107 protein-coding genes and 2 pseudogenes (2 of these 109 only partly in view) are annotated in these 115,343 nt (G+C 40.4%); 19 read left to right on the plus strand and 90 right to left on the minus strand.

All coding sequences use genetic code 11. The annotated features are described in order from the left end of the window. The 3 genes from CEF16_RS15065 to speB form a co-directional block, all read left to right on the plus strand. Positions 1–846, plus strand: partial view of a sigma-54 interaction domain-containing protein gene (locus CEF16_RS15065; protein WP_091586661.1) — the 3' portion only. Its footprint begins 528 nt before the window's first position; only the last 846 of its 1,374 coding nucleotides appear in the window; its start codon lies off the left edge, out of view; it ends in the stop codon at positions 844–846. Positions 847–984: 138 nt separating this feature from the next. Next, positions 985–2,313: a YjiH family protein gene (locus tag CEF16_RS15070; protein WP_091586707.1), complete on the plus strand. Its 1,329-nt coding sequence runs from the start codon at positions 985–987 to the stop codon at positions 2,311–2,313. Positions 2,314–2,394: 81 nt separating this feature from the next. Then, positions 2,395–3,369 (plus strand): agmatinase, encoded by a 975-nt coding sequence (gene speB, locus CEF16_RS15075; RefSeq protein ID WP_091586659.1) that lies wholly within the window; start codon positions 2,395–2,397, stop codon positions 3,367–3,369. A gap of 758 nt (positions 3,370–4,127) precedes the next feature. Here the strand turns inward: speB and CEF16_RS15080 are convergent. The 6 genes from CEF16_RS15080 to CEF16_RS15105 form a co-directional block, all read right to left on the minus strand. Continuing rightward, positions 4,128–4,448: a four-helix bundle copper-binding protein gene (locus CEF16_RS15080; protein WP_091586657.1), complete on the minus strand. Its 321-nt coding sequence runs from the start codon at positions 4,446–4,448 to the stop codon at positions 4,128–4,130. Positions 4,449–4,605: 157 nt separating this feature from the next. After that, complete coding sequence (locus CEF16_RS23850) at positions 4,606–4,767, minus strand: hypothetical protein (protein WP_170031984.1); 162 nt, start codon at positions 4,765–4,767, stop codon at positions 4,606–4,608. Positions 4,768–4,848: 81 nt separating this feature from the next. Beyond that, positions 4,849–5,292 (minus strand): hypothetical protein, encoded by a 444-nt coding sequence (locus CEF16_RS15085; RefSeq protein ID WP_091586655.1) that lies wholly within the window; start codon positions 5,290–5,292, stop codon positions 4,849–4,851. 172 nt (positions 5,293–5,464) lie between these two features. After that, the gene (locus tag CEF16_RS15090; protein ID WP_245917891.1) at positions 5,465–7,030 is read right to left on the minus strand and encodes a C40 family peptidase; all 1,566 of its coding nucleotides are present in this window, start codon (positions 7,028–7,030) and stop codon (positions 5,465–5,467) included. 498 nt (positions 7,031–7,528) lie between these two features. Next, positions 7,529–8,494 (minus strand): nuclease-related domain-containing protein, encoded by a 966-nt coding sequence (locus CEF16_RS15100; RefSeq protein ID WP_091586649.1) that lies wholly within the window; start codon positions 8,492–8,494, stop codon positions 7,529–7,531. A gap of 732 nt (positions 8,495–9,226) precedes the next feature. After that, the gene (locus tag CEF16_RS15105) at positions 9,227–9,484 is read right to left on the minus strand and encodes a hypothetical protein (RefSeq protein ID WP_091586647.1); all 258 of its coding nucleotides are present in this window, start codon (positions 9,482–9,484) and stop codon (positions 9,227–9,229) included. A gap of 493 nt (positions 9,485–9,977) precedes the next feature. Between CEF16_RS15105 and CEF16_RS15110 the strand changes: the two genes are divergently transcribed. Further along, on the plus strand, positions 9,978–11,627 hold the full coding sequence (locus CEF16_RS15110; RefSeq protein ID WP_170031987.1) for an S-layer homology domain-containing protein: 1,650 nt from the start codon (positions 9,978–9,980) through the stop codon (positions 11,625–11,627). A gap of 59 nt (positions 11,628–11,686) precedes the next feature. Here CEF16_RS15110 and CEF16_RS15115 read toward each other — a convergent pair whose 3' ends face one another. The 40 genes and pseudogenes from CEF16_RS15115 to prfA form a co-directional block, all read right to left on the minus strand. Beyond that, the gene (locus CEF16_RS15115; RefSeq protein WP_091586643.1) at positions 11,687–11,866 is read right to left on the minus strand and encodes a hypothetical protein; all 180 of its coding nucleotides are present in this window, start codon (positions 11,864–11,866) and stop codon (positions 11,687–11,689) included. A gap of 17 nt (positions 11,867–11,883) precedes the next feature. Next, entirely contained in the window at positions 11,884–12,318 is a 435-nt protein-coding gene (gene fabZ / locus CEF16_RS15120; protein WP_091586641.1) for a 3-hydroxyacyl-ACP dehydratase FabZ, read from the minus strand. 150 nt (positions 12,319–12,468) lie between these two features. Continuing rightward, on the minus strand, positions 12,469–12,783 hold the full coding sequence (locus tag CEF16_RS15125) for a DNA-directed RNA polymerase subunit beta (RefSeq protein ID WP_091586639.1): 315 nt from the start codon (positions 12,781–12,783) through the stop codon (positions 12,469–12,471). A 30-nt stretch (positions 12,784–12,813) separates the two neighbouring features. Beyond that, complete coding sequence (locus CEF16_RS15130) at positions 12,814–13,662, minus strand: flagellar hook-basal body protein (protein ID WP_091586637.1); 849 nt, start codon at positions 13,660–13,662, stop codon at positions 12,814–12,816. 81 nt (positions 13,663–13,743) lie between these two features. Continuing rightward, positions 13,744–14,574 (minus strand): flagellar hook-basal body protein, encoded by an 831-nt coding sequence (locus CEF16_RS15135; RefSeq protein ID WP_091586635.1) that lies wholly within the window; start codon positions 14,572–14,574, stop codon positions 13,744–13,746. Between the two features lie 153 nt (positions 14,575–14,727). After that, a complete protein-coding gene (mreB, locus tag CEF16_RS15140; protein ID WP_091586633.1) occupies positions 14,728–15,732 on the minus strand; it encodes a rod shape-determining protein MreB in 1,005 nt (334 codons plus the stop codon). A 443-nt stretch (positions 15,733–16,175) separates the two neighbouring features. Next, complete coding sequence (gene spoIIID / locus CEF16_RS15150) at positions 16,176–16,454, minus strand: sporulation transcriptional regulator SpoIIID (RefSeq protein ID WP_091586629.1); 279 nt, start codon at positions 16,452–16,454, stop codon at positions 16,176–16,178. Positions 16,455–16,861: 407 nt separating this feature from the next. Continuing rightward, complete coding sequence (locus CEF16_RS15155) at positions 16,862–17,521, minus strand: 3'-5' exonuclease (protein WP_091586627.1); 660 nt, start codon at positions 17,519–17,521, stop codon at positions 16,862–16,864. 36 nt (positions 17,522–17,557) lie between these two features. Then, positions 17,558–18,592: a DUF294 nucleotidyltransferase-like domain-containing protein gene (locus CEF16_RS24510; RefSeq protein WP_342750505.1), complete on the minus strand. Its 1,035-nt coding sequence runs from the start codon at positions 18,590–18,592 to the stop codon at positions 17,558–17,560. A gap of 1 nt (position 18,593) precedes the next feature. Further along, positions 18,594–19,493 carry a CBS domain-containing protein gene (locus CEF16_RS24515; protein ID WP_245917892.1) on the minus strand — a complete coding sequence of 300 codons (900 nt, stop codon included), beginning with the start codon at positions 19,491–19,493 and terminating at the stop codon, positions 18,594–18,596. Beyond that, positions 19,477–21,138, minus strand: coding sequence for a sodium:solute symporter family protein (locus CEF16_RS15165; protein ID WP_091586625.1), 1,662 nt, complete (start codon positions 21,136–21,138; stop codon positions 19,477–19,479). Before CEF16_RS15165 ends, CEF16_RS24515 begins: the two co-directional genes overlap by 17 nt. 79 nt (positions 21,139–21,217) lie before the next feature. After that, the gene (locus tag CEF16_RS15170) at positions 21,218–21,520 is read right to left on the minus strand and encodes a DUF4212 domain-containing protein (protein ID WP_091586623.1); all 303 of its coding nucleotides are present in this window, start codon (positions 21,518–21,520) and stop codon (positions 21,218–21,220) included. Positions 21,521–21,640: 120 nt separating this feature from the next. Next, complete coding sequence (locus tag CEF16_RS15175; protein WP_091586621.1) at positions 21,641–21,901, minus strand: hypothetical protein; 261 nt, start codon at positions 21,899–21,901, stop codon at positions 21,641–21,643. 29 nt (positions 21,902–21,930) lie between these two features. Then, complete coding sequence (locus tag CEF16_RS15180; RefSeq protein WP_091586619.1) at positions 21,931–22,113, minus strand: hypothetical protein; 183 nt, start codon at positions 22,111–22,113, stop codon at positions 21,931–21,933. 295 nt (positions 22,114–22,408) lie between these two features. Continuing rightward, positions 22,409–23,335, minus strand: coding sequence for a stage II sporulation protein SpoIIQ (gene spoIIQ / locus CEF16_RS15185; RefSeq protein WP_091586617.1), 927 nt, complete (start codon positions 23,333–23,335; stop codon positions 22,409–22,411). Between the two features lie 124 nt (positions 23,336–23,459). Continuing rightward, positions 23,460–24,467 carry a stage II sporulation protein D gene (spoIID, locus tag CEF16_RS15190; RefSeq protein WP_091586615.1) on the minus strand — a complete coding sequence of 336 codons (1,008 nt, stop codon included), beginning with the start codon at positions 24,465–24,467 and terminating at the stop codon, positions 23,460–23,462. An 882-nt stretch (positions 24,468–25,349) separates the two neighbouring features. Beyond that, a complete protein-coding gene (gene murA / locus CEF16_RS15195; RefSeq protein ID WP_091586613.1) occupies positions 25,350–26,672 on the minus strand; it encodes a UDP-N-acetylglucosamine 1-carboxyvinyltransferase in 1,323 nt (440 codons plus the stop codon). Positions 26,673–27,331: 659 nt separating this feature from the next. Continuing rightward, positions 27,332–27,562, minus strand: coding sequence for a DUF1146 family protein (locus tag CEF16_RS15200; RefSeq protein WP_091586611.1), 231 nt, complete (start codon positions 27,560–27,562; stop codon positions 27,332–27,334). 1,079 nt (positions 27,563–28,641) lie between these two features. Further along, entirely contained in the window at positions 28,642–29,043 is a 402-nt protein-coding gene (locus tag CEF16_RS15205; RefSeq protein ID WP_091586609.1) for a F0F1 ATP synthase subunit epsilon, read from the minus strand. Between the two features lie 28 nt (positions 29,044–29,071). Continuing rightward, positions 29,072–30,484: a F0F1 ATP synthase subunit beta gene (gene atpD, locus CEF16_RS15210; protein ID WP_091586607.1), complete on the minus strand. Its 1,413-nt coding sequence runs from the start codon at positions 30,482–30,484 to the stop codon at positions 29,072–29,074. A 37-nt stretch (positions 30,485–30,521) separates the two neighbouring features. Next, positions 30,522–31,382, minus strand: coding sequence for an ATP synthase F1 subunit gamma (atpG, locus tag CEF16_RS15215; RefSeq protein ID WP_091586605.1), 861 nt, complete (start codon positions 31,380–31,382; stop codon positions 30,522–30,524). A 121-nt stretch (positions 31,383–31,503) separates the two neighbouring features. After that, positions 31,504–33,012 carry a F0F1 ATP synthase subunit alpha gene (gene atpA, locus CEF16_RS15220; RefSeq protein ID WP_091586603.1) on the minus strand — a complete coding sequence of 503 codons (1,509 nt, stop codon included), beginning with the start codon at positions 33,010–33,012 and terminating at the stop codon, positions 31,504–31,506. An 18-nt stretch (positions 33,013–33,030) separates the two neighbouring features. Next, a complete protein-coding gene (locus tag CEF16_RS15225) occupies positions 33,031–33,573 on the minus strand; it encodes a F0F1 ATP synthase subunit delta (protein WP_091586601.1) in 543 nt (180 codons plus the stop codon). Then, the gene (atpF, locus tag CEF16_RS15230) at positions 33,570–34,016 is read right to left on the minus strand and encodes a F0F1 ATP synthase subunit B (protein WP_091586705.1); all 447 of its coding nucleotides are present in this window, start codon (positions 34,014–34,016) and stop codon (positions 33,570–33,572) included. The genes CEF16_RS15225 and atpF overlap by 4 nt, the downstream gene beginning before the upstream one ends. Positions 34,017–34,154: 138 nt before the next feature. After that, positions 34,155–34,367 carry a F0F1 ATP synthase subunit C gene (gene atpE / locus CEF16_RS15235; RefSeq protein WP_139184741.1) on the minus strand — a complete coding sequence of 71 codons (213 nt, stop codon included), beginning with the start codon at positions 34,365–34,367 and terminating at the stop codon, positions 34,155–34,157. A gap of 53 nt (positions 34,368–34,420) precedes the next feature. Continuing rightward, positions 34,421–35,149 carry a F0F1 ATP synthase subunit A gene (gene atpB, locus CEF16_RS15240; RefSeq protein WP_091586597.1) on the minus strand — a complete coding sequence of 243 codons (729 nt, stop codon included), beginning with the start codon at positions 35,147–35,149 and terminating at the stop codon, positions 34,421–34,423. Between the two features lie 65 nt (positions 35,150–35,214). Next, on the minus strand, positions 35,215–35,589 hold the full coding sequence (locus CEF16_RS15245; RefSeq protein ID WP_091586595.1) for an ATP synthase subunit I: 375 nt from the start codon (positions 35,587–35,589) through the stop codon (positions 35,215–35,217). Next, a complete protein-coding gene (locus CEF16_RS15250; RefSeq protein WP_091586593.1) occupies positions 35,589–35,819 on the minus strand; it encodes an AtpZ/AtpI family protein in 231 nt (76 codons plus the stop codon). The genes CEF16_RS15245 and CEF16_RS15250 overlap by 1 nt, the downstream gene beginning before the upstream one ends. Before the next feature lie 548 nt (positions 35,820–36,367). Beyond that, entirely contained in the window at positions 36,368–38,665 is a 2,298-nt protein-coding gene (locus CEF16_RS24935) for a S8 family serine peptidase (RefSeq protein WP_091586589.1), read from the minus strand. 369 nt (positions 38,666–39,034) lie between these two features. After that, the gene (upp, locus tag CEF16_RS15270; RefSeq protein ID WP_091586585.1) at positions 39,035–39,664 is read right to left on the minus strand and encodes a uracil phosphoribosyltransferase; all 630 of its coding nucleotides are present in this window, start codon (positions 39,662–39,664) and stop codon (positions 39,035–39,037) included. A gap of 655 nt (positions 39,665–40,319) precedes the next feature. Continuing rightward, positions 40,320–41,561: a serine hydroxymethyltransferase gene (gene glyA / locus CEF16_RS15275; protein ID WP_091586583.1), complete on the minus strand. Its 1,242-nt coding sequence runs from the start codon at positions 41,559–41,561 to the stop codon at positions 40,320–40,322. A gap of 182 nt (positions 41,562–41,743) precedes the next feature. Continuing rightward, positions 41,744–42,295, minus strand: a complete 552-nt coding sequence (locus CEF16_RS15280; protein WP_245917893.1) for a TIGR01440 family protein — start codon at positions 42,293–42,295, stop codon at positions 41,744–41,746. Between the two features lie 208 nt (positions 42,296–42,503). Beyond that, a complete protein-coding gene (gene rpiB / locus CEF16_RS15285; RefSeq protein ID WP_091586580.1) occupies positions 42,504–42,944 on the minus strand; it encodes a ribose 5-phosphate isomerase B in 441 nt (146 codons plus the stop codon). Between the two features lie 49 nt (positions 42,945–42,993). Then, a pseudogene (locus tag CEF16_RS24530) lies at positions 42,994–44,247 on the minus strand (methyl-accepting chemotaxis protein). 12 nt (positions 44,248–44,259) lie between these two features. Then, a complete protein-coding gene (locus CEF16_RS15295; protein ID WP_245917894.1) occupies positions 44,260–44,721 on the minus strand; it encodes a low molecular weight protein arginine phosphatase in 462 nt (153 codons plus the stop codon). A gap of 54 nt (positions 44,722–44,775) precedes the next feature. Beyond that, positions 44,776–45,318, minus strand: coding sequence for a manganese efflux pump MntP (locus tag CEF16_RS15300; RefSeq protein WP_091586578.1), 543 nt, complete (start codon positions 45,316–45,318; stop codon positions 44,776–44,778). A gap of 72 nt (positions 45,319–45,390) precedes the next feature. Next, positions 45,391–46,452, minus strand: a complete 1,062-nt coding sequence (locus CEF16_RS15305) for an L-threonylcarbamoyladenylate synthase (protein WP_091586576.1) — start codon at positions 46,450–46,452, stop codon at positions 45,391–45,393. Positions 46,453–46,600: 148 nt separating this feature from the next. Continuing rightward, on the minus strand, positions 46,601–47,239 hold the full coding sequence (gene spoIIR, locus CEF16_RS15310) for a stage II sporulation protein R (RefSeq protein ID WP_091586573.1): 639 nt from the start codon (positions 47,237–47,239) through the stop codon (positions 46,601–46,603). Positions 47,240–47,460: 221 nt separating this feature from the next. Then, complete coding sequence (gene prmC / locus CEF16_RS15315) at positions 47,461–48,330, minus strand: peptide chain release factor N(5)-glutamine methyltransferase (protein ID WP_091586571.1); 870 nt, start codon at positions 48,328–48,330, stop codon at positions 47,461–47,463. Beyond that, the gene (gene prfA, locus CEF16_RS15320) at positions 48,327–49,400 is read right to left on the minus strand and encodes a peptide chain release factor 1 (RefSeq protein ID WP_091586569.1); all 1,074 of its coding nucleotides are present in this window, start codon (positions 49,398–49,400) and stop codon (positions 48,327–48,329) included. The genes prmC and prfA overlap by 4 nt, the downstream gene beginning before the upstream one ends. A 175-nt stretch (positions 49,401–49,575) precedes the next feature. Between prfA and CEF16_RS15325 the strand changes: the two genes are divergently transcribed. Next, a complete protein-coding gene (locus CEF16_RS15325) occupies positions 49,576–50,904 on the plus strand; it encodes an FAD-dependent oxidoreductase (protein ID WP_091586567.1) in 1,329 nt (442 codons plus the stop codon). A 203-nt stretch (positions 50,905–51,107) separates the two neighbouring features. Here CEF16_RS15325 and CEF16_RS15330 read toward each other — a convergent pair whose 3' ends face one another. The 12 genes from CEF16_RS15330 to CEF16_RS15385 all read right to left on the minus strand — a co-directional run bounded on the left by CEF16_RS15330 (position 51,108) and on the right by CEF16_RS15385 (position 63,489). Then, entirely contained in the window at positions 51,108–51,566 is a 459-nt protein-coding gene (locus CEF16_RS15330) for a hypothetical protein (RefSeq protein WP_091586565.1), read from the minus strand. Between the two features lie 107 nt (positions 51,567–51,673). Next, positions 51,674–52,504, minus strand: coding sequence for a hypothetical protein (locus CEF16_RS15335; RefSeq protein ID WP_091586563.1), 831 nt, complete (start codon positions 52,502–52,504; stop codon positions 51,674–51,676). Continuing rightward, positions 52,497–53,033, minus strand: coding sequence for an RNA polymerase sigma factor (locus CEF16_RS15340; protein ID WP_091586561.1), 537 nt, complete (start codon positions 53,031–53,033; stop codon positions 52,497–52,499). The genes CEF16_RS15335 and CEF16_RS15340 overlap by 8 nt, the downstream gene beginning before the upstream one ends. Before the next feature lie 316 nt (positions 53,034–53,349). Then, entirely contained in the window at positions 53,350–54,795 is a 1,446-nt protein-coding gene (locus CEF16_RS15345; protein ID WP_091586559.1) for a NarK family nitrate/nitrite MFS transporter, read from the minus strand. Between the two features lie 542 nt (positions 54,796–55,337). Beyond that, positions 55,338–55,910, minus strand: a complete 573-nt coding sequence (locus tag CEF16_RS15350) for a thymidine kinase (RefSeq protein ID WP_091586557.1) — start codon at positions 55,908–55,910, stop codon at positions 55,338–55,340. 170 nt (positions 55,911–56,080) lie between these two features. Next, entirely contained in the window at positions 56,081–56,326 is a 246-nt protein-coding gene (locus tag CEF16_RS15355) for a type B 50S ribosomal protein L31 (protein WP_091586555.1), read from the minus strand. Positions 56,327–56,491: 165 nt separating this feature from the next. Then, on the minus strand, positions 56,492–57,769 hold the full coding sequence (gene rho, locus CEF16_RS15360) for a transcription termination factor Rho (protein WP_091586553.1): 1,278 nt from the start codon (positions 57,767–57,769) through the stop codon (positions 56,492–56,494). Positions 57,770–58,453: 684 nt separating this feature from the next. Beyond that, positions 58,454–59,422, minus strand: coding sequence for a class II fructose-bisphosphatase (glpX, locus tag CEF16_RS15365; RefSeq protein WP_091586551.1), 969 nt, complete (start codon positions 59,420–59,422; stop codon positions 58,454–58,456). A gap of 23 nt (positions 59,423–59,445) precedes the next feature. Beyond that, positions 59,446–60,732: a UDP-N-acetylglucosamine 1-carboxyvinyltransferase gene (locus CEF16_RS15370; protein ID WP_091586549.1), complete on the minus strand. Its 1,287-nt coding sequence runs from the start codon at positions 60,730–60,732 to the stop codon at positions 59,446–59,448. A 241-nt stretch (positions 60,733–60,973) separates the two neighbouring features. After that, positions 60,974–61,618 carry a fructose-6-phosphate aldolase gene (gene fsa / locus CEF16_RS15375; RefSeq protein ID WP_091586547.1) on the minus strand — a complete coding sequence of 215 codons (645 nt, stop codon included), beginning with the start codon at positions 61,616–61,618 and terminating at the stop codon, positions 60,974–60,976. 127 nt (positions 61,619–61,745) lie between these two features. Next, entirely contained in the window at positions 61,746–62,609 is an 864-nt protein-coding gene (fba, locus tag CEF16_RS15380) for a class II fructose-1,6-bisphosphate aldolase (RefSeq protein WP_091586544.1), read from the minus strand. Between the two features lie 475 nt (positions 62,610–63,084). Then, positions 63,085–63,489, minus strand: coding sequence for a response regulator (locus tag CEF16_RS15385; protein ID WP_091586542.1), 405 nt, complete (start codon positions 63,487–63,489; stop codon positions 63,085–63,087). A 215-nt stretch (positions 63,490–63,704) separates the two neighbouring features. On the opposite strand from CEF16_RS15385, the gene CEF16_RS15390 reads away from it, so the two are divergent. After that, a complete protein-coding gene (locus CEF16_RS15390) occupies positions 63,705–64,229 on the plus strand; it encodes a DUF2529 family protein (protein WP_091586540.1) in 525 nt (174 codons plus the stop codon). Between the two features lie 185 nt (positions 64,230–64,414). On the opposite strand, the gene CEF16_RS15395 is transcribed toward CEF16_RS15390, so the two are convergent. The 9 genes from CEF16_RS15395 to CEF16_RS15435 all read right to left on the minus strand — a co-directional run bounded on the left by CEF16_RS15395 (position 64,415) and on the right by CEF16_RS15435 (position 78,321). Beyond that, complete coding sequence (locus tag CEF16_RS15395) at positions 64,415–66,019, minus strand: CTP synthase (protein ID WP_091586539.1); 1,605 nt, start codon at positions 66,017–66,019, stop codon at positions 64,415–64,417. A 557-nt stretch (positions 66,020–66,576) separates the two neighbouring features. Then, a complete protein-coding gene (gene rpoE / locus CEF16_RS15400; RefSeq protein WP_091586537.1) occupies positions 66,577–67,053 on the minus strand; it encodes a DNA-directed RNA polymerase subunit delta in 477 nt (158 codons plus the stop codon). A 398-nt stretch (positions 67,054–67,451) separates the two neighbouring features. Further along, positions 67,452–70,691, minus strand: a complete 3,240-nt coding sequence (icmF, locus tag CEF16_RS15405; protein ID WP_245917895.1) for a fused isobutyryl-CoA mutase/GTPase IcmF — start codon at positions 70,689–70,691, stop codon at positions 67,452–67,454. 13 nt (positions 70,692–70,704) lie between these two features. Further along, positions 70,705–71,352 (minus strand): TetR/AcrR family transcriptional regulator, encoded by a 648-nt coding sequence (locus CEF16_RS15410; RefSeq protein ID WP_245917896.1) that lies wholly within the window; start codon positions 71,350–71,352, stop codon positions 70,705–70,707. A gap of 33 nt (positions 71,353–71,385) precedes the next feature. After that, positions 71,386–72,528 carry an acyl-CoA dehydrogenase gene (locus CEF16_RS15415; protein ID WP_091586533.1) on the minus strand — a complete coding sequence of 381 codons (1,143 nt, stop codon included), beginning with the start codon at positions 72,526–72,528 and terminating at the stop codon, positions 71,386–71,388. Between the two features lie 34 nt (positions 72,529–72,562). Further along, positions 72,563–73,714: an acyl-CoA dehydrogenase gene (locus tag CEF16_RS15420; protein WP_091586531.1), complete on the minus strand. Its 1,152-nt coding sequence runs from the start codon at positions 73,712–73,714 to the stop codon at positions 72,563–72,565. A gap of 24 nt (positions 73,715–73,738) precedes the next feature. Next, complete coding sequence (locus CEF16_RS15425; RefSeq protein ID WP_091586529.1) at positions 73,739–74,593, minus strand: 3-hydroxybutyryl-CoA dehydrogenase; 855 nt, start codon at positions 74,591–74,593, stop codon at positions 73,739–73,741. 58 nt (positions 74,594–74,651) lie between these two features. After that, positions 74,652–75,830, minus strand: a complete 1,179-nt coding sequence (locus CEF16_RS15430; RefSeq protein WP_091586527.1) for an acetyl-CoA C-acetyltransferase — start codon at positions 75,828–75,830, stop codon at positions 74,652–74,654. Between the two features lie 382 nt (positions 75,831–76,212). Beyond that, positions 76,213–78,321, minus strand: coding sequence for a (Fe-S)-binding protein (locus CEF16_RS15435; RefSeq protein WP_091586525.1), 2,109 nt, complete (start codon positions 78,319–78,321; stop codon positions 76,213–76,215). Between the two features lie 264 nt (positions 78,322–78,585). Between CEF16_RS15435 and cls the strand changes: the two genes are divergently transcribed. Further along, positions 78,586–79,785 carry a cardiolipin synthase gene (gene cls / locus CEF16_RS15440; RefSeq protein ID WP_091586523.1) on the plus strand — a complete coding sequence of 400 codons (1,200 nt, stop codon included), beginning with the start codon at positions 78,586–78,588 and terminating at the stop codon, positions 79,783–79,785. Between the two features lie 270 nt (positions 79,786–80,055). Here cls and CEF16_RS15445 read toward each other — a convergent pair whose 3' ends face one another. The 8 genes from CEF16_RS15445 to CEF16_RS15485 all read right to left on the minus strand — a co-directional run bounded on the left by CEF16_RS15445 (position 80,056) and on the right by CEF16_RS15485 (position 87,780). Then, positions 80,056–80,856: an alpha/beta fold hydrolase gene (locus CEF16_RS15445; RefSeq protein ID WP_091586521.1), complete on the minus strand. Its 801-nt coding sequence runs from the start codon at positions 80,854–80,856 to the stop codon at positions 80,056–80,058. Between the two features lie 22 nt (positions 80,857–80,878). Then, on the minus strand, positions 80,879–81,058 hold the full coding sequence (locus CEF16_RS15450) for a XapX domain-containing protein (protein ID WP_091586519.1): 180 nt from the start codon (positions 81,056–81,058) through the stop codon (positions 80,879–80,881). A gap of 341 nt (positions 81,059–81,399) precedes the next feature. Next, entirely contained in the window at positions 81,400–83,070 is a 1,671-nt protein-coding gene (argS, locus tag CEF16_RS15455) for an arginine--tRNA ligase (protein ID WP_091586517.1), read from the minus strand. A 2-nt stretch (positions 83,071–83,072) separates the two neighbouring features. Further along, positions 83,073–83,510, minus strand: coding sequence for a YwiB family protein (locus CEF16_RS15460; protein WP_091586515.1), 438 nt, complete (start codon positions 83,508–83,510; stop codon positions 83,073–83,075). Positions 83,511–83,790: 280 nt separating this feature from the next. Continuing rightward, the gene (locus CEF16_RS25385) at positions 83,791–83,997 is read right to left on the minus strand and encodes a phosphatase PAP2 family protein (protein WP_091586513.1); all 207 of its coding nucleotides are present in this window, start codon (positions 83,995–83,997) and stop codon (positions 83,791–83,793) included. 431 nt (positions 83,998–84,428) lie between these two features. Continuing rightward, entirely contained in the window at positions 84,429–84,983 is a 555-nt protein-coding gene (locus CEF16_RS15475; RefSeq protein WP_091586509.1) for a hypothetical protein, read from the minus strand. Positions 84,984–85,018: 35 nt separating this feature from the next. Continuing rightward, positions 85,019–86,320, minus strand: a complete 1,302-nt coding sequence (locus CEF16_RS15480; protein WP_091586508.1) for an acetate and sugar kinases/Hsc70/actin family protein — start codon at positions 86,318–86,320, stop codon at positions 85,019–85,021. Positions 86,321–86,796: 476 nt separating this feature from the next. Further along, positions 86,797–87,780 (minus strand): cyclodeaminase, encoded by a 984-nt coding sequence (locus CEF16_RS15485; protein ID WP_091586505.1) that lies wholly within the window; start codon positions 87,778–87,780, stop codon positions 86,797–86,799. Positions 87,781–87,954: 174 nt separating this feature from the next. Between CEF16_RS15485 and CEF16_RS15490 the strand changes: the two are divergent. From CEF16_RS15490 to CEF16_RS15505, 4 genes and pseudogenes are all read left to right on the plus strand, one after another. Then, positions 87,955–88,790, plus strand: a pseudogene (locus CEF16_RS15490) (aldo/keto reductase). 53 nt (positions 88,791–88,843) lie between these two features. Continuing rightward, the gene (locus CEF16_RS15495) at positions 88,844–89,872 is read left to right on the plus strand and encodes an S-layer homology domain-containing protein (protein WP_091586503.1); all 1,029 of its coding nucleotides are present in this window, start codon (positions 88,844–88,846) and stop codon (positions 89,870–89,872) included. A gap of 478 nt (positions 89,873–90,350) precedes the next feature. Further along, positions 90,351–91,412 carry a M20/M25/M40 family metallo-hydrolase gene (locus CEF16_RS15500; protein ID WP_091586501.1) on the plus strand — a complete coding sequence of 354 codons (1,062 nt, stop codon included), beginning with the start codon at positions 90,351–90,353 and terminating at the stop codon, positions 91,410–91,412. Between the two features lie 337 nt (positions 91,413–91,749). After that, positions 91,750–92,982 (plus strand): multidrug effflux MFS transporter, encoded by a 1,233-nt coding sequence (locus CEF16_RS15505; RefSeq protein WP_091586499.1) that lies wholly within the window; start codon positions 91,750–91,752, stop codon positions 92,980–92,982. Positions 92,983–93,271: 289 nt separating this feature from the next. Here the strand turns inward: CEF16_RS15505 and dhaM are convergent, their stop codons facing one another. From dhaM to ftsW, 7 genes are all read right to left on the minus strand, one after another. After that, positions 93,272–93,673 (minus strand): dihydroxyacetone kinase phosphoryl donor subunit DhaM, encoded by a 402-nt coding sequence (gene dhaM, locus CEF16_RS15510; protein ID WP_091586497.1) that lies wholly within the window; start codon positions 93,671–93,673, stop codon positions 93,272–93,274. Then, positions 93,666–94,295: a dihydroxyacetone kinase subunit DhaL gene (gene dhaL, locus CEF16_RS15515; protein WP_091586495.1), complete on the minus strand. Its 630-nt coding sequence runs from the start codon at positions 94,293–94,295 to the stop codon at positions 93,666–93,668. Before dhaL ends, dhaM begins: the two co-directional genes overlap by 8 nt. A gap of 19 nt (positions 94,296–94,314) precedes the next feature. Next, the gene (dhaK, locus tag CEF16_RS15520) at positions 94,315–95,271 is read right to left on the minus strand and encodes a dihydroxyacetone kinase subunit DhaK (RefSeq protein ID WP_091586493.1); all 957 of its coding nucleotides are present in this window, start codon (positions 95,269–95,271) and stop codon (positions 94,315–94,317) included. Positions 95,272–95,474: 203 nt separating this feature from the next. Continuing rightward, positions 95,475–97,886, minus strand: coding sequence for a heavy metal translocating P-type ATPase (locus CEF16_RS15525; RefSeq protein WP_091586491.1), 2,412 nt, complete (start codon positions 97,884–97,886; stop codon positions 95,475–95,477). A 95-nt stretch (positions 97,887–97,981) separates the two neighbouring features. Next, entirely contained in the window at positions 97,982–98,191 is a 210-nt protein-coding gene (copZ, locus tag CEF16_RS15530) for a copper chaperone CopZ (protein ID WP_091586699.1), read from the minus strand. Between the two features lie 75 nt (positions 98,192–98,266). Continuing rightward, entirely contained in the window at positions 98,267–98,566 is a 300-nt protein-coding gene (locus CEF16_RS15535) for a metal-sensitive transcriptional regulator (RefSeq protein WP_091586489.1), read from the minus strand. 220 nt (positions 98,567–98,786) lie between these two features. Next, entirely contained in the window at positions 98,787–100,088 is a 1,302-nt protein-coding gene (gene ftsW / locus CEF16_RS15540) for a putative lipid II flippase FtsW (RefSeq protein WP_245917897.1), read from the minus strand. Between the two features lie 179 nt (positions 100,089–100,267). Between ftsW and CEF16_RS15545 the strand changes: the two genes are divergently transcribed. The 5 genes from CEF16_RS15545 (at position 100,268) to CEF16_RS15565 (ending at position 103,530) form a co-directional block, all read left to right on the plus strand. Next, a complete protein-coding gene (locus CEF16_RS15545; protein WP_091586487.1) occupies positions 100,268–101,167 on the plus strand; it encodes a DMT family transporter in 900 nt (299 codons plus the stop codon). A 410-nt stretch (positions 101,168–101,577) separates the two neighbouring features. Then, positions 101,578–102,195 (plus strand): sigma factor-like helix-turn-helix DNA-binding protein, encoded by a 618-nt coding sequence (locus tag CEF16_RS15550; protein WP_091586485.1) that lies wholly within the window; start codon positions 101,578–101,580, stop codon positions 102,193–102,195. Further along, complete coding sequence (locus CEF16_RS15555; RefSeq protein WP_245917898.1) at positions 102,192–102,380, plus strand: YvrJ family protein; 189 nt, start codon at positions 102,192–102,194, stop codon at positions 102,378–102,380. The genes CEF16_RS15550 and CEF16_RS15555 overlap by 4 nt, the downstream gene beginning before the upstream one ends. Then, entirely contained in the window at positions 102,373–102,606 is a 234-nt protein-coding gene (locus tag CEF16_RS15560; protein WP_091586483.1) for a helix-turn-helix domain-containing protein, read from the plus strand. The genes CEF16_RS15555 and CEF16_RS15560 overlap by 8 nt, the downstream gene beginning before the upstream one ends. 423 nt (positions 102,607–103,029) lie before the next feature. After that, positions 103,030–103,530 carry a hypothetical protein gene (locus CEF16_RS15565; RefSeq protein ID WP_091586481.1) on the plus strand — a complete coding sequence of 167 codons (501 nt, stop codon included), beginning with the start codon at positions 103,030–103,032 and terminating at the stop codon, positions 103,528–103,530. A 115-nt stretch (positions 103,531–103,645) separates the two neighbouring features. Here the strand turns inward: CEF16_RS15565 and CEF16_RS15570 are convergent, their stop codons facing one another. The 7 genes from CEF16_RS15570 to CEF16_RS15600 all read right to left on the minus strand — a co-directional run bounded on the left by CEF16_RS15570 (position 103,646) and on the right by CEF16_RS15600 (position 112,642). Beyond that, entirely contained in the window at positions 103,646–105,103 is a 1,458-nt protein-coding gene (locus CEF16_RS15570) for a CoA-acylating methylmalonate-semialdehyde dehydrogenase (RefSeq protein WP_091586479.1), read from the minus strand. Between the two features lie 17 nt (positions 105,104–105,120). Continuing rightward, positions 105,121–106,305, minus strand: coding sequence for an iron-containing alcohol dehydrogenase (locus CEF16_RS15575; protein WP_091586693.1), 1,185 nt, complete (start codon positions 106,303–106,305; stop codon positions 105,121–105,123). 170 nt (positions 106,306–106,475) lie between these two features. Then, the gene (locus CEF16_RS15580; protein WP_091586477.1) at positions 106,476–108,236 is read right to left on the minus strand and encodes a sigma-54 interaction domain-containing protein; all 1,761 of its coding nucleotides are present in this window, start codon (positions 108,234–108,236) and stop codon (positions 106,476–106,478) included. Between the two features lie 485 nt (positions 108,237–108,721). Continuing rightward, positions 108,722–109,408 (minus strand): DUF421 domain-containing protein, encoded by a 687-nt coding sequence (locus CEF16_RS15585; RefSeq protein WP_175488367.1) that lies wholly within the window; start codon positions 109,406–109,408, stop codon positions 108,722–108,724. Positions 109,409–109,586: 178 nt separating this feature from the next. Beyond that, the gene (gene aroA / locus CEF16_RS15590; RefSeq protein WP_091586473.1) at positions 109,587–110,933 is read right to left on the minus strand and encodes a 3-phosphoshikimate 1-carboxyvinyltransferase; all 1,347 of its coding nucleotides are present in this window, start codon (positions 110,931–110,933) and stop codon (positions 109,587–109,589) included. Between the two features lie 256 nt (positions 110,934–111,189). Further along, positions 111,190–111,591 (minus strand): PHP domain-containing protein, encoded by a 402-nt coding sequence (locus tag CEF16_RS15595; protein WP_091586471.1) that lies wholly within the window; start codon positions 111,589–111,591, stop codon positions 111,190–111,192. Between the two features lie 457 nt (positions 111,592–112,048). Further along, a complete protein-coding gene (locus CEF16_RS15600; RefSeq protein ID WP_141395268.1) occupies positions 112,049–112,642 on the minus strand; it encodes a P-loop NTPase family protein in 594 nt (197 codons plus the stop codon). Positions 112,643–113,306: 664 nt separating this feature from the next. On the opposite strand from CEF16_RS15600, the gene CEF16_RS15610 reads away from it, so the two are divergent. Then, positions 113,307–113,651 (plus strand): YolD-like family protein, encoded by a 345-nt coding sequence (locus tag CEF16_RS15610; RefSeq protein WP_091586467.1) that lies wholly within the window; start codon positions 113,307–113,309, stop codon positions 113,649–113,651. Positions 113,652–114,035: 384 nt separating this feature from the next. On the opposite strand, the gene CEF16_RS15615 is transcribed toward CEF16_RS15610, so the two are convergent. Then, on the minus strand, positions 114,036–114,716 hold the full coding sequence (locus CEF16_RS15615; RefSeq protein ID WP_091586465.1) for a TraR/DksA C4-type zinc finger protein: 681 nt from the start codon (positions 114,714–114,716) through the stop codon (positions 114,036–114,038). A 186-nt stretch (positions 114,717–114,902) separates the two neighbouring features. On the opposite strand from CEF16_RS15615, the gene CEF16_RS23365 reads away from it, so the two are divergent. Next, positions 114,903–115,043, plus strand: coding sequence for an FAD-dependent oxidoreductase (locus CEF16_RS23365; protein ID WP_139185976.1), 141 nt, complete (start codon positions 114,903–114,905; stop codon positions 115,041–115,043). Positions 115,044–115,321: 278 nt separating this feature from the next. Then, on the plus strand, positions 115,322–115,343 hold the beginning of the coding sequence (locus CEF16_RS15620; protein WP_175488366.1) for an FAD-dependent oxidoreductase. It continues 581 nt past the right edge of the window; the window shows 22 of its 603 coding nt (coding positions 1–22); the start codon lies at positions 115,322–115,324; the stop codon falls past the right edge of the window.

Here is a 115,343-nt window from a genome sequence, read left to right on the forward strand (position 1 = left end):
CTTGGTGAATCAGGCGTAGGAAAAACCCAGGTGGCTAAAATGATACATCAAGAAAGTCCACGGAAAGAGGGACCATTTATTGAAGTGAACTGTGGAGCTATTCCAGAAACCTTATTTGAAGCCGAATTTTTTGGTTATGAAGGAGGGGCATTTACAGGATCACATAAAAATGGAAAAGTTGGTCTTGCAGAGCTTTCCGAAAAAGGAACTCTATTTCTCGATGAAGTAGGAGAACTATCCCTGAACAATCAGGTGAAAGTTTTAAAATTCATTCAAGAAAAACAATTCTATCGGGTTGGCGGCCGCAAGCCAAAAAATATAGATTTTCGTTTGGTCACAGCAACCAATCAACCCCTAATAGAATTAGTTGAAGAAAAACGTTTCCGTGAAGATTTATTTTTCCGCCTTAACGTTGTACCCATTACCATTCCGCCGCTTCGTGAGCGCACGTCAGACATCATTCCTTTAATTGAATATTTTGTCCAGGATTTTTCTAAAAAACATAACCGTGACATTCAAATGGATAAAGCAGCTCTAAAGATTCTTTGTGAACAGGAATGGAAAGGGAACGTCCGCGAATTAATGAATGTTATGGAAAGACTTATTGTCACCTCACCAACCAAACTAATTAGTGCAGAAGAAATCTGGATGCCTCTTGGAAACGACAAAAAAGACACTAAAAAATATACTTTTCAAGGTTCACTGCCCGATACCCTTTCCTCAGTAGAAGAAGCCCTTTTAAAAGAAGCAGCTTCATCGTGCCGTACCACAACAGAAATGGCCGAATGGCTTGGAATCAGTCAGCCAACTGTCTTTCGAAAGCTAAGAAAATACAACATTAAATAAACTTGGCATAAAATTTGCAATTAAATAACGACAAACATTGCAAAGGGTGATTTTGTGAACAATCTACTTGAAAAAGAACCGGACGAAAAAGACGCGAAACTAGAAACAGATCTATCTTTTTGGACAACTCAAAATAAGATGAAATCTTTTATTGTATCCCTTTTCAGCTTGTTCTTATTTCTAGTTCCTGTGCCTTATCAAAACCAATGGACAATCGGAATTGGAATTATAGCTGAAGCTCTGCAGACTGTATTTGAAGACTATTTACCTCCATTCATGTCACTCATACTCGTTCTGTCTTTAATTGGAAGCGTTATCACAAAACTTGGTTTACGGAATCAATACGGATGGGCTGTACGCTCTGAATTTATGAAGGAATTATTTGATGTCAATTGGTTTTGGGGGACTTTGAGAGTAACCGGAGCAATTTTTGCAATAATGACTCTATTTCAATTTGGTCCTGAATTTATTTGGTCTGACATTACAGGCGGGACTGTGTTGTTTGAACTGGTTCCGGTGCTCACTACCTGGTTTTTCATTGCAGGTTTTTTAATGCCTCTTTTGCTTCGTTTCGGACTGATGGAATTTATGGGAACGGTAGTAAGAGGATTAATGCGTCCGCTTTTTAAGCTGCCGGGACGCTCATCGATTGATGCTATGGCTTCATGGATGGGCAGCGGAACCGTAGGTGCTCTTATTACGACACAGCAATATGAAAGCGGATATTATACAAAACGAGAAGCCTCAGTGATTGCCACTAACTTCTCTGTTGCTTCCATTGCATTTAGTCTGGTTGTTATCAGCTTTATCGGGATGGACCATATGTTTTTACAATTCTATATTACTGTCATTGTTGCAGGGTTTGCAGCCGCCATCATATGCCCTAGAATTCCACCTCTTTCAAAAAAAGAAGAAGTATATTATGAGCCAGCAGGAAAACAAATTTCTGAAGAAGTACCTGCCGGAAAGTCACGGTTACGCTGGGCTGCAGAAAAAGCAGTCGCAAAAGCATCCGAAGTAAAAAATGTTTCTTCCATTGTGAAAAATGGCGTGCAAAATGTTCTGGATATATGGTTTGGATTAATTCCTCTAGTTATGGGGCTAGGTACAATTGCCTTAGTTATCGCCGAGTTCACGCCAATATTTAATATTCTTTCCTATCCACTCGTTCCAGTTTTGGAATTAGCACGTATTCCAGAAGCTGCTGATGCTGCACCGGCAATGATCGTTGGCTTTGCGGATATGTTTTTACCAGCGGTGATTGGAAGCGGAATAGAAAGTGAGCTGACACGGTTTGTGATTGCCGTTCTTTCGATGACACAGCTCGTGTATATGTCAGAAATAGGTATTTTGCTGCTTCGTTCACGTATCCCAGTATCTTTTCTTGATCTAGTTATTGTATTTATTCAGCGCACCATTATTACACTGCCGATCATTATTCTAATGGCGCACCTTTTCTTTTTTTAACTTCGGCATAAAAATTGCATTATTTATATGGTAAAACATATATCAATTTCATTTTCATCTAGTCAACAAGGAGGAACCAAAATGTACAAACCAAAAGATTCTTCAAAAAGCCCTCGTTATACAGGTGTGCGTACGTTTATGCGCCTTGAACAAATTCAGACAACGGAAGGTGTTGATTTTGTCGTAGCAGGAAATCCTTTCGATACCGCTGTGTCTAATAGAATTGGTGCTCGCGGCGGCCCTCAGCATATTCGAAATTTTTCTGTTCTTCTTCGTCCATACAACCCTGATCAAGGTATCAACATTTTCGATTATTGCTCTGGTGTGGATTATGGAGATTTTGAAATTGTTCCTCAAAATATTCATCGGTCCTATGATATTGTAGGAGAACAGCTGGCTCCTATAATTGAAAAAGAAATCACCCCGATTATCCTTGGAGGAGACCATTCTGTTTCGCTTGGCCATCTACGGGCATTTGCTAAAAAATACGGACCAGTCGCTCTCGTTCATTTTGATTCTCACAGTGATACTTGGGACAATTATTTTGGCGAAAAATACATGCACGGCACACCATTTCGTCGTGCAGTAGAGGAGGGGCTAATTGATACCTCTCATTCGATTCAAGTCGGACTGCGTGGTCCGCTTTATGGTCCGGAGGACATTACAGATCCGGAAGAATTAGGGTTTAAAACCATTCCGATGCGAGAGGTCCGAAAGCTTGGAAAGGATGAAGTGCTTCGTCAAATTCATGAACGAGCGGGAAATAAACCCGTGTTTGTTTCCTATGATATTGATTTTGTTGATCCCGCTTTTGCCCCGGGCACCGGTACCCCAGAAGTAGCCGGTCCTGACAGCTTCGAAGCATTAGAATATGTCAGGGAGCTTTACGGCTTAAATATTAAAGGGTTTGACCTAGTAGAAGTGCTGCCGGAATATGACAGCGACGACATAACAGCAGCACTTGCATCTACTATCGCTTTTGAGATGATAACACTTGTTGCTATGCAAAAACGAGATCAACAAGCAGAACTTAGTACACAAACACAGACTATATAACCAAACCACCCCCTAGCATCCCTAAATAAAGGATTAAAGGGGGTTCTTTATTATTGGCATTGTACGTTTGGTTCTTTGATTCTGTTTCTGCTGTATTTGGGTAAACGAAACAACCAAATAAATCAATCACTTTCAAACTATCAAATATACCTTTTTTCGAACTAATTAGTTGGTAACCGTTCTAAATTGCATATGAACTTTTTCAAATATCAATGAGACTCTTATTTACCATTCTATTTCCATTACTAGCCAAAACACTGGATTTACTCGCCGTCTTGGATCATTTACTATCCGGTTTCACCATTTTACTCGCCGACTTACGATAAATACTCGCCATGCTTTCTTTAAAATAGTGAGTTCCGCTTTTTGCCACGTTGTATGATAAGAACTGACTTGGTTGGTAACCGTTCCTGATTGCGTAAGGACGATTTTTCAAGTCATGAATACTGACCCCTATTTTCAAGTTCATTTCCATCACTAGCCGAAATAACGCATTTATTCGCCGATTGGCTTATTTACTACCTATTTAAACCTTCTTGCCTTCTCTGCTCTCTACCACGTTGTATGGTGGCATTATCCTGATTGCGCATGGCTGCTTTCCACAGGACATACTGGCCAACACACAGATGAGCATTCAATCATGAACCTAATCCATTTGAACATGTTTATTATCATGTTTATAATTATTTTACATGTTATGTTTATTGTTATGTTTGTCTTAAAAAGCCCGGTAAGCAGTGCTTTCCGGGCTTTTCGTCTTAGGATGCCATTTCGCGGCATACTTTTGCACATTTATAACAAACTTCCGCGCAGCGCTGGCAATGGTCATGTTCATGTTTCGCACATTCATCTCCGCATGCTTGGCAGATTTCCGCACACAACCCGCAAATTTTTCCGGCAAATGGACTGTTGCTTTGCATGGCTTTTGCTGCAAAAGCACAGATATCTGCACATTCTCGATCAAGCCGGATACAGTCCGCCATCATTTTTACATTGTCTTCTCTCAGGCAAGCGTCATAACACATATTGCACTCTTCCATACACTCTAGACAAGCTTGAATACATTCTTGGTAAGTCATACGGCTCGTCCTCCTTCACATATTGTGTAATATTGGTGCGGACAGTACAGCTTTACCCATTATTTATAAAGAAAATGTGAAGAAACGAAAATTTTCATCAAAATTTTATGCTTAAATAAAGAAAACCACTCCAAGAGGTTCTTTTTTCTTGAAGTGGTTATTTGTGATCTTTATTGATTGCTTCATTTCGAAGTGTTTGCTTTATTTTATCGTGTAATTGTTTGGATTTTTCTCTTTCTTTATTTGAACGAAACACACTGAGCTGGTCGCGTCCAAGCACTTTGAGTAAATGTTTTTTCTCCTCTTCGGTCAACAGCATGGTGTTCTCCCCTGATATCTTTTTTTCTGCATTGTATCATAGGACTTTCTTTTTTATTCTATAATTGGCTCTTATGCAACGTTAAAGATATCCTCTCCCCTGTAAACGTGCAATGGATTTTAACCAATCCTGTGGGTGAATATATCCTTTAATAAATATCTTCCCAGGCATATCGATCTGCATCATCACGATAAGATCCATGATAAGCGGTGTCGATAATTTGCCGTAGTCATTGGTGACACCGATCAAAATTAGCGGATGTGTTTGATTTACATAGGAACGCAGGTCAGAATATAAAAGAATAGCATCTGTTGTAAACGATCGTTTTATATGAACATGAATATGCCCGTCACATATTCTTCGTGTGATTTCAGCTTTTTCTGGATATGTTGCTATTTGGTTCTCTTGTAAATGTTCAATGTACTTTTTCATTTTTTGAAACATTTTGTCCCAATTATACTGTGTCACTTTTGTGGGAAGTAAATGCACTTCAAGTGCATCTAATTCTAATGCATCGCTTAGCATAAGATACCTCCTGCTGTCATATTACTGCCTGCTTTAAAAAATATCCCCTAATTCTCTATTAAAAAAAACTGGCCTTTCCGAGAAAATTCCTGGCAGTAAGTTTTGTTTTCGGTTAACATCCTAACTGTACAAATAAAACCTAACCCTGTTTTTGCAGAGTCAGGTCTTTCATTTAAAAGTAACGCTTTACACCTAGATATCTTTCATCCCAATAACTTGTGTTCATGTTACTAACCGTAACCCCTGTAGAACTTCCTGAATGGATAAACTGGTCATTTCCCATATAAATACCAGCATGCGAAGGACCTTCTTGATATGTCTCAAAAAATACAATGTCTCCAACGCGTGGTGTATCCACGCTAGTCCCAGCATCATATATACCAGCTACTGTGCGCGGCAGCTCCACTCCGTTTTCTTTAAAAACATACTGTAAAAACCCACTGCAATCAAAGCCAGATGAGGAACTTCCTCCCCATACATAAGGCGTACCGATATGTTCAGCGGCATCCGCTACAAGATTAGTCACGTTTACTTTTCCGTTCGATGGAGTCTCTGCAGGCTTTGCTTCTTCCGGCTTCTCCTCAACAGACGTCAGCTCTTTTAACTTGTTCAACGTCACAGGTCCTGCCACTCCATCCCTTTGTAACCCGTGTTCTTGCTGAAAATCTTTGACTGCGTGTTCTGTTACCTCTCCGTAAACACCAGTGGGCTCCATCTTTAAAAACCCAAGCTGCTGGAGCTGAGCTTGAAGGGCTTCCACTTCCTGTCCACGTGATTCATATCGAAGTTCAGACGATATTTGATCGTTATTCTGATTTTGTTCTTCTATTTCTGTATCACTTTTTAGTGATTGAGCATTCTTTGGATTATTTTGTATTTTGTTTAGTGTTTTTGGGCCGGCCATGCCGTCGACTTGAAGGTTGTTATTTATTTGGAATTTTCGGACAGCCTTTTCCGTCATAGGACCAAAAATGCCCGTAATATCTTTATTATAGTATCCTAAGTCTTTTAACTGCCGCTGCAGTAGAGAGACGTCACTATTTTTATCACCGCTAGAAAGGACTTTAAATGTATCAGAATAGGTTTGTGTTTTGTCAGTTTCTTCATGTTTAGAGTCGGACGTCGGCTGTTCTGCCACTTGAACACTCTTAAGGGCAGCGAACGTCTGCGGACCTGCGATTCCATCAACAGCCAAGTTTTCTTCTCTTTGAAATTTTTTAACAGACTCCTTCAGCTGGCGTCCATAATAACCGTTTTGATCGCCGTTGTAATACCCTAATGAATGTAGTTGACGCTGTAATTCTGTGACCTCTTCCTTTTGATCGCCAAGTCGTAAAATAGTAGAGCTGCCAAGCAACATTTTTTTCTTGCTCGATTGTTTAGAAGCTGAAGAAGTGGAGGAAGCCAATTTATCGGGCGGATTCGTGCGCTCCGTTAATAGAACCCCGAACGTTTGGGGACCTGCAATTCCATCAGCAGTCAAATTATGTTTTTTCTGAAAAGCTAGAACTGCTTCTTTCGTACGATCACCGTAATAGCCTGTTGTCGTGTGATATGTAAAATAACCTTTGTCTCTTAACAAATCCTGAAGCTTTTTCACTTCATCATTGTTTGTGCCAGGATAAAGCGTATCATCACCAAGCGCTGCATCCGCTGCGAGCGGAGCGGCCAAAATCGCCCCTGTCACTGTTGTGGAAGTTACAACGACTTTCTTCATTGTAGTGGTCGTTTCGAACAAACCCATCCCTCCCCGGTTTTGATAGCGGCTCACTAGGGGTAAGAGCCAAACTGTTTACTAGATTCTAAAGCAGTATTCGACGACTGAAAGTTCCAGACGTTTAGGTCTTTTAATGCAGAACATTTCTCTATATTTTTCATTATATAGCTTAATTGTTATTTTAGCTATAGGTTTTTCACTATGGTGAACGAATTTTCTGCAATTTTTTAGAATATTGTGCAAAGGGTTTTAGTTGAAGAATGAGCATGGTTTGGGTGGAGCCAAAACCTACCAGGTTCGTCCTAGTTGGTGGATTTTCCCACCTGAAATTTCTCGATATGTGCTTAATTTTTGATTTATGTGCTCCATTTTTTCTTTTATGAGCTACTATATGTACTTTTGGCGTCTGACCGAATTGTTCTGCTTGGGGTCTGGCCCCACATAATAATGTCACACTGAATGATGAACACATGAAAACCTGGCCACATCATAAAAGCAAGCCAGGTCTTCATTTTTTATTCATTTTAATGAGAGATGATATCTTGTTCCTTTATAAGATCCTTCATACGGCAGTTTCATAGAGTGAAATAGTTTGGTTACTGCTGATCTTGAGCCCATATGAAGAAAACGCCTGGCTTCACGGTTGGATATCGTAGAATTTACAAGAAGGGAATAGTCACGAAGAGCCGACAGATGGGCATTTTTTGAAGAGGCAGAACACGAGGAGCATTTCCACTTTCCAAATGTTTTTGTCATAGGTAAACAGCAACAATCTGGACAAATTACCCCTGTCATCACTTCTGAGGTGGAAATGTGGTAACGCTGCAGCGCATCAAATGTATAAGGGTGGTTCTGTTTTATCAATATATCAGCAGTATCACGAAGGTCACGCTTAGATATTTTAGAATTTTGATGCTTTTTTTCAAAAGACTCAAATGTAAAAGGAAGATTGGCACTATGAATCACGTGTTGATACTGATTGCCGGATTCGGCAGACGTTTTCAAGTGAGTATAAGGACTGGTTATTACCACGCACGTTTCGATTGGAATAGGTTTGCAATTATTCTGGTTCAGCCAGTGAAATAGTTGATGCCGCTGCAATTTTACCTGCAGTATCGGATCAGGAAAGGCTTCTTCTGTCTCGTTGGATATTCGGATCATTTGTTGAAACGTCGGATCAAAGTATAAAGTGCCGGAGAAATTTTTCACTTCAATAATGAGATGGAACCGAGTGGAGAGAAGGAGAGTATCGATTTGGAAAAAGTGGTTTTTGTGAGGAAGGCGGAGGTCATTCAAAATCAGGTACTCATTATCGGGGAGAAAATGTAAATAATAATCCAACGATTTTTCTCCGTGGTACCCCGCTGCAGTTTTCGCATGTTCATCCTCTATTTCTTTTCTTTTTGGATGGTTGGAAGGAAGCCTTCGTAAAAGCGCCTCTAACTTTTGCAGTTTTAATGGGATTTTTCGAGGTTTTTCTATCAAATTATCACTCCTTTTTCTTCAAATAACTTAGTTCTGCATTTTCCGAGTGGTTCCTGCATTATAGGGGAAATTTTTTAAAGTATTTATATATATTATACTGAACGGCCAGCGGAGCCTGGCCCTCCAATTTTAATAGTCAGATAACGAGTACAGCGCCCGAGCTTGTCCGGTCAATGCACTACATACTCGGTAATATGTATATTATTAATGTTTTTATTTGCCTTTTCACTGGGATTTGAACGAAATGAATTTTTCTCCGAGGGGCGCACTCGATTTGAACACCATTCTTGAAAATATGAACTATTTTCTCTTTGGTATGAGCTTTGCTCTATCCTTTACGCGCCTGCCTCTCTCCTGCTGGTTCGATTCGATCTAGATTCGGTCGCTTTGAACACCTTTTCTGATAATATGAGCCACTTCCTCTTTAGTTTGAACATTTCTCTATCCTTTATGCGCCTTCCTCGCTCTTGATGCTTCGTTTCGATCTAGATTCGGTCGCTTTGAACACCTTTTTCGAAAATATGAGCCACTTCCTCTTTGGTTTGAGCTTTGCTCTATCCTTTATGCGCCTTCCTCACTCTTGATGCTTGGATTTAGTCTAATATTTTAGGTTATGCATTTACTTCGAGGAGATTTGATTCATTTTTTTCCTTTTATGAGCGTCTTTACTAGTTTTATGCACAAACTTAAGATTTAAAAAAGCACCCGTTTCGTGGGTGCTTGCTTGCAGTATTACTCTTCTATGATATCTTCAACTGGTTCTTCTTCGGAGGTGCCTTCATTCTCTTCATTTTTTTCTTCAGAGCTTTCTTCCACATTTGTCTCTTCGTCTGCAGGATGATCCGATTCGGTATGATCTTCTGTTTCTATTTCAAGCTCTTCTATCGTTTCTGTTTCTGTATTTTCTGCTGGTTCTTCACTATCGCCGCAAGCTGCTAATACTGCTGCTCCAAAAGCGGCTGCAGTAGTTAATAGCCATTTTTTGTTCATGGTGCCCTACCTCCGTTATAGGTTAGTTTTTCCGCTTTTTATTTTATCATTTGATATGCCTTATCCTAGCAAAACAGAATTGCTTCGGTCTATACATTGCGTCTTTTTTTGAATCTGTTTTACATTTTTTCAAAGGATGGAAGCATTGAGTGATTTTTAATTTGAGATGGAAAAAGTGTGTCTTATGCACATAGTCAGGAATTTAAATTTTGAGCCTCTGAAATTATACAGAATTCCTCTTCACAGACAAGCTAAATTTTCTTCCTTTTGTATTTTTAAGTGCTTCTTTCCCTTCGTTTTAAGCGAGACCCCTTCGTGTGTTAATTTTTGCTTCTACCGAAAATAAAAAACTTCTTTTCTTTGAAACCTATTAATAGATTCATTCGTAAACACATACGGAGTAATTTGCCATTTTCTCTAGATGAAGGTAAAAAGCCAGTGTATACTAGAATATGGCAAAGGAACAGCATTATATTTTTTAGGAGGGTACTTTATGAAAAAGTTGGCAAGTGCAGCACTTTCTGCTTCCTTGATTGCTTCTTTGGCATTGCCAAGTATGGCCGGGGCCAAGAATGCGTTTAAGGATGTAAAGGAAGACTTTTGGGCAAAGGATTCGATTGAATTTTTAGCTGGTGAAGGGATTATTACTGGTTATCCGGATGGAAGTTTCCGTCCTAACGAACCTGTGAAGCGTTCCCAAGCAGCAATCATGATTGCGGGGGCTTTGGACTTAGAAAGTTCAGAGGATCCTGGTTTTGAAGATGTAGGGGAAGGTGACTCTACATACGAAGCTGCTGCTGCAGTAGCCGAGGCTGGAATCATCGAAGGTAAAGATGATAAGTTTATGCCAAATCAACCTTTAACACGCGGACAAATGGCTAAAGTTTTGACGTTAGCATATGATTTTTCTGGCGAAGCAGAGGAAGATTTTGCTGATGTGAATGAAGATCACTGGGCTTATGAATATATTTCCGCTCTTTCTGCTAACGATATCGCAACGGGGTACGAAGAAGATCAAACGTTCCGTCCTAATCAGCCAACGACCCGTGCTCAGTTTTCTACTTTTATGAAAAATAGTATTGATGTTCCTTCTGAAAGTCCTGAACCAGAGCGGGATGAGGAAATTGTTCAGCTCCTCCAAGATACAATGGACGCTCAGTTAGCGCTTGACACATATACGTTTGACGGATCAATGGATATCATGATGAAATTCCCGGTTCCTGAAGACATTTCTGAAGAAGAACAAGAAATGATTGACGAATCCAGTGAAATGACAATGGATCTTAGTGGTACGTATCAAAAAGACCCACTGATTACAGAAGCAGTTATCGAACAGGAGATTCCTGGTTTTGATGAAACGATGGTTATGCCTTCTATCATGTCAGAAGATAAAAGCTATGAATACATTACAGACGCTGCATTCATGGGGTATCCAGAAGAGTGGCAGGATAAGTATATTGAATATGATTTTGAAGAAATGTTCGGAGAAGATGCAGGTTCTCTTTATGACGTGGAGCAGCAGCAAGAAATGATGCAGGAAGTGTATGACGTGCTGCTTGATCATTTCGGTACCGAATACTTTGAGCTTCATGATAGTCATGCATCTGTGCCAGCAGATATTACCTATGAACATATCTTGTCGTTTGAATTAACAAATGAAGACCTTGAGGAATTGACTTCTGTGTTTGAAGAATCGGTATGGCCGGAACTAGAGACTATTTTAGCTAACCCGCAGCTGGCTTCTACGCTTGGGCTGTCTGCACAAGAAGCACAAAAGCTTAATGAAGAAGCGGATGCAGACTTCGATGAATTTCTCAGTAACCTAAACCTAGAAAACTTTGAAATTTATCAAGCTATTGATGAAGATAACTATGTCGTATTTGATACTGGAAACATTGCAGTAAATTACACCGATGAAGAAGAAACGATTTCTTTCGGTATTAACTATGAATTTTCTATGAGCGATTTCAATGAAGACGTTTCTTTCGAATATGGTCTTCCTGAAAATGAAGATGAAATCATCTCCTTTGATGAAGTGATGGAATGGCAGGAAGAGCAGCTTGAAGGAATCGAAGACTTTGAAGAGATTGAAGAAATGGAAGAAATCGATGAGGTAGAGGATATCGAAGAAGAGCAAGAATAGAACAAAAAGGACGCCTCTAATGTTGTCAGAGGGCGTCCTTTTTCATTTCGTTTGGCTTCTTACAAGCCATTGGTCAGCTTGTCTTCCCATTTCATAAAACCGAAAAATAATAAAATGGAAAGGATGCTTCCGGCAATCGGAGCAATAATGTCATCTGCTTTGGGGTCGGCTGTTCCAAGAAAAGAGCCAATAATTGTGACAATAATCAGCAAAGCTGCTGCAATAATGCTCACTTTCATACTATCGGGACCTCCCATTATTTCTCAGGATCTTGAAGAGCAAAAACAAGTTCTGTTTCCGCTGCTATGGTATCTCCCACTTTTGCCACGCCTTTTCCTTTTCCTATTTTTCCGCGTAATTTTAAAATCTCAACCTCGAGCGTAAGCTGGTCACCTGGTTTTACTTGCGATTTAAAACGACAATTTTCAATACCGGCAAAAAGAGCGAGCTTTCCTTGATTTTCTTCTTTTTTCAGTATAGCAACAGCTCCTGTCTGGGCCAGTGCTTCGATAATAAGTACACCTGGCATAACAGGGTAATCTGGAAAATGACCGTTAAAAAACTCTTCATTTGCCGAAACATTTTTCAAAGCAACGGCTCGTTTTCCTTCATCTAGTTCTGCTACTTTGTCAATGAGTAAAAACGGATAACGGTGAGGGATAATGTCTTTAATTTCTTGTATAGATAGCATGTGATGGTCCTCCTTTATGTATACGAAGGGTGTAGTCCATTTAAAAATGGCCCTCTTTTATTATACTTTGACCCTTTAGAAAAGGTAAACTTTCCTACAGTGCGAAAAAGAACTCCTTACTAACAAGCAGGAGTCCGCAATCATCATCCTTTATTTTCCATTCATAAAATTAAATAAGCTCTGCCACGTCTCCCAATTTAATATTTGAATGGATTTCCCCTCTCCTATGAGGGCATAGCCAACGATTAAACCAGCAATTAAACTAATGAGAAACAGCCCTAAAATAATAAGAAGCCTTACCCATATCGGCACCATTCTTATACGGTCGTTAGAAAGTTTCTTATTAAATCGAAACCACTTCTTCTTTCCATCTTTTTCATTCGTTTCAGATAGAGTTTCGGTTTCTTTTTCTTTATGTTTTTCTTCAGCAGCAGGTGCTTTTAGTGATTCTTCTTTTTGGTTCATATGTTTAATCTCCGTTTTTAAAATGATTCATTAACCGCGAACGCTGTTAATCAGACCCATCATTTGATCTCCTTGTGAGATAGCACGGGCATTAAAAGAATAATTACGCTGAGCGTTCATCATTTCTGTCACCGCTTTAGCCATATCCACATTGGATTGTTCTAAAGATCCTTGAATGAGTTGATTTTCTTCACCCGGAACAAACTCTACCACATCTGCTTCCTCTAAATCAAGTTCATCAAGGTCAGAAAAGCGGAAGTTGTTCCCTTCAGCGGCCTCTAGGAGCTGAGGTTTTGTGATGCGGGCCAATTCAATTTGTCCAATTTCAACCACTTCGTCATCCTCTAAAAGAGCATCAATCGTTCCGTCTTCTTGAAGGGTAAAGTCCCTAGCTCCCGCCGGAATGTCCATTCGTTCTCCGTCCCCATCCACCAGGTAATCACCCTGGTTGTTAACGAGTGTCCACCTGCCTGGACTTTCCGGGTTTTCTGATAGATAAAAAGATCCGTCTCTTGTATATTGGATTTCAGCTTCTCCGTCAGCAAGAGCCATAGACTCCACTTGGAAAAACGAGTCTTCTTCTGTTATAGCAAAGTCTAACTCACGGTCTGTTTCTAAAATCGAACCTTGGTCTAATCGAAGGGATGTTTGAGCAATGGCTGCCCCTGTTCCAACCCGAAGTCCTTCAGGTGTCAACCGCCCCGCTGCATTTTGCGGAACCGGCTGATTATTTACTTGTTGAAATAAGAGATCAGAAAAGGTTGATTCTCTTCTTTTATAACCAGTACGATCACTGTTCGCCAAATTATGAGAAATTCCATCCAGCTGATGCTGGAGCTGTCCTATCGTATTAGCTGACGAAAGCATAGATGAATACAACGGTCACATTCCTCCTGTTTTTCTATTTACGGCAGCTGCGCCTCTAGCTTAACCTTTATCTCACCAATCGGCGAGTTTTCTTTATCCGAGTCGTCCGATATCATTAACAGCTCTTTCCATGCTTTGGTCATAAGCTTGAAGAATACGCTGGTTAGATTCAAACAGCCGATAAGAGTTCATCATTTCTGTCATGGTCTCTCCAGGATCTACATTGGACCTTTCTAAAAACCCTTGATTTAATTGAAAGGTAATCTCATCATTTCCTATCGCACTAGGCAGTTCTTCTTCATCTGCTTCCCCTTCTAGGCGTAGCAGTCCACTTCCTTCTTTGACAAGGTCACTGGCATTTTCCGCGTAGGCAATATCAATTTGGCCTGCTTCCTCTCCTTCTTCATTTGTTACCAGCCCATTTTCATTTATAATAAAATTTTCATTTTCTACTTCAAGCGGCTCACCATCTTCACCCAGTACGTAATACCCTTGACTTGTGGTTAAAAATCCCTCACCATCAACCGTCCAATTGCCGTTTCTAGTGTAACGCTCTTCGCCGTCTTCAATGAGTACGGTAAAAAACAGAGATCCTTGTTCTCCGTCTTCATTTTCAGGGAGTATCCCCTGCAGTAAGCCCACATCTGTATTATTGCCAGTTTCCATCATATCACCCTGTTCGAAATTCGGGGTGCGATCCTGCAAATAAACCCCAGTAGCCAGCTCACCAATCGGTGTCGACGTTCTTCCAAATGGCGTATGATTATTTTTAGCTTGAATGAGCATCTCGGGGAATGTTCTTGTAGAACCCTTGTCTTCTTTAAATCCGGGAGTATTGATGTTTGACATATTGTTATTGAGCATTTCGGTGCGGCGCTGCTGGGTAATCATACCGGAAGCTGCTCCGTAAAAGCCTCTTAACATGTGTATTTCCTCCTCATCTTGGCTTACCGCCAAATCCAAATGGCGGAAGATCGCAGCTTTTCCAATTCCTAAAGTAAAATAAAGTCGTTCTTCTATCTATGATTACCTGTCCAAATGAAGATTGCTTTGTCCATGCCGAAACCCTTAATTATTTTATATTTTCACTTTTTTGCTGCTCATTTTGTCAAGGTTTTCAAGCAGGATCCCCGTTCCATTAGCGACACAATGCATTGGTTCTTCTGCAGTAATTACAGGAACCTTTAACTCATCTACTAAAAGCTCAGTCATCCCATTAAGAAGAGCGCCTCCACCTGTTATAATAACGCCGCGGTCAATAATATCTGCTGAAAGCTCAGGCGGTGTCCGCTCCAAGACATTTTTAGCTGCTTGAACAATATGATTCACTGACTCTGTTAATGCTTCATAAATTTCAGTAGAATTGATTGAAATTGTACGCGGAAGACCATTTACCATATCTCTTCCTCTGATTTCAAGCTCGTTTTCTCGTCCGCTAGGCGATACGGTTGCCACTTCTTTTTTCACTATTTCTGCAGTACGTTCCCCTATAAGCAGTTTGTATTTCTTTTTAATATGATTTAATATATCCACATCAAATTGGTCACCAGCTGTTTTAATTGAAGTTGCAGTTACAATGGAACCCATCGATAATACTGCGACATCTGTGGTGCCCCCGCCAATATCAACTACCATATTGCCGCTTGGCTGAAAAATATCCATCCCCGCACCAATGGCCGCGACTTTCGGCTCTTCTTCAATAAATACGTTCTTACTTCCGCTCTTTTCTGCCGCTTCAATAATAGCCTTTTGTTCCACTGACGTTATATTGGTTGGACAGCAAATCAAAATCCGCGGTTTTGACATTACACTCTTGGCATTGATTTTCGTTAAAAAGTGTTTCAGCATTGCTTCTGTGTGGTCAAAATCGGCAATAACTCCATCTTTCATGGGGCGGATAGCCACAATATTTCCGGGGGTGCGCCCTACCATTCTAAATGCTTCTTCTCCTACCGCCATTACCGTTTTAGTATCTTTATCTATGGCAACAACCGCAGGCTCATCCAGTACAATTCCTTGTCCTTTTATATGTATGAGCACATTGGCTGTACCTAAATCAATGCCAATATCCCTGCCAAACATGCCTTCATTCCTCCTTCAAATGTAAAAACTCCCAATAATCTATTTCTATGGAACTCTTTTTATCTCACTTAGAATATTTTCATTCTAAGGTATCAAGTCGTTAGTCTCTAATATTGTATTTTATCACATATAGGATAAAATCGGAATATATTTGAAAATTTATGTCGAATAATGAAAGCAGTATAAATTATACGATCGAAAAGCTTGTCGTTAAGCTTACTTTGCTCTGCATGCTCGCCTGTTGTCAAAAAATCTTTTGTGTTTTTTATAGCATAAAAAATCGCCCCGATCCTGTAAAAACGGGACACATGATTAGTTATTCCTTTTTTGACTCCGAACATACGTTAAGCTGTCTCAAAAGAGTCCCCACTCCCTTTTGAAACAGCCTGCTTTTACATAAATTCATATAGGAGACGAGTCTTAATTCTTCTCCTACTTTGTTGTTAAGCTGAAGGTTCTGTTTCAAGCTGCTGTTTGTCTCTGCTATATTTTATTTTCGTCGCTTCTCCTCCCCGGAGGTGACGAATTGATTTATGGTACTCTAAAATATACTTTACTTTCTCAGCAAGTTCTGGGTTTATGTCAGGCAGCCTTTCTGTTAAGTCTTTATGCACTGTACTTTTAGAAACACCAAATTCTCTGGCAATCGTCCTTACTGTTTTGCGAGTTTCCACAATATACCTGCCCATCTTGATGGTTCGTTCTTTGATGTAATCGTGCACACCACTCGCCTCCTACTCCAATCTTGGTGATTTAGTACATTTTATTAATAGAAGGCGTCAGATATACCAAAAAGTCTGATAGGACAAGGGTTTTGCTTGTATATTATTGAGAAAAAAGTTTTCGACAACCAGAAAGCTGTTGTTTTTTGTCGCTATTAAAGGAATTTTAATTTCTGGGTATAGGAAAATTAGAAAAACTTGGCTTACCGCCAAGTCCAAATGGCGGAAACCGTAGTATTTCTTATACTTTGATCCTTTAGCAAAGTTAAACTTTCCTAAAGTACAAAAAAAGGAGCGCTGTCCTGGGACAAGCTCCTTTCATTAGTTTTGTATTTCACTATAGGTTGTGGCGGACCGCGGTACGATATAGCTTTTTATTTTGATCCAACTAGATAGAATCACATTGGTTAAAAAGGCATTTTCCTGATATCGTTGCGTGTAATTTCTATTAAGTCACCGAGTGTGCTTTTCCCTCGGTCGCTAATATGGTGAAAAAGCTCAATTAATAAATGAGCGGTGGTAAGAGCATCTCCGAGGGCACTATGACGTTCAAAAATTTTGGAACCGAACTGTACGGCATAATGAGTGAGATCACGCATATCCCAGGAAGGATTTAAATAACCGATCACATCCAGCGTGTCAATAAATAAAGGTTCATCAAATGTATATTTATATCGTTGTAATTCTTTTTTTAACACCATAATATCAAACGCAAGGTAGTGGCCGACCCAGCCGCCGCTGTCATTTTTCTCTACAAATTGATAAAATGCTTCAATTGCTTCTAGCGCATTAGGAGCACCGTTTACTTGATTTTGTCGAATTCCAGTGAGCTTCATTATTTCCTGGGGAATATTGCGCCCGGGATCCACATACGTTTGAAAAGTGTCGTCTGTCACTTCCATTCCATCTACCTGAACTGCCCCAATTTCAATCATTCTGTCCTTGCTTCCAACAGCAAATCCGGTTGTTTCGGTATCAAACACTGTAAAGCGCATTTCGTTTAAAGGAGTATCGAGCGGCATCTGGTTATTTAATTGGTAATGGAGGGATTTCTTTTTCCAAAACATTATTGTGTTCGCTCCTTTGTTCTTCCATTGCTTCCTTTACATCATGCCAAACGTATGGACGGTTTGGGATTGCAGAGAACGAATCGATTTTAAGGCAGATATTAACTCCTCTTTATCTCTGGACTTCATTTGAGTGAATTTAATTTCACTTGAATTGCCTTCTCCTCGCATATATCGGTTCCAGGATTGTTCTACTCTGATTTTTAACACCACCTGATATGCAAAATGCAGATCCTCGGCCGTTTGTTCACTTAATACAGACTTCTCTTTTAGGGAAGTAATCATATGAAGAGGAGTTTGACCGAATATACCGTTTTTTGCTGACAATATTTGTAAAGAGTGATGAAAAGGGAACAGGGCGTGTTTTTTTATATCTATCCCTTGTTTTTTTACTCTAAAAAGCGCACGGATGGGATGGTCTAACGTAGGCACAGGGTTATTTTTTTCTTGTTCTGCTGCGCGGAACAAAAATATTTTTGATGTTTGAAGCTGCTCATGCACCATTCGGACAAACTCATCTTTTAACGATGGGTCCCCGTATATATAACGAAAGGCAAGAAAGTTATGGCCAAGCAAAATATTTTCATTTGTAGCACGAAGCCCCCACGTTCTGAGACGTTCTCTCCAATGAGAAATTTTTCCCCGCCAATTGGTTTCGCTTGCCATCATATTTCCATCACAGCGCTTGTATCCTGCCCGTTCGAGCCAATAAACGATTTCATTTCCTAATGCCCGAAAATAAGTCTCTGTTCTTTCTTTCTCTTTTTCGCTTTCAGGATCCCCGTATACAAGAAAATGGTCCTGGTCAGTAAGCATAAATTGCTCCGCTCTTCCTCCGCTGCCCATTAAAAAGAAAGCAAAAGCTGCTGGCGGTTCTCCGTATTTCTTCTTTACTCTTTGAAAAGCAAGATCAACGCAATGACGAACTAACCGATCATATAGCTTTGTTACTATTTCGAGAGTGTGAAGCGTTGGAATTTCATCCTGAATTAAATTGGCAAGGACATCGTAAATTGCGTTTTTTACAATTGGGAGTGTTTTTTCATCAGATGATTCTATTTCTTGTAAAATATCAAACTTCCCGCGATTTTTTTTTTAATAAGTCCGATAATGTAATCATTCCGATGATTTTCTTGTGGTCATCCTCCTCTGCAACAGGAAGGTGTTTCACTCCGTTCATGAAAAAACTCGACATCGCTTCGTAATAATAAGCTTGCCTTGTGATGATGTAAGGATTTTTGCTCATAATTTCTGCAGCCGTGGTTTTCCCGTCTTTACTAAAAGCCACCACACGCTGAACCAAATCCTTTTCCGTGATAATACCAGCCAAGTGTTTCTGTTCATTTTCCACGATGACGGAACTGGCATTTTCTTTTACCATTTTTTCTGCGACTTCAGCTATTGGTGTTTGGCTGGTTACTTTAACGGCAGGCGCAGTCATCATATCCTGCACCCTCTGAATAAACGGATCTGATTCTCCCCACTGATTGGCAAGATGGACTTGTTCAGCAAGAGAAGCGTAAATATCGCGAAGCCGCACTGATACTTGACGAAGCACATAATCTCTCACTTCTTCCTCGGTCCAGCGAGCTTCCATGACGGAATATGGGATGTGAAGGCATACAGCATCCTCAACCGCTCTCACTTCAACAGTGTAAGGATACTCGTAATGAGCAGGTTCACCAAGAAAATCAGCTAGACTAGAAAAACCGATAATTTCTCCTCTTTCAAGCACTTCAAGTACTTCGTAGTTATTATTGGTTTCGTGAAAAGCTACGTATACCTCCGCTATGCCTTTTAAGATTAAGAGCAAGCCGTTTCGAGGGCTTTGCGAGTAAAGAATTCTTTCTGATATCTCGTATGTATTTATCGTGCATTTTTCCATAAAAGCGCCAAATTCAGCGGCAGGTGCGCCGCTGAATATGGGATGGTTATAAATTTGGTCATAATAAGCTTTATTTTCCTGTTCCATCGTTCATCCAAACCTCGCCATCTTTGTATGTCATTTGTTCCGGGTAACGAAGATCAATGACATCATCTTGCAAGTGTTGGGCTGGCGGTGCTGTAACAAGCGATACGATCACACAAGCAAGGAAGTTAATAGGTACACCAATAACCCCCGCGCCGGTGTCTTGGATACCAAAGAGCGTGATATCGTTCATCGCTAAGAAAATGTAGCAAAGCGTGCTGGCAAGACCAACAAGCATACCCGTAACTGCACCTTGTGCGTTCATGCGTTTCCACCATACACCAAGGAACAGTACAGGGAAGAAAGTACCTCCAGCTAATGCGAACGCCCATGCTACAATCTGGGTAATAACACCTGGCGGGTCTAATGCTACAAGACCTGCAACCACAGTGGAAAGGACTATGGCAATTCGGCCTGCGTTTAAGCGTCGTTTATCGGTAGCTTTTGGATTCATTAGACGATAATAAATATCGTGTGCAAAGGATGAAGAAATCGTTATGAGAAGTCCGCCTGCTGTAGATAACGCAGCAGCCATTGCTCCGGCAGCTACTAAACCAATAACAAACATTCCTAAGTTTGCGATTTCTGGTGTAGCCATAACGACCATGTCGTTTCCAACTGCAATTTCTGTCCAATCCAGCACACCATTTCCATCTTGATCGGCTATTTCCAATAATCCAGTATTAATCCAGCTGTCTGTCCAGCCAGGAAGCTCATCCATAGGCTGGCCGGCCACCTGGGTCATCAGGATAAAACGGGAAAAAGCGGCATAAGCTGGTGCAGATAAATACAAGAAACCGATAAATAACAGTGCCCATGCCCCGCTCCAGCGCGCTGCTTTCATTGTTGTCACCGTATAAAAACGGACGATAACGTGCGGTAAGGCTGAAGTACCAACCATTAATGTAAATAAGAGTGCAATAAACTGACTTTTGTCACTTTCTGCAAACGGAGCAAAATATTCAGAGAGACCTAACTCCCGGTCAATCGCTCCGATTTCATCTACCACATTTCCATAAGTAAGCCAAGGAAGTGGATTTCCAGAAACTTGTAAAGACATGAATACAATCGGAATAATATAAGCAACAATTAAGATGATATATTGAGCAACCTGTGTCCAGGTAACCCCTTTCATTCCGCCGAGTGAGGCATAAATCGCTATGATAACGACACCTATCATTGTTCCATACATTGCTGGAATACTAAATAGTCTCCCAATTACAACGCCGGAACCAGACAGCTGCCCAATAATATAAGTAAAACTAATTATAATGGTTGCAATCGCAGCAATAAGACGAGCTGGATTGCTGTCAAAACGGTCGCCGATAAACTCCGGTACAGTAAAACGGCCATATTTTCTAAGCTGAGGCGCAAGCAAAAACGTAAGCAGCAAATAACCGCCCGTCCAGCCCATAATATAAGCAAGACCGTCATAACCGAGCGCTAATACCGTTCCGGCCATACCAATGAATGAAGCCGCACTCATCCAGTCCCCGCCGATTGCCATCCCGTTCCAGAATGGCGGTATCCCGCGGCTGGCAACATAGAAGTCAGATGTTTGTTTTGCACGATTAAATATAGAAATACCAATATATAATGCAAAGGTAGCAAGTATAAGGCCAAGTGATACTAAAGTTTGTGCATCCAAGCGGATCCCCCCTAGTTAATGGTGCATATTTTTTTACATTGTTTTCTGTTATTTTTACTTACTCGTTGTAAGGTGGTTATTAATGGTCAACTGTTTTTCCGCTGCTGATAGAGGCATTTGCATCGTCATCTATTCCAAATTTCTTGTCCACATTATCACTTAGTACAGCGTTTAAAAATAAGCAGAGAATAAAAATAACCACTGCCCCTTGGGATCCCATATAATAATGGAATTCTACTCCTAAAAATTTAAATTGAGAGAAAAATTCAGCAAATGCTACGACGCCGAATGAAACGAGAAATCCAATACTTAAGAAAATAACAATTAATATAGTTCTTGTCCTAAAATAAGCGTCTGCTACTTCTTTATCGACTTTTTTCAAAATGCTTCACCTCCGCCAAGATATACAACATAGGATTTCTGCATCCAAGGACTTATTCGTTTTCACCTCCTTTAATTATTGATGAAACCGTTTACAGTTTATTAACTTTAAAATCTGCTTTTATGAAGCAGAATGATGTGAGAAATTATTCTCAGTATGTTTACAATCTTTGCAAATTTTTAACGGTGTTTTCTTCTTTGCTAGTAAATGATTTGTTAATATGACAGCCGGTATAAAAAGGAAAAAAACGGGATCAGCTAAAAACCCAAACAGTAATGCAGCCAATACAGGAAGCGTTGACGTAAAGAAGATATACCGTATCGGAGACATCACCCAAAGGTTGCTCTTACCGCATTTACTGCACTTTAATACTTCTGTCATATTCATCCTCCTGATCTGTCTTCCACATATTATCTAAATTCAAAAATCATTTGAACAGTTTCCCAAAACGGCATTGGCACCCGGGCAATTTCGATGATGAGGTAAAAGCCCATGGCTGCAAACGGCACCGTAAGAAGAAGCGGTTTTTTATATTTAATCGTTGCAATTAAACTCGCAATAGCTATGACCCAAAATAAAATGAGTGCCGTCATTTACTGTCTCTCCTTTCAACTCAATATTAGCAGGAAGCCGGAACTCCCGCATGAAGCACTGTTGCTTCTTTTAAATGAATTTTGAGTATTTGTACTCTAAAGGTATATTTTATCGTTGTTATAATACACATTATTTCAAATTTTCTGATACAAAGTCAACTAATTTTGTTGAAAATTTGTCAAAAATTTATGGGAAGATTTTTTAATTGAAAATATAAAGAAATAAATCCCGGAGAAGGTACAAAAAAACTGCCCGGCGGCCGAGAACCCGGACAGTTTTGTCGCTATTTGAATATTATTCTTCTTCCTCTTCTTTAGCGGAATCATCTTGTTCATCTGAAGAATCACTTTCATCGGTTTCTTCTTCATCTGTTTCTTCTTCATCGTCTCCGTCAAAAATCGGGAATTCATCTAAAGAAGATTCTTCTTCTTCATTTGCTTCATCATTAGTGTCTTCTTCTTTTGCACTTTCTTTATTGCCGTCTTCTGGCTGTTTTACATCCTTAAGCTTCTGATGAAATGCATCAGAAGGATTTAATGGCTCGCCATTCATACGGATTTCAAAATGGGCATGAACCCCAGCATCACTGTTATACACATTTCTGCCAGCTGAGCCAATAACGGATCCTTGCGTAATAGTATCGCCTTCTTCAACTTTAAGGTCCTCTAAGCTGTTGTAGGAAGTGACGATATCATTAGGATGCTTCACATCAACGACATATCCTAGAACATCATCTTTTTCTGCTTTCACTACTTCACCAGTGGCTGCTGCAGTTACTTCAAAGGTTTCTCCATCATTTGCTGCGATATCAATACCTTTGTTTTGATAATACATATTATTGTAATAAACTAGAGCGTCTTGTTGTTCCTCGGCTGCTGCGTCATGATCGTAATAATATCCAATGATATCTACGCTCTCTTCATCCATTACTGGCATTTGAATTGTTTCATCTTCTGCTGCTGTAGGGACTGACTCTTTTTCACCTGTTCCCGGATTTTCGGATGCATTGTTCCATTCCTGCTCGTCACCGAATGGTTGGTCTTCCTCGGCCTGGTCAGTTCCGGCAGGACTTTGAATGAGAAAATATGCTCCTAGGAGTACGGCACATGCGCTTAGGTAGACTGCAGGCCAAAACCAGCTTTTTCTACTCCATTGACGCACTTTGCTTCTCACTCCTCTTGATTCGCGGGAAGCAGATTGCTGTTTTTCTTCATCTTTCATTTGTTATCACCTCAGCACCCATTCTGATCAGATGCGAGGAAAAATATACCTTTTAATAAAAAAATAATCAGAAATTTTGCTCTAAACTGTTCTATAGGCGTTAAATATAGGTTTTTTGAACTGCTTAAAGACTCGAAATGTCTACTCCTTTATAGTAATGGTGCAATATATCTTTATAATCTTTTCCTTCTTTTGCCATTCCGTCCGCTCCATATTGACTCATTCCAACGCCGTGGCCCCATCCCTTTGTCGTGAATAAAAATTCTTCCCCTTCGCGTGAAATTTGAAAATCACTCGAGTGAAGGTTCAACTTTTCTCGAATGTCTCTTCCCGAAAAGGTTTCTCCACCTAATTTCAGTTCAGCTACACGACCGCCATCTGTCCTGCTTATAATCTCTCCTGTTTCGTTTGCGGCAATGGAGATGCCTAAAAGCCGCTCAACCTCTGCTGCCGCAATACGCTTTGCATTTTCATATTGAGGAGATCCTTGATCCCATGGACTTTCTACACTTTGTAAGTATGGTACTGGATTTTTCCAATAATCTTCTGCGTTTTCCGTGTAGCCGTTACTTGTCGAAAAGAAAGCTGCTGTAATTGGTTCACCTTCATAAGTTAAAACCTGCCCTTTTGTAGCAAGCACAGCCTCTTTTACACGGTCCATTTTCCATTGATAATCGTCTCCCCACTTTTCCCGCAGTTCTTCTTCATTTTGATACACTTGATGCATTTGCGTATCTGTCACAAGAGCGTTTTCCGGCAGATTTATATCAGAGGGCGAAATCATTTCTCGTGCTATAAAGGTTCGGGCCGTCAAAGCTTGTGCCTTCAAAGCTTCTATTTCAAACTCTGCTGGCATTTCAGAGGCGACTACACCTGCAACATACTCCTCAAGTTCCATTTCTTCCACTGTCTCTGTTTCATTTCGAAATACTGGAATGCTCACGTTTTCCATCTCTGTTGCAAGTTCTGATTCTTGTTCTTCCTTGGTCAGCTTTACTGACGTTTGGCTGCTTTCATCTCCAGAGATCTCAGCATCATTTTCAACTTCTCCGCCTGGGAGTAAAACAAATAAAACAGGAACAAGAAAAAACAATCCGAAGAATAACAGCGGAACAAAAATCCATTTATGCATGGCACAGCCTCCCGTCACAGAATCAAATCGAGCCAGGAAGATGTAATACGATATTTGCTCACGCTAACCCTGACTAGCATTTTTTGCCATGACACACTATATGAGTGAAAAAACAGCTTTATGATTGACACAGCATGATGATAATGTGTCCGTTAAATTACTCAATTTATATGAGGGTTTGGGGTGAATATGGACTCAATTCATGCTCCTAACGTGGACAGTATATGGATAGGAAGGATGCTTTCAGCCCAGGAAAGGCTGAGTAAACTCAAGAATGAGGCTTCAATTATATAAGTCGTTATGTAGAAAGGCGCTCATTTTCAGATGAAAAGCGGTTCATAACTTCTAGATGGCAGGTATACTTCCTTTCACTTTGATCAAATACTTTCTTTCTGGATCGTATTGCGGCCCTCTTTTTGAAGGTGGTGCATTTCCTCTTCAATGTGGATCATATTTTCCTGACTGGGGCGCATTTCTACTCTTACTTAGATCAAATTCCTTCATTCTGAATCGTAATGGAGTCCTTATTTTAAAAAGGGACATTTCTTCTTCAATTTGGATCATATTTTCCTAATTGGGACGCTTTTCTGCTCCCACTTTGATCAAATACTTCCTTTCTGGATCGTAAGTCTACTCCTCTTTTTGAAAATGGTGCATTTCTTCTCCAATGGAGTCATATTTTATATATTGTAACGCAATTCTGCTCTAACTTTGTTCAAATACATAAATCCCGATCTAAAGCCATAAACCAAATATAGGGGGTCTGGCCCCAAAAAGTGTCAGTTGGGCCACCACTGCAGCATCTCGTCTTATGTTTTTATTATTCCGTAATGCACAAAGCACAAAAAAACCGGCGACCTTTTAGGTACCGGTTTCTTCTTTTTAATTATTCGCCGTACGCAGAACTGCTGCATCTTGTTGTATTTCTTCAGTTTCGGTGACGTCTGCTTCATGAACGCGTTCTACTCGTGCACCAAGAGTTTGCAGCTTTTTGTGAAAATCAACATAGCCGCGATCCAAATGCCGAAGTTCTGTTACAGATGTTTCACCTTCTGCAACCAATCCAGCTAAAATTAATGCTGCTCCTGCACGTAAATCGGTGGCTGCGACTTCAGCTCCCTGAAGGCGGACGGGACCGCTTATAATAGCTGTTCTTCCTTCAATTTTAATATCTGCGTTCATACGACGGAATTCTTCTACGTGCATGAACCGGTTTTCAAATACGGTCTCTGTGATAACTGCTGTTCCTTTTGCCTGCGTTAAAAGAGCCATAAATTGAGCTTGCATATCGGTTGGAAAACCGGGGTGCGGCATCGTTTTTACGTCTACAGGTCTTAGAATGTCAGGACCGATTACTTTCATTCCGTTATCGTGCTCTTCAATAATAACACCCATTTCACGCATTTTTGCTACAAGTGGGCGTAAGTGCTCGTGAAGAGCGCCTTCTACGAAAACCTCTCCACCTGTGATAGCCGCTGCGATCATAAACGAACCTGCTTCAATGCGATCTGGAATGATATTATGTGCTGCGCCGTGCATATTGTCGACACCTTCAATTTTAATCGTGCCGGTTCCTGCACCACGAACTTTTGCTCCCATTGCATTTAAATAATTAGCAAGATCTACAATTTCTGGTTCTTCTGCTACATTTTCTAAAATAGTGGTTCCTTCTGCTAATGTAGCAGCCATCATAATATTTTCCGTTGCACCGACACTAGGAAAATCAAGATAAATTCGAGCGCCTTGCAATCGATGCTTTACTTTAGCTTCAATGTAGCCTTTTCCGATTTCCACGGTGGCACCCATTGCTTCAAATCCTTTAAGGTGCTGATCGATCGGCCTGGACCCAATCGCACATCCTCCAGGAAGAGCAATATGCGCACGTCCCTTTCTTGCGAGCAGCGGACCCATCACAAGAAACGATGCACGCATTTTTCGGACATATTCAAATGGTGCTACTGTTTTTAATGAACCTCTGCAATCAGCAGTAAAAACTCCATCTTCATAATTTACGTCAGCGTCCATATAATTTAAAACATTTTTCATTGTAAATACATCCGCTAGTGGTGGTACATCATAGATAGTGCTGGTTCCTTCTTTAGCAAGGAGTGAGGCGGCGATAACAGGCAGTACAGCATTTTTTGCTCCCTCAGCTTTCACTGTACCTTTAAGCCGCTTTCCTCCTCTAACTTTAATTTTATCCAACGTATTCCCCTCCGCGTCCTAAAAAGGTCCTGTATTTTGTACTGTTAGGAAAGAAAAATTTGATAACGATAAAGAAAAACTTTAGCTTTTTCCATGAGGCTCGGCTAAAAGCCGAGTTTTTGTACGAATACTGATTAATTAATCATATCCTGCATGTCGTTCTGGTTCGTTTTTATCTCTAGGGACAATGAAAGACAGGATATATGCTTTACTTTATACGTATTCATTAGTTTATATAGGCGTTCCCTGTCCTTCGCGGAAACGGGCGCCCAATCTGTGTTTATTACACTTTAGGAATGTTTAACTTTGTTAAAAGGATCAAAGTATAAGCAAAACTACGACTTCCGCCATTTGGACTTGGCGGTAAGCCAAGTTTTTCTAATGGCTTCTTTAATTAAAAGTAATGGTCTCTTTTAGCAAGGGCTCGATAGCTTAGTCGCCAAAAGAATAATTAAGTTACACCGATGCTTTCATTTTTTGTGTGACATAACGAGGCTTATTTTCCCGTTTTTTCTACATTAAACTTGTTTTTTCGACACGAAAAATACAGAAAATTCATTGGCTCTGCCTGTCTTCTTATTATTCATTTTCACCTTTGAAAACGAGTACATACATGGAAGATCAAGGGGATGAGTGCATGCCCTGCCACTTTGCATTATTTAAAATAAATAACGCAGCATAAGCGATCCTTGAAAATATTCGAGGAAAAAAGAACTGACAAGATGACTGATGGCTATTGTTACCAAGATCATCAGCATTTTCGCCTTTGCTCCTTCTGGATTTCGGACAAACACGTCAAATCGAAACGCTTGTAAACTCCACCAGACTACGACCAAAAAAAAGAGGTTTACCACGATATGTAACACCGCTTCTTGTCCTTCAGGGTGCATGTTCAAAACTCCTTAAAACCATACTTGCCCTCTTTTACAATCCGAAGAGTATCATAGGGCATTTTCAAATTAATGAGAAGAGTCGTTGTACCTAAGTTTCCCCTTTTACATCCTAACACTGTATTTTAATATGTTATAACATCATTTTCTATAACAACTAAACAAAGTTTTTAAATTTGTAAAATTAGGACAAGAAAGGTAACATATCGTTCATGTTTTGGAATTTTTAAGCAGCTTATTTTGCATGTACCACTATTGTATTAAATTTAAACAAAAAGAGATATAAAATTTGTGAACTTTTTTACGTTTGTATTACAATCATGATAATAGTGGCATGATATGGCGGAACACCCATAAACTAAAGTGAGTCTTAGAGTATCAAAGGTTATAAGGTAATAAGAACATATATTCTTGGGTGAAAAGTATCATTAAAAGTGTTAATTTCAACTATTTGTCACTTGTTCTTCACTTAATAAAGGAAAGCAAAAATCCAACTGCAAGAACCATTCATAACAAATTTAAGGGAAATATCTAAGGTAACTTCACAAGACCAGTGTGCTTTACGTCAAGTAGTAAACTGCTTCCATACTGACTGTTCTAGTTTTTTGAATTGATTTTTTCGTAACACGTATACGTCTGCAGTGCTATACTTCTACATAATTAGAAAACTAGGCTTACCAGGCGTAGTTTTGCTTATACTTTGATAGAGTTAAACATTCCTAAAGTTTAAGAAAAGCACAAGCGCCCTGAAAAAAGTGTTGCTAATGCAAAGGAACTCACAAATATTGACGCACAGGATGTATCGTTTTGGCTGCATCCAAGAATCTGCTGGTTTCGCGAACGTCTTGTTCCGTATGCAAAGTCAACTGTTGTGAGATAAATTCAGCTTACTAGCGGGTTCTTTAAAACAAATCCCGGTCGTTATATTATATAGTGGACTGATTCGTTTTATGTTAAAAAAACTTTTCTTGCAGCCATGTTCATACTACGTCCTATTGATTACCGCAAAAACATTTTATACTTCAAAAAAAGCTGTTCTGAAACAATCAGACATGCTTCAGAACAGCTTTTAATTTAAATTACTTTCCAGCTACCTCAAGTCTTGTGTTAGCTCTTTTCAGGGCAAGCTCGGCCCGTTTAAAGTCGATCTCTTCCTGTTTGGCACGGTTAAGCCGGTCTTCTGCCCGTACTTTCGCCTCACGGGCACGTTCTACGTCGATTTCTGACGGCGTTTCTGCCGCTTCGGCGAGAATCGTAACTTTATCCGGACGGACCTCAATGAAGCCGCCGCTAACAGAAACAAGTTGTACTCTTGATTCATGTTTCAGGCGGGCAGCGCATACCGCAAGCGGTGCAACCAACGGAATGTGACCTGGCAGTATACCTAGTTCCCCGCTTTGTGCGCGGACACTGACCATTTCTACATCCCCTTCATATACTGTGCCATCAGGAGTGACAACATTGACATTTAACGTTGACATGATTAATCCTCCTTAACAGCATCCCCGCTTAGGACATAGCCTTTGCGTTTTCAAGTACATCTTCAATTGGTCCGACCAGGCGGAATGCATCTTCTGGAACGTTATCGTGCTTCCCATCAAGAATCTCGCGGAAACCGCGGATCGTATCTTTCACTTGTACATAAGAACCTTTTTGTCCAGTGAACTGCTCAGCTACGTGGAAGTTCTGGGACAAGAAGAATTGAATGCGGCGTGCACGGTGAACGATCAATTTATCTTCTTCAGATAATTCATCCATACCAAGGATAGCAATGATATCTTGAAGTTCTTTATATTTTTGAAGGGTTTGCTGCACTTCACGTGCCACTTGATAATGTTCATCTCCGACAATTTCTGGAGAAAGTGCTCTGGATGTAGAAGCGAGCGGGTCCACAGCTGGATAGATACCCATTTCTGTTAGTTTACGCTCAAGGTTTGTTGTTGCATCCAAGTGAGCAAATGTAGTGGCTGGTGCAGGGTCTGTATAGTCATCAGCAGGTACATAAATCGCCTGGATAGACGTTACAGAACCTTTTTTCGTAGATGTAATACGCTCTTGAAGCTGACCCATTTCCGTTGCAAGAGTCGGCTGATAACCAACTGCTGACGGCATACGGCCAAGCAATGCTGATACCTCAGAACCTGCTTGTGTAAAACGGTAAATGTTGTCGATAAAGAGCAGTACGTCTGCACCATCTACATCACGGAAGTGTTCAGCTAGTGTAAGACCAGTAAGTGCCACACGCATACGCGCTCCTGGCGGCTCATTCATCTGGCCGAACACCATAGCTGTTTTGTTAATAACACCGGAGTCCTGCATTTCATAGTAGAGGTCGTTCCCTTCACGTGTACGCTCCCCTACACCTGCAAAAACAGAAATACCGCCGTGTTCCTGGGCAATATTGTTAATAAGCTCCTGGATTAATACGGTTTTACCAACACCGGCACCACCGAATAGACCGATTTTACCACCTTTTACATACGGAGCGAGCAAGTCAACTACTTTAATCCCTGTTTCAAGAATTTCTGTTTGCGTTGACAGCTCATCAAAAGATGGAGCTTCGCGGTGAATTGGGTTTCTTTCTACTTCTGGTCCAATAGGGTCTTCCAAATCGATGGTATCACCAAGTACATTAAACACTCTTCCAAGCGTTGCTTCACCAACTGGAACAGAAATCGCTCCGCCAGTGTTCACAACTTCCGTACCCCGTACTAATCCATCTGTTGAACCCATCGCAACTGTACGCACTGTGTCGTTGCCTAAGTGCAATGCTACTTCTAATGTCACGTCTACATTTGTTTCCCCTTCTGCTTGAGCTTTTTGGGAAACTTTTAGGGCGTTATTCAATTCAGGCAGTTGACCGCTTGGAAATGCAACGTCAACAACCGGCCCCATAATTTGGGTGACTCGTCCATTGCTCATTATTTTCCCTCCTATCTAAATCCTGCCAGCTTCTCGTTTACTCTAATGCTGCCGCACCGCCGACAATTTCACTGATTTCCTGTGTGATAGCTGCTTGTCTCGCACGGTTATAAGAAAGAGTTAAATCCTCAATAATACTTCCAGCATTATCTGTAGCCGCACTCATTGCGGTCATACGAGCACCAAATTCACTAGCTTTTGCATCTAGTAAAGCGCCGTATATTAAGCTCTCTGCATATTGCGGAAGAAGCTGATCGAGTATTGCTTCAGCGGACGGCTCATACTCGTAAGTTTGTTTTGAATCTGTTTCTTCGCTCATATCTGTTAGAGGCAGCAGTTTCTTTTCTGTAACATCTTGCTGAATAGGGCTGATAAAGTGGTTGTACCAGAGATACAACTCATCAATCTCTTCATCTGCGTACATATTAACTGCCAAACGAGTGATATTTTTTATGTCGTTAAATACCGGTTCATCCGGAAGACCGGTAATTTCATCTAAAATAGGGATTCCTCTTTTTTTCAGAAGATCCCGGCCAATCCGGCCAAGAATAATCACGCCGTATTCATCTTTTGATTTATGCCGTTTATTAATTTCGTCAATAAAGGAACGAATTAAACTGGCATTGTAACCGCCGGCTAAACCGCGGTCAGAAAAAATAGCAACGTAAGCTGTCTTTTTCACCGGACGCTCTTCAAGCATAGGGTGGCTGGCATCTGAGTTGCCTGAAGCAATACTTGCAACCACCTCACGGATTTTCTGGGTGTAAGGTTCGTACGATTGGGCGTTGTTTTGGGCACGATTCAGTTTAGATGCTGAAACCATTTCCATCGCCTTGGTGATCTGTTTTGTCTTTTTAGTTGAGTTAATCCGTGTTTTAATCTCACGTAATGAGGCCATCTCTTTTCACCACCTTCTCCGTAAGGGCACAAAGGTTGAGACTGCTCAAAAAGGAGAGTCCGCCGGATCAGCCGACGGCATTTACACTTTTCTATCCTTTTCAAGAAGTCTTCCTGATATATTATTTAGACACGTTAAATGATTTTTTGAATCCTTCGATTGCTGCACTAAAGTCTTTATCGTCTGGGAGATTTCCAGTTTCACGAATTCCGTTTAAAAGATCTTTGTGGTTGGAATCCAAGTAAACGAATAATTCGGATTCAAAGCGCTGTACATCTTTAACCGGAATATCGTCCAAAAATCCTTTTGTCAGCGAGTAAATAATAGCTACTTGCTTTTCTACCGGCTGCGGCTGGTGAAGACCCTGTTTTAACACTTCTACCGTACGTTCACCGCGGGAAAGCTTCGCCTGTGTTGCTTGGTCAAGATCAGATCCAAACTGAGCAAATGCCTCTAATTCACGGAAAGAAGCTAAATCAAGACGAAGGGTACCCGATACTTTCTTCATCGCTTTAATCTGAGCAGAACCACCAACACGTGATACAGAAATACCCGGGTTAACCGCAGGTCTTACACCAGAGTGGAACAGATCAGATTGCAAGAAGATTTGTCCGTCTGTGATGGAGATAACGTTTGTTGGAATATAGGCACCAACGTCCCCAGCTTGTGTTTCAATAAATGGCAGGGCAGTCAAAGAGCCTGCTCCTTTATCGTCACTAAGCTTTGCAGAACGCTCTAACAAACGAGAGTGAAGATAGAATACATCCCCTGGGAATGCTTCACGGCCCGGCGGACGACGAAGCAAGAGGGACAGCTCACGATAAGCAGCTGCTTGTTTAGTTAAGTCGTCATATACAACAAGCACATGTTTTCCGTTATACATAAACTCCTCGCCCATAGATACCCCAGCGTAAGGTGAAAGGTACAAGAGCGGAGCTGGATCAGATGCACCAGCGTTTACTACAATGGTATAATCAAGTGCTCCGTGTTGGCGGAACGTTTCTACTACGCCTGCAACGGTAGATTCTTTTTGTCCGATCGCAACATAGATACAAAGGATGTCTTCTTCCTTTTGGTTCAATATCGTATCTACGGCAATGGAAGTTTTACCAATTTGACGGTCACCGATAATTAACTCACGCTGTCCGCGTCCAATTGGAATCATGGAGTCAATCGCTTTAATACCAGTTTGAAGCGGTTCATGAACGGATTTACGGTCCATAACCCCTGGTGCAGGACTTTCGATAGGGCGAGTTTTAGTTGTTTCTAACGCACCTTGTCCATCAAGAGGCTGTCCTAGCGGGTTAACAACGCGGCCTAGCAGTTCTTCGCCAACTGGTACTTCCATGATACGTCCAGTACGTTTAACTTCGTCCCCTTCACGAATGTCATCAAACGGTCCAAGGATAATAATACCTACGTTATTTTCTTCAAGGTTTTGAGCCATACCCATAACCCCATTAGAGAACTCAAGCAGTTCCCCTGCCATTACGTTCTCGAGACCATGAGCACGCGCAATACCGTCACCAATTTGAATGACGGTGCCGACTTCGTTTGCTTCTACATCAGACTGAAAATTTTCAATCTGCTGTTTAATGAGAGAGCTAATCTCATCAGGTCTGATGCTCATTAACGTTCACCCCTATCTTTATCGTTTCCCGGAAACAAGCTCGCGCTCAAGACGGTTAAGCTGACCTTTCACACTGCCATCAAAAATAGTGTCCCCAATTTGGACTTTAATTCCGCCAACCAAACGCGGGTCTAATCGATTTTCAATGTGAAGGGTTGCTTTTCCGACTTTCCTGGCGAAGTTCTCAGAAATAAATTTTCGATCTGTTTCAGAAAGTGGTTTTACCGTATAAACGACGGCATGGCCCACTTTTTGTTCTTCGTCTGCAAGCTCCTGAAACCGTTCAGCCAACAGCACCACGCTGTCGATTCGATTTTTTTTCAGGAGTAAAAGAAGTGTATTCGTTACAGGCTCGCTCATACCAGCGAAGCTTTCACGCAGCAGTTGTTCTTTTTTATCTGCTGGTACTTTCGGATGATGAAGAAGTGCAGGCAGTTTATCATTATCTTGAAAAACTTGCTTAACTGCTTCGAGCTCAGCTTGAATGTCTTCAAGCATGTTCTTTTCCATTGAAAGTTCAAAAAGTGCTACGGCATAACGATTAGCTGCTGCTCGGCTCATAACCGTTCGCCTGCCTCTTGAATATATTCTTGAATCAGTTTTTCCTGCTCTTTTTCATCAAGTTCTTTTTCAATAATCTTTGTTGCGATCATAACAGACAATGTACCAACCTGTTCACGCAGTTCAGCTACAGCTTGCTCTTTTTCACGTGAAATATCAGCCAGCGCATTTTCTTTCAAACGCTCGGCTTCTGAACGAGCTTGAGCAACAATATCTTCCCCTTGTTTCTCACTTGTCTTTCTTGCTGTTTCAATAATAGATTGCGCCTCGTCGCGAGCGCGTTCTACTTCTTTACGCTGTTCTTCTAAATATTTTTCCGCATCTTGACGGCTTTTTTCCGCAGTATCAATTTCTTTGGCAATATGCTCTTCGCGTTCTTTCATCATGTTCACGATTGGTCCCCAAGCGAATTTACGCAATAGGAGAAGCAAGATAATAAACATGCCCAGCGAAAATATAACATCTCCCCAGTAGATTACATCTGGCACGGAATTCACTCCTTTCTGCTGTCATACAAAAGGAATGGCGAAGTTTCCCAAACTAGACTCCGCCATACATGTTAACAATGAAGACAGGATGTACTATCCTCCCATAACGATAAAGGCGATTACAATTGCGATAATCGGAAGGGCCTCAACAAGTGCGATACCGATAAACATAAGTGTTTGCAATGTACCTTTAAGTTCTGGTTGACGAGCAACCCCTTCAAGTGTCCCCTTAACAATCAATGCGTTACCAATACCTGCTCCTACTGCAGCCAAACCAGCTGCAATTGCTGCTGCTAATAATCCCATTCTAATAATCCTCCCTTAGTATAATTAATTATTGAGATAAATACTTTTAAAAATTAGTGATCATCTGCTACTTTGTGAGCCAAATAAACCATAGTCAGCATTAAAAAGATAAACGCCTGGATGGCACCGATAAATATACTGAACGCCTGCCATGCAATCATTGGCAGCCCGGCAGCAAGTGCTCCTAACAAACTTGCTCCCCCAGCAGTCGCAAGCAGTGTTAATAGGATTTCCTTTGCATACAAGTTACCAAAAAGACGCATACCCAATGTTAGTGTATTTGTAAATTCCTCTAATACCTTCAACGGGAAAAGGTAAGGTATAGGCTTGAAGAAACCTTTTCCGTATTCCTTGGCACCCTTTATCTTGATTCCATAATAATGAGTCAGCACAATTACCATTACGGCAAAAGTCATTGTAATGACAGGATCTGCTGTCGGAGACTTCCACCAAAGTTCATGTGTTTCATGGTTAACAATCATAAAAGGTATACCGAGCATGTTCGAGATGAAAATCCAAAGGAATATGGTAATGCCAAGACCAAAGAATCTTTCACCTGTTTTCCAGTCCATTGCACTGTTGATCGTGTTTTTCACAAAGTCTATGATCCATTCAAATCCGTTTTGCATGCCAGAAGGCTTCATTTTCAAGCTTCTTGCACTAAAAAAACCGATGCAAAACACAATAAGAGCCGAAATAGTCAACATGATAATATTCGACAAATTAATATGAAACCCCGAGATTCCAAACAGATCATAAACTATCGGCGCATGATGGTCCACTCTTCTTCACCCCTTTACAAATAATCTGTCAGCTGCTGTTCTTCTCTGCCTCCTTGCTTGTCCTGTTACGATGTTGAGTGTTTGGTTTGAAACAAGGATGAAATAAATATAATAATATAAGGAGTCACGATTCCAGCAACAAGTCCTAAAATGTGAAAGTGCTCAGGAAAACGAATAAAAAGAACTGCAGCTAGTGCACCTGCCGCAAATCTTGACAGCATCCCGAATGTAAACTTTCTCTTCTGATTTCCTGCCGCCTCATCAAACTTTTTCACTTCCCGGTACATACTCCAAAGATTAAAAAGTCCAATAAGTGCTCCGATTCCCAGGCTGAAAAAGATCTTATCAAAAGGCATCACTGCCCACCCAAAGGCATACATGAGCATTGCAGCTAAAGTAAATTGAACATAACGTTTGACATTTCCCTCGAAGCTCTTCACTATTGATCGTCTCCCAAATATTTTCCAAGCAGACGGACTAGTCCGTACACTCCAGCGGCAATTCCGACAAGCAGGCCGACAATCAAAAATAAAGGCTCCGTTTCAAACCGGCCATCTAACCATCTTCCACTGAAAACACCGATCAAAACAGGACCTACCAGATACGATAACACAGCTGAGGTTATAGCCATTGTCTGAAACGATTTTGGAGGTTTTTTCTCGTTCGTCATGTCCGCCTCCATTTATAATGTATTGGGTGTGGTATAAAAGGTACCAAGATGCCGTACGATGAAGCTATGGCAGAAAATATCACTTGGACTGTTTTAAAGAAGGAATAAATGCTTCATAGTCCATAAACGAAATTTCAGAATGTTCGGCTGCATTAAATATGTAAACCCTCTCACATTCCCTTTGTAATCGTACAATAGCCAACCTTCAATGTCAATGTGTTAAATAAGAAAAACTCCCTGTCATATAAGGCTTTCCAGCTTTTTTAAATTATGACTATTGAGTGACAATTTCGATATCCCCAATTTTTTTTGAACCTGTATACAAAATAGGTTAAATCCGGTTCGTTTTTACGATTTTTTTAATGCTTGTATTCAACGACTTTTCGTTTCTTTTGCAGCGTTTTTGCATTTCAAGCTTTTTATTCAGATCTTCCTTACATCGGTTTTTACCCTTTGTTAGATTTTTTCGATTTTTGCCTGTTTCCACCATTAGAAAAACTCTGCTTGCCGCTGAAAAGAAAGAGCCGTTACAACAAACAGCTCTTTTTTTAACGCTTTGATCGTTTTTCATCTATCATTTTCTGTTCTAAACGGATGATCGTTTCTAAAACTTCTTCTTTATCTCCAGCTCTTGCATAAACTACGGCTCTGTATTTTCCCTCAGGGACGGAAATGTCTTTAGCAGATAATTTTTGTTCATATAACCCTGGTTTTATATTTGTGTCTTTATCAAGTACGCCGGCAAATGCATAAGTGTCCAGGTCATATAACGCTATTTCTAATTCTTCTGCCCCGCCTGGCATATATACTTCATACTGATATCCCTTATTTGTTCCAAAAGGTTGTAAATCAAAAGCTCCTATGCGCGGGTAATCGGGTTCGTTGATAAATAATAAATAAGGCAATCGAATTTCTTCATTACCGCCTTCTACTGTCAATACGCCATCGAGTTGATCATAGTCAATGGCTCCCGCCTCTATTTCTAAACGAATTTTTGCTTCTTTTTTCTCTCCTGGCTCTAATGTTATTCGTTTAGGAAGCTCCCATTTTAAACCAAGAAGAGAACTTGTTTCTTTACGAAAGGTATACGTTTTCTTCTGATCAGAATGGTTTTCTATAACCACTGTTTTTTCATGGACTCTTTCTTTATTTCCTAACGTCCACACGCCAAACGATAATGTACCGGGATAAACGAGAGTGTCTGTTCGAATGGCTTTTCTCATTTCAACCCTGCCTGCACCTTGTACAAACGGCGGATAATCATTGTCACTATCATCGGTTAAAGAAACAGCTGTATTCATTAAAGCTGCTTTTATCTGCTCAGGGTTCCATTCCGGTCTTGCTTGTTTTAATAAGGCTGCAGCGCCGGCTATGTGGGGAGCTGCCATACTTGTTCCGTTTAATGCTAGATAGCCGTTTGGAACTGTACTGTCTATATCTACCCCCGGTGCAACTACGTCAGGTTTAATTTTCCAAGAGCGAGTGACTGGTCCTCTTGAACTAAAAAAAGCCATATGATCTGTTTCTTCTTCTAACACTGTTCGCAAAACAGAGGAAGATGATTTTTTCTCTTTTGCTTCGATTACCTTTCGAATCTGCTCTCCATCTTCACGTGTAATAGTAACGGCGGGGATAGGCTGAACTTCCTCCGTACCAGCTGCAAATGCGCCAGCTACATTATTGTAAATAATTACCGCATCCGCTCCAGCTTTGCGGGCATTAACAATTTTCCGAACGAGAGGGATGCCGCCTCGTTCAATTAACACCGCCTTCCCTCTAACATTTTCCAAATCCTCTTTCATCCCAAGACCACCGTTTACTAATGGTAAATCACGCCGAAACTGCCAGGGAGAAGTTCCTTGTACTGCTTGCATAGAAATAGACAATTCTGGGTTATCATATAGCGTTAATTTTGGCATCCGTAATGGAGGAATGGAGGCACCTACTGAAATGGCCTTGTCTGCGGTACCTGGTGAACCAACACTCCACATCGCCGGGCCGCTGTTGCCGCTTGACGTAACTGCAATGATCCCTGCTTCCGCGGCTTTATCTAGAGCTTCACTTGTAGGCCAATCCGGACCGTTAATGGGACTCCCTAAAGAAAGATTTAAAATATCTACCTTATCCTCAATAGCTTTATCAATAGCTGCTAATATTTGTTCGGTAGACCCCTGGCCCCCAGGACCGAGTGCACGATACATGTATAGATCAGCTTCTGGAGCTACACCTCTGACCGCTCCATTCGCTCCGATGATACCAGCAACATGGGTGCCGTGCATGGTATTTTTTCCATGTTTATCTTTGCCTTCAAGAGGATCATCATCTTTATCAACAAAATCATAACCTCCTTTAAAATTACGGTATAGATCAGGGTGATTATAATCTATTCCTGTATCAATTATTCCGACTTTAATTCCTTTACCTGTCAACTTCACACCATGCTTATCAAGCTGACCGCGAATAGCTTCTGCTCCAATAAAAGGAACGCTGTCTTTTAAAGATGAATGATAGGCAACAGATGGATCCGCACGTTTTATCCCATCTAGATTGGATAGTAACTCTATTTGAGAAGGATCTAATTTTACAGCAAATCCTTTAAACCCTTTTTCATAAGAACGCAGAAACTCTATATCAGGAAAGGTCTTTTTCAACTTATCTTGAACATCATCTGCTTTTTCATTTTCTTTAATAGCAATAATAGCGGTCTCCGGTTTTTCTTTTGAATATCCTGTTTGAGCAAATCCTTCAAACATTAAAGTAGACGTAACACATATAATAATGGCAAGGAGGAAAAGTCCAATCTTTCTCTGCTTTCTTAAAACCCCCTTTTTGTTATTTATAACCATTTTTGCTCCCCCCGTCCCTAAAAATCTAATCTCGATATGTTCTTCTATTTATGGTGCAGCAAGCAATAAATTTTATTCGGCACAAACATGGGAAGAAAAGAAAAACATTCCATCAATACGACTTTTCCCTTTCTTTTCAGTGGTTTTTCCCTCTGATTCAGCTCTTCCTCTCAATTTATACAGCCTGCTCCTCGTTCTGTTTGAACTTCTTTCCCCATATTCAACGCTTATCTTTTTCACCTTTTCGAAATACTCGGCTTGCCGTCGAGTCCTTATGGTACCTTTGATCCTTTTAGCAAATTTAAACTTTCCCAAAGTATAAAAAAACTTCAGCAGGAAATCCCTGCTGAAGTGTAACGGTCCCATTCACTATTTTGTTCCAAACAAACGGTCACCAGCGTCCCCAAGACCCGGAACAATATAGCCTTTTTCATTCAATTTTTCATCTAAAGAAGCAAGATAAATATCTATATCTGGATGTGCTTCTTGCACAATTTCCACTCCTTCTGGAGCAGCAATGAGACACATCAGCTTGATGTTTGTAGCACCGCGCTTTTTCAAACTCGTTATAGCTTCCACAGCGGAGCCTCCCGTAGCAAGCATCGGATCAACTACGATAAATTCCCGTTCAGCTACATCACTTGGCAGCTTCACATAATATTCCACAGGTTTTAATGTTTCAGGATCACGGTATAAGCCAACATGTCCTACTTTTGCAGCAGGAATCAATTTTAAGATACCATCAGACATGCCAAGACCTGCTCTTAAGATCGGAACAATGCCCAGTTTTTTCCCTGCTAACGTATGTGATTTGGCTGGACCTACAGGCGTTTCTACTGTCACTTCCTGCAGTTGAAGGTGACGTGTGATTTCAAAAGCCATCAACGTAGCTACTTCATCCACTAGTTCTCTAAATTCTTTTGTGCCCGTGGAAACGTCACGAATAAAAGTAAGCTTATGTTGGATCAGCGGATGATCTAATACATGTACTTTCCCCATAAAAGAAATCGGCTCCTTTACTCCCCGGTGCATCCGGGAAAAATTATCTAATCAACTTTACTACGAACAGGTTCATTCTTTTGAAATTTTACAGAAAAACACAATCACCTTCAAGTTCTGATAAAAAGGCCAATGATTCAGATTATTTATATTTATAAGAAATGCGCAAGCGCCCTGGTTTTAAATGACGTTCGGCTAAGTTTCTCACGTCCTGTGAGAACGCCGAACTGGCTTGCCCTGGATGAGCTGACTTCTGCGTTGCGAATTCGTCGCTAAAAACGCTACGTCCTGTGGCATTGGCGACATTAGTACGTCTTGTACGTCGACGTTCGCGATCTTAGCAGAAGATCCTTCATTTCGCGATTCTAGCAAAAGTCCCTTAAATCTTCTGGGCCCCAAGAGGCTGGGCGCTGAAGCTAGATATCAAAGCTTAAAATTTTAAACTTTCCTATCTTATAAGAAAAGCCTTCCCTGCATCAGCCGCCATAACTCGCTGGAATACAACGCTTTTATTCTAAGTAGTACTGAACTTTCCTCTTTCCTTGGTTACCGCTATTCTCCTCCTACCTCTTTCAGGTGCTATTTGCACCTAATCCTAAAATAAAAAACTGGACCCGCTTTTTTGCGGATCCAGTGTTTATTTTTAGTAATCTACTTACAAATACTCATACATAGGAAACTGTTCAGTCAATGCGTCTACTCGCTCCGAAGCTGCTTTTAAGAATTCTTCATGATCGTGATTTTTTAACGTAAGCGCCATAATTGCACCGATTTCATCCATTTCTTTTTCTCCAAATCCTCTTGAGGTAACAGCAGCTGTTCCGATACGAATACCGCTTGTTACAAATGGGCTTTCTGGGTCAAATGGAATCGCATTTTTATTCGTAGTAAGACCTACTTCATCCAATGCTTTTTCTGCAACTTTCCCTGTCAATCCAAGGCTTTGCAAATCCAAAAGCAGCAAATGGTTATCTGTTCCGCCAGAGACAAGATCGATACCTTCATTCTTTAATGCTTCTGCTAAACGCTTAGCATTTTTTACGATGTTTTCAGAGTACGTTTTAAACTCGTCTTGCAGCACTTCACCAAAAGATACGGCTTTTGCTGCGATTACGTGCATAAGCGGGCCGCCTTGCAATCCAGGGAACACAGCTTTATCAATTTTCTTGGCGAACTCTTCTTCACACAAAATTAAACCGCCGCGCGGGCCGCGTAACGTTTTGTGTGTCGTCGTTGTTACAAAATGAGAGTAAGGAACAGGGTTTTGATGTACACCTGCGGCTACAAGACCAGCAATATGAGCCATGTCTACCATTAAATAAGCGCCAACTTCATCTGCGATTTCACGGAACTTTTTAAAATCGATTTCGCGAGGATACGCACTTGCTCCGGCCACTATCATCTTTGGTTTATGCTCTTTTGCAGCTTCTAAAACCGCATCATAATCGATGGTTTGATTTTCTTTCGTTACTCCGTATTCGACAAAATTGTATTGGATACCGCTGAAATTCACATGGCTTCCATGCGTTAAGTGACCACCATGAGAAAGGTTCATACCAAGCACAGTATCACCATGTTCAAGTGCGGTGAAATATACAGCCATGTTTGCTTGTGCACCGGAGTGCGGCTGCACGTTAGCGTGTTCTGCTCCAAAAATCTCCTTCGCACGGTCACGGGCCAAATCTTCTACTGTATCTACATGTTCACAACCGCCATAATATCGGCGACGTGGATATCCTTCGGCATATTTATTTGTTAATACAGAACCTTGCGCTTCCATTACAGCACGACTAACAAAGTTTTCAGACGCAATTAACTCTATTTTATCGCGCTGACGGCAAAGCTCGTCCTGCAACGCTGCAAAAACACTAGGATCTTGATTTTTGATGGTTTCCATAAAAAATGTTTACCCCTTTCTTTCCTTTGCATCTCTTATTTATTCGTGGTTTAGCACTTAAATTTTCATTCAAGGCATATTGTAACATGGATAAACGGTTAAATCCGTATTTTAATTAAAAAAAAGATAAAAATATTAAGTTTTTAGCATTTATTTTTAGAAGCGAACCTGCACGGATTGTATTATTCGGGGTATTTTGCACGCGGCCCGCCTATTAATTTAGGTCTTGTTTTAGCCATTGTTACATGAGCATTGCCTATTGATTTCACCTGGCTTCTTATAGGAACAGCAACGTGCTTTAAGTGCATGCCAATGAAAGTGTCTCCAATATCAATTCCCGCATCCGCTTTTATATGTTCAATGATAACGGGATCTGAAAACTGTTCAAAAGCATGCGTAATCATTGCCCCTCCTGCTTTACGGTGTGGTATTGCGGTTACTTCATCAAGTTGAAAAGCTCTTGCTGTACCGCGTTCCACAACAAGGGCCCGATTAATATGCTCACACCCTTGAAAAGCAAGGTGCACCCCGGTGTGCTGTTGAAAAGTCGAAAACACGTCATATAATGATTTGGCAGCTTCAACTGAGCCAGCTGTACCAATTTTCTCTCCAATTACTTCACTCGAACTGCAGCCAATAACAAATATATGATGGTTATCCAGTTTGATGTGAGATGAAATAGTATCCAGACAGGTTTGCAAAGATGATTGCCATTGCTTTGTTATATCATTCACGTTGATCACCTCTTTATTTAAAGGTACCACAAAATTTGATTTTCGAAAAAAGAGTGATTTGTACATAAGTCGTATTTGATCAGTAGAATCCTGCTGCGTTTAATTAAGATGGAAAGCTTAAGAAGCCGCAGACTTGGAGTGCACTGTTGACCCTCGTTAAACACAAGAAACGGACCTCTCGTTTTGCAGGTCCGTCTTTGTCGTGGATTTATTTTTCTTCTATAGCCATCATTTTGTCTACGCGTTTGGAATGGCGCCCGCCCTCGAAGTCTGTTTCAATCCAGGCTTTCACAATTTCTCCGGCAAGGCCAGGACCGACAATCCGTTCACCCATTGCAAGAATGTTTGAATCGTTATGAGCGCGCGTTGCTTTGGCACTAAAGACATCATGAACCAGTGCACAGCGTATGCCATTCATTTTATTAGCCGAAATAGACATGCCAATACCAGTTCCACAAATCAATATACCTTTATCTACTTCACCGGAAGCTACTTTTTCTGCTACCGGAAGAGCATAATCAGGGTAATCTACAGAATCGGTGCAATCACAGCCAACATCTTCAAAATCAATATTCATATCTTCTAACACTTTTACTACTTCTACTTTAAGTTTGTAGCCTGCATGGTCAGAACCTATTGCAAGTTTCATGATGGAGGTCCTCCCTTTTTTTCTTTTCCTTTATGTTCTCATGTTACCCTTACGTTGTAAATTTTTCTATGGTATTTTTTAGCTTCTCTGCTTGTTCTGAAAGCTCATGAGCCTTTTTAGCTGCAGAGGAGACTTCGGCTGTTCCGGCAGATGTTTCTTCTGCAATGACCGCTACTTCTTGTGATTCTCGAGAGGTATTTTCAACTGCTTTCATTTGCTGTTCAATCAAATCTGTGATGTCTTTTACAGAACCAGCTACTATTTGAACAGTACTTTCCATAGCTGTAAACACTTGGCTTGTTTCCGTCTCTTTGGCAGATCATCACTCGCTGCTTTTACTTGACTCTCTATGTTAGAAACGACATTTCCAACTTCAGATTGGATATTTTGGATGAGATCACGGACGCCTTGTACAGCTTTTGAACTTTCATCTGCCAGCTTTCTCACCTCATCAGCGACGACCGCAAACCCTTTTCCGTGTTCTCCGGCCCGAGCTGCTTCAATGGAGGCGTTTAATGTCAGAAGGTTCGTTTGCTCTGCAATGTCACTAACTAAACTAATAATTTCTTCTACCTTTTCAGCTTGTTGATTCAAAGCTTCTACCGCATGCAAAGATGCCTGGCTATCGACTTCTAATTGCTTTATGCCTTCAACAAGAGATTGAATAACTTGTTTACTGTCATCTAGTGTTTTTCCTCAGCAGAAGCTTCAGAAGCGTTCGTTTTTGATTGGACTTTAGACTCAATTTGAGCTATGTCTTCCATAGATGCTGCCGTTTTTTGAATAGCCTGTGCGGAATGGTCCGCTACTGCAGCTATTTCCTCTACAGTGATTGATATGCTGTCTGCTTTATTAGAAGCTTCATCAGAAGCACCTGTAATTTTCTCGCTCGTTTGTTTAAAATTATTTTCAATATCATTCACCATGATCCGAAGACTTTTCAGCATTTCATTAAAAGCTAGTTCCTCCCCGTAATTCATCGTCTGATTTTGAAACCTCTACATCTTTGTGAATATCTCCATCCACTGCTTTGCGGGCCGAAAATTTGAGACGCTTTAGCGGCTTCGTTAGCAAAGGCGCTGATAATAAAGCCAATATGCCGCTCCACAGCCACCTCAGTATTAACGTCAAAATAATAAATACATCTTCTGAAATTCCAAATGCATTACTAACCCTATCCGCTAGGACAAAAATAAAAAACGCACTGACACCGTAAGTTACGATGGGCAGGACGCTCGCTGATTCCTAATACCAGTTTCTTGCGAATACTGAATCGATACGATTTTTCCCTCTTTCCCCTCATGAACCTTACTCCTTAAAATTTTTTTATTTTGTGTAAAGCTGCTTCTAAAAGCCAATCCATTTCTTCAGCTGTTGCCCTGTACGTGTCAGTTGATCCCCCTATAGGATCCTGGATATCCCCCATATCTGTATTTGCATCGAGGGCAAACTCTTTCAATGTAAATATTTTATCGGCAGCTTTTGGGTAAGTTTGAACAGTCATTTCGTGATGATTTTTTGTCATCGTTAAAATAATGTCAGCCCAGTCTACCAATTCCTCTGTTAACGGCTTGGAATCATGCTTAAGCGTAATATTTCTTTCCTTTAGTACTTTCATTGTTCCATCAGAGGCGGGCATACCCGGCATAGCATAAATTCCAGCTGATTTCCCTTCGATATTCTTATCTGTTTTTGCTCGGAATAATGCTTCTGCCATCGGGCTACGGCATGTATTCCCAGTACATACAAACAGCACATGTTTTATGATGGCTTCCACACCCTTCCCTTCTTATTTCTTGGTTTTATTTTACCATACATTTAAGATGTTCATTTAAAGTATTAACTTCAAACCAAAACTTAATAGAATAACTCCTCCAAATATTTCTCCATAACGTCCGAGCGTATGCTGGAGACGATTGCCTAAAGCAAGTCCTATCCAAGTGAAAAAGGCACTGAACAATCCAAACATTAAAAGGACAGGTACCAATGAAGCATTTAAAATCCCTAACGTAATCCCAATAGAAAAACTGTCTAAACTCACCAGCACTGCAAAGAACATAAGTCCTGCTCCTCGCGGAATAATTACTCCTCCCGTGTGTTCTGAGTTGTTCCAGCCTGTCCACATCATCTGCAGCCCAATAACAAACAACAGTATTCCGCCAGTAATAAGAGCTACTTTTTCAAAAGACGAAGCAATCAAGCGTCCTCCATATAACCCGATGAAGGGCATCCACATATGAAATAGCCCTACAATAACGGAGGTTAACAATTTATTTATTCTTTCTGCACCTCTCATTGCTACCGCAAGTGACATAGAAAAAGCATCCATACTTAAAGCTAAAGCCATCGTCGCTAGTATCATCCATCCGCCCATTCCCCCGTCTCCTTTCAGGACATGCTTATACACTCTATGCAAGTCCAAAAGAGATCATTCAAGGAGGTCCTTTTAACCCTCGGCAGATGCCTTTTCTAATCTATTCATTATAGCAAGGCCCACTCCTTCTAAGCTGAACGTTTCACAAAGAATGATGTCGGCATCGCTTTGGTCTGCTTGACGAAGGTTGTCATACAAATGCGCTGCCACTCCCTCAAGCTTTGCGGACGATCCAAGCACTATAAAAATATCAGCAGCAGGCTCTAAATCACTTCTATGTTCTTCCACAGCTAGTACTGCAACTTTGTTTCCTGCCTTTTGTTCTGTTTCCATTCGTCTTTTTATAGCTTTGGTTTCACGTAACAATATTAAAGGAGAGTCGGGTGCATAATGACGGTATTTCATTCCAGGCGCTTTCGGAGAAACCATTTCATCATCATCATTATGCGGATCTATCCTATTTTCAAACCCGATTCGATCTTTTCCTAATACTTCTTCTAATTGTTCTTTTGTAATGCCGCCCGGGCGGAGAATCCAAGCTATCTCTCCGCTGCAATCGACAACAGTGGATTCTAAACCAAAACCCGATGAACCGCCGTCCACAATGCCGGCAACCTTTCCAGATAAATCATGTTTCACATGTTCAGCTTTTGTTGGACTCGGCCTGCCGGACTGGTTTGCACTAGGAGCGGCTACCGGTACTCCAGCTTCTTTTATTAATGCTCGAGCAGCCTCATGATCGGGCATTCTCACTGCAACCGTATCAAGGCCAGCCGTTACTTTACTGGAGACTTCTTGTTTTTTTGGCAAAATAAGTGTCAGCGGACCCGGCCAAAAATGTTCTGCTAATTTTTGAGCAAGAGGAGGAACAGAAGAAGCAAGGTCACTCAATTGTTCTTGATTGCCAATATGTACTATAAGCGGATTGTCTCCCGGACGTCCTTTTGCTTCGAATATTTTTTCCACAGCCTCGTCATTTGTAGCGTCAGCCCCCAATCCATATACCGTTTCTGTCGGGAATGCTACAGCCTCTCCTCTTTTTATCCACAACGCTGCTTCTTTTATACCAGGGTCTAAGCTCCTCTCCCCTTCTATGTTATCCACATTCCACACAATTGTTTGTTTATAACTCATGTTTTTCCCCCTTCTTTTGCCCCATTTAACCCTTTCAATTATAGAATTGCCAGTGTATATAGGCAAATGAAAAAAGTTACCCACAGAAAAACCCAACCTTGTGGATAACACAAAACCCTATTATATACGTATATTTACCATAATTATTTCAGCTTTTTCCAAACCATTGATTCCATTTTTCCACAATGAAAAATGAATACTCTTTTTCGTTATCCACAGAATGAGGGTCTTTTTCCACAACTTCCTCGTTACTATTTTTATCCACAGTTTCATCTTGTTTTTCCACATCTTCTTCTTCAGCTGAAATAAAACATAGGGGCGGAAATAGTACACACCACCAATTTTCTCCTTCCCCTTCTCCTATAGAAACAACCAGCGCTTCATACGTACCTGCCGGATAAACGAGCGGTCCATAAATTCTCGTTGGAAACTCGACCTGGTCTTTTAAAGCAATGGAAAATGTATGAGAAGAACCACTAGTATTTATAACATCTTTGACGATGGTCTCTAAATTAGAAAGATTATCATTGATGGTTTTTCGGGCTTCTTCCTTTTCTGACAAACCTTCTACCAGCGTCCGTATTTCTTGATTTACTGCATCACGGACTTTTCTTTTAAGCAGCTGTTCTTCCGGAGAGTCATCATGGGCAAGTATTCTTAGGCGAATGGCTTCTTCAGGAATAGTATCAATTCCTGGATCAGAAGCTGAAGTATTTTGCTGTTGTTCCATTTGCAGCCAAGCGATAAGTACAAGAAAAATAACATATATAAGTGCTTTATTTCTCATCGGTCTGGCACCGTCCTTTCAGCATCAGTGTGGACCGTGCCATCTACAGTTAAACAATTAATCGCTCGACAAATTTTGTATTACGTAAATGAATACATGTTGGTTGGTTTTCTGTTATGTTGAAAGCTATTTGCTGCAAGTTGAAAAAAAATGAGCCAATTCGCTTTCATAATAGGAAAATGCCGCAAAATACCAGGTACCACACAAACACCTTTTAAAAGCTAAATCCTCCCTCTCTCACAGAACACCATGCGCTCTTTCCCGTTTATATCCAAACGAACATCTACCTTTGCATCTGGCAGGGCTTTCTGAAAAATAGCTGCAACTTCTTTTCCTTGCTTTTCTCCTATTTCAAATGCTGCAAGTCCATCTTTTTTCAGTACATTCGAAAGATGAGCGGCCATTTTTCGATAACAGTACAATCCATCTTCTCCTTGACCAATGAGTGCTAGTTCGGGTTCATGATCTTTTACAAGAGAATCAAGCTGAACCCATTCATTTTTTGGAATATAAGGAGGATTAGATACAATAACATCCCATTTTTTTTCTTTACGCTGTAATGGCTCTAGTAAATCACCTTTTAAAAAAGAGACCTCTGCTTGTAAAGATTCGGCATTTTTTTCTGCCATATGCAACGCAGCATCATTTAATTCGACCGCCGTTACCTGAAGATCTGAAAATTCAAGCGCAAGCGTGACGGCTATTGCCCCGCTTCCCGTTCCGATATCTGCCACAGAAGCAGACTTCTTATGGTGCAGCTTCAGCCAGGAAAGTACTCCTTCAACCAGCTCTTCTGTTTCAGGTCTTGGTATTAATACATCTTCACTGACGTTAAACCGCCTGCCGAAAAATTCTTCATATCCCATCAAATGCTGAACCGGGATTCCCTTCCCATAAAGGAACACATCACGTTGGAAAGCTTCCCAGACATCTTCGTTCAATTCATCCCGCCTAGACAGATGAAAATCCGTCCAATCTTTTTGTAAATGATGCCGCATTAACACATCTGCTGCTCTTTGTTCTCTTCCGTTTTCTGCTAAAAAAGAAGAAGCCCACTTTAGGGCTTCATATACAAAGGCTGGTTTTTTCATGCTTCGCCCGCCTTTTCCATCATTTCTGCTTGTTCTTCTACAATGAGCGATTCAATAATCTCTTCTAGTTCCCCTTGTAAAATCTGGTCAAGCTTTTGAACCGTTAAATTAATACGGTGGTCTGTCACACGGCTTTGCGGAAAATTATACGTGCGGATTCGTTCAGACCGGTCGCCAGTACCAACAGCAGATTTACGATTTTCTGCATACTCTGCCTCTGCTTCTCTTTGGTACATATCATATATGCGCGCACGGAGAACTTTCATCGCTTTATCTTTATTTTTTATCTGCGATTTTTCATCCTGACAAGAAACGACAATTCCAGTTGGTTCATGCGTTAATCTTACCGCAGACATGGTTGTATTAACACTTTGTCCCCCTGGACCGCTTGAAGCAAACGTATCGACCCGAATATCTTTTTCATGGACCTCTACTTCGACTTCTTCTGCTTCTGGCAGTACGGCGACAGTAGCTGTTGACGTATGAATGCGTCCACCTGATTCGGTGCTCGGAACACGCTGCACGCGGTGGGCACCGTTTTCATATTTCATTTTTGAATATGCGCCTTCTCCATTGATCATAAAAATAATCTCTTTATATCCGCCTAGCTCTGTTGGACTTGCTTCAATCACTTCAGGCTTCCAGCCGTTTTTCTCGGCAAAGCGGGAATACATTTTGTAAAGATCGCCGGCAAACAAAGCTGCTTCATCGCCTCCAGCTGCACCGCGTACTTCGACGATAACATTTTTATCATCATTCGGATCTTTTGGTAAAAGCAGCACTTTAAGCTCTTCTTCTAGTTTTTCTTTTTTATCGGAAAGTTCTTCAATTTCCAATTTGACCATTTCTTCCATTTCATCATCCATGCTCTCTTCTAGCATAGATTTCGCATCGTCAAGTTGAGACGTCACTTCTTTGTACGTCCGGTAAGTCTGTACTGTTTCTGCAATATCAGATTGTTCTTTTGAATATTCTCTAAGTTTTTTTGAATCATTAATGACTTCCGGATCACTAAGCAGCTCATTTAGTTCATCGTAACGATTTTCTACGGCTTGTAAACGATCTAACACAAGCGTTCACCTCTTTATCGGTTGCATAACAGTACTATTATAATATAACATCTATCTGCCGTCAAAAGCAGAAAAAATTGTTGTCTACAGTATATGCACGTTTTTATCCATTGAAATAGGGAATAATACCTCCAAGGGTTTTAGGTTACATAGAAAAAAGGGGGCTATATATTATATGAATTACGTCGTAATAGGCGGCGTTGCAGCAGGAATGAGTGCAGCGATGCAAATCGTGAGAAACACAGAGAATGCTAACATTACTGCTCTTGAAATGGGAAATATTTATTCTTATGCGCAATGCGGCCTTCCCTATATTATTGGCGGCGCTGTAAAAAGTACGGAAAACTTGATTGCAAGAGATGTAAAAACATTTCGAAAAAAATACGGCATTGACGCGAGAATCTTTCATCAAGTGACAGAAGTAAACACAGATAAAAAGTTCGTGAAAGGAAAAAACCTGGAACAAAACCAACCCTTTGAAATTTCTTATGATAAACTGCTAATTGCCACTGGCGGTTCTCCTATTATCCCAAACTGGAAGGGCCGTGAATTACAAGGCATTCATGCATTAAAAACCATTCCAGACCTAGAGAACATCATGGACGATCTTACCAGAGCCAAAAAAATTACGATTATAGGCGGCGGTTATATTGGTCTTGAACTAGCAGAAAATTTGATTGAAACAGGTTACAGCGTTCGCATGATTGAGCGAAACACCCGTATAGCAAAAATGTTTGATGAAGACATGGGAGCTCTGATTATAGAGGAAGCTAAAAATCACGGCGTAGAATTGTGCCTGGGCGAATCAGTAGAAGCATTTAAAGGAAAGGATTACGTCGAAAAAGTAGTAACCGATGAAAACGAATATGACACGGATTTAGTTATTGTTGCTACAGGAATTAAGCCCAATACCGATTTTCTCAAAAGCACCGGCATCATCTTACAGAACAACGGCGCCATCCAGGTGAACCCGTATATGCAAACAAATATTGATGATGTGTACGCTGCTGGTGACTGTGCCACGCAATTTAACCGTATAAAAGAAAAAGATGACTATATTCCGCTTGGAACCCATGCTAATAAGCAGGGACGAGTGGCTGGTCTTAATATGGCTGGAATACCGAAAGCTTTTCAAGGTGTCGTCGGAACTGCTATTCTTCGTTTCTTCGACCTGACCCTTGCAAAGACCGGTTTATCTGAAACAGACGCTAAAGCCATGAATTTCCCTTATGATACGATTACCCACGAAGGCACTCACATTGCCGAATATTTTGAAAACAAGAAAAAGCTTCACATGAAAATTATATATAGAACAGACAATGACATGGTGATTGGCGGTCAAGTCATCGGAGAGGCCGGTGCAGACAAGCGGATTGACGTATTAGCAACTGCCCTGTTTCACCGAATGACACTAGAAGAATTCGAAGACCTTGATTTATCTTATGCGCCTCCATATAACGGTGTATGGGACCCCCTTCAGCAAACGATTCGGCGAGCCAAATAATCAGCACAAGCTGAGAAAAACTCGGCTTATCGTCGATTCCTTATGGCGAAAGCTGAAGTTTTACGTATACTTTGTTCCTTTAACAAAGTTAAAGCTTTCCTAAAGTATAAGAAATGGCCTTGATCATAAAGGTTGGTGCAGGGCGATACCTGCACTTTCCTCTTCCCTTTCGATCAAGACCATGTTGATATTTTCTCCGGCATTTATCCATTTAATACTTGAACATTTACTTCATAACGAGGTAGTTCTTGTTTATACTGCTTCCTTAGCTCTGTCACCTTTTTCTTTTTTTCTTCTTTGCTCCAGGATCGATTGGCATTTGCATAAAGATAAGCATGCCTGCCGCCAAAGGTGACGTATATTGGTGAAAAACCATGCTTTTGTGCAATGTGTTCTACCATATCTTTATCACTGCCCTGTGTTTGCTTCTTTGTGGTCATCGATACATTGCCAGGCCCCTGATTATAATCAGATGGAGAGCTTCCATCTTGTGCCGGCCTCAGTACAGAAGAATTCGCTGGGCCAGGCCCAGTTAATGAATCCACCCATGGAGCGTGTTGACCGGCTGCTTGTTCCTTTTGGGCATCTGGAGAAAGGTCGTTTTGACAAGCAGACGTGCATAACAACATTCCAACCATCACAGCTAAAGTTGTCTGTTTCACTCGAGCAACCCCCTTGCAGAACTTTTTATTTTTCTACAGTTCTTGCATTTTTAGGGTTTCCAATTTAAAAAGCCTCATTCTTTACCTCTCAAGCTCACTCTTTCCTTTTACTCCCATTCCCATTCTTCCATGACTACTTGTTCTCTTGCTGCTAATCCATCGGCCATTTCAGGAGGACCATTTTGCTCCCATTTAATAACAGTTCCGTTGTTTTCTAAAAGAATAACCGAAAGATAAGCATTACCCGTATCTTCAAAGGTTGCAGCGTAATTGCCAAACAATAGATTTTCATCGTGTTCTTCCTGAACTAATTCATAACCTTCTGCTTCGTATTCTTCTTGTATTTCAGTGATTTTTTCCTCCAGCGGCTCATCCTCAGCAGAAAATTCCTGTATCGTCCAAACAGGTGATTCAGTTGGCTCCTGGTCTTCGGTAAACGCCGCATATAGTTGTATTTCTTTATCTTCTGTTACTTCTGCTTCAAAATATTCTGGAATGTAAGTAGTAAACGAAAATCCAGGTTCATCGAGCAGTTTAAAGACAGCTGTTTCCTCCATGCCTTCATTCATATAAGAAATATCTTTTTGAGACTCACGTGTCTCTTGCGGATCCGTTTCCGATTCCTCTGGCACGTTTTCATCGGGAACTTCCTCTTCTGTATTTTCGCGCTCCTCGTTTTCTCGTTCATCATAAGGAGCTTGTTCTGACCCTTTATCGCCATCGTTAAACGGCAAGTTAAATTGACTTACTGCTAGTAAACCAGCAATGGAGGCGGCCGCTACTGTTCCTGCTGCAGCTCCTAACCAAGAAAATCGGATTCTACGTTTCCCTTTTTCCTGCTTTACATGCGCCCAAATTCGATCCGGCGTGGTTTGATCCGGCATGCGGTTATATTCCTCTTTTAATCGCTTCATCTGTTCATCAAATGAGTTATTCATGGATCACACCTGCTTTCTCATACCGTTTCTTCAGCTGGTTTCTAGCTCTCATGACTCTTGTTTTTACAGCAGTTTCTGTCACACCGGTAACTTTGCTGATTTCCCGGTATGTTTGTTCATGAAAATAGTGAAGAATTAACGGGATGCGGTATTTTTCAGGTAAACTCCTTATCATGTCATGCAATTCCCATGTTTCTTCTCCTGTTTCCAGCTCGTCGAACAGTTTGCCATTGTCTTTTTCTTTCATCGCTTGAAGGTTGCGCTTTTGCCGTTTTTCTTTACGAATAAGATCTCTTGCTGCATTTAAAGTGATGGAATACAACCAGGTAGTGAATGTGCCGCCAGAAAAAGTAGAAATGGAACGGTATACTTTTAAAAATACTTCTTGCGTTACATCTTCGACATACGGGGGATGGACTCCGATTTGAAAGGCGAACTTCTGTACCGTTCGATAGTGCCTTTCGATTAATTCTTGAAAGGCTTCCTCTTCTCCAGACCGGGCCCGTTGTATCAATTCATCATCATTCATTAACGGTCCCTCCGTTTTTATTTTTAATTATGTAACGTTATGTCGAACGATAAAGTAACAAAAACGTTGCTTGTTATCATTAGTTTACGCCTATTTTTATTTTTCCAGGCTTTTATTATGCTAATAGCAACGAGAGCGAAAGCATTCTTTTAGCAAAGATAAACTTTCTAAAGTAAAAAAAATGCTTCCGCTGTAAAGGACAGCAGAAGCAACACAGGGATATTTTCTTAGGACTACCCTAAAATTATCTTTTGAGACAACCCCATACAAATACGAAATATATTTTATTGCCATTTTAGACAAACTAAGACTTACATTACACAGAAGCCATTTTTTGCTGCTCCCTTTCTTCTGTTTCTTGCTCAATAGCTTCATCTACTGGCTCTTCTAAGAAAAATGTGCAAATTAAGCATACAATTGCCGAGCAGCCAATTACTAAAAAAAAGATGGCAGGATTTACAAAACTTAATACGGTCAAGAAAATAACTGAACCGACGTTTCCATATGCGCCAACCATTCCTGAAACCTGGCCTGTTACTCGTTTTTTAACTAACGGTACCATTGCATACACGGCCCCTTCCCCAGCTTGTACGAAGAAAGAACAGCACATAGTTAATGCTACAGCTAACCACAGCGGCCATGTCGAACCAATTAATGCCATCCCCATATATCCTAGTGCCAACCCTACCATTAATATAATTAATGTTTTCTTCCGGCCAAATTTATCACTAAACCAGCCGCCGCTAGGACGTGACATTAAATTCATAAATGCAAAACTTCCTGCAATAAGACCAGCTTGAGCAACTCCCAATGCAAATGTTTCTTCAAAAAACTGCGGTAACATGGACACTACGGCAAGCTCTGATCCAAATGTACAAAAATAAGCAAAGTTCAGAATCGCTACTTGTTTAAATGAATATTTTTCCTTTTCAGGGACTCCTTCTCTTAAGTGATCTTTATTAACATTCCAAATTTTATAAATATTGAAAATGAAAAGAAATATTAATGTAAAAAATATAAGTATAGATACCGTTGAACTTATAAAATCCAAATCCTCGAGCCTGTAAGTTTGGAAAGCAAGAATACCAAATACCGGCAAACTCATCAGCATCAAACCTACCATATCTCTGTAACTGGTAACCTCTAATGCACCGCTTTTCTTCGGACGTTTATAAGTTACACCTTCAGGAGTGTCTTCAACAATACGCATAAAGATAATACCATAAACAAGAGCAATAATACCGGTTAAAGCAACAGCATAACGCCATCCATCTTCTCCGCCAAAGATTACAGCAAGCGTTGGCAGCGTCATCGCTGCAGCTGCAGAACCGAAGTTCCCCCAGCCTCCATAGACACCTTCAGCAAAACCAACCCGCTGAGGAGGAAACCATTCTGCTACTAAGCGAATCCCAACAACAAAACCAGCACCAATCATAGCTAAAAACATTCTAGAAATCATTAATTGTGTAAAAGAATTCGATAAAGCAAATGTAAAACATGGAATACTTAATAGGATAAGAAGCCAGGAATACACTCTACGAGGTCCGAAACGGTCAACAAGCATTCCTATGAGCACTCGAGCAGGAATGGTTAAGGTAACATTGGCAACTGCTAATAACGCAACTTCATCCTTGGACAGTCCAAATACTTCCGTCAATGTTGTCATAAAGGGAGCCATATTGAACCAAACGACAAAAGAGATGAAAAAGGCTAAAGTGGTGAATCCTAGTATTTTCACATTCCCCGTGTATGGAGACTGCATTTTATCTACCTCCTGTTTTTGTTCTACAATGTTCATTATAGATAATATGGATTTCATATCTATTATTTGGTCAGGTATGCTAACAATAAATATTATATTTTCCTCGTTACGACCTAAGAAAATAATAAAAACATGCTGCAATTGTGGCTGGTATAAAGCCTTTTTTGACAGAAACTACTTTTATTCGGAATGAAGTCATTTACTTGATTATTCAAAAAACTATTGTTGGAAGTTAAACTAGCTATTTGAGAAATTGCCTCCGATTCCAAATGCCAACTACCTTTATTCCTTTAGAAAAGGTTAAATTCTCATCATACAAAAAAATCCTTTATATCGGCGGGACAGATAATATCGTCCTTGCCTTGATATAAAGGAGCTATATATGAACTCTATTTTTATTGAAAAGGGATTGAATCCATTTTTTCACTTACCAACTATTGGGGAATTGGCTTATCACCCAGCAGTCCGAAAAGTCTTGTTGGGGTTGTGTCATAATCTTTTTTCAAACAATATTCCATCTGCAAATATTATTCAGCTTTGTATTAGATTGGCGGATTGGAATGACATTTACGGCATACTGGATAGTAGGAGTCATGTCCGCCAATTTGAATTTGTTCACCTGTATAAATAGGGTTTGCATTCTCATCTACTCGCAAATTCATGATGGCTTTCTTTGCACAAAACCAGCATATTGTTTTCATTTCCTCAATTTTATCAGCGTAAAGCAAAAAATATTTACTGCCTTCAAATAATTCATTTTGAAAGTCATTTTTAAGACCAAACCCCATGACTGGAATATCTAGCTCATCAACAATTTGTGCAAACTGTAGAACATGTTCTTTATTTAAGAACTGGACTTCATCTACCAAGACACAAAATGGCCGCTGCTCGTAATTTTCCACTACTTTAAAAACATTTGTTTCTTCAAAGATAGGAAGCGCTTTTCTTTTAAAACCTATCCTGCTCGAGACATAACCGACTTCATCTCTATTATCCAATCCAGAAGTAAAGATGAGGACTGGTTTTTCTTGTTCCTCGTAATTATGAGCTACCTTTAAAATTTCAATTGATTTTCCGCTATTCATTGCTCCATATTTAAAAAATAGCTGTGCCACAAACTTCTCCCCTTAGTCCTTGGCTATCCTGCATGTTTAGATTGTAAGAATCGAACCGTATAGAACCTATCACAGCGTTCCTTATACTTTAGAAAAGTTAAACATTCCTAAAGTAGAACAAAAAAAAGACAGGCAAGTGGCGTTCCCTTGCCTGTTTCAGCCCGCAAGCCTTACTTAAGATTGTATTTCTTTTTGAAACGGTCGATACGTCCGCCTGTATCTGCAAGCTTTTGCTTCCCAGTATAAAACGGATGAGAATCGGAGCTGATTTCTACTTTAATAAGAGGGTATGTGTTCCCATCTTCCCACTCAATCGTTTCTTCAGAACCTTTTGTAGAACCGCTCAAAAACTTAAAACCTGTGCTTGTATCCAAAAATACGACTTTTTTGTAATCTGGATGGATTTCTTGTTTCATCGATTTTCACTCCTTCCGCCCTGCTGTCTTATGATGATGACATATCTGTGAACACACATCATCACAATATGTCAGAGTCAATTTCACACATAACGAGATTATATCAAGGAGCAGAGATTTTTTCAACATACTTCTTTTAAAATCCACATCTCCTTAAAGAAAACATTATTTGCGTCCTGCCGCTGATCCCTTTGCTTTGTCTTTTTCCATTTCCTCAAAAAATTCCTCGTTCGTTTTTGTCTGCTTTAATCTGCGGATGAAGTGATCCACAAAATCTGGGGAATCGTTCATCGTTTTTCGAATCGCCCACAAGTTTTCTAAATGATCCTTTGAAACAAGCAATTCTTCTTTTCGGGTACTAGAACGACGGATATCAATGGATGGGAAGATTCTGCGTTCTGCTAAGCGGCGGTCCAGATGCAGTTCCATATTCCCGGTGCCTTTAAATTCTTCATAAATCACATCATCCATTCGAGACCCTGTGTCCACCAGAGCTGTTGCCAGAATGGTTAGACTGCCGCCTTCTTCTATATTACGAGCAGCGCCGAAAAATCGTTTTGGACGGTGGAAAGCTGCAGGATCAATACCACCCGATAAAGTTCGGCCGCTAGGAGGAATGACTAGATTATACGCCCGCGCTAAACGAGTGATGCTGTCCATCAGTATAACAACATCTTTTTTATGTTCCACAAGTCTCATGGCTCGCTCTAAAACGAGTTCTGATACCTTAATGTGATTTTCAGGTAATTCATCAAAAGTGGAGCTTACAATGTCTCCATCGACCGAGCGTTCAATGTCTGTTACTTCTTCCGGGCGTTCATCTACAAGCAGTACAATTAATTCTGTTTCCGGATGATTTTCTGTAATGCTGTTTGCCACTTCTTTTAAAAGCGATGTCTTACCTGCTTTAGGAGGAGCTACGATAAGACCGCGCTGTCCAAACCCAACCGGTGTAATTAAATCAATAAGGCGGGCACTGATCCGGCCCGGCTTATTTTCCAACGTCATCCGGCTTTCTGGATAAAGCGGAGTAAGCGCTGGAAAGTGCGGCCTTTCTTTTGAGGTGTCTGGGTCCTCTCCATTTACCGCCTCTACCATCAATAAACCGTGATACCTTTCCGTGTCCTTTGGCGGCCGCACTTTTCCAGATATTTTGTCGCCATTTCTTAAACTGAACCTTCGAATTTGAGAAGCCGAAATATAAATGTCCTCTGAACTCGGTAAATAATTAATAGGCCTTAAAAATCCATAACCCTCTGTTTGTATGATTTCAAGGACACCTTCCATAAACATCAATCCGTCTTTTTCGGCTTGTCCTTTTAATATGGCAAAAATTAATTCTCGTTTTGTTAATTTGCTGTAGTAGGAAACCTTATAATCTTTCGCCAGACTGTACAGATCCTTCAGCGTTTTATTTTCTAATTCTGCTATGTTTACACTCAAAAAATGTCACCACTTTTCTTCTTATTCACTATCATAAAACCTTTTCATTTTATCTGAGAGTACTAATTCGGATGGGAATGGAGTATTACGCTTTATTAGGGAAACGTTCCGTTCAAAGGAGTGGGTTTATGCAGGCCGATTTACGTTGAACCATTCTGCAGATTTTCGTTTTTCATTGGGGATAAACACACGATCCGTTTATCTATCTTTTATTCCCGCTTCTTACTCATTTTAAACACGTTTTTTTTGAATGGCAATAGAAAAAGTAAAGTCCTTCTAAAATATTAATCGAAATAAGAAAAGCGCAAGCGCCCTTGTTTTAAATGACGTTCGGCTAAGTTCCTCACGTTCTGTGAGAACGCCGAACTGGCTTGCCCTGGATGGGCTGAATTCTGCGCCCAGAACAGGACGTTCGCGATCTTAGCAGAAGATCCTTCAATTCGCGATCCTAGCAAAAGTTCCTTAAACGTCTTGGGCCTCTGAGAGCTGGCGCTGAAGCTAGACATCAAAGCGCAAAATTTTATACTTTCCTATCTAATAAGAAAAACTTGGCTTACCGCCGAGTCCTATGGCGGAAGGCGTAGTTTTGCTTATACTTTGATCCTTTAACAAATTAAACATCCCTGAAGTATAAAGAAAAAAAGCTGCTCTATTATCACAAAAGCAGCTTTTTCTCCACATGTTTTAAGGCTTTATGACAAAATCTGGTTTCTTTTTCACATTATGTTTTCCATCTACAAATCGTACAGTTCCCGATTTTGCACGCATTACAAGTGATTGTGTGGTAGCATTTGCCCCTTTATAATGGACACCTTTTAGCAATTCACCATCCGTAACACCGGTTGCTGCAAATATTGCATCATCGCCTCCAACCAGGTCTTCCATATGAAGTACACGCGAAACGTCCTCGATGCCCATCTTCTTACAGCGGGCAAGCTCTTCATCATCTTTTGGAAGAAGTTTTGCTTGCTGTTCTCCGCCTAGACACTTCAAAGCAACAGCGGATAAAACCCCTTCAGGTGCTCCGCCAGAGCCTACTAAAATATCAATCCCAGTTTCTTCAAAAGCAGTATTCATCGCAGCTGCTACGTCACCGTCTTGAATGAGTTTTATTCTAGCTCCTGCATCGCGTATGTCTTGAATTAATTTACTGTGACGGTCTCTATTTAATATAGTTACCACCACATCTTCTACATCCTTGTTTTTTGCTTTAGCCACTGCTTTTAAGTTTTCTTCAACCGGTGCATTAATATCTACTTTACCTACTGCTTGCGGGCCAACTGCAATCTTTTCCATGTACATATCTGGCGCATGCAGCAAGTTGCCATGATCAGCAACTGCAATTACCGCTAGGGCATTCCACATACCATTTGCCACAATGTTAGTTCCTTCGAGAGGATCCACGGCAACATCGACTCTCGGTCCATATCCATTACCAAGTTTTTCATCTATGTAGAGCATCGGAGCTTCATCTTTTTCCCCTTCTCCGATCACCACTGTTCCTTTCATAGGTATAGTATCAAAAACATCCCGCATCGCACTTGTTGCTGCATCATCTGCTTCTTCTTTTTTTCCTCTGCCCATCCAGCGCGCAGAAGACAGAGCAGCTGCCTCCGTAACACGGACAAGTTCCATTGATAAACTTCTTTCCATTCCAATCCCCTCCCATTTTTTTCTTATGAACTTTTCACTTGTTCAGCTTCTTCTGTGCTAAGCCTTTCTCTCCAAACATTTGCACCTAATGCTAACAGTTTTTCTTCTAAGTCTTCGTATCCACGGTCTATGTGTTCCATTCCCGTTATTTCTGTGACTCCGTCTGCGATTAATCCTGCGATAATCAGAGCGGCTCCTGCCCGCAGATCACTAGCTTTTACTTTTGCTCCCTGCAAACGCTTTTTACCGTTGATTAATGCAGACCGTCCTTCCACTTTTATTTCTGCTCCCATGCGGCGAAGTTCATCCACATGTTTAAACCGAGCATTATATATTGTGTCTGTCACTATGCTTGTCCCTTGCGCTTTCGTTAAAAGAACGGTAACAGGCTGCTGCAAATCTGTAGCAAACCCTGGATAAACAAGTGTTTTTATATCAATGCTTTTTAACTCCGGAGAAGAGCGAATCAAAATCTGGTCATCCCCTGCTTCAATTCGAACGCCCATTTCCCTTAGTTTTGCTATAAGTGATTCAAGATGATCAGGAATAACATTGTCAATGAGAACCTCTTCTCCCATAGCTGCTGCTGCAATAATGTACGTTCCTGCTTCAATACGGTCGGGAATAATAGAATGAGCACAGCCGCTTAATTCATCGACTCCATCAATACGGATAACATTTGTGCCAACACCTTTAATTTTGGCTCCCATACTAGTTAATAAAGTAGCCACATCAATGATTTCCGGTTCTTTAGCCGCATTTTCTATAATGGTGCGGCCTTCCGCTTTTACTGCTGCCAGCATAATGTTAATCGTTGCTCCTACACTTACTACATCTAAATAAATACGTGCTCCTTGAAGCTTATCTGCTCTTAAATAAATGGCTCCGTGCTCATTGGTTACTTTAGCTCCGAGTGCTACAAACCCTTTAATATGCTGATCAATTGGCCTCGGACCTAAATTACATCCACCTGGCAGACCGATAGCCGCTCGTTTAAACTTGCCTAGCATCGCCCCCATCATATAATACGAAGCCCTTAATTTTTTCACTCTTCCATTTGGTAATGGCATTGGTATGACTTTTTTTGGATCTATCGTCATACTGCTGCCTTCGTAAGAAACAGAAGCTCCAATGTCCTCTAGCAAAGAGGCTAATGTTTCTACATCAGAGATTTCCGGCAGGTTATCAATAGAAACAACAGAGTCAGCAAGAATCGCAGCAGGAACTAAAGCTACCGCGCTGTTCTTGGCTCCGCTGATATGTATCTTTCCGTTTAAAGGATGTCCTCCTTCAACCATCAACTTCTCCATGAGCGATTTCACTTCCTCATTCATAGTCTCGTTGTGATGCTGCTCATCTATTGTCGGCCGATAAGAAAATATAGTTATGCACCTACTACCGGCACTCTTCCATTTTCTTATCTTTTTTCATTATGGACAACCTCTTGGACAGTTAGACGCACAAGAAGACATCCATCTTGAAAAAATTTTCCTTTTAGACAAAAAGATTGAAAGTCCGACAACCTGCTCTGCCGGACTATTTTTTTATCTGTTAGCGAGAACGGTTTTCCCAATCACTGAGAAACTTTTCAATTCCTTGATCTGTCAATGGATGTTGTACTAGTTGGGAGATTACTTTAAACGGCAATGTCGCGATGTGTGCTCCTCGAACAGCTGCTTCTGAAACATGTAGAGGGTGGCGGATAGAAGCCGCAATAATTTCTGTTTCAATTTCATGTTCGTGGAAAATTTCTGAAATCTCACTGATCAAGTCTAGACCACTGTGGCCGATGTCGTCTAAACGTCCTAAAAATGGAGAAACATAGGTGGCTCCTGCTCTCGCTGCTAAAAGTGCTTGCACAGAAGAGAAAACAAGCGTCACGTTAGTTTGAATGTTCTCTTCAGAAAAAACCTTAACCGCTTTCAAACCTTCTGTAGTCATTGGAACTTTCACGGTCACATTAGGTGCTACAGCCGCTAATTCGCGCCCTTCTGTAATCATACCCTGTGCTTCTGTTGAGATGACTTCGGCACTTACGGAACCTTTTACAATACTTGTGATTTCTTGGAGACGTTCCTTAAAGTCTACCCCTTCTTTAGCTACTAAGCTTGGGTTTGTCGTAACGCCCGACAATATACCTAGTTCATGAGCTTCTTTAATTTGATCTAAACTTGCCGTATCAATGAAAAATTTCATTTATTTGCCTCCTGGTCGTTCAAATTCTTCTATGGTAAAAGGGAAGAGTTAACAGGTATGAAACAGGTTAGTGTCCGTTTACATACATATTAACTCTTCTCTAGATTACAATGCTTCTTTACTTTATTTATGCGCGGTTAGAAGAACCAAATTCGCGCATTTTACCTTTAACTGTTTCTTTAATAGCGTCACGAGCAGGCCCTAAATATTTACGAGGATCATAAAGCTCTGGTTTCTCTTCTAATGTTTTACGTACGGCAGCTGCAGAAGAGATTTGGCTTTCTGTATTCACATTAATTTTAGCATGGCCGAAGCTGATTGCTTTTTGTACATCCTCTGCTGGAATACCAGTACCTCCATGCAGGACAAGAGGGATACCAACGAGTCCGTCAATTTCTTTCATACGGTCAAAACCTAGGTTTGGTTCACCTTTATATGGTCCGTGGACAGAGCCAAGTGCAGGTGCAAAGCAGTCTACACCAGTTTGTGAAACGAGTTCTTTACACTCAGAAGGAATCGCATAAGCGGCTTCTGCATCATCAACAATCACGTCGTCTTCCTGTCCGCCAATTCGGCCGAGCTCAGCTTCTACGGATACACCGACAGCGTGGGCTACTTCTACGACACGTTTCGTTAATGCAATATTTTCTTCTAGCGGGTAGTGGGAGCCGTCAATCATAACAGATGTGAAGCCTGCATGAATAGCCTCTACGCATTTTTCAAAACTAGAACCGTGGTCCAGGTGAATAGCCACTGGAACTGTTACATTGTAAGCTTCCATGAAAGCTTCTACCATGGACACTACTGGCTTAAATCCGCCCATGTAACGAGCTGCACCTTCAGAAACACCGCAAATAAGTGGTGATTTTTCTTCTTCCGCTGCTTGCAGGATTGCTTGAATGAATTCCAAGTTATTCAAGTTAAACTGGCCAATTGCATAATTTTCCTCTTTTGCTTTATTAAGCATTTCTTTCATGGATACTAAAGGCATAAAAAAATCCTCCTTGAAATTTAGTTTCTAATGGAGCCAGCATTTCTAGAGCGTTTTTGTAAAGAATAAGCATCGAATCTCTTCGTCAACGGTACTCTCTCAGTCGGTCACGTACTACTGTACGATCCCTCTTTCTTTCCCTTGTTTCCTCGACCTTCTCGCTTCTTCTTTTCAAAAAAGCGCGAAGGTTAGAATAACACTTTGTCAACGGAGCTCTTTCAGTCTTCACGTACTTTTGTATGATCCCTTCCTCTTCCCTTTTACAAAAAGGTCAGGAAGCAAGTGGGCATCTATCGGGAAAAGCATGTCCGGTGCGTTTCGACATTTTTAACTTATCCTTGCCAAATTATATCCATTCACAGCGGTGAGGAAAGCGCTACTATGTAACAGGGCTCAAGAATGAAGTTCTCCATTAGTTTTCTGCACTTATTATAGCATATCATATTTGAATTTCATCTACTCTGTATGAAATTGTTCATTTCCCTCGTGATCTGTTTTTATCCATTTGCCTTGATGTGACTGACAAAAGAGATTTTATCTCTTTTCTTACTTGATCGATATCAAAAGGTTTGGATAAATAAGTAGAAGCACCAAGTTCTTTCGCATCATTTATTACATTTAACTCCCCATAAGCAGTCATTAAAATTATCTCCATATTTGCTGCAAGTTGTCGATTTTTTCTTTCCTTTAAAATTTCAATTCCATCCATACCAGGTATTTTCATATCTAATAGCAGCAAATCTGGTTTTTCTTTTTCCATTATCTCTAAAGCTTGTAATCCATTCGATGCCTGATGCACCTCATATCCATCTTTTTCTAGAACTTCCTTTAACAAAACTCTTATACCGTACTGATCGTCTACAATTAAAACCTTTTGCATGGTTGTCCCCCCTCCATCTCTTTAATCATCAGCTGTCGAATAAATCCGAAATATGCTTCCCATCTACATATTCCATATTTTCCTTTATAATTCCTTCATTTAGTATTTTGTTTTTACTATAAAAATAATGCTAAAGTCATGTATGTTTTTGCTTATACGTTCTTGTCGTATAATAGAGAAAAACAATCGTAAAAGAAAGGCATGGGATGAGAAAAATGAAAATATTTGCTACCCAGCTTCAAGGGGTATTTCAAAGAATATTGGATCAAGAAGAAGAGGCTATTGAAAATGGGGCGCGATTAGCAGCACAAGGTCCAGCCGGCACGGGGAGACTGCTTATTTACGCAACACCTTCCATGAGAGGAAATGCAGTAAATTTAACTTATCACCCAGATGCTCCGCCCCAAACTATACAAGTGATAGATACGAAAGAATTCAAGCCCGAATCTGTCGATAGAGCGATTGTTTTAGCAGAAAAAGAAGAAGCAGCGTATTTACATTCTATTATCGAGCTTTTGCAGTCAGCTGACGTGCCGGTTGTCGTAATTGCTCCTTTTACTGAAGAGGAAGCGAGGATGACACTAGAACCAACAGATGTTTGGATTCACACTCATGTTCGCGGCGGCATTGTACCAGATGAACATGGCAGCCGCATAGGTTACCCGTCCGTACTGTCCACTCTCTTTACCGGTCAGCTTCTTTATTTAAATATAAAAGAACTATTCGATGAATTAGAATAATATTTTACCGAAAGTAAACGGTATATTTAGTTTATAGCGGGAAAAATATTCATTTAATGAGTCGGGCTGAGCCCCCTTCCAAGAGAATTCATCAGCCTTTCGTTATTCTTGTAAAGCCTTTTATCTATAAAAAGAAGCTATCCCGTAAGTTGGTAAAAACCAAACGGAATAGCTTCTTTTTATCATTATCTATTTGTTGTTATGGAAGCCTGTATAAATTCACGGAACAATGGTTGAGGTCTTGTAGGACGAGATACAAACTCAGGGTGAAACTGAGAAGCTACAAAATATGGATGATCTTCAATCTCAATAATTTCCACTAAACGTCCATCTGGGCTTGTTCCACTAAAAATAAACCCTGCTTTTTCCATGGTTTCCCGGTAAGAATTGTTGAATTCATAACGGTGGCGGTGACGCTCATATACCACTTCTTCATTATAGGCAGCTTTTACTTTCGTGTCCTCTTTTAATTTACAAGGATACAATCCTAAACGAAGTGTGCCGCCTAAGTCTTCCACATCTTTTTGTTCTGGCAGCAGGTCAATAACTGGGTGCTCCGTTTCTGGGTTCAGTTCTGCAGAATCCGCTCCGTTCAACCCAGCTACGTTACGCGCATACTCAACAGAAGCCAATTGCATCCCAAGGCATATTCCAAGAAATGGAACCTTATTTTCACGAGCATATTTTATGGCGGCAATTTTCCCGTCAATGCCTCTGTCACCAAATCCGCCCGGAACGAGGATTCCATCTATGCCTTTTAATTTTTCCTCAACATTTTCCTCTGTTACGTGCTCTGAATTAATCCATTGAATCTCCACATCTGAGTCAAATGCGTAGCCGGCATGCTTTAAAGACTCTGCTACGGAAAGATATGCATCTGGAAGAGAGACGTATTTACCTACAAGTGCAATCGTTGTTTTGCTAGATAAATTCTGGACTTTTTCAACCAGCATTTTCCACTCTTCCATGTCTGCTTCTTTTCCATTTAATTTTAAATAGTCACAAACAAACTGATCTAATTTCTGAGCTTGCAGATCAAGCGGCACTTGATAAAGCGTATCCGCATCACGAGCTTCAATAACCGCTTCTTTATTAATATCACAGAATAAAGCAATTTTGTCTTTCATCTCCTGTGGTACAGGACTTTCTGTGCGCACGACAATAGCGTTCGGCTGAATACCAAGACTGCGAAGCTCTTTTACACTATGCTGGGTCGGCTTGGATTTCATTTCTCCGGCAGCCGAAAGATAAGGAATAAGTGTGCAATGCAAATACATGACATTTTCTACACCAACGTCGCTTTTAATCTGCCGGATCGCTTCAAGGAAAGGAAGACTCTCAATATCCCCAACCGTTCCGCCAATTTCAGTAATAACTACATCTGCCCCTGTTTCACTGCCAGCACGATACACGCGTTCTTTTATTTCATTTGTAACGTGAGGAATTACTTGAACGGTTCCACCTAGGTAATCACCGCGGCGTTCTTTGCGAATAACAGAAGAATATACTTTTCCTGTTGTTACGTTACTGTTTTTGCTGAGGTTTATATCAATAAAACGCTCATAGTGGCCAAGGTCGAGGTCTGTTTCCGCTCCGTCATCTGTAACAAATACTTCCCCGTGCTGATATGGACTCATTGTTCCGGGATCAACATTAATATAAGGGTCAAACTTTTGAATCGTTACGCTCATACCACGGTTTTTCAAAAGGCGGCCAAGAGACGCGGCTGTAATTCCTTTACCCAAAGAAGAAACAACGCCTCCAGTGACAAAAATATACTTGCTAGCCATGTATTCATCTACTCCTTTAATCTTTGGTGAATAAGAGAACTGGGCAGGACAATAAGTGAAAGTAACGTATCGTTACTTTTTCATTAAAACACTCAGCTCGTCCATAAGACGAACTTTCATACATATAGCGGCTTCTACGTTGATTTGCACAGGAGTTCCCGAGAAAAAGACCTTTCTCGACATTAGCGATGTTCGAACGTTCATTGTTCGCAACCTTACAGAAAACTATTAGAGCTTCTGCCAAACATACTGTGTCCTTGGCGCTTGCTGTCTTCGTAAAAGTTCGTTTATTTTAACCGGGACGCCTGTCTTTTTATTAATTTATACTTTCCGGCGTTCATATTAGAAAAACTGGGCTTACCGCAAAGTCTTTATGGCAATACTTTGTTCCTTTAACAAAGTTAAACATTAAAAAAAACAAAAGTGACACCTCACCCTTTGGAGGGGCGCACTTTTGCTTGTTTATTTTTCTCATATAAAAAGATTTAATTTGTAATCGTCAAAGCCCAAAAATGATTTTACCGAGCCCCTAAATAAAAGTCAAGCACAAATACATTTTAATATTTGTCTTTTTCTTCGACATTTTCTTCATCCGACCCAAAACCTTCAAATTCATCGTCTCTTTCATAATCGTCAGCGTCTTCTTCTTGCGATAGTTCATCTAACTCATCTTCAATATCCTCTAGATCTCCATCAAAATCATCTTCAAATTCATCGTAATCGTCTGATTTTGGTTTTTTTGGTGCTTTAACCGTGGTGCTTAAGTCCTCATCAGATTGATCAAGCGGATACCACTCTCTTAATCCCCAATGATTTTCACCTAAATGAACAAAACGACCATCCAAATTCATTGCTGTAAATAGTTTCGTACAGCGATTTTTTTTCTCTTCTGGTGAGAGACTTTTTAAATCTGCAATCTTTTTAATCAACTCTTGGTAGTCATATGGTTTTTCTTCGTCTCCCAATAAAATGTGAGCCAGTTCGACCGCGGACATTTCTTCGATTTGTTCCTCATTGTAATCAGAGATGCTCACGGATTTCACTTCCTTTCCGCTAAGTATTACAAATCATGGCTTCAAGGTTATCATAAAGCCCTTAAAGTAAGAGCTAAACCGTCAAAATCATACTTTTCATTATAAACATATTCAGGGTATTTATGCCAGCGTTTTAAATAAAATTAGAAAAACTCGGCTTGCCGCCGATTCCAATGGTGGAAGATGTAGTTTTGCTTATACTTTCATCCTTTAACAAAGTTAAACATTCCTAAAGTATAAGAAAGGCCAGAGCAACAAGGCTTTGGCCTCTTGATTCTAATCATTTATAGGGCAGTATCTGCTGCTTATTTTTTCCTAAATGTAGTATCTCTTAATATCGGCCAGTTCAAACCAGGACCGCTCTATAAAACAAGCGCTTGTTTGACCTGGCCATTTGATTACATGTTTCTTCGGTATTGACCCCCTACTTCGTAAAGGGCGTGTGTGATTTGACCAAGACTTGCAACGCGTACCGCTTTCATTAATTCTTCAAATATGTTGCCGCCGCTGACGGCCGTTTGTTGAAGGTTAGCTAAAGCTGTTTTTGCTTGGTCTTTATTTCGTTCTTGAAAATGGTGCAAGCTTTTAATCTGCCCCTCTTTTTCCTCTTTGCTTGCACGCGCGAGTTCCATATCAAACTCTTCCTCTTCTTCTTCCGGATTCAAATACGTGTTCACTCCAATTATAGGCAATTCACCGGAGTGCTTTTTCATTTCATAATACATCGATTCTTCTTGAATTTTTCCGCGCTGGTACTGGGTTTCCATGGAACCAAGGACACCTCCGCGGTCATTAAGACGTTCTAACTCCTGTAACACTGCTTCTTCGACAAGATCCGTTAATTCTTCAATAATAAAGGAACCTTGTATAGAGTTTTCATTTTTAGCTAAGCCGAGTTCTTTTGTAATAATCATTTGGATAGCCATAGCACGCCGGACCGAATGTTCTGTTGGAGTAGTTACAGCTTCATCATAAGCATTTGTGTGAAGAGAATTACAGTTATCGTATATGGCAAGCAGAGCCTGCAGCGTGGTACGGATATCATTAAAATCTACTTCCTGCGCATGCAAAGATCGTCCTGATGTCTGAATATGATATTTTAATTTTTGACTGCGTTCATTTCCGCCATATTTATTTTTCATAACAGTAGACCAAATCCGGCGGGCAACACGGCCAATCACCGCATATTCCGGGTCCAGTCCATTACTGAAGAAAAACGATAAGTTAGGAGCGAAATCATCAATATGCATACCGCGGCTTAAGTAATACTCCACATACGTGAAAGCATTTGCAAGGGTAAATGACAGCTGACTTATCGGATTGGCTCCCGCTTCTGCTATATGGTATCCCGATATAGAAACCGAATAATAGTTACGGACGTTATGGTCGATAAAATACTGCTGAATGTCCCCCATCATCCTGAGAGCAAATTCTGTAGAAAAAATACACGTATTCTGCCCTTGGTCTTCTTTTAAAATATCGGCCTGCACTGTTCCACGAACGGTCGATAGTGTCTGCGCTTTCATATTTTCGTATTCTTCGGCAGTTGGTTTTCTCTCATTTTCTTTTTCAAAACGCTCCACTTGCTGATCAATAGCTGTATTCATGAACATTGCTAAAATAATTGGTGCAGGTCCATTTATTGTCATTGATACAGAGGTTGTCGGTGAAATTAAATCAAAGCCGTCATACAGTTTCTTCATGTCTTCTAACGTACAAATACTGACGCCGCTTTCGCCTACTTTTCCATAAATATCAGGACGGTAATCCGGGTCTTCGCCGTATAAAGTCACAGAATCAAACGCTGTGCTTAAGCGTTTCGCTTCATCATCTTTAGAAAGATAGTGAAAACGGCGATTCGTCCGTGCAGGAGTTCCTTCTCCGGCAAATTGCCGCTTTGGATCTTCTCCCTTTCGTTTAAAAGGAAAAACTCCCGCTGTAAATGGAAAGCGGCCGGGAACATTTTCTTTTAATGACCATCGTACAATTTCTCCCCAATCCTCAAAAGAAGGTAAAATTACTTTAGGGATTTTCAAACCAGAAAGCGTTTCGGTTTGAAGTTCTGTGACAATTTCTTTATCTCGAATCACCGTAGTAAAGGTATCTTGCTTATACGATTCTTTTAAGTGGTCCCATTCTTCTAAAAGCTTTTTTACGTCTGAATCAAGCGTCTCTTCCAAATTATCATATATTTCTTCAAGCTCCTTTGTATCCACACCTTTTTCTTTTAATAACTGGATCGTCCCAGTTAATTGAAATAGCTTTCTTGCCGTTTTTTCCTGTTCTAATGCACGATCTTTATATTGACGAACCGTCTGGACGATCTCACGTAAATACGGGGATCGCTCTGGTGGAATAATTAAATCTTTCTTGCCCGTTTCTTTGGTTGTATCAATCGTAGTTTTCCAATCAGCCCCAAAATTTTTTTTAATCGTATCTACTAACGCAGCAAATAAAATATTCGTTCCAGCGTCATTAAATTGGCTGGCAATTGTCCCGTAAACAGGCATTTTACTAAGGTCCTCATCAAATAACATGTGACTGCGCTGGTATTGCTTTCGAACATCGCGTAAAGCATCCTCAGATCCTTTCCGGTCGAACTTGTTGATAGCAATTAAGTCTGCAAAATCAATCATTTCTATCTTCTCTAATTGAGACGGCGCGCCAAATTCACTTGTCATCACATACATTGAAACGTCAGCAAATTCTGTAATTTCAGCATCGCCTTGGCCGATCCCGCTTGTTTCAATAATAATAAAGTCAAATCCAGCCGCTTTTGTTACTGCAATAGCTTCACGTAAACTTTTTGTCGTTTCAGTTTTAGACCCTCGTGTCGCAAGACTTCTCATAAAAACGTGAGGATGGTGTATCGCATTCATGCGAATCCTGTCACCGAGCAAGGCGCCGCCTGTTTTTTGTTTTGTCGGATCAATCGATAATATGGCGATGGTTTTGTCTGTAAATTCGCGCAGGAAACGTCTGACAAGCTCATCCGTAAGGGAGCTTTTTCCGGCCCCCCCCGTTCCGGTGATACCTAAAATAGGCACTTTGTTTCCAATCGACTGTAATTCCTTTAAAGCACTGTGCCATTCTTCATCTAAATTTTCCTTTTCTTCTTCCACTACCGAAATAAACCGTGCTACAGCTTGACTCGATTTGTCTTTTACTTCTTCTAACAATGCCTTACCGCTTTTAAAAGTAGGATAATCACACTCTTTTAACATCTGACTGATCATACCGCGCAGACCAAAAGTACGTCCGTCCTCCGGCGAAAATATATGAGCAATACCGTAATTATGGAGCTCTTCTATTTCCGGAGGAGTAATGACGCCTCCCCCGCCTCCGTATATTCTAATATGACCTGCGTTTTTTTCTCGGAGTAAATCGTAGCAATATTTAAAATATTCTATATGACCTCCTTGATAAGAGGAAATAGCTATCCCCTGTACATCCTCTTGTATGGCAGCGTTTACTATTTCTTCAACAGAACGGTTGTGACCTAAATGGATTACCTCGGCTCCCCCTGCTTGGAGGAGTCGGCGCATAATGTTGATCGAAGCATCATGGCCGTCGAACAAACTAGAAGCTGTAACAAAACGAACCGAGTTCACAGGTTTGTATAATTCTTCTACAGCCAAGTAAAAGCCTCCTTTAAAATTTTTCATCCACTTTTATATTTTCCTGAACGACACCATATAAAAGCTGGCGTGTTTGTAAGGAAGTATATTCATCGAGAGTAAACTCTTTTTGTAAGGACCAGCGGCGAAAAGTCCACATGTGCCCTCCCACCATAATGTTGTGAGCGAACATTCTTATTTCTTGTTCAGAAAGCTCTAAATGTCCTTCTTTGCAGCACGTCTGAACGGCACTTTCTATAATAGCTGTCATCGCGTTTTCCTTTTCTAACACATAGGGCAGAGCTTCTTTTGGCAGGGACTTAGCCTCCTGGTACATAACAAGCACTTCATCCTGCATGTCATCTATTACTTTAAATAAAGACTGTATCACTTGCTTTAACCTATCTAATCCGACAGTTTCATTGGTCAATAGCGATTCCAGCCGGTTTCTTACTTCTTCATATACAGAGTCACAAACAAGATACAGCACATCTTCTTTAGAACCGATATATTCATATAACGTGCCAATACTAAACCCTGATTCCTTAGCAATTTCTCTAGTTGTCGTACGGTGAAATCCCTTTTGTTTAAAAAGCGCTACCGCTCCTTTGACCATTTGTTCTCTTCTGCGCTGAATAAGCTGCTGGTCCTTTACCATGGACGGTACCTTCTTTTTCGCCAATGGCCCCGCCTCCTTTAACCTGACATTTCTTTATTAATCTGCTAATAGCATTTTTCCGATAACTAAACGTTGAATTTCGTTCGTTCCTTCATAAATTTGTGTAATTTTAGCGTCACGCATAAAGCGTTCCACTGGGTATTCTTTCGTATAACCGTACCCTCCAAAAACTTGTACCGCTTCCGTTGTTACTTCCATTGCTGTATCCCCGGCGAACAATTTGGACATAGCTGACTCCTTGCCATAAGAAACGCCTTCACTTTCTCTCCAGGCAGCTTGATATGTTAACAAACGGGAAGCTTCTATTTTCGTAGCCATGTCTGCTAATTTAAAAGAAATTCCTTGCATACTGCCAATGGGTTTGCCAAACTGTTTTCGTTCTTTTGCATAATCTGTTGCAGCGTCAAGCGCTCCTTGTGCAATTCCTACAGCCTGGGCAGCAATTCCATTTCTTCCGCCGTCTAATGTTTTCATTGCAATTTTGAACCCTTCACCTTCTTCTCCTAGCAAATTTTCTGCGGGCACTCGACAGTTTTCCATAATAATTTCAGTCGTTGGAGATGAACGGATACCTAACTTTTTTTCCTTCTTGCCAACAGAAAATCCGGAGAAATCTTTTTCGATAATAAAAGCACTGACTCCTTTATGTTTTGTCTCAGGAGATGTCACAGCAAATACGACGTAAACGTCTGCCATGCCGCCATTGGTAATGAATATTTTTGAACCGTTAAGAACGTAATCATCCCCGTCTTTTACAGCAGTTGTTTTCATCGCTGCTGCATCTGAGCCTGAACCAGGCTCTGTCAGCCCATATGCTCCCATCATTTTGCCTTCTGCCAGCGCTTTTAAATATTTCTTTTTTTGGTTTTCATTTCCAAAAGTATAAATCGGCCAGCTGGCAAGAGAAAGGTGCGCCGATAATGTTACTCCCGTGGAAGCACACACTCTGGACAATTCTTCAACCGCTATAACATAACTAAGATAGTCTGCACCGATGCCGCCGTACTCTTCCGGCCATGGAATACCGGTTAAACCAAGCTCAGCCATTTGATCAAACAATTTCCGGTCAAATTTTTCTTCTTCATCACGTTCGGCAGCAGTAGGTGCCACTTCATTATTCGCAAAATCACGGACCATTTTTCGTATCATCTTTTGTTCATCCGTTAAAAGAAAATTCATTATTTCTTCCCCTTTTCCGCCTTAAAAGTAAAAATCAGCCTACCTCATTTCCAAGTAAATGTTTTCCAATTACAATTCTTTGAATTTCGCTCGTTCCTTCATATATTTCACATATTTTTGCGTCACGAAAAAACCGTTCGGCTGGATACTCTTTCGTATATCCATATCCCCCGAAAATTTGAACGGCTTCAGTAGCCACAGTCATGGCTGTACGGGATGCAAACAGCTTTGCCATGGATGCTTCCTTTCTACAAGGGACCTCTTTTGATCGAAGACTTGCTGCTTGATAGGTTAATAGTTTCGCTGCTTCAACATTAGCTGCCATATCTGCCAATTTAAAAGAAATTCCCTGCTTGGAACCAATTGGTTTGCCGAATTGTTTTCTTTCTTTAGCGTAAGCAGTTGCAGCTTTAAGGGCTCCTTCGGCTATTCCAAGTGACTGCGCTGCTATACCAATACGACCTGCAGAAAGGTTGGCCATCGCAATCTTAAATCCTTCTCCTTCTTTTCCAAGGAGATTTTCTTGTGGAACTTCACAATTTTCCAAAATAACTTCTGTCGTATTAGACCCATTTAACCCCATCTTTTTTTCTTTTTTCCCTATTTGAAAACCAGGGAAATGTTTCTCTACAATAAATGCACTCACCCCTTTTACTCCTTGGGCAGGGTCAGTCCTTGCAAAAAGAATATAGGTGTCAGCTGCTCCTCCGTTTGTAATGAACACCTTAGAACCATTCAGTATATAACGATCATTTTTCTTCACTGCTGTTGTTTTAAGAGACGCCGCATCACTTCCCGCGCCGGCTTCAGTCAGCGCAAATGCGCCAAGGTACTCTCCTGAAGCAAGTTTGGATACATATTTCTTCTTCTGTTCTTCATTGCCAAAATAAACAATGGGATTTGTGCCGACAGAAGTATGCACAGATAAAATAACCCCTAAAGCTGGACTCACTTTTGATAATTCCTGGATAGCAATAATATAAGAAAAAAAATCCATCCCAGCCCCGCCATATTTCTCTTCGACTGGTATGCCCATTAATCCAAGCTCAGCCATCTCTTTTACGAGCTCTTTTGGAAAACGATCTTCCTCTTCCATCCTTTTCACTTCCGGCTGCACACGATTATTAGCAAAATCACGAACCATTTTCCTCATCATCGTTTGTTCCTCTGTAAAGGTGAGATTCATTCGTGACTCTCCTCCGTTGTTATTTTATTCGTTGTAGTTATAAAAGCCGCGGCCAACTTTTTTCCCAATCCATCCTGCTTTCACATACTTGCGGAGTAATGGACAAGGTCGATATTTATCATCCCCGAAACCATCATGCAGTGTTTCCATGATGTACAAACAAGTATCAAGGCCGATAAAATCGGCTAGGGTGAGCGGTCCCATTGGGTGATTCATCCCCAATTTCATCACTTGATCAATATCTTCTGGAGAAGACACACCTTCATACACTGTATATATTGCCTCATTAATCATCGGCATAAGAATTCTATTAGAAACAAAACCTGGAAAATCATTTACTTCGACGGGGGTTTTATGAAGAGACTCTGCTGTTTGTTTTACTGCATCAAATACCTTGTCACTTGTTTCCAGTCCTCTTATAATTTCTACTAACTTCATCACTGGCACTGGATTCATAAAGTGCATGCCGATAACTTGAGAGGGGCGTGATGTTTCTGCTGCAATTTCTGTGATAGGAAGAGAAGAAGTGTTTGTCGCAAGTATAGCGTGAGGCGGAGCACATTCATCCAGCTCCTTAAATACTTTCTTTTTCACATCCATATTTTCAACAATTGCTTCCACTGCTAAATCTGCTTTTGAAGCATTTTCTAACTCCGTGGATGGAACAATACGACTTAGTATTTCTGATTTTTCTTCATTCGTAAGCCGCCCTTTTTCGGTTTGTCTCGTCAAATTCTTTTTCACTCTTTCTAAACCTTTTTCGACCTGGGTCTCTTTTACATCGTGCAGGTAAACATAATATCCAGATTGGGCATGAACCTGAGCAATTCCTGCCCCCATCTGACCAGCGCCGACTACCATTATGGTTTGAATATCCATTTTATCTCCTCCTGCATTCTCACTATTTATAGGCTGGCACTAAGATCTGGCTATAGTTTTATACTTCAATCATGATCGCATCTCCCTGTCCACCGCCGCTGCAAATAGCAGCGATACCGGTTCCTCCTCCTCTACGTTTTAATTCATTAGCTAAAGTTAATATGATTCGCGCGCCGCTTGCTCCAATTGGGTGACCAATAGCTACGGCTCCTCCGTTTACATTCACTTTGTCAGCATCAAGGCCGGCCAGCTGTTCACCAATTAGCGCCACTGCTGCAAAAGCTTCGTTTACTTCAAATAAATCTATATCTTTTAGTGATTTACCTGTTTTCTTTAATAATTTATTAATCACCAATCCTGGTGTCTTCGGAAAATCCCCCGCTTCTACTGCCAGAGCTGTGTGACCTGTAATGGCAGCAAGAGGCCGTTTTCCTTCCTTTTTCGCACGTTCTTCACTCATTAAAACCATAGCGCAAGCACCGTCATTGACACCTGGTGCGTTCCCCGCCGTAACCGTACCGTCGTTTGCAAAAACCGGCTTTAACTTTTGCAGTGCTTCGATAGCGGTATCTTTACGAGGACTCTCGTCTTCAGAAACAACAAGAGGGTTTCCCTTTCTTTGAGGAATTTCTATCGATGTAATTTCTTCTGAAAAATAACCCTTTTCTTTTGCTTCATTCACCCGCTGATGACTGCGAAGGGCCCAGTGATCCTGCATTTCCCGGGAAATACCGACTTCATTCGCTGCTTGATTCCCATATACCCCCATGTGAACTCCTTGAAAAGAACATGTTAATCCATCATGAACCATCAAATCTTTCATGGAAGCATCACCCATTCGCGCTCCCCAACGTGCTTTTGGCAAAAAATATGGAGCATTGCTCATTGATTCCATTCCTCCGGCAATTAAGACTTCTCCATCTTCTGCTCTTATTATTTGGTCAGCCAGCGTCACACTGCGCATCCCAGAAGCACACACTTTATTAATCGTTTCTGTCTCTACTTCCCACGAAAGACCTGCATGGCGTGCCGCTTGGCGCGAGGGAATCTGCCCCTGCCCGCCTTGTAATACATTTCCCATAATGACTTCTTGAATTTCTTCAGGGTTTATCTTTGTATTCTCTAACGCCCCTTTTATCGCTTCGCCGCCTAACTCAGATGCCGTTAAACTACTTAATACTCCGCCAAATTTCCCAAATGGAGTGCGGGCCCCGCCAACTATCACTGATTTTGCCATACAATCTTTCCTCCTTTTTTGTATAAAACAAGAAAAGTCCAGAAAATTTCTCAAATAAAGTTTGTATTTTCTAATTAGACGCCAAGTCCAAATGACGGAAGCAGAAGTTTTAGTTATACTTTGATCCTTTAACAAATTTCTAAAGTAAAAATAAAAATTTGTTTATAATATCGAACGAACGCTCGCTCATTTTCGCATTAAAAAAATCCATGTCATGTAAAGAAAAAGGGGAATATTCATTCCCCCGCTATCATTATTTCTTGCGCCTCTGTTGAAAACGCTTTCCTCACCTATTAAACTACTTCAAATTGGTATAAAAATCAAGTATTAATTTACCAAAGCGGCTGCATCTTTTTATTACTGTTTAGAAGCCTGTTATATGCTATTCGGCTTCTGCTGCTTTTTGTCTTTCCCCCACTACGGATCGTTCTAAAATTTCTGCAATATCCATCGTTTGGATATCATCTTCTGCTTCTTTAGCTTTGACCCCATCTGACATCATCGTCAAACAGTACGGACAGGCGCTTCCGATCATGGACGGACTCGTCTGGAGCGCTTGTTCGGTACGGGCGACATTTACCCGCTGGCCGGCTTCTTCTTCCATCCACATCATGCCCCCGCCAGCTCCACAGCACATCCCATCTTGACGATTTCTCTCCATTTCAACGATGTTAAGGCCCGGAACCGCCTCTAAAATTTCTCGCGGCGGATCGTACACTTCATTGTAGCGCCCGAGGTAACAAGAATCGTGATACGTTATCGTTTCCTTCACTTCATGACGCGGTGTGAGCTTTCCTTCGCGTACGAGCTGGGCCAGTAATTCGGTATGATGGTACACTTCCACGTCTTCTAAACCAAATTCCCGATATTCATTTTTAAAAGTATTATACGCATGCGGATCGATAGTAACGATTTTCTTTACGTCATTTTTTTGAAATTCGTTAATATTAAAAGATGCAAGTTCCTGGAACAAAAACTCATTTCCGATACGTCTTGGTGTATCTCCGGAGTTCTTTTCTTTGTTTCCAAGAATGGCAAAGGAAACCCCTGCCTCGTTCATTAATTTCGCAAACGACTGGGCTATCTTTTGGCTGCGCTTGTCATAAGACCCCATGGAACCGACAAAGAACAAGTAGTCAAACGTTTTGTCTTCTTTTTTCAATTCTTTCACAGTTGGTGCGTCAATATCTTCGCGGGCTTCTCTCCATTTTTCCCGTTCTTTCCGGTTAATCCCCCACGGGTTACCCTGACGCTCAATATTCATCATCGCGCGCTGTGCTTCAGAATCCATTTTCCCTTCCGTCAACACTAAATAACGGCGCAGATCAATGATTTTATCGACGTGTTCATTCATGACCGGACACTGATCTTCACAGTTGCGGCACGTCGTACATGCCCAAATTTCTTCTTCTGTAATAACATCACCGATTAAGCTGACATCATAGCCGGCAGCAGCTTCTTCGGCTCCTTTACCTTGAGCAGCCAGCTGGTTTCCATTCGTCCCGCTGAACGCATATGCCGGCAGCCACGGCGAACGGGACGTGACAGCCGCCCCTTTTTCGGTTAAATGGTCTCTCATTTTAATCAATAAGTCCATCGGGGACAGCATTTTCCCAGAGCCTGTGGCCGGACACATATTCGTACAGCGGCCGCATTCGACACAGGCATAGAGATCTAGCAATTGTTTTTGGTTAAAATCTTCAATCTTTCCAACCCCGAATTCCTCTTTGGTTTCATCTTCAAAATCAATCGATGACAGCTGCCCTACCGGATGAGTCCGGCCGAGCCACACGTTTGCGGGCCCCGCTATTAGATGGGCGTGTTTGGATTGCGGGACGTAGACTAAAAACGAGAGTAAAAACAATAAGTGCGCCCACCAGAATACATAAAACAAGACACCTGCTGCCCCAGCACCAAGGGGGGAAGCAACAAAAGCAATCACCGAAGCAATTGGTTCAAAGCCCGTTAATCCTTTGTCGAGCCACACCATTTCCATCCCCTTGGCAATCATTTTGGATGTCATTAAGCCGCCGATAAAAATCAGCACCAACCCTGCTTTCCAACCGCGTTTCAAGCGAACCAGCTTTTCTACATAGCGGCGGTAAAACGCCCAAACAACTGCCGCCAAAATCATAAATACAACGACTTCCTGAAACAAGGTGAAATAAGGATATACTGGTCCAAGCGGCAGATGCCCCCCTATCTGCAGTCCTTTCCAAATCGTGTCAATCGCACTGAACTGCACGAGCAAAAATCCATAAAAGAACATCACATGAATGGTTCCGCTTTTCTTATCTTTCAAGAGTTTCTTCTGTCCAAACACATTGGTCAAGATCGCTTCCCATCGCTCTTTAACCGTTTGATTAAACTCAGCCTTTTGACCGAGCTTAATATATTCGTACCTCGTTTTCACAAGCTGAGCAAAAAGATAAACAGCATAAAAGGTAACAAGTAAAAACGCAATCCAATTCACAATTATAAACGTATCCATAATCTATTCTCCTTTCTATAGCAGCCATAACCCGGTGTCAAGAAAACGCTTTCTTTTCCAGGCTTTAATTATCGGTTCTGCAAGAGTTAGAACCGATAAAAATTCTGAATTGGACCAATTTTATATACATTATAACAAAAAAATTAGTGAATGAACATTCAGTCGAGTTATTTTTTTTAATCATTTCATTTCAAGCGCTAGTTTGTGTTGATTTTCGGGCATTATAGTAATAAGATCTCAAAATGCTGCGGGAGGGTTCTACCTATGGTGTTTGTTTTTTATATTCTCTTTGCCCTTTTGCTGGTCACCTTGTATATTTGGCTGGATTTTTTTCTAGGAAAAAGAAAATATCTTCACCAACAAAATGCCGTTTTTTATCCATCAAGAAAAGGGCAAGTTCAATGGATTGATACCGGTAAAGTTTTTTTTGAAACAATGTTTGAAGATATTCAACATGCAAAAAGCCACGTACATGTTCTTTTTTATATCTTTCGCAACGACAGCATAGGCAGTCAGTTCATTGACCTTCTCATTCAAAAAGCTTCGGAAGGAGTCGAAATAAATTTTCTTGTCGATCGAGTTGGCTCTGGCTTAAATCGTAAAGGACGGCAAAAGTTAAAGAAAGCAGGAGTTACGTTTGCATATGCTAAGACTCCCTCGTTCCCTTTCTTTTTCTTCACTTTAAACCGCAGGAATCACCGGAAAATAACGGTGATCGATGGGAAAATCGGATATACAGGCGGGTTTAATGTCGGGGACGAATACCTCGGGCGTGATCCTAAATTAGGCCTTTGGCGTGATTTTCACTTGCGTTTTTATGGGGAAGGTGTTCAAGATTTACAATCGCAATTTCTAGAAGACTGGAAACAAGCAACAAGGAATCCTTACAAAAAAGAAGAAAGTTACTTCCCTCCCTTAGAAAAGGGCAGCCACACATTCCATTTTTTTGCTACGGAAGGACACGGTTTAGACACTTTCTTTTTGGAAGGTATAAAAAAAGCGAAAAACTATATTTACATTGCCAGCCCATACTATGTACCAAGTATAGAGCTGCAAAGCGCTCTCCTGGATGCATTAAAACGGGGTGTGGAAGTTTGTATTATTCTTCCAGAAAAAAGGGACCATCCCCTGGTAAAAGAAGCGTCTATATCCTATTTAGAAGACTTGATAAAAGGCGGCGCTTCCATTTTTCATTTTCAGCAAGGATTCTTTCATGCAAAAGCTGTTTTAATAGATGATAAGTTCTGTGATGTGGGTTCCGCTAATTTTGATAAGCGAAGCTTTTTTTTAAACAGTGAAATGAATACTATGCTATCTTCTCCCTCAAATATGAGTTCTGTCAAAAACCGGCTTGAGAAAGACATGTCACAATCAACCATACTTCATCTTGACGAATTGCAATACCGCCCTTTTAAAACAAGGGTAAGGGAAAAAATTGCAGGTATAGTAGAACCTCTGCTTTAGGATGTGTTTATCTTATAATTAGAAGCAGCTGTCACCGGAAAAGGTGGCAGCATTTCTGATTTAATTATGGTTTTTAGGAATTTATGGACCTTAACGCTTTTGGACTGCTGGATGGAATAATATTCCTATATATTTACCCAAAAGTCAGCATTCCCCCACAAAAAAGCTCCGCTGAAATTTAGTTTGATTTTAGGAGCAATGCCAAGAAAGCAGCGCCCCTTTGGATATTTTTGAGTGAGTGAAAGGTTTAGAAAGGGGCATTACTAGCTTTTAATAAGGAAGCAAACTACTATCTTTGCTTTGCAAATCATTAACACACCGCTTAACTACTGCGTTGTAAGCATCAGGTTCCAAGGTAGGAACTTGGTGTCCAACACTTCCGACGAGCACCACATCTTTTGGGGCCTTTAATGCGTATTTATAAAATAAATACTGATAATAATGAACATACCAATCACGAGATCCATAGACGAGCAATGTTGGAACTTGCAGCTGCGGCAGCCTCCAAGTACAGTTGAAATAAAGCCCTGATTCATAAAGAGACTGCAATAAAGATGGGTTGGTTCCTTTTACCGTTTCAGCGATAGCTTCTCTATGCGAGGCTTCTTTCGAGTTTGAATAAGAAAGCATTTGCGCAAGCATTACATTCCATTCATTTTTTGCAATCCAAATACCCGTTTCAAACTCTTTTCTTAAAAGGGTGGTACAAACCTCTGGAAAGGCTCCTACGAGAATGATGCCTGCTGTTCGATCCGGCCAATTTAAAGCGAATTCTAATGCGACAGAACTGCCGCTTGAATATCCGCACAATACAATTTTTTTATGGCCGCGTTCATTCGCTAAATTCAGAAGATCTACTGCCCACTCGGAAATAGATAAAGTTCCAGCGCCATCACTGCTGAAACTATGGCCCCTTGCATCCATTAACACTACTTGAAATTCATGGGCAAGGTCGCGCTGCTCCATGAAAGTAGCTGCTCCCATAGATGGCGGATGAATAAAATATAGAGGCAAGCCGCGTCCCCATACTTGATAATGCAAGGTTGCTCCTTGAGAAGAAAAAAAAGGCACTTGTTGTTCACCTCATTAACGGTTAGCTTCCCCCGCCTTGAAACAAGGGAAGCACCCATTCATATATTTTATAACCTAGAAATATTCCAATGATACCCATCACTCCAGCAAGAGCCGGCGGCGCCGGGATCGGCAAACGAATGATAGCAAATACTATTCCTACAATGATACCTGTAAAAAGGGATAACATAACCTCTTGCATTCCAGTCACTTCCTTTTGCCTAATATGTATCAAAAGCTCGTCCTTTATACTTTTTATCAAGATAATAACATGTATTAGAAAAATTCGGCTCGCCGCAGAAACCGCCTAACAAAAGGTAAAGGAACTTTCACTGAAAACTTTGTGTTGAAAGCTGAAGTTTTGCTTATATCGTTTACAAATTAAAAAGTATACTTCCCTCACCGTCCTTAGTAAAACTTGGCTTGTTGCCAAGTCCTTAATGGCGAAAGCCTTATTTTTTCTTATACTTTAATCCTTTAATGAAGTTAAACTTTCCTAAAGTGCAAAAAAGCCGTCCCTATTAGGAACGGCCCTTCACTTCTTTACATTTTTTCTGGAGCAGAAACACCAATTAATCTCATACCGTTTTGTAAGGTGGTTTGTACAGCTTTGACCAACACTAGACGTGCTTTTGTTTTCCTTTCATCCTCGCTGTCAACGACCCGTTCCGCATTGTAAAAACTGTGGAAAGCAGACGATAGTTCATGCAAGTAATTGGTGATGCGGTGTGGAGCATATTTTTCTGCAGCTAAGGCTACAATTTCAGGAAATTCACCCATTTTTTTTAACAGGTCATATTCTTTTTCTGTTGCCACAGCACTTAGATCAACCTCAGGCTCATAAGTAAATCCTTTTTCTTCTGCTTGTCTAAATATACTACATAAACGAGCATGAGCATATTGAACGTAATATACCGGATTTTCATTGGACTGGGATTTTGCCAGATCCAAATCAAAATCTAAATGTGTATCCGCACTTCTCATCGCAAAGAAATAACGCGTCGCGTCTATTCCGACTTCCTCCATTAAATCGCGCAGTGTCACTGCTTTACCGGTACGTTTACTCATTTTTACTTTTTCTCCGTTTTCGTACAAGTTCACCATCTGAATGATTTGGGTTTCAAGCTGCTCCTTATTATATCCCAGCGCTTGTACTGCTGCACACATCCGGGGAATATAACCGTGATGGTCTGCTCCCCATATGTTAATGACTTTTTCAAAGCCGCGTTCAAATTTATTTTTATGGTAAGCAATATCCGGAGTCAAATAAGTGTAAGTACCATCGCTCTTTACTAGTACTCGGTCCTTGTCATCTCCGTAGTTGGTTGATTTAAACCAGACCGCACCGTCTTCTTTATATACCTCCTGGCTTTCCTCTAAGAGTTGAAGTGTCTCTTCAATTTTGCCGTCTTCATAAAGGGACGTTTCTGAAAACCAAACATCAAAATCAACCCCGAAATCGAGCAGGTCTTGCTTAAGCTTTTCCATTTCCCGCTTTAGGCCGTACTCACGGAAAAAAGCCAGCCGTTCTTCTTTTTCGACATCGACATATTGTTCGCCGTGTTCGTCTGCTAACTCTTTTCCAAATTGCTGAACATCTGCTCCGTGATAGCCATCCTCCGGCATGTCTGCATCAATACCTAGAGCCTGTAAATAACGAGCTTCTACCGATAGGGCGAGATTTGAAATTTGGTTGCCGGCGTCGTTAATGTAATACTCTCTGGTGACGTCATATCCTGCCATATTTAATATGTTGCAAAGGGAATCACCTACCGCTGCTCCTCGGGCATGCCCTAGGTGTAGATTACCAGTGGGATTGGCAGAAACAAATTCCACTTGTACTTTTTCCTGCCCGCCATAATTAGTCTTCCCGTAGGCCTTTCCTTCATTGACTATAGAAGGAATCAAATCACGTAAATAACTATTATCAAGAAAAAAATTAATAAATCCCGGGCCTGCTATTTCCATTTTTTCAATAGAGGCCTTGGATTTATCAAAGTTTGAGGTTATATCTTCTGCAATGAGTCTAGGCGCTTTTTTGGCAACACCAGCTAACTGCATGGCTAAGTTAGTCGCAAAATCACCATGCTCTTTTTCCTTAGGTGTTTCTAGTATGATAACCGGCAGCTCATCTTTTGTAACGATTCCTGCTTTTTCAGCTGCTTGAGCGACTTCTTCTTTTATTCGTTCCTTCATCTGTTCCACGATGTTCACGTTTATGTTTCCTCCTCTATTGAAATAGTAACATCATATCGTCCGGCAGCGGAACCTTGTAAGGTTAAGTCATAACCAAATTGAATTCGTCCGGTTTTTCCACTGTCAGACCACATAACAGCTACTTGATCTGTTTCTGCTTCTGTTCTTAGTTTTCCAAAAGGGGTTTCGTAACTTCCTTCGGTAATTTCTCCATATTGATAAAGCTGTCGCATTGCCACAGATCCTGAGCGAATCACTGTAATTTCCTGTTCCCCTACTTTTAAAACAGTAGACACCTCACCTATGTCATCTAACTCTTCTTTAAAATTAACATAAGTGAAATTATTTTTTTTATAAAGCTCACCTTTTGCTTCGAGGTTTACCTGGTCTTTTTCACCTTGTTGACGAATGTTTGTCGTCATTTTCACTTCTACCGGCGTTTTGAGGGTTTCAGACATGCTTTATTCACTCTCCTTCTGATTTACGGAAGCCTTAGTTATTACTTATACTTTATTCCTTTAACAAAGGTAAATTTTAAAGTATAAATAAGGCACGTCCATTTTTAACCAGGTCTGAGCAGCAGGGAAGATTTTTTCCTTTCTAGTATTTCTCCGTATAGAAAGTGTAGCGATTCCTTATGAAGCATGCAAGGAGAAACGAAAATTTCCTTTATTTCACGGGCGTTGCTGCAAATGATCTGATTATAAACACTCTATGTACGAAATCTTTTATCTATTCCTACGGAAAATGCTTCGCGTCTGTTTTCCAATGACGATTTGTATACTGCCTTTGTTTCCAAATTGTTACTGCTATTACAGCCATTCCAGCTCCAAAAAGAAAACCCGCCATGATATCGATAGGATAATGATGACCAACAAATATGCGCGATATAATGACGAGAAGGGAGAACTCAAAAGCTGCAGCTCCTGCTTTTTTACTTACCAGCTATAGCAAAACGATGATGCCTGATCACCTAGGAAAAGAAGGAGATGCTCCTCTTTCTATCACCAGTATAACACTTTCATCATTCATAAAAGGCCTTGGCCTGTTCATAGATATTTTAATCAACTGGTTTATTCCCAGCGCAATGATTAAAGTAATTATTTCTAATACTCCCCCTAGAGGCTGCTTCGTAAACAATAATAGCTTCACAGATAGAATTCCGAATATAATGCAGTACAAACTCGCCTTGCTGCCGAATTCTTTTTAGCAGAAGGCGTAGTTTTACTTGTACTTTGATTCTTCAATAAACTTATACTTTCCAAAGTATAAAAAACGCATGGCAGCATCCAGCCATGCTGTATTACCTGCCATGCCATTAATCTTTTCAAACAAATACAAGTCTATCTCCTATAACCCCTCTATTTTCTGCGTAACTAATTTATGTTTTGTCGTTTTAATTTATTTTTGGCGCGTTTTAAAGGAGAAAGCTTTTCTTGTTTTTGTTTATTTTTCTCTTTAAGGTTGAAGTTTTCAGCATCTTGCCTGTTTTTATCATCCATCGTTTCTTCCGGTGATTTTTTCTCCTGTTCTTCAAAAGAACTAGAAGTTTCTGTTTTTGGTTGAGGCGGTGCAGGGAGGTGAACGCTCGAAGCAGCAGACTCCCTTGATCCCGGCTGCATTAATAGAAGTCTTATAGCGTTTCCTACGAATACTTTCCCCTCTTCACTCTCTAAAAAGGATTGTTGTTCCTTGTTCAATCCATCTGAAGGAATAGAGAGGTTCAAATGATTTTCAAGCTGAGACTGCTGCGCTCGCTGTGACTCTAATCCTTTTTTAATCAAATGTTCGGTTAAACGGTTTCTACTCCAATCAGGCTCCTCTTCTAAAATTTGATTGAATTCATCGACCCAATCCGCTTTTAAAGAAGGAGCAAACGTCCGGCCGAGACCTTTTACATACCCTGCTTTATTCCCTTTAGAATTGGACACGCCACCACCCCCTTTCTAATTCCCTGAATTAAATGTTAGTTGACCGGCTCTAGTTCTGCTTCTTCTTTTTCTGTAAGCTGAATGAGGTTAGCAATTAAATACCCTCTAGAAGTGAAAAATGGTGCTTCTTCCACTTTATCCGGCATAATTACCCACTCTTGTCCTTGAAGTTCCATAAACTTCTCTTGTACCTCTTTGAACACAGGATATCCAAATAGAACGCCTCCGCCTACTAAAACCAGTTCATCGACACCGGCACTATTCCATGCGGAAGTAAGTGCTTTTTTGTGGTCGTTCGCATATTTACGAATTTCTTCCATAACAAGCTCTGTGATGTCGGTTGTTTTTTTAGATTTCAGCAGCCGCACTTCAAAGGTTGGTGTATCCGCTTCCCCTCTAATTACTTCCAGAATACTAGGCTCGATTACTTCACTCATGAACTCCTCACGAGATTGGTAAGCACGTTCTGAATCGTCTAAATCAAATAATTCTTTCAATGCTCTAAATTCATCAAGATTGTCCACTTTTTCTCTAATTCTGTCGATATAAGGGTTCGTTCCTTCGATATCAAGACTTTGTGATAAATTCCCGTCAATACCTTCTTCGGTAAAAATAATCATTTCTGAAGTGCCTGCTCCTAAATCACCTAATGCATAAGTCTCCGACAACCGATCCTGCAGAGATGTTTCCACTAACTCACCTTGCTGGATATCAAAATTTAAAGAAAGATCTGTTATTGCTCCTTCACCATACATTTTTCCGCTTCCAATCACCAAAGTTACGGATTTCTTCTCTAAAGGTCCGTCCATAAATTCTACTGTATGCGTTCCTTTTACACTTTCTAAGGCTTTTTCAGAACCTAATTCTTTAATTTCGCTAACTGGAAGTCCACCGGCATAAGGAATGTGTATTTCTTCTTTATTTTCTTTCGCAGCCATTACTGCTAAACCTGAGATGGTAGTTATAACATGAAGATCATTGGAGAACTTTGTTGTGGACATATTCTTTTGTGTATCCTCTATTGGATTATACGTCGGTTCTTCTTTTCCTTTTTTATTCCTAGCATAATGACCAACATACACGTATCTCTCTTGATTTACAGTAGACAGTGATTTTGAGGTGATTTTTAAATGAAGCTTTTTTTCTATCGTATTTGTTTCTGTGGAGCCTTCGACGGCAGACTTTTTATCCTCTGCTGGAGCCACAATAGTAGGAATTGCAAAGGATGCAATATTCCCGTGTCTATTTAAGTAGCTGAATTTCGCACTTTTATTTCCTTGGTCAACCCCTGAGATTATTATATTTTTATCGTAGAGTTTTTGGATAACATCTAACATTTTTTCTCCTCCGTTCTGGATTTTTCTGATATAGTCTTCCAAATTAAAACATAAAGGCATTTCATAGATTAGTATAAATGAATTCAAACATGTTCACAAACATGTTTGTGAAAAAACCATATTTTCTTTTTTATTAAGGTATTAGAAACACACGGATGATTTTAAATTATCAAACAAGTTAACCAACATGTTTGTAAATATTCTTAGCATGTTTATTAACATAACTCCAAAACTTGTTGATTAACATGTTGATCTGATGAAGGAACCCCCTTTCTGAAATCTCTTTTCTCTTATTATACGTAAACTATCTTTTCTTTCGGGTTACATTTTCATTTCGAGCAGGAAAAATTTAAGCAAAAAAATATTTGAAAAACTAGACTGTCTCCTATTTCCTCACCTTGCTTACTACTTTTTTATCATTCTAAAAGAGACCGGCCCAAATACATTCATGCTGCTGCCAGTCTCTTTTTGCTGTGTTACTCAGTAAATAACAAGCCTTTCTCCGCTTCTATCAACTTGTCGTATGCATAAACCGCTATTGCAGTATCCTGTACACCAGTCCCGGTTAAGTCACAGAAAGTGATCTCGTTCTCATTTTTTCTTCCTTGAGCTTTTCCCAAAGATAAATCTCCTAGTTCTACTATTTCACTTGTCTCCTTAATAACGCCTTTTTCAAGGGCATGGTGATGCTCTCCTAAGCGAAAGACTTGATTTTTAGAATCACATGCTAGGACATCTACTGCCCCTAACACTTCAGGATCAACCTCATTTTTCTCTTCAGCATCCGAACCCATAGCTGTAATATGAAGGCCTGGATGCATCCATTCTTTTTGAATAATAGGTTCTTTAGCAGGAGTTGTTGTTATCACGGTGTCACACTGGCGAACTACCTGTTCTGCACAGTCAGCAGCCGTGATTTTTACTTGAAGCTCATTTTCCATATCTTTTATATACGCGTTTACACGTTCCTCCCGACGTCCGTAAACGAAAACCTCTTTTATATGACGGACGAGACTTAATGCGCGCAATTGATATCTTGCTTGTGTTCCTGTTCCTATGATACCTGCTTTCTCTACATTTTGTTTGGCCAGGTATTTAGAAGCCATTGCACCAGCAACCGCTGTCCGAACATCTGTTAAATACCCGTTATCTTGAAGAACTGCTTTTGGAAATCCAGTTTCCGTGCTAAAAAGAAGCATCATTCCGCTTAGGCTGGGGAGTCCTTTTGCATCGTTATTAAAAAAACCTGAAGAAATTTTTAACGCAAACTTATCAATCCCCTTTACATAGGCAGTCTTCACATCTACTTCTCCATTATTCTCCGGGATATCTACTCGAAGAATTGGGGGCATAGTTACCTCCCCTTTTGCCAGCTTTTGAAACCCTTCCTCTATTAAATCCAATGCTTTCTTATTAACATCTGTTACATTGCGGATTTCGTTTTCAGCAAAAATGTACACAGAGTAATACTCCTTTCTCCAACAATTTTGATGCATTTACGACTTCATTTCCTCATATTCCTACATGTTTTTTTTATTAAACCTTTATCTCTTAATTTATACAAATATTTTATATCTCCTGCTTTCTTACACTCCCGTTCTTTCATAGAATCATTTTTAATTCCATATATAAGTTTGAACTATCGTCAAACCGGGAATGCGGAATTAAAGAATTTGTGAAATAAGTTTTGGGACATGGGCAATCGTTAGAGATGGACACCGCGAAGAATTACTTGCAAAAACCACTAAAGATAAAGAAAATGACATATTATGGATGGCAAATTCTGCCATGCAAAAGATATCCATAATCCCCAGACTTATTCAGAAGAATCGGTGAGAACTTGAAAATAGTCTAAGACGATTGAAGCAAGATCGGCTCGACCTCTATCAAATCCATTGCCCGCCACCTCACATTTTAAAAGAAGGACATATGTTTAATGTGTTGGATAAACTCCAAAAAGAAGAAAAAATACGTTATTACGGTGTAAGTGTTGAGACTGTGGAAGAGTCTAGAAAATCCAAATGTTCGTCCTTTAAAGTCATTTTTAATATTTTTCGGCAAAACCAATTGAACAGCTGCTGCCGATGGCAAAAAAAGGAGTTGGTATAATAACAAGACTGCCCCTTGCAAATGGGCTTTTAACGAAAAAACAATAATTCAGAAGATGATCTTAACCGAAATGGAGAAGCTTTTCATGTTGGAGAAACGTTTGCTGGCCTTCCAATTGGAGTAGAGCTCAGTGAGGTTCTGCTGTGGATAGCCGAAGGCCGAAAAAAATATAACAAGGGCTGCGATCCGCTGGATATCAGATCATGACCAAATTTCCTGAGTTATCCCCGGGTTTGGAAATGTAACAAATGGAAGACAATTAAAAGGAAGAACGGAAGCATCATTTTGTTCCAATGGCAAAGAACAGCTTTGTGCTTTTTATCAAAAAGAAGCGCTGCCTTATATAAGAGGAGCTTATTAATTTTATCTGAAAAACAAACCGCATCGGGTACTAAATCAGGGGGGGTTAAAAGAATGAAAAGTTGGAAAAAAGCAAGTTTTATATTTTTAAGTATTTACTTTTCCTTTTCTGCTGCTGCTTTTGCTAATGAAAGGTTTACAGATATCGACAGCGATTATTGGGCTAATGAAGAAATTACCTATTTGGAAGAACATAACATTATTGGGGGTTATCCAAACGGTGAATTTCGGCCCGGAGATAAAGTAACAAGATCCCAGGCTGCTCTTATGATTGCTGAAGCCCTTGAATTAGATACCAATAACCGGCCTGATCCTGATTTTGAAGACGTTGATGAATCATACTATGCGTATGACACTATTACAGCTATCTCTGATGAGGGAATAATTAATGGTCATGACGGTAAGTTTAGACCAAACGATAACTTGACTAGAGGACAGATGGCAGCTGTTTTGAACCGTGCCTTTACGTTGTCAGGAAGTGATTCTTTAGACTTTAAAGATGTAGAGGAAGATTACATTTTTTATAACGATATTCAATCAATAGCCAGTGCAAATATAACAACCGGTTACTCTGAAGATAATACGTTCCGCCCTGGCGAAAGTACAACAAGAGCTCAATTTTCTGTTTTTTGTGCAAGGGCTTTGAATGATACATTTAAAGAAGAACCAGCTGACACACCGGCAATTACTTATTTTGATGAACGTATAGAAGAAGCAGAAGAATCCATTGAAATGGCCATGTATGAACAATGGGAACAGGAATTTTATGAGAACGAACCTAAAGCTCCGTTTGAAGAATTAAAAGATACCTTTTTAACCTATTATACGAAAGACATTACAACCAACAGATGGAAAGAATTTTATGAACAAGAGCTCGACAACTGGGGACCTGAACTTGCTCAAGCAATGCCATATCGGTCAATGGAGAATACTCATTTTACAGAGAGAACAGACGATAAAGTTGTTATCGGGGGTACTGAACCTGAAAATGAACTTAACGGTCAAGAAACCTATTATGAATATACACTAGTTAAGCAAGACGGAGACTGGTATATTGATGAATTTTCAGGAACTCCACAATAAAATTAATACTAGACTAGGGAGCGGATGCTTCCTAGTTTTTTACGTGTGGGCTGGTTAAAGTCGACTACGGGGTTGGCAGTGGGAACCGTTAGCGAATGGCAAGGTGGGAAAAAAGATAACATACACTGTAAATGGCGGACCCCTCCCCATTTATTTTTTTACAAAAATTTTAATGATGTTCACGTTTATGCTATTCCAATTCCTTGATACAATTTGCCTCCATTGTAAGTTTTCTAAAAGAACTGTTACAGCTGATTTAAATATTAAAGTGAAAACTAGTCGATTTATGAGCCTGAAGGCGATAATAGAGACGTAACTTCCCTAATACTATTTTCCGAATATACTTATCCATTCTAATAGTAGAACTTTTCCCTCGTAGTTTTATTTATACTTTAATCAATTAGCAAATTTAAATTTTCCTAAAGTATAAAAAACTATATAATAGAACAAAAGAAATAGAAAAGGAGAGAGATACCACATGAACCCTTCTTCTGAAAAATTTTTATACGATTTGCTGCACACTCCCTCCCCTTCTGGCAAGGAAGAAGCTATTCAACGCAAGTGGCTGGAATACATAAAACCTTGCGCAGACAAGCTGCAAACAGATACAGCCGGAAATGCTATGGCTTCCCTGCAGCCTGATGCTCCTTTCCAAGTTCTTTTAGCAGGCCATTGCGATGAAATTGGTTTTCTTGTTAAATCTATTGATGAGAAAGGATACGTTTATGTGGAAAAACTTGGCGGGATCAGCCATAAACCAGCCCTTGGCATGAAGGTCGACATTTTAGGAACACACAAACGTATTACAGGTGTTATAGGCGCGAAAGCAGAGCATCACGGCGGTGCCAAAGATTCATTTGGCTTTTCTGATTTGTTTATCGACTGCGGAGCCTCCAGCAAAAAGGAGCTAGAAGACTACATTGCTGTAGGAGATGCAGCTGTTTATAAACGGGACCCGGAACAGCTTTTAAATAACCGGGTCAGCGGTCGCGGGCTTGATAACCGGACGGGAGCGTTTATCGTCGCTGAAACGTTAAGACGACTTCGCCAGCATACTTTACATGTGGGCGTCACCGCAGTTAGTACGGTCAATGAAGAAACGAACATGGGCGGTGCTTATTTTGCAGGAGCCGGTCTTTCTCCCAGCCTCGGTATTGCAGTAGATGTAACCTTTGCGACAGACTATCCAGGGGCCAATACGGATAAAACAGCCGATGTTATTCTTGATGGCGGTCCCGTCCTGGCCAAAGGAGCACCAATTAATCGGAAAGCTAATCAACTACTAGAGAATGCGGCGAAAGATAAAGAAATTCCCCTGCAATATGAACTCACTCCAAAACACACTGGCACCGATGCTGACCAGCTGCGAAAAACCGGCAAGGGGATTCCCGTTTCTGTTGTGTCCCTGCCGCTGCGTTACATGCACGCTCCAGTAGAAACAGTAAGCTTAAAAGATATAGAACAGACAATCGACCTTTTAACAGCCTTCCTCACTAATTTAAATGGTTCGGAAGATTTACGGCCTGTACGATTTGATTAAACGAGACGACGAAAAACCTCCAAAAGTAATTTCTCATGCTATTGGGGGTTTTTACTTATTTTGCACTGATAAGAAAGTATAAAATTTTAGCGTGGATGAATCATCGACGTCGTCAAAATTTTGAAGAAATCAGTATATGTGCAACTAGGCAATCGCCTGCACCTAAAGGCTTGGCGCTAGCCAAGTTTTCTTTATATTTTTTCCGAGCATATTAGAATCATTTTTCATCTATTTAAGATACAATAAGAAGCGTTCTCTCTTACCAAAATTTAGACAAACTCGATTAAATATTATAATTTCCTACCAGTGCTAAAAAGAAAGGTCGCTTGATACATTTATGGAGCCTACAACTTCCGCATCACCTATAAGCGCCGGCCGCAGAATTTGGATGGCTGTTTTGCTGGGATCACTAGCTGCTTTTGGTCCGCTTACCATCGACATGTATCTGCCGAGTTTCCCTTCAATTGCCACAGACCTTAAAACGAGCGCATCTTTCGTGCAATTGAGCTTAACAGCATGTTTGCTGGGGCTTGCCGGCGGACAGCTGATAATTGGTCCATTAAGTGATATGAAGGGCAGAAAAGGCCCTATGCTCCTATCCCTGTGTTTATATATCGCAGCCTCTATGCTTTGCGTTTTCGCTCCATCTATTTGGGTTCTCATAGCAGCAAGATTCATTCAAGGTTTTTCTGCATCCGCTGGTATCGTAATATCACGTGCCGTTGTTCGCGATATGTACACAGGAAAAGAACTGACAAAATTCTTTGCGCTTTTAATGCTCGTCAACGGACTTGCTCCTATTTTAGCTCCCGTTGCAGGCGGAATAATATTAGATATTGTGAACTGGCAAGGCGTATTTGCCGTCCTCAGTGCTATTGGACTGTTTATGTTTATTATGGTTTTTATCGCTTTACCAGAAACACTCTCTCAAACAAATCGCTCAGATACAGGCATTAAAAGCACCATTCTTACTTTTGGAGATCTAATTAAAGACAAAACATTTGCTGGATATGCTTTAACACAAGGTCTTGTCATGGCAGGCATTTTCGCATATGTTTCCGGCACTCCGTTTGTTTATCAGGGAATATATGGAGTTTCCCCTCAAATATTCAGCATTTTATTTGCGATGAATGGTATAGGACTAATTATTGGAAGTCAAATAACAGGCAGACTGGCAGGCGTTATAGATGAGAGTAAAATCCTGAAGACAGGGCTTTTCATTACAACAACAGCCAGCATTTTTTTAATGGCAATGATTCTAATAAAAGCCCCTCTTCTTTTTATTGTCATTCCTATTTTCTTTATCGTGTCATGCGTCGGTGTAGTTACAACCACTTGTTTTTCTTTAGCCATGGAAACCCAAGGCCACCGTGCAGGGAGTGCTTCTGCTCTTTTAGGCTTACTTCCATTTGTACTAGGCGCCGCTTCCGCTCCTCTGGTAGGAGTTGCCGGGGAATCAACAGCCATTCCTATGGGGCTGACGATAATGATAGCTGATCTTGGTGCACTCAGTATTTACTATCTCCTTGTGCTGAAAGCTCTTCCTTTCAGTAAACAAATAAATCACTAACAAATCTTCCGCTGACCTTTGCGAACTTTTTTAGCATGGAGCTTGCTCTCATGTTCGAGAAGCATTCGGACCAGTTCTGCAAAATGGTTTCAGTCAAAGCTTTTTACATGTAATTTGTATAAAGTTACACTCGTTTTAGAAGCAGTGTCCTTGTGTTAATGATTCACAGGTGCCATCCAGTATTTTTTATACTTTAGGAAAGTTTAACTTTGCTAAAGGAACAAAGTATAAGAAAAACTACGGCTTGCCGCCATTTGGACTTGGGGCAAGCCAAGTTTTTCTAAACTTTTCAGCCATCCGTTTTCTTCCATGTTTTTGCTTTTTCTGCGGCGTTTTTAGCTTCTTCTAATGAACACCCTAAGCCTGCTTCAACAGCTGCAATATAGGTACCCTCCACAATTGGTGCATCGGCAATCTGTACATTTCCTTCCATATCAGGCAGCATTTCCATGGCAAGTTCTGCGTTCATAAAGGCACTGCCTAAATCAAATAGAAGCAGTACCCCCGCTTCGTTATATACTTCTTTTACCGTCTTTGTAATCATCTCAACACTTGTTCCAATTTCTTCTTCCTCTGTCCCGCCTGCAGCTACGACAGTCACGTCTTTTTGTTTCGTTTGTGAAACTAATTCCACAATGCCTTCTGCCAGCTGCTTACTATGAGAAATAACGACGATACTGACTTTAGCCATTAGCATCACCTTCATTTGTTATACTTTCCGCTAATGCTTCAAAGACTAGATACGAGGAATAAGCACCAGGGTCTACGTGTTCTGCTGACCTTTCACCAAAATAAGCAGCACGGCCTTTCTTAGCTGTCATTTCTTTTGTTTTCTCCATAGCTTCTTTTGCAGTTTTTTTCAGCTTTTCTCTTTGCAGCGGCTGAGTGGTTACATATGCATGAATAGGCCCCCATACATCAAGCATTGTTTTATCTCCTTCCTGAGCTTTTCCTCTAGTTTTTATCCCTGCTATGGCTGCTTCCATTCCCTTCCCTAAAGCTTCTTGATCTATCGTTGTTTTTTCTTTCCACTCATCAGACGCTTTCAAAAAAGCAGTGCCATATAATGGTCCCGCTGCGCCGCCTACCTTAGAAATAAGTGTCATCGCAACTTGTTTAAAAAGACTGCCAGCTTCCTCAAAACTGTTACCTTCTATTTTATTTACCACTTCTTGAAAACCTCTTGCCATATTATGACCGTGATCTCCATCGCCAATCGCTTGATCAAGCTCTGATAAATATCCTTTGTTCTCTTGCATCTTTTCATTTGTGTTAATAATCCATCGTTGCAGTGCTTCTACTGTAAGCTGCATGAGTTCTCCCTCCTGCTGTTTAGTTTAAGTATGATTTCAATTGGTCATCTAATTTTAAAATGGTGATAGAGCAGCCTGCCATTTCCAGTGATGTCATATACTCGCCAACTAAGGATTTTTTAAGTTGAATTTGTTTGTTTTTAAGAAGTTCTGCTGCTTTTCTGTGAACAATATACAGCTCCATAAGAGGCGTGGATCCAAGGCCGTTAGTGATAACAGCTGCCTCTTCACCAGGAGAAAATTCCATTTCATGAAGTATGTTATTCATTATCTCCTCTGTCAGCTGGTCTGCTGGTTTAAGCGATTGCCGTTCCATCCCTTGTTCTCCGTGAATTCCAGTACCGATTTCTATTTCATTATCATTTAGAGTAAAACCAGGTTTACCTGAAGCAGGGACGGTACTGGGACTAAGAGATACTCCCATGGAGCAGATGTTCTCTGCCGTTTTTCGAGCTATTTGTGCCACTTCCTTTAAGCTTTTCCCTTCCGATGCAGCTGTGCCAGCAATTTTGTGTACAAAAATAGTGCCTGCTACACCACGCCGGTCTTCTTTGATGTCTACTGCAATATCATCTTTTACAATAACTTGTTCTACTTCTATCCCTTCTGCCTGTGCCATTTCTGCCGCCATATCAAAGTTCATTACGTCTCCACTATAATTTTTCACAATAAGTAATACTCCTTTTCCGCCATCCACTGCTTTGATGGTTTCAAGAATCTGATCAGGAGTTGGAGAGGTAAACACTTCACCAGCAACCGCTGCATCGAGCATATTTTCCCCGACAAAACCAGCATGTGCCGGTTCGTGACCGCTGCCGCCGCCGCTAATGAGCCCTACTTTTCCTTTAATAGGCGCTTCTTTTCTAACGACCACATTCAATCCCGGTAATCTTTTTAATTTTTCAGGATGGGCAGCTATTATTCCCTCAAGCATTTCGTCTACCACTTGTTCTGGTTGATTGATTAATTTTTTCATATCAGCTTTTGTCCTCCTCACTCTAAAACTCTCTTTACCCTTTTACTAAATATTCTATCCCCTGTCTATTGTAACCTTCAATTACATTGAAAAACTTGTTTGACCTGCACTATCACTGTAGCTCTAGTATCCTGCTAAAGCTAGTCATAGCGTTAAAAACAGAAAAAATCCCCGCCACCTTGAAACGACGAGGGATTCGTTCTTTATGAAAGTTTTACCTTTTGAAGGCGTAATGCATTCAACACAACAGATACGGAGCTAAAAGCCATGGCAGCTCCGGCTACCCAAGGGGCGAGCAGTCCAATTGCCGCAATAGGAATACCTAATGTGTTATAAATAAAAGCATAAAATAAATTTTGCTTAATATTTCTCATTGTTCTTCTGCTCATCAAAACAGCATCTGCAGCACTGTTTAAATCACCGCGCATAAGCGTAATATCCGCAGCCTCAATTGCCACATCCGTGCCTGTTCCGATAGCCATGCCAATATCTGCCGTCGCCAGAGCCGGCGCATCATTGATGCCGTCTCCGACCATTGCGACTTTTTTGCCTTGCTCTTTGAGTTTTTTTATTTCATCACTTTTTTGCTCTGGCAAAACTTCAGCAATGACACGGTCAATCCCCACGTGACGGGCAATCGAGTTTGCGGTTCTCGTATTATCTCCGGTCAGCATAATCACTTCAAGTCCAGCTTCTTTTAATCGCCGGACGGCTTCTTTTGATGTTTCCTTGACTGTGTCGGCAACAGCGATAATTCCTGCAAACGTGTCGTCTTCCCCAACGAGCATTGCTGTTTTTCCTTCTTCTTCAAATGTCTGCAGAGATTGTTCTGCGTCGTTTAAATTGACTCCTTCCTTTTCGAGCCATTTTCTAGTACCAATGCGAATCATTTTACCTTCTATATCTGCCTGAACACCATGTCCCGGTAAAGCTTCAAAGTCTTTTGAATCCAGCAAGGTGATACCTTTTGCTTTTGCTCCTTCTACTATTGCTATAGCTAAAGGGTGCTCTGAAGATTTTTCTAGAGAAGCAGCCAGCTGCAGGAGATCCTCTTCTGTCCAATTTTCTGCCGGAAGCACATCGGTTAGTGACGGCTTTCCTTTTGTCACGGTTCCTGTTTTATCTAGAACAATGCTTTGAATGTTTTGAGTGTTCTCGAGGTACTCTCCACCTTTAAATAGTACTCCTATTTCTGCAGAGCGGCCAGAACCTGCCATAATGGATGTTGGAGTTGCAAGCCCTAAAGCACATGGACAAGCGATAACAAGAATGGAAATCACCGGGATCAGCGCAATGCCAAAATCTCCAGGTGTCACAAACATAAACCAAATAATAAAGGTTATTACAGCAATACCGATTACAGTTGGAACAAACACACCTGAAACACGGTCAGCAAGGCGTTGAATATCAGCTTTAGAACTTTGGGCTTCTTCTACTACTTTTACGATTTGAGACAAGGCCGTATCTTTTCCAACTTTTGAAGCTTTGATTTGTAAGACACCATTTTTGTTTATCGTTGCCCCGATTACTTCATCTCCCTTTTCTTTATCGATTGGGAGACTTTCTCCTGTTAACATGGATTCATCGACTGCCGATTTGCCTTTTTGCACTTCGCCATCCACAGGTATTTTATCACCAGGCTTTACAATCACTATGTCGCCTGGTTCCACTTCTTCAACTGGAACCTCCTGCTCTTTTCCATCTCGTTTTACGATGGCTGTTTTTGCTTGCAAACCAAGCAGTTTTTGAATGGCTTGGGACGTGCGCCCTTTGGCCCGAGCTTCAAATAATTTCCCTAATACAATAAGCGTAATGATAATAGCCGATGCTTCAAAATAAAGTTCCGGCATATCGGTTCTTTCGTTATTCAGCCATGACCATCCTAAATAGATACTATAGAAATATGCTGCAGAGGTGCCCATCGCTACAAGTACATCCATATTGGCACTTTTGTTACGCAGGGCTTTATATGCTCCTTCGTAAAATTGCCAGCCGATAATAAATTGAACTGGTGTCGCCAGCGCAAATTGAATCCATGGATTCATCAAAATTTCTGGCATCCAAATAAAGGACAGCCATTCAAAATGAGTCACCATCGTCCAGAAAAGCGGAACAGAGAGGATAGCAGACACAATAAATTTGATTGTTTGTTTGTGTATCGCTTCGTCTTTTTGAGAAGTACTTTCGTCGGTTTTTTCTTGGAGCGTGTAACCGATTTTATCAATGGCATCTATCATTTCACGCGGCGAGACATTGTGTGGATTGTATTCCACCGAGGCTGTTTCCAATGCAAAATTTACAGATGCCTCTGAAATACCCTGCATTTTATTTAGCTTTTTTTCCACCCTGTTTGCACAAGCCGCACAGGTCATACCGCTTATATCAAACTCTGCCTTATCATGAACAACGCCATAACCTAACTTCTGTATCTTTTTTTCAAATTCATCTACACTTGTTTGATCTGAATCGTATTTTATTTTAGATCGTTCCATCGTAAGGTTTACATTTGCCTCGTGCACTCCGTCTATTTTTTTTAAGCCTTTTTCAATATGGGAAGCACAAGCGGCACAAGTCATTCCTGAAATTTGCAGCGTTGTTTCTTTTTGCTGAGCCATTTAATACCCTCCTTTGTTTAAGGGTAAATACTTAAAATACCCATACGGTGTATTTATAATGTAAAAAAATATAGAACCGCTGGCATAGGATTCTATTATTCTTTAACATCATACCCCTGACCATCAATCGTTTCTACAATCTCTTCTAGGGATGTTTTTTCTGTATTATATTCTACATCAACCGTGTTTTGCTCTAGATTCACTTTCACATGAGATATACCATCTAACTCTCCAACACTGCCTTCTACAGTTTTTTCACAGTGACCGCAAGACATTCCTTGAACGTTCAAAGTTTCTTTTTTCATCATGATCCTTTACCTCCTCGTCTCTTACGTTTCATTATACAATACACCCTAAGGGTATAGTCAAGCAACTTGTTTTTATTTTATCATTCGTTTGATCACTTCCATCAATTCTTCGATGGATTCTTCCCCCTCGCCGTTTTTTATTGCATTTGCAACACAGTGATTCGTATGATCTTCCACCAGCGCCAAAGATACTTTGTTCATCGCTGACTGAATCGCAGCGATTTGATTTAAAATATCGACGCAGTAACGGTCGTTTTCTACCATATTGTGTATTCCTCTAACTTGTCCTTCAATTCTTTTTAATCTATTTAACAGTTGTTGTTTGTTTGGCTGCTCCGTATTTTTATGATTCGTATGGGAATGATCTTTCATTTGTATGCCCCTTTCTTTATATAGATACACCTGCCGTGTATTACAACTTATCATTATCTTCTTGTGACTTCAAATTATTAGAAAAACTCGGCTTACCGCCAAGTCTTTAATCGCGGAAGCCGTAGTTTTCCTTATACTTTGTTCCTTTAACAAAGTTAATCTTTTTAAAGTATAAATTGACCCCGCTTTTAGAGCATGTCCTAAAAGCGAGGCCTGACATTCATGCATTTATAGGCTGCTCCTTCCTTGTTGAAGAAGAGGCCGGATTTTTTAATTGCTGTTGTTTTACTTCTTTAGCAATATTGCCTAGAATGGCAAGGGAAATCATAGAAACTAATAACGAGGACCCTCCGTAACTCACAAAAGGAAGTGTAATACCTGTAATGGGCATAAGTCCGCTGACAGCCGCTAAATTAAAAAATGCTTGGAACAATAGAAAAAACACGATGCCAAACGCTAATAGTTTACCAAATAGTCTTTTGCACTTCATACCAGCAATAAACCCCCGATAGGCAATAACAATTAAGCAAGATAAAATAAAAAACATCCCAAATATTCCTAGCTCTTCAGCAATAACAGCAAAAATGAAGTCTGTGTGCGGTTCAGGAAGAAAGTGCATTTTTTGTACACTTTGTCCTAAACCCGTTCCTGTTACACCGCCATGAGCCATCGCTATATAGGACTGAATTAACTGATGACCGCTTCCTTGCATTTCATATTCAAATGGATCCCTGAAAGCAACGAGCCGCTGCATTCGGTAAGGTGCTTGAAAAGCAAGCCAAGTTACTGCCAAAGAAGCAAGTACTCCCAAAGTAATAAGATGACGCCAGCGTGCTCCAGACAAAAATACAACGGTACCTCCCACTAGTAAAATGGTTGTTGCTGTACCAAGGTCAGGCTGCAGCATGATCAATGTAAAAATAAACACGACAATAATTAGAGGCGGAAGCACTCCTTTAATTAATTGATCAATATACTCATGCTTTTTAGAATATACATAGGCTAAGTAAAGAATTACTGCTATTTTTACAAATTCAGAAGGCTGTACTGTGAGCGGTCCTAAGGACAGCCAGCGCTGTGAACCATTAACACTCGTTCCCATTAAAACGACAAGGATCAATGATATAACAGATAGACCTACAATAAAAGGGATCAATTTCATATATAAACGATATGGAAAATGCAGTAAAATGAAAAAGAGAAAGAAACCAATAATTAACCAATTAATTTGCCTTTTCACGAAATAAAAAGCATCATCAGCCATATCCAGCCCAAGGGGAAAGCTCGCACTGTAAACCATAATCAGGCCGAAAATCATTAATAAAAAAGCTGCAATCAGCATCACCCAATCATACCGTTGTAATATGCTGGACAAGGAACCACCACCAATTATTGTTATAAATGTATCTCTTGGACACCTTAAGATGAGCTTGTACTGGTACTGCCTGCACATGGCAGGAACTAATGTACCATGGATGATAGAAGTTTCCCTTATTAAATTACTAGAAGGCACCGACAGCATCAATCCTCCACAAGGAGGGTTTTTCCTGTTAGATTTCCTTTTTTATACTTTAGGAAAGTTTAAATTTGTTAATAGATCAAAGTATAAGAAAAACTACGTCTTCCACCATAGGACTTCGAGTTTTTCTAAAAGAAGTGAAAAGATAATATCGAGATTATAGAAAGGAAGTAGAAGCTAACATGTCACGCAAACAAGCATACGTTTGTGCGGTAGCGGGGGCTGCTTTGTGGGGTTTGATTGGAATATTCGTACAAGTGCTTTACGATGCTGGTTTCACCCCCTGGCAAACCGTAGCAATCCGTGCCATTTTCTCTTTCATATTAATTGTAGGATATCTTGCCGTTTTCAAACCTTCTCATTTGAAGATTAGATTAAAAGATTTTCCTTTCTTTATTGGGACAGGAATTATTAGTATTGTTTTTTTTAATTGGTGTTATTTCACGGTAATGGAAGAAGCAACTGTTTCCCTTGCAGTCGTCCTGCTTTATACAGGCCCCTTATTTGTAACCATTATATCACGATTTTTGTTTAAAGAATGGCTTACAAAACGTAAAATTCTATCGCTTCTATTTACTATTACAGGTTGTGCATTTGCCGTAGGACTTCTCCCAGCATTTCAAACTAACCTCTCATGGTTTGTCATAGCTGCAGGGATAGGATCTGGATTTTTTTATGCCTTATACAGTATTTTTGGAAAATATGTAAGCAGCCGTTATTCCTCTATGACAATTACTGCTTATTCTTTTATTTGTGCAAGTCTACTTATGATTCCTGCAGGAGGATTAGCTGAGAATCTGGGTAATTTGTTCAATATGCAAGTTATTTTGTCTTCTCTTGGTCTTGCCTTCATAGCAACGGTATTAGGTTATATATTGTATACCTCTGGATTAACGTATATTGAATCCAGCCGAGCCTCTATTTTAACAACGATAGAACCTGTGGTCGCTATAACCGTAGGTATGACTATATTCGGAGACACACTTAACCTTTGGCAGTTTCTTGGCGTTATTCTAGTTCTCACCTCCATTTTCTTGGTTGCTGAAAAATCAAATAAGAACACCGCTAAATCTACCGCATAGTTGTTATCTAAGGCCGTCCTAACCAAGGACGGTTTTTCTAATACTATAGTAACTTATTTAAAGGATCAAAGTATATTGCCATTTGGGCTTGGCGGTAAACCAAGTTTTTTAATGATATTCAACGTATAAGACGCAGTAATGCCACCCTCTGCTGCAGAACACGTAAAATAGTATATGGACAACAACGTCTCTGCCCTATATTTAGGTCGGACATTGATATGTGGTGACTAGAAGCCGAATTAGGTCTAATTAATCAGGAATAAACCATGTTTTTTCTACATTCCTTAAGAACCTTTTGCATTTTCTCTCCTTATTTGTTTAAAATACAAGAACAAACGTTCGTATTTGTGGTTGTTTTTAAGCTGCAAATTTATCTATTGAAAGTAACTAGGGCAGAAGGGAGGCACAGCATGAATAACACTTTTTTAGATTTAAATGGAATATGTCCACGCCTCGACCGCTTTTTAAAAAGCAATACACACTTGTGTCAAAGCTCCGTCTTTCAACAATTTCTCGAGTATAAAGAAAACAAACAATTATTTATATCAGCCATTTGTGAACCAAATTCATCAAATGAAGAAGCATTGGACCTGGTCTTCCGTTCCCATTTTGGCAGTATAAAGCTTACTTCTTATATTATAAAAACGCTTCACTGGCATGCTGTACAGTATGATCAGCTTTACCGTAAATCAAATGAAAGATTTCCATTAATTCTCGATAGACCACTTTCATCGGAACAAGACTCTGCTCATCTGCTTGACCAAATCAGTCTCGGGGAGTCTCTTACAGAATATTACTTGGAGGAAAATCCAGCACATTTAGAAGATATTATCGGAACGGATGAGTTATATTCGGCCTATCAAACACTTACCGAGTACCAAAAAAGTATTATTGAAAAAAGTTATATGCAGGAATGGAAAGACACTGAAATTGCGGCTTATCTTCAAATTAGTCAACAAGCGGTGTTTAAAACTAGGAAAAAGGCTCTCGATAAAATGAGAATGTTTATGCAAAGGAGGAATATATGATGATGGCTTTTACAAACGCTACTGAATTTGTTCAGCTGCTTGCAAATTTTGGTTTTCCAGTAGTTGTTACCTTCTATTTATTGTTTCGTTTTGAAAGAAAGATTGAACAAATGTCCTTCACTCTTCAACGGCTGCATTCCTCTTTTTTACGACCAGATAACAGAAAGGAAGATGACAATGGATAACGTGTTTGAGCTGACCTTAGAAGCAAGACGGTATAATAGTGAGGCTTTGGCTCATGTAGTAGAACATTTTGAACCTTTTATTCAAAAGTCGTTACAGCAAACATCTTACAAAGAGAGAGAAGATTTAAGACAAGTTCTCCGACTAAAATGCATAGAGAGCATCTTTACTTTTCAAGTAGAAAATGTACCCGGTTTTTGGGATTTCAAAAACGAATTAACACAATGATGACAGCTTCCCATACTTCCCTTCTAAAAGGACAACCCGGGAGGTAAAACAGCGGTCTATAAAGATGTTAGACCTGGTAAAATTAACCTACCTCCCTTAAAGTTTTAATAGAAAGTCTTCTGAAATGTTTCACATGAAACATTCCAGCCTAAAGCTTTTCGTTAAGTCCTTATGATACAGGCTCAAAACAGGAGTTTCTTATTTAGAACACCAATGCCAAATGTTTTGCAGAAGCGACTCTACTTTTCGTTACAACGGCTCCTATTAAAATATTTACATTTTAATGTTTCTTCACGTTTATGACAAAAGGATTACGACTGTATAACGGTTTGATTAGGACTATTTTTTACCATTTCGAGTTGCTTTATAATATTTAGATATAAACTTTTTGTATGCTGAATTTCATATAAAGGTGTTGGGAGTATGAATCGTAATAAATATTTAAAATGGAGTCTGCCAATATTTATTTTGGTCATCTTAGCCGGGGCTGCTTATTTTTTCATTACTCCCATTTTTAGTCATGAATATAAACAGTTAACTGAACGAGTTGAAATTGGGTTAAAATACACAAACCCTGACGAATCAGTTATGTATGTGCACCCTTACGTGGAAAACCCTAATAATACTTCTGATTTGACATTAACACACAAACAAAACTTTATTAACATTTACGTTCTTGATGAAGAAGGCAATATTATTGAAAATGCAGTCACAGTGGAAGAACCGGAAAATAACAACACCGATTTATTACAAACAACACTCAAACCAGGGGAAAAAGAAAAAAATATTTGCCATTATAAAATTAAATTCTCAAATGATGCCGATAGTCTTCAACTTAATTTTGAAGGGGAAGTAGAGGATGAGTTTGGTTCAGCAAAAATTGAGGAAATGATTGAAATCAATCTTGATTACTTGAATATATAATTACGATTTGACTCGTTTTCAAGCTTCATAGGTAACTAAAGGAGCCGTTCCCTTCTAGGAACAGCTCCTTTGTCGTTTTAGAAACTGATCAAAGGTCCATAATCATGAATCTGTATTACCAGCGTGATGTCAGCATTTTTCTCCTTGTGTAAAATTCCACTCCATCTTTTCCATTAGCATGAAGATCGCCATAAAACGAATTTTTCCACCCGGAGAAAGGAAAGAATGCCATTGGAGCCGGTACATTTACATTCACACCGAGCATCCCTACTTCAATATCCTCTCTAAATTCACGAACAGCATATCCGCTTGACGTGTACAGCACAGAACCATTGCCAAATTCGGATTTGTTTGTAACTTCAATTGCCTCTGTTAAATCTTTTACTCTCACTATTGAAAGGACAGGAGCAAAGATTTCTTTTTTCCAAATATTCATATCCGGTGTCACATGATCAAATATCGTAGCTCCTAAAAAGTAGCCTTCTTCCATATTTTCAGCATCTTTTCTGCCATCACGGGCTAACTCGGCTCCTTCTTTTTCTCCTTCCTCGATCGCCTGATACACTTTATCTAAATGGGATTGTCTAATAACCGGTCCAAGATTGACCTTCTCGTCGAGTCCATTTCCTAACGTCAGCTGATCTGCAGCTTTATCAAGACGTTCCACGACTTCATCAGCAATATCTTCTGTCACTACAACAACCGATGTTGCCATACAGCGCTGCCCCGCACTTCCGAAAGCACCTCCTATAATCCCGTTAATTGTTTTTTCAAGATCACAGTCTCCCAGCACAATCGAATGATTTTTAGCACCTGCGAGCGCTTGTACTCTTTTACCTTGATTCGCAGCTGATTTATAAACATATTCTGCAACAGGCTGAGAACCAATAAAAGATATGGCATCAACTTCTTCATGTTCTAGTAAACCGTTCACCACATCATGGGCGCCGTGAACGATGTTTAAAACTCCTTCTGGCAGACCTGCTTTTGTTAACAATTCTACTAATTTCTCTGCTAATAGCGGAGTTCGTTCAGAAGGCTTCAAAACAAATGTATTGCCGCAAGCAATCGCAAGCGGGAACATCCAGCACGGGACCATCATTGGAAAGTTAAACGGTGTAATGCCGCCCACTACTCCGACAGGGTAACGGTACATACCGGATTCCATATTAGTTGCAATATCTGGGAGAACGTCTCCCATCATTAAGCTCGGTGCTCCGGCAGCAAACTCTACGCATTCAATTCCCCGCTGTACCTCGCCATAGGCATCATCATAGCACTTACCGTTTTCTTGGGTGATAATTCTTGTAAGCTCCTCATAGTTTTCCATCAGTAGCTGCTGGTATTTAAACATAATGCGAGCACGCTTAGGCACCGCGGTCTTTTTCCATGTTTTATATGCTTTTCGTGCAGATCTTACAGCTTGGTCGACATCTGCTTTTGTAGATATTGGAACACGAGCAAGTTCTTCCCCTGTTGCCGGATTCGGAACAATCTCGTATGACGCGTTATCTGATTCCACCCATTGACCACCAATATAATTTTTTAATGTTCTTGTTGTTTGAATTTTCATATAATATTATCCTCCCATTAATTGGTTTGACTAATGACATGCTTTGGATACTGATACGTAAAAGCTTTGTGATATAACTTTACAATCTCTTCTTTGTCAGGCACTATGGGATTATTTGCTGGGCTTCCGCTCTCTAAAGCATCTTCAGCCATTTTAGATAATTGGGAATAGTATTGCTCTTCATCCACTCCCCAATCTTTTATATTTGGAATATCTAAGTTTTTACAAAGCAAGAGTACCTTTTCTACTAAATAACTGGCTGCTTCTTTGTCTGAGAGTGCTTTTTTATCAGGAAATACAAATCGTGCTAAGTCTGCCAGCCTGCCTGTACAATAATCCTGGCTGTATTCTAGTACGACTGGCAAAAGCATGGCATTAGATATACCGTGAGGCACATGAAACAATGCACCAACTGGCCGTGACATACCATGAACTAAACAAACTGAAGCATTGGAAAATGCCATACCTGCCTGCATAGCCCCTAGAGCCATGTTTTCTCGAGCTTCTTCATTAGAGCCATCTTTATATGCCGCTTCCATATTCTCCATTATCAGCTTGGCTGATGATAAAGCAAGCTGATCCGAAAAAGGATGAGCCTTTTTTGAAATATAAGCTTCTAATGCATGGGTCAAAGCGTCCACGCCAGTTGCTGCTGTTGTCCCTTTTGGAGAAGACATAGAAAGCGCCGGGTCGACAATTGCAATTTCCGGCATAAATGCTGGTTGTTTTATCATCATTTTTACGTCGTTTGACGTATTAGTGATTACGGTAACGTCAGTTGCTTCTGACCCAGTTCCGGCTGTCGTCGGAATAGCAATGAGAGGGAAAGGATGTTTACTAGCTGTTTTTTTATTATTCATGTATTCACTAATGTCTCCCCCGTTTGATGCTAAAACTGCTACCGCTTTTGCTGTATCGAGACAGCTTCCTCCCCCAAGCGCGATAACGACATCTGCCTGGTTCTCTTTTAATAATGCTAATGCTTCTGAGACGTATTCATCCGTAGGTTCTGTAGCTACTTCTAAATAGGCTGTATAACCTATACCGGCATCTTCAAGTGTCTGGTGACAACGTTCTAGATAGCCAAGATCTTTCATGATCCGATCACTGATAATAAGAGCTTTTTCCCCTAATTTTGCTGTTTCTTCACCTGTTTTAAGTAAACTATCTTTACCGTAAAACACATGTCTTGGAAAACACATCGTGGAAACACTCACGTTTGCCTAACCTCCCTTTTTATGTTTGGAAGATTACATTGCAAATGTTGTGCCAATGTGTGAAAGCGGTTAACAGCAAAAATAAAAAGGAAAAACATTAAATGTATGTATATAAAAATATACAATTCGACACTGTTTGTATAAAAATGTATACGCTAAGTGAGCAAATTGTATTCGTTCAACTTTTTATACAGAGTCGTTCTATGGATGCCGAGAGCATCAGCAGTCTTTGTTTTATTTCCTTCATGTTTTTCTAGTTCTTCTTCAATCAGCTCTTTTTCTTGCAGCATCTTTTTTGATTTCAATGAATATTCAGTAGTCGAACTGCTTGGTAATACGCTGTTTCTTATATCATCGGGCAAATCTGATTCCTTGATCATGCTGCCTTCGGTTAACACCACAAGCTGTTCTGCTATATTTGTCAATTCCCTTATATTCCCAGGCCACCGATAATTCATTAAGCATTCCATCGCGTGTTGATCAATTTGTTTGACAGAAATCCCATTTTCCTTACAAAATTTTTTCACGTAATGACCGAATAAGAGTGGTATATCTTCGGTTCTTTCCCGAAGCGGCGTAATGTTAATATTAATCACGTTTAATCGGTAGTATAAATCCTTTCGAAATTGTTTGTTTTCAACGAGATCTTTAAGGCTTTCATTTGTGGCCGCTATCACTCTCACATGTAACGGTACCCGAACATGACTGCCTATTTTCACTACCTCACGCTCTTCAAGAATGCGAAGCAGTTTTGCCTGCATCGGCAAAGGCATCGTGCTGATTTCATCTAGGAATAAAGTTCCGTAATTAGCTGCTTCAAATTTCCCTTTGTGTCCGCCTTTTTTCGCGCCAGTAAATGCTCCTTCTTCATAGCCGAATAATTCTGCTTCCAAAAGGTGTTCTGGAATCGCTGCACAATTAATACTTACAAATTCTCCTTTTCTTTCACTCATTTGGTGAATAGATTGTGCAAATAATTCTTTACCAGTACCACTTTCCCCGCTAAGCATCACCGTTGCCTTTGTTTTGGCTGCCTTTCTTGCTTTGCTTTTACTGTCCATCAAACTGCCGTTTTCCCCGAGAATCTGCTCAAAAGAGTATAGATTGGGTTGATTTTTCGTACGTGACCTTTCTTCATCTTCAAATGGCGGCACACTTTGCATATTGCCTGCATTTCCAAGAATTCGATATAGTTCACTTACTCCTTCAAAGATGAGCATCCCTATTGCCCCAGTTACCTCTCCATCTTTCCAAATAGGAATACGGTGAACGATCATCTTCTGCCCTTGGATAATTTGAATTTCTCCTTTTTCTGGTACTCCAGACTGGACTGTAATATGAAGCCTTGTATTTTCAATCACCTCTTCGACTGAACGTCCAATCACTTCTTCTTCTGGGGATAGGCCTAGAAAATTTCTGTAGGTACGGTTCATTTGCTGAATAATTCCGTCCCGGTCCACCACGGCAATACCTTCGTATGCACTGTTTAAAATAACATCCGTTATTTCTGTATAATGTGTCAGCGACTCCGATAATTCCTTGTACGCCATAAGCATGCTTTTGACAGTAAAAACACCGCATACCTTTCCTTTGTCATCAATAACTGGAATGGGCAGGTTCTCTTGGGCTATATCAAAAAAAGAATCCGTTAATCGACAACTCAGAGTCTTTTGTATCATCTCTTCTTTCATTTTTTTCTTAATGTTTTTATCTTTCGAAAGATAAAAATTTACTTTGGAAACGGAAAGCATACCTAGAGGTTCTTTAATTTCATTAATAAGCACGATCTTGTGAAGATCTTCATTGTTTTTTATTTCCAACAGAATTTCTTCTACTTTCGTTCTCCCTGCTTCAAAGGTGATAGCTTTCTCCATCCATTTTTTAATAGTAACGCACTGTTGAATATGTTCTATCATACCCGGCCCTCCCGATTGTATTCCAGTTCACATATCTTCTATATTATCATTTTAGAAGAGAAGACTTCCTCTTTTATTTTGTGCAGGGCGCAGCCCAAAAATAAGGGGGGATGAATCGCCTTTTTGCATATCGGAACATATAATATTCTTGTACAGATTGCTCTTTGAAAACTGGATAAATGAGGTTGTGGCAAGAAATGCTTTGTCACGTAAAATATCCAAGCAACAATCGCCCCACACGTACCGAAGTTGCGAAAACCAAGCTAAAGTAGAACGTATGGCGAGTCCAACGTACAAGTTTTTTGTTTTCACTGTAGGGACTACGAATAGAGCCTGCTAATATAACTGGTGGCTGCACTGGTGTTCGCAGGAATCCCCCAATTCAAATTTCTCCAGAAATTAAGTGGGGGGTGACATTCCTGCTCCATCCATACCTGGAAGTAAACAGGTTAATATCAACTTTTCAGATGGGGGCTGTATGAAACTCATTTTAGCGTTTGAATCATCAATTCAAGTTCTTTCTCCCTAACCACGGCATAATAGATGTCTTCTGTTTTCTCATACCCTTTTGCATGCAGTTCGTTTTTTAACCAATCTCCGTCTTTATTAATCAGCTTAAGATTTTTGTGCTGCACTCTTCCTTCGACGATCACTGCAATAGGAAGCCCTTTGTAATCAGGTGTAATATTTAAATTCTGAAGCGTAACAGGAGTGACCTCTGGTTTAGGTATGACACTCAGCTTTCCATTAGGTTCTAACAATACATATTCGATCTCCTTAATATCAGGATAGCCAGCTGATCGAATACTTGAAAGCAATTCTGCTAAAGAATAACGGCTTTTCTTTAAATTTTTAACAATAAGTTTCCCATGTTTAACTAAAATAGTAGGTTCTCCAATAATAAACTGGCTGAGAGGCTGAACAAGGCTTAACCTGGCAATCAAGCTGTATAATAACCCAATGACAAGAATGCTGATAATGCCATGTGAAAAATCCTTAATTTCGATGACACTTAACCCGACATAAGATAAAAAGAAAAGCGTGATCAAATCATAAGGCGTCCACTGTGACAACAACGATTTTCCTAACAATCGCATAATCACAAAAATCAATACAAACAAAACGGCTAATTTAATAATCTCAATCCACATTGTCACCCTCAATTTTTTCAATATGTTGAATCATTTCCTATTTTAAACTTCAACTGTTATATCTATTCTCTATTGTGGATTAGAAAAAACTTGGCTTGCTGCCAAGTCTTTTTCCTTATACTTTATTCTTTAACAGTCCTAAAATAAATAAAACACCAGTAAAGATTTTTAGCTTTCCTCTTTACTAGTGTTTTGTGTATTATGAAAAGTCAATCGGCACTCCGGTTTTTTCTAACAAGTTATAAAAAGTAGGACATGTTTTTGATACACAGCCGGGATCTTCTACTGTCACACCAGGAACTTTTGTGCCAATCAGCGACAGTGCCATCGCTACCCGATGGTCGTCATAGGAATGAAGAGATGTACCCTGCGGTGTTCCTGGATAAACCTTTAAACCGTCCTGAAATTCCTCGACATCAATTCCCATTTTTTGCAGCTCTGTACAAACCGCTTTAATTCGGTCCGATTCATGATGGCGGATGTGCTCCACTTCTGTAATGGTAATAGGTCCATCGGCAAATGGAGCAATTGCTGCAAGTGTAAGCGTTTGGTCAGACATTTCTTTCATGCTGATTTCAAAATTCCCTTTTAACTGGGGAACTCCTTGTACTTCAATGTATCCTTCCCCTTTAATCACCCGACAGCCCATTTTTTCATACAGATCCACCATATAAATATCAGGTTGATTCGTTTGCATAGTAAGATTATTAATACGGACACGTCCATTGTTCATAGCAGCTAAGGCCATAAAATAGCTTGCTGTTGAGGCGTCCGCTTCTAATGCCATTTTTTTACCGGTATAACTCGACACCGGCACTTTCATATCTGTAAGCTCTTCATTATAATCGGCTTCTACTCCGAAATCTTTCATAAGGTCGAGTGTTATTTTCACATAAGCATGCTGGACAATATAGTCAGGTATATTTATTCTAAGCGCTTGTTCTGCATATGTTCCGGCTAATAGCAACCCGCTTATAAATTGACTGGATACTTTACCTGATATGGTTACTTCTCCGCCTTTTAAGCCGTTTGCATGAATGTTCAGAGGATAGAAACCTTCTTTTTCCAAATACTCTACTTTGGCTCCAAGCGTTTCCAATGCTTCCATCAGCGGCTGTACAGGACGCTCACTCATACGCTTACTTGCTTCTACCTTAAACGTACCTGCCTTTGAAGAAGCTAATGCTCCTGGCAGAAAACGAGCAATGGTACCTGCCGCCCCGATATAAAGGTCTGCCTGTTTTTCCGGCCAATTTCCTCCGCATCCTTCAATCTTTACTGTATCTCCATTTACCTCAATCGTAATGCCGAGATTGCGAAGAGCCTCAATACACCAGTAAGAATCATCACTTCGTAAAATGCCGGACAGCTCAGACGTTCCTTTTGCTAAGGCTGCCATAATTAACGCACGATTAGTAAAACTTTTACTTCCAGGCACGGTAATATTGGTGTTAACCGTTTCATCTTTTATAGGCGATATGTTTACACTTTTTACATCATTTAAAGCTGCCCACGGGGACCGAGCTTTTAAATCTGGCTTACTCATCCAATCTTCCTTCCTTTGTCTATATAATATTATGTACTATGTAATGAGCTATTTGTATTGTTACCATTACACCACCTTGTTCATCAATAATCAAGTGTTAATCGTTTAAAGAAATGTTAGAAAAACTTGACTTGCCGCCAAATTCAAATGGCGAAAACATAGTTTTACTTATACTATTAACAATTATAAACTTTCCTGAAGTACAAAAAAGCCCTTCCTTTAATGATTGAAGGAAGAGCTATAAAAACTATACTATCTATAGATTTATCTCTCTTTTAGATGACTCATCTGTCCGTTTCATTAAATGAACTGCACTTTCTTTGCCCGGGCTTTTGCAGCCAAGCGGATATTCTTGCGACGGACCATACATACCATGAAAATCAGAACCTCCTGTTTGAATGAGGTTATATTGCGCTGCATATTGTTTAGCTAATTCTTCGGTTTCTTTATTATGCAAAGGATGGAAAACTTCGATTCCTTCTAATCCTTCTTCTGCCCACTCTGAAATGGCTTCAAAATTATCGAATTGTCCTGGATGAGCATCCCCTGCTGTACGTATCTTTCGAATAGCTTCAACAGTATCCAAATACTCGATTGACATGTGAGCAATTCCTGCCTCTCCGTCCTTTCCGTCAGCAGAAAATAATGTTTTATACAACGGACTGTAAATCTCATCCGTATAAGGGCGTGCATAATGTGCTGTTTATAAACAGCTGTGGACCCTTCGGCGTATGACAGCACGTCTTTCCCAGGTAATATCATAACCAGCTTTTGTAATGCTGTTCACCTTTTTATACGAGGCTTGATGACGTTTTTGCAGCATCGGCTTACAGAATGTTGTAAGCTCAGCGTTTCCTTGATTCACATAATAACCTAATATATGAGCTCTTCTATTGCATTTAAAATCAAAAGCCGATTCAATGCCAGGAATAATCGCTTAATTCAGAAGCTTTTTTCGTTTTTTCGGTTAGCCTCTCTTGGTGACCATTCTTCCTTCCTGCTTTGGCCCCAAGAAATTCCCTTGATGACCAGTTTCCTTTAATCCTCTTCTAATACCGCCAATCCCGCAGTGAGGCAGAAAGAAGGGGCTGCCCTCAGTTTTTGAGACACCCCCTTTATTTCATATGCTTTACGATATTATTTTGGATATACTGAAATTGTTTTCTGTTATATCTATTCCAAGGTGCAGCTGGAAGGTGTTTGATGATTCTCCTTGCCGTCTCTCTTTCGTTTCTTGCCGGTAATTCGCAAGCTCCCAGCCCTTCATAAAAGTTTTTTTGAAAGCTGAAATAAGAATGGTCTCTTTCCACTTCTCCTTTTCTTTGAGAGAAGTCTTTAATAGTTCGTTTTCGAATCGTACTCTCCCCAGCCATGAGGTAGTAATATCGGTCTGGAAATCCTATTTGTTCGTCCATAAACGCATGCAGAAATGTATTTGAAATGCTCTGAAGCGTGAAGGAATCATGGATATTATTAATGACAGGCTTAAAGATATCGCCATCAAGAACAATAAGAGCATATTTCTCTGTCTTTTTTAATGCTGACTGCCACCTTCTCATTTGGTGATCACATTCTTCAAACCAATTTTCCCCTGATGACTCAGGGTAATCACGAGAAACCACATAAGCCCCATATCTATCCTGCAGTTCAAGACAAACGGCTGTTTTCCCTACTGCTCTTAGTCCTTCTATGCAAATGATCGGCATCATAACCATCTCCTGTTTTCATAGATGGCAAATATCCCTTTTCTATATGTATTTTCGCTGCAAACAAGCCATTTCCCTTTTTCCATTTTCTTGAAAAATTTGATAACCTGCATAATGAAAAATTCAAACAACTCTAAATGGGAAAATAGAGAGTGTTTGGTTTTTCTTTATATTATTTCCGTTATTGCCTGCAAGGCCGACTTAAGCTGATACTTAAGGATGGAATATTTTATATATTAATATAATAACGAGGTGCGCTTCCTTTCATTACCTTTATTTCATAAACTGTTACTGCTTTCTCTTCTTCTGTTAACCAAACAGAACAGCATCAATGGAGAACACTCCTGCTCCAGTTAATGCAACGCCAATTCCCACAATAGCGAGCATCAAATTATATTCATATCCGCTTTGTGCTGCCCAGAACCTATTTGGTCCACGATTAAAAAACCTGCTATAGGTATAAAGAGTCCAATTGGCGAATAGTTTTTCTAATACTTTATTCCTTTAGCAAAATTAAAGTCCTAAAGTACAAAAAAAGAAACACGCATTGTTTGACAGTTTCTTCCCCTCTTTCTTCCTTCATTCTGCCATTCTAAAAAGCTTGGAAAAAATTAAGGGTGTTTAAAGAACAAGCGTTCGCATATAATAGGATCAGGAGGGATGGCCCATGAAAGGAAATAAATTAACACCAGGATCAAACCTGCGCTGGGAATCCTCACGAATGATCCTGCCGGAACACCGTGAACAATGGCTTCACCATCAAAAACAGCAGACAAAACAAAAAAAGCCAGAGCTTGACCCTCAGCACTGGGAGGAGTTGGAATGGCTTCTAGGTGATGCGATGCGAAATGATGACCCTCTTTGTTTTACGTACTGGCGGGACGGCTTTTTCTTCGAAATCATTGGGAAATGCCACTACATTAATCACGTACAAAAACAGTTTCATTTAGTGACAGATGATGGGATCGAATACTTGCGCTTTGAAGAGCTGGCCGATATCACCTATGCCTAACCAAAGGGCGCTCAGCCAAAGGCCTGCGCCCTCTTTTCTCATCTAGTTCGTTCAACTCTTTCTTATATGGAAAAAATTGTTATAATTACAAGTGGATTATGAGCAAGTTCCACTCTGTAATTAAAACGCTCAGCCCGGTAGATCGACCTGGAGAATTCTACCGGACGGTCATCGAGCCCAGAACTAAGGCGAGTAATACATACTAACTCCTCCGCGTACTCCTAAAATATTCAGCCTCTTTCGATGTAGAGTTAATAGCTGTAACCCAACCTGTCGCGTTCTTAAGCCGGATCTCCATCTGCTGTGCGTACACTTTCAAATAGAAAAAACTAAACACTTAACAAATGCCCCCCGACAGAGGGTACACTGTTGGCGGGCATTCATTTATCTTCGTAAAAAGTAATGTGAAAAATCGACGTCATTATCAAAATCAATTAGGTTCCCTTCACTATCTGTCATGCTGAACCCGAAAGCTACATCTTCGTCGACATTTTCGTTTTCAGCATCTCCAAACATTCCTTCATATTCAAGTGAAGGGTCATAAGTGTCCTGCGGGGTGTCTGCTGTTCCATAGGCTGCAGTCAATTCCCAGCTTTCTTCTGCGTCAAACCGATCATTTTCTACGTCCTCTTTTGTTGTGTCTGTAAATCCTCCCTTACCAGGGATCAACCTTTCTTCTTCTACTGGACGATCAAATGGATCAGGTTCTTGATATGAATGCTGGATGCACTGAAGAGCGGTTGGTTCAGATTCAAGACGTTCAAGTGGAATATCCTCCCCGCACTTCTCACACTTTCCATACGTTCCATCCTCTATTGCCTGCAATGCTTTTTGAATTCGTTTTTGTTCCCGGCCGGAATGCTGCTGCAATGCCATATCTTTTTCTCTCTCGTACAATTCCGTTCCGTTATCGGCTGGATGGTTGTCATAATTAGACAATTCACCGATTGTTTCTCTTGCAAATTCCTCATCTAAACCAAAATGGTCTTTATTGTTTTGCTGCACTTTTTGTAATCGAGACGTCAGCTTGCTTTTCATTTCGGCAAAAAATTCGTTCGTCTTCACCTTTTAGGTTCCTCCTTTCTCTCCCTCTTTACGTAGTATGCTGCAAAGTGCAGAGCGGTTTTCAGCACATTTTTTGGTAATAAGAAAAGCACAAACCGTGCAAACACTTTTGGATATGTTTCTTTTATCAATCCTTATTAATAATTTGTACAAAAAAGCAAAACCTTAAAAGGTGGAGGTGAAAAAATGACTACGTACGATTGTGTTATAGTTGGCGGTGGTTTAGCGGGACTAACAACAGGCCTTGAATTGGCGGTAGCAGGAAATAAGGTGGCCTTATTTGACGTGGAGTCTTTTTGTTGGAGGACGGACAGAATAATGGGATGAAAACGGTATGCATGTTGAATCCGGGTTCCACCGTTATATTGGGTACTACATTCACCTGCCCCAGGCCCTTTAAAAATGCTGAAATCAATTACGGTAACGCCCCTTATTTGGAATAAAGGATTACTATCTTCATTCAGCCGAACTTGATCAATGGACCGTGCGCGCTAAAAAACATCATCTTAGTGAAACGGCCCATTTTACTGTATTATCATTCAGCACAGGAGTTTTTTTCCTTCCGCCAGAACGTTGTTCTGCTTATAATTTTTTTGGTCTATTTGATGCAGACCTGCCCCCGTCTTT

It is taken from the genome of Alteribacillus bidgolensis, assembly GCF_002886255.1.
Taxonomy (GTDB): domain Bacteria; phylum Bacillota; class Bacilli; order Bacillales; family Marinococcaceae; genus Alteribacillus; species Alteribacillus bidgolensis.

What these genes read in the sequence shown, in the direction of transcription:
- CEF16_RS15070 (WP_091586707.1), top strand. Translation starts at nt 985, where the DNA reads ATGAAATCTTTTATTGTATCCCTTTTCAGCTTGTTCTTATTTCTAGTT.
- speB (WP_091586659.1), top strand. Translation starts at nt 2,395, where the DNA reads ATGTACAAACCAAAAGATTCTTCAAAAAGCCCTCGTTATACAGGTGTG.
- CEF16_RS15080 (WP_091586657.1), bottom strand. Translation starts at nt 4,448, where the DNA reads ATGACTTACCAAGAATGTATTCAAGCTTGTCTAGAGTGTATGGAAGAG.
- CEF16_RS23850 (WP_170031984.1), bottom strand. Translation starts at nt 4,767, where the DNA reads ATGCTGTTGACCGAAGAGGAGAAAAAACATTTACTCAAAGTGCTTGGA.
- CEF16_RS15085 (WP_091586655.1), bottom strand. Translation starts at nt 5,292, where the DNA reads ATGCTAAGCGATGCATTAGAATTAGATGCACTTGAAGTGCATTTACTT.
- CEF16_RS15105 (WP_091586647.1), bottom strand. Translation starts at nt 9,484, where the DNA reads ATGAACAAAAAATGGCTATTAACTACTGCAGCCGCTTTTGGAGCAGCA.
- CEF16_RS15110 (WP_170031987.1), top strand. Translation starts at nt 9,978, where the DNA reads ATGAAAAAGTTGGCAAGTGCAGCACTTTCTGCTTCCTTGATTGCTTCT.
- CEF16_RS15115 (WP_091586643.1), bottom strand. Translation starts at nt 11,866, where the DNA reads ATGAAAGTGAGCATTATTGCAGCAGCTTTGCTGATTATTGTCACAATT.
- fabZ (WP_091586641.1), bottom strand. Translation starts at nt 12,318, where the DNA reads ATGCTATCTATACAAGAAATTAAAGACATTATCCCTCACCGTTATCCG.
- CEF16_RS15125 (WP_091586639.1), bottom strand. Translation starts at nt 12,783, where the DNA reads ATGAACCAAAAAGAAGAATCACTAAAAGCACCTGCTGCTGAAGAAAAA.
- CEF16_RS15135 (WP_091586635.1), bottom strand. Translation starts at nt 14,574, where the DNA reads ATGTTAAGAGGCTTTTACGGAGCAGCTTCCGGTATGATTACCCAGCAG.
- mreB (WP_091586633.1), bottom strand. Translation starts at nt 15,732, where the DNA reads ATGTTTGGCAGGGATATTGGCATTGATTTAGGTACAGCCAATGTGCTC.
- CEF16_RS15155 (WP_091586627.1), bottom strand. Translation starts at nt 17,521, where the DNA reads ATGTTTTGGAAAAAGAAATCCCTCCATTACCAATTAAATAACCAGATG.
- CEF16_RS24515 (WP_245917892.1), bottom strand. Translation starts at nt 19,493, where the DNA reads ATGGAACAGGAAAATAAAGCTTATTATGACCAAATTTATAACCATCCC.
- CEF16_RS15175 (WP_091586621.1), bottom strand. Translation starts at nt 21,901, where the DNA reads ATGACAGAAGTATTAAAGTGCAGTAAATGCGGTAAGAGCAACCTTTGG.
- CEF16_RS15180 (WP_091586619.1), bottom strand. Translation starts at nt 22,113, where the DNA reads ATGACGGCACTCATTTTATTTTGGGTCATAGCTATTGCGAGTTTAATT.
- spoIIQ (WP_091586617.1), bottom strand. Translation starts at nt 23,335, where the DNA reads ATGAAAGATGAAGAAAAACAGCAATCTGCTTCCCGCGAATCAAGAGGA.
- spoIID (WP_091586615.1), bottom strand. Translation starts at nt 24,467, where the DNA reads ATGCATAAATGGATTTTTGTTCCGCTGTTATTCTTCGGATTGTTTTTT.
- CEF16_RS15200 (WP_091586611.1), bottom strand. Translation starts at nt 27,562, where the DNA reads ATGCACCCTGAAGGACAAGAAGCGGTGTTACATATCGTGGTAAACCTC.
- CEF16_RS15205 (WP_091586609.1), bottom strand. Translation starts at nt 29,043, where the DNA reads ATGTCAACGTTAAATGTCAATGTTGTCACTCCTGATGGCACAGTATAT.
- atpD (WP_091586607.1), bottom strand. Translation starts at nt 30,484, where the DNA reads ATGAGCAATGGACGAGTCACCCAAATTATGGGGCCGGTTGTTGACGTT.
- atpG (WP_091586605.1), bottom strand. Translation starts at nt 31,382, where the DNA reads ATGGCCTCATTACGTGAGATTAAAACACGGATTAACTCAACTAAAAAG.
- atpA (WP_091586603.1), bottom strand. Translation starts at nt 33,012, where the DNA reads ATGAGCATCAGACCTGATGAGATTAGCTCTCTCATTAAACAGCAGATT.
- CEF16_RS15225 (WP_091586601.1), bottom strand. Translation starts at nt 33,573, where the DNA reads ATGAGCCGAGCAGCAGCTAATCGTTATGCCGTAGCACTTTTTGAACTT.
- atpF (WP_091586705.1), bottom strand. Translation starts at nt 34,016, where the DNA reads ATGTTTATTATCTTGCTTCTCCTATTGCGTAAATTCGCTTGGGGACCA.
- atpE (WP_139184741.1), bottom strand. Translation starts at nt 34,367, where the DNA reads ATGGGATTATTAGCAGCAGCAATTGCAGCTGGTTTGGCTGCAGTAGGA.
- CEF16_RS15250 (WP_091586593.1), bottom strand. Translation starts at nt 35,819, where the DNA reads ATGACGAACGAGAAAAAACCTCCAAAATCGTTTCAGACAATGGCTATA.
- CEF16_RS24935 (WP_091586589.1), bottom strand. Translation starts at nt 38,665, where the DNA reads ATGGTTATAAATAACAAAAAGGGGGTTTTAAGAAAGCAGAGAAAGATT.
- upp (WP_091586585.1), bottom strand. Translation starts at nt 39,664, where the DNA reads ATGGGGAAAGTACATGTATTAGATCATCCGCTGATCCAACATAAGCTT.
- glyA (WP_091586583.1), bottom strand. Translation starts at nt 41,561, where the DNA reads ATGGAAACCATCAAAAATCAAGATCCTAGTGTTTTTGCAGCGTTGCAG.
- rpiB (WP_091586580.1), bottom strand. Translation starts at nt 42,944, where the DNA reads ATGAAACTTGCAATAGGTTCTGACCATGCAGGCTACAAACTTAAAGTA.
- CEF16_RS15300 (WP_091586578.1), bottom strand. Translation starts at nt 45,318, where the DNA reads ATGGGCGGATGGATGATACTAGCGACGATGGCTTTAGCTTTAAGTATG.
- CEF16_RS15305 (WP_091586576.1), bottom strand. Translation starts at nt 46,452, where the DNA reads ATGAGTTATAAACAAACAATTGTGTGGAATGTGGATAACATAGAAGGG.
- spoIIR (WP_091586573.1), bottom strand. Translation starts at nt 47,239, where the DNA reads ATGAGAAATAAAGCACTTATATATGTTATTTTTCTTGTACTTATCGCT.
- prmC (WP_091586571.1), bottom strand. Translation starts at nt 48,330, where the DNA reads ATGAAAAAACCAGCCTTTGTATATGAAGCCCTAAAGTGGGCTTCTTCT.
- CEF16_RS15325 (WP_091586567.1), top strand. Translation starts at nt 49,576, where the DNA reads ATGAATTACGTCGTAATAGGCGGCGTTGCAGCAGGAATGAGTGCAGCG.
- CEF16_RS15335 (WP_091586563.1), bottom strand. Translation starts at nt 52,504, where the DNA reads ATGAATAACTCATTTGATGAACAGATGAAGCGATTAAAAGAGGAATAT.
- CEF16_RS15340 (WP_091586561.1), bottom strand. Translation starts at nt 53,033, where the DNA reads ATGAATGATGATGAATTGATACAACGGGCCCGGTCTGGAGAAGAGGAA.
- CEF16_RS15345 (WP_091586559.1), bottom strand. Translation starts at nt 54,795, where the DNA reads ATGCAGTCTCCATACACGGGGAATGTGAAAATACTAGGATTCACCACT.
- CEF16_RS15355 (WP_091586555.1), bottom strand. Translation starts at nt 56,326, where the DNA reads ATGAAACAAGAAATCCATCCAGATTACAAAAAAGTCGTATTTTTGGAT.
- glpX (WP_091586551.1), bottom strand. Translation starts at nt 59,422, where the DNA reads ATGGAAAGAAGTTTATCAATGGAACTTGTCCGTGTTACGGAGGCAGCT.
- CEF16_RS15370 (WP_091586549.1), bottom strand. Translation starts at nt 60,732, where the DNA reads ATGGAGAAGTTGATGGTTGAAGGAGGACATCCTTTAAACGGAAAGATA.
- fsa (WP_091586547.1), bottom strand. Translation starts at nt 61,618, where the DNA reads ATGAAATTTTTCATTGATACGGCAAGTTTAGATCAAATTAAAGAAGCT.
- fba (WP_091586544.1), bottom strand. Translation starts at nt 62,609, where the DNA reads ATGCCTTTAGTATCCATGAAAGAAATGCTTAATAAAGCAAAAGAGGAA.
- CEF16_RS15385 (WP_091586542.1), bottom strand. Translation starts at nt 63,489, where the DNA reads ATGCAAAAGGTTTTAATTGTAGACGATCAGTACGGTATAAGAGTTTTG.
- CEF16_RS15390 (WP_091586540.1), top strand. Translation starts at nt 63,705, where the DNA reads ATGAAAATATTTGCTACCCAGCTTCAAGGGGTATTTCAAAGAATATTG.
- CEF16_RS15395 (WP_091586539.1), bottom strand. Translation starts at nt 66,019, where the DNA reads ATGGCTAGCAAGTATATTTTTGTCACTGGAGGCGTTGTTTCTTCTTTG.
- CEF16_RS15415 (WP_091586533.1), bottom strand. Translation starts at nt 72,528, where the DNA reads ATGAATTTTCTTTTAACGGATGAACAAAAGATGATACGAAAAATGGTC.
- CEF16_RS15420 (WP_091586531.1), bottom strand. Translation starts at nt 73,714, where the DNA reads ATGAATCTCACCTTTACAGAGGAACAAACGATGATGAGGAAAATGGTT.
- CEF16_RS15425 (WP_091586529.1), bottom strand. Translation starts at nt 74,593, where the DNA reads ATGGATATTCAAACCATAATGGTAGTCGGCGCTGGTCAGATGGGGGCA.
- CEF16_RS15430 (WP_091586527.1), bottom strand. Translation starts at nt 75,830, where the DNA reads ATGGCAAAATCAGTGATAGTTGGCGGGGCCCGCACTCCATTTGGGAAA.
- CEF16_RS15435 (WP_091586525.1), bottom strand. Translation starts at nt 78,321, where the DNA reads ATGGATACGTTTATAATTGTGAATTGGATTGCGTTTTTACTTGTTACC.
- cls (WP_091586523.1), top strand. Translation starts at nt 78,586, where the DNA reads ATGGTGTTTGTTTTTTATATTCTCTTTGCCCTTTTGCTGGTCACCTTG.
- CEF16_RS15450 (WP_091586519.1), bottom strand. Translation starts at nt 81,058, where the DNA reads ATGCAAGAGGTTATGTTATCCCTTTTTACAGGTATCATTGTAGGAATA.
- CEF16_RS15460 (WP_091586515.1), bottom strand. Translation starts at nt 83,510, where the DNA reads ATGTCTGAAACCCTCAAAACGCCGGTAGAAGTGAAAATGACGACAAAC.
- CEF16_RS15480 (WP_091586508.1), bottom strand. Translation starts at nt 86,320, where the DNA reads ATGTTAGATGTTATCCAAAAACTCTACGATAAAAATATAATAATCTCA.
- CEF16_RS15495 (WP_091586503.1), top strand. Translation starts at nt 88,844, where the DNA reads ATGAAAAGTTGGAAAAAAGCAAGTTTTATATTTTTAAGTATTTACTTT.
- CEF16_RS15500 (WP_091586501.1), top strand. Translation starts at nt 90,351, where the DNA reads ATGAACCCTTCTTCTGAAAAATTTTTATACGATTTGCTGCACACTCCC.
- CEF16_RS15505 (WP_091586499.1), top strand. Translation starts at nt 91,750, where the DNA reads ATGGAGCCTACAACTTCCGCATCACCTATAAGCGCCGGCCGCAGAATT.
- dhaM (WP_091586497.1), bottom strand. Translation starts at nt 93,673, where the DNA reads ATGGCTAAAGTCAGTATCGTCGTTATTTCTCATAGTAAGCAGCTGGCA.
- dhaL (WP_091586495.1), bottom strand. Translation starts at nt 94,295, where the DNA reads ATGCAGCTTACAGTAGAAGCACTGCAACGATGGATTATTAACACAAAT.
- dhaK (WP_091586493.1), bottom strand. Translation starts at nt 95,271, where the DNA reads ATGAAAAAATTAATCAATCAACCAGAACAAGTGGTAGACGAAATGCTT.
- CEF16_RS15525 (WP_091586491.1), bottom strand. Translation starts at nt 97,886, where the DNA reads ATGGCTCAGCAAAAAGAAACAACGCTGCAAATTTCAGGAATGACTTGT.
- copZ (WP_091586699.1), bottom strand. Translation starts at nt 98,191, where the DNA reads ATGAAAAAAGAAACTTTGAACGTTCAAGGAATGTCTTGCGGTCACTGT.
- CEF16_RS15535 (WP_091586489.1), bottom strand. Translation starts at nt 98,566, where the DNA reads ATGAAAGATCATTCCCATACGAATCATAAAAATACGGAGCAGCCAAAC.
- ftsW (WP_245917897.1), bottom strand. Translation starts at nt 100,088, where the DNA reads ATGCTGTCGGTGCCTTCTAGTAATTTAATAAGGGAAACTTCTATCATC.
- CEF16_RS15545 (WP_091586487.1), top strand. Translation starts at nt 100,268, where the DNA reads ATGTCACGCAAACAAGCATACGTTTGTGCGGTAGCGGGGGCTGCTTTG.
- CEF16_RS15550 (WP_091586485.1), top strand. Translation starts at nt 101,578, where the DNA reads ATGAATAACACTTTTTTAGATTTAAATGGAATATGTCCACGCCTCGAC.
- CEF16_RS15555 (WP_245917898.1), top strand. Translation starts at nt 102,192, where the DNA reads ATGATGATGGCTTTTACAAACGCTACTGAATTTGTTCAGCTGCTTGCA.
- CEF16_RS15560 (WP_091586483.1), top strand. Translation starts at nt 102,373, where the DNA reads ATGGATAACGTGTTTGAGCTGACCTTAGAAGCAAGACGGTATAATAGT.
- CEF16_RS15565 (WP_091586481.1), top strand. Translation starts at nt 103,030, where the DNA reads ATGAATCGTAATAAATATTTAAAATGGAGTCTGCCAATATTTATTTTG.
- CEF16_RS15570 (WP_091586479.1), bottom strand. Translation starts at nt 105,103, where the DNA reads ATGAAAATTCAAACAACAAGAACATTAAAAAATTATATTGGTGGTCAA.
- CEF16_RS15575 (WP_091586693.1), bottom strand. Translation starts at nt 106,305, where the DNA reads ATGTGTTTTCCAAGACATGTGTTTTACGGTAAAGATAGTTTACTTAAA.
- CEF16_RS15580 (WP_091586477.1), bottom strand. Translation starts at nt 108,236, where the DNA reads ATGATAGAACATATTCAACAGTGCGTTACTATTAAAAAATGGATGGAG.
- aroA (WP_091586473.1), bottom strand. Translation starts at nt 110,933, where the DNA reads ATGAGTAAGCCAGATTTAAAAGCTCGGTCCCCGTGGGCAGCTTTAAAT.
- CEF16_RS15600 (WP_141395268.1), bottom strand. Translation starts at nt 112,642, where the DNA reads ATGATGCCGATCATTTGCATAGAAGGACTAAGAGCAGTAGGGAAAACA.
- CEF16_RS15610 (WP_091586467.1), top strand. Translation starts at nt 113,307, where the DNA reads ATGAAAGGAAATAAATTAACACCAGGATCAAACCTGCGCTGGGAATCC.
- CEF16_RS23365 (WP_139185976.1), top strand. Translation starts at nt 114,903, where the DNA reads ATGACTACGTACGATTGTGTTATAGTTGGCGGTGGTTTAGCGGGACTA.